This window comes from Spirillospora sp. NPDC052242 (genome assembly GCF_040679555.1).
GTDB lineage: Bacteria > Actinomycetota > Actinomycetes > Streptosporangiales > Streptosporangiaceae > Spirillospora.
In genome coordinates this window covers 1-113,816 of sequence record NZ_JBFAUZ010000005.1, presented here as the reverse complement: position 1 = coordinate 113,816, position 113,816 = coordinate 1, and the positions used below count along the sequence as shown (strand labels likewise).

Annotated in this window: 103 protein-coding genes and 2 pseudogenes (1 of these 105 running past the window's edge); 62 read left to right on the top strand and 43 right to left on the bottom strand. The window is 74.0% G+C overall.

What is annotated here, in order from left to right; translation table 11 throughout:
• A protein-coding gene (locus tag AB0L25_RS05935; RefSeq protein WP_500169081.1) for a hypothetical protein crosses the window boundary here: on the top strand, positions 1-2,486 show its 3' portion. The gene continues 274 nt to the left of window position 1, outside the view; 2,486 of the gene's 2,760 nt are visible here — the last part of the coding sequence; its start codon lies beyond the left edge, outside the window; the stop codon is at positions 2,484-2,486.
• Positions 2,487-2,600: 114 nt separating this feature from the next.
• On the opposite strand, the gene galK is transcribed toward AB0L25_RS05935, so the two are convergent.
• Together galK and galE are read right to left on the bottom strand one after the other, a co-directional pair.
• Positions 2,601-3,770, bottom strand: a complete 1,170-nt coding sequence (gene galK, locus AB0L25_RS05930) for a galactokinase (RefSeq protein WP_500169080.1) — start codon at positions 3,768-3,770, stop codon at positions 2,601-2,603.
• Complete coding sequence (gene galE, locus AB0L25_RS05925) at positions 3,767-4,723, bottom strand: UDP-glucose 4-epimerase GalE (protein WP_500169079.1); 957 nt, start codon at positions 4,721-4,723, stop codon at positions 3,767-3,769. Before galE ends, galK begins: the two co-directional genes overlap by 4 nt.
• 200 nt (positions 4,724-4,923) lie before the next feature.
• On the opposite strand from galE, the gene trpS reads away from it, so the two are divergent.
• The 3 genes and pseudogenes from trpS to AB0L25_RS05910 form a co-directional block, all read left to right on the top strand.
• Positions 4,924-5,988, top strand: coding sequence for a tryptophan--tRNA ligase (trpS, locus tag AB0L25_RS05920; protein WP_500169245.1), 1,065 nt, complete (start codon positions 4,924-4,926; stop codon positions 5,986-5,988).
• Positions 5,978-6,661 (top strand): 2'-5' RNA ligase family protein, encoded by a 684-nt coding sequence (locus AB0L25_RS05915; RefSeq protein ID WP_500169077.1) that lies wholly within the window; start codon positions 5,978-5,980, stop codon positions 6,659-6,661. The genes trpS and AB0L25_RS05915 overlap by 11 nt, the downstream gene beginning before the upstream one ends.
• An 82-nt stretch (positions 6,662-6,743) precedes the next feature.
• Positions 6,744-7,652 (top strand): annotated as a pseudogene (locus tag AB0L25_RS05910) (YihY/virulence factor BrkB family protein); the annotation flags it as partial.
• A gap of 134 nt (positions 7,653-7,786) precedes the next feature.
• Here AB0L25_RS05910 and AB0L25_RS05905 read toward each other — a convergent pair.
• The gene (locus AB0L25_RS05905; protein ID WP_500169076.1) at positions 7,787-9,163 is read right to left on the bottom strand and encodes a D-alanyl-D-alanine carboxypeptidase family protein; all 1,377 of its coding nucleotides are present in this window, start codon (positions 9,161-9,163) and stop codon (positions 7,787-7,789) included.
• Between the two features lie 467 nt (positions 9,164-9,630).
• Between AB0L25_RS05905 and AB0L25_RS05900 the strand changes: the two genes are divergently transcribed.
• The 9 genes and pseudogenes from AB0L25_RS05900 (at position 9,631) to AB0L25_RS05860 (ending at position 20,728) form a co-directional block, all read left to right on the top strand.
• Positions 9,631-10,797: a glutamate--cysteine ligase gene (locus AB0L25_RS05900; RefSeq protein ID WP_500169074.1), complete on the top strand. Its 1,167-nt coding sequence runs from the start codon at positions 9,631-9,633 to the stop codon at positions 10,795-10,797.
• Positions 10,798-11,287: 490 nt separating this feature from the next.
• Positions 11,288-12,520: pseudogene (locus AB0L25_RS05895) on the top strand (M20 family metallopeptidase); the annotation flags it as partial.
• 193 nt (positions 12,521-12,713) lie between these two features.
• On the top strand, positions 12,714-13,766 hold the full coding sequence (locus tag AB0L25_RS05890; RefSeq protein ID WP_500169072.1) for a BMP family lipoprotein: 1,053 nt from the start codon (positions 12,714-12,716) through the stop codon (positions 13,764-13,766).
• Between the two features lie 109 nt (positions 13,767-13,875).
• Positions 13,876-15,402, top strand: coding sequence for an ABC transporter ATP-binding protein (locus AB0L25_RS05885; RefSeq protein WP_500169070.1), 1,527 nt, complete (start codon positions 13,876-13,878; stop codon positions 15,400-15,402).
• Positions 15,399-16,760 carry an ABC transporter permease gene (locus tag AB0L25_RS05880; RefSeq protein WP_500169068.1) on the top strand — a complete coding sequence of 454 codons (1,362 nt, stop codon included), beginning with the start codon at positions 15,399-15,401 and terminating at the stop codon, positions 16,758-16,760. The genes AB0L25_RS05885 and AB0L25_RS05880 overlap by 4 nt, the downstream gene beginning before the upstream one ends.
• Positions 16,757-18,109 carry an ABC transporter permease gene (locus tag AB0L25_RS05875; protein WP_500169066.1) on the top strand — a complete coding sequence of 451 codons (1,353 nt, stop codon included), beginning with the start codon at positions 16,757-16,759 and terminating at the stop codon, positions 18,107-18,109. Before AB0L25_RS05880 ends, AB0L25_RS05875 begins: the two co-directional genes overlap by 4 nt.
• A 5-nt stretch (positions 18,110-18,114) precedes the next feature.
• The gene (locus tag AB0L25_RS05870) at positions 18,115-18,516 is read left to right on the top strand and encodes a cytidine deaminase (protein ID WP_500169065.1); all 402 of its coding nucleotides are present in this window, start codon (positions 18,115-18,117) and stop codon (positions 18,514-18,516) included.
• A gap of 22 nt (positions 18,517-18,538) precedes the next feature.
• Positions 18,539-19,813: a thymidine phosphorylase gene (locus AB0L25_RS05865; protein WP_500169063.1), complete on the top strand. Its 1,275-nt coding sequence runs from the start codon at positions 18,539-18,541 to the stop codon at positions 19,811-19,813.
• Between the two features lie 36 nt (positions 19,814-19,849).
• Positions 19,850-20,728 carry a DMT family transporter gene (locus tag AB0L25_RS05860; RefSeq protein ID WP_500169062.1) on the top strand — a complete coding sequence of 293 codons (879 nt, stop codon included), beginning with the start codon at positions 19,850-19,852 and terminating at the stop codon, positions 20,726-20,728.
• Here AB0L25_RS05860 and AB0L25_RS05855 read toward each other — a convergent pair.
• On the bottom strand, positions 20,701-21,936 hold the full coding sequence (locus AB0L25_RS05855; protein ID WP_500169060.1) for a glycosyltransferase: 1,236 nt from the start codon (positions 21,934-21,936) through the stop codon (positions 20,701-20,703). The genes AB0L25_RS05860 and AB0L25_RS05855 overlap by 28 nt on opposite strands.
• Positions 21,933-22,796, bottom strand: coding sequence for a DMT family transporter (locus tag AB0L25_RS05850; protein WP_500169059.1), 864 nt, complete (start codon positions 22,794-22,796; stop codon positions 21,933-21,935). The genes AB0L25_RS05855 and AB0L25_RS05850 overlap by 4 nt, the downstream gene beginning before the upstream one ends.
• 93 nt (positions 22,797-22,889) lie before the next feature.
• Here AB0L25_RS05850 and AB0L25_RS05845 point away from each other — a divergent pair, with 93 nt between their 5' ends.
• Complete coding sequence (locus tag AB0L25_RS05845; protein WP_500169057.1) at positions 22,890-23,498, top strand: class I SAM-dependent methyltransferase; 609 nt, start codon at positions 22,890-22,892, stop codon at positions 23,496-23,498.
• 1 nt (position 23,499) lies between these two features.
• Here AB0L25_RS05845 and AB0L25_RS05840 read toward each other — a convergent pair whose 3' ends face one another.
• Complete coding sequence (locus tag AB0L25_RS05840; protein ID WP_500169055.1) at positions 23,500-23,622, bottom strand: hypothetical protein; 123 nt, start codon at positions 23,620-23,622, stop codon at positions 23,500-23,502.
• Between the two features lie 101 nt (positions 23,623-23,723).
• A complete protein-coding gene (locus AB0L25_RS05835; RefSeq protein ID WP_500169243.1) occupies positions 23,724-23,912 on the bottom strand; it encodes an imine reductase family protein in 189 nt (62 codons plus the stop codon).
• 67 nt (positions 23,913-23,979) lie between these two features.
• On the opposite strand from AB0L25_RS05835, the gene AB0L25_RS05830 reads away from it, so the two are divergent.
• On the top strand, positions 23,980-24,429 hold the full coding sequence (locus AB0L25_RS05830) for a hypothetical protein (RefSeq protein ID WP_500169053.1): 450 nt from the start codon (positions 23,980-23,982) through the stop codon (positions 24,427-24,429).
• A gap of 110 nt (positions 24,430-24,539) precedes the next feature.
• On the top strand, positions 24,540-25,007 hold the full coding sequence (locus AB0L25_RS05825; RefSeq protein ID WP_500169052.1) for a WapI family immunity protein: 468 nt from the start codon (positions 24,540-24,542) through the stop codon (positions 25,005-25,007).
• Positions 25,008-25,059: 52 nt separating this feature from the next.
• Here the strand turns inward: AB0L25_RS05825 and AB0L25_RS05820 are convergent, their stop codons facing one another.
• The 3 genes from AB0L25_RS05820 to AB0L25_RS05810 all read right to left on the bottom strand — a co-directional run bounded on the left by AB0L25_RS05820 (position 25,060) and on the right by AB0L25_RS05810 (position 27,872).
• Entirely contained in the window at positions 25,060-26,721 is a 1,662-nt protein-coding gene (locus AB0L25_RS05820; RefSeq protein ID WP_500169050.1) for an alkaline phosphatase D family protein, read from the bottom strand.
• 94 nt (positions 26,722-26,815) lie between these two features.
• On the bottom strand, positions 26,816-27,364 hold the full coding sequence (locus AB0L25_RS05815) for a hypothetical protein (protein ID WP_500169048.1): 549 nt from the start codon (positions 27,362-27,364) through the stop codon (positions 26,816-26,818).
• 73 nt (positions 27,365-27,437) lie between these two features.
• Entirely contained in the window at positions 27,438-27,872 is a 435-nt protein-coding gene (locus tag AB0L25_RS05810; RefSeq protein WP_500169046.1) for a nuclear transport factor 2 family protein, read from the bottom strand.
• A 111-nt stretch (positions 27,873-27,983) separates the two neighbouring features.
• On the opposite strand from AB0L25_RS05810, the gene AB0L25_RS05805 reads away from it, so the two are divergent.
• From AB0L25_RS05805 to AB0L25_RS05765, 9 genes are all read left to right on the top strand, one after another.
• Complete coding sequence (locus tag AB0L25_RS05805; protein WP_500169044.1) at positions 27,984-28,760, top strand: isocitrate lyase/PEP mutase family protein; 777 nt, start codon at positions 27,984-27,986, stop codon at positions 28,758-28,760.
• A gap of 105 nt (positions 28,761-28,865) precedes the next feature.
• Positions 28,866-29,567 (top strand): TetR/AcrR family transcriptional regulator, encoded by a 702-nt coding sequence (locus AB0L25_RS05800; protein WP_500169242.1) that lies wholly within the window; start codon positions 28,866-28,868, stop codon positions 29,565-29,567.
• Positions 29,568-29,775: 208 nt separating this feature from the next.
• The gene (locus tag AB0L25_RS05795; RefSeq protein WP_500169042.1) at positions 29,776-30,741 is read left to right on the top strand and encodes an ABC transporter ATP-binding protein; all 966 of its coding nucleotides are present in this window, start codon (positions 29,776-29,778) and stop codon (positions 30,739-30,741) included.
• Complete coding sequence (locus AB0L25_RS05790) at positions 30,741-32,396, top strand: ABC transporter permease (protein ID WP_500169041.1); 1,656 nt, start codon at positions 30,741-30,743, stop codon at positions 32,394-32,396. Before AB0L25_RS05795 ends, AB0L25_RS05790 begins: the two co-directional genes overlap by 1 nt.
• A 56-nt stretch (positions 32,397-32,452) precedes the next feature.
• Positions 32,453-33,250 carry an SAM-dependent methyltransferase gene (locus AB0L25_RS05785; protein WP_500169039.1) on the top strand — a complete coding sequence of 266 codons (798 nt, stop codon included), beginning with the start codon at positions 32,453-32,455 and terminating at the stop codon, positions 33,248-33,250.
• A 53-nt stretch (positions 33,251-33,303) separates the two neighbouring features.
• The gene (locus AB0L25_RS05780) at positions 33,304-33,840 is read left to right on the top strand and encodes a carboxymuconolactone decarboxylase family protein (RefSeq protein ID WP_500169037.1); all 537 of its coding nucleotides are present in this window, start codon (positions 33,304-33,306) and stop codon (positions 33,838-33,840) included.
• Between the two features lie 296 nt (positions 33,841-34,136).
• On the top strand, positions 34,137-34,871 hold the full coding sequence (locus AB0L25_RS05775; RefSeq protein WP_500169035.1) for a DUF6882 domain-containing protein: 735 nt from the start codon (positions 34,137-34,139) through the stop codon (positions 34,869-34,871).
• Positions 34,872-34,948: 77 nt separating this feature from the next.
• The gene (locus AB0L25_RS05770; protein WP_500169033.1) at positions 34,949-35,707 is read left to right on the top strand and encodes a hypothetical protein; all 759 of its coding nucleotides are present in this window, start codon (positions 34,949-34,951) and stop codon (positions 35,705-35,707) included.
• A 76-nt stretch (positions 35,708-35,783) separates the two neighbouring features.
• Positions 35,784-36,146 carry a cupin domain-containing protein gene (locus tag AB0L25_RS05765; RefSeq protein WP_500169032.1) on the top strand — a complete coding sequence of 121 codons (363 nt, stop codon included), beginning with the start codon at positions 35,784-35,786 and terminating at the stop codon, positions 36,144-36,146.
• A gap of 58 nt (positions 36,147-36,204) precedes the next feature.
• Here AB0L25_RS05765 and AB0L25_RS05760 read toward each other — a convergent pair whose 3' ends face one another.
• Positions 36,205-36,645 carry a MarR family winged helix-turn-helix transcriptional regulator gene (locus AB0L25_RS05760; protein WP_500169030.1) on the bottom strand — a complete coding sequence of 147 codons (441 nt, stop codon included), beginning with the start codon at positions 36,643-36,645 and terminating at the stop codon, positions 36,205-36,207.
• 198 nt (positions 36,646-36,843) lie between these two features.
• Here AB0L25_RS05760 and AB0L25_RS05755 point away from each other — a divergent pair, with 198 nt between their 5' ends.
• The 3 genes from AB0L25_RS05755 to AB0L25_RS05745 all read left to right on the top strand — a co-directional run bounded on the left by AB0L25_RS05755 (position 36,844) and on the right by AB0L25_RS05745 (position 40,145).
• Entirely contained in the window at positions 36,844-38,310 is a 1,467-nt protein-coding gene (locus AB0L25_RS05755; RefSeq protein WP_500169028.1) for an MFS transporter, read from the top strand.
• Between the two features lie 145 nt (positions 38,311-38,455).
• Positions 38,456-39,367 carry an ABC transporter ATP-binding protein gene (locus AB0L25_RS05750; RefSeq protein ID WP_500169026.1) on the top strand — a complete coding sequence of 304 codons (912 nt, stop codon included), beginning with the start codon at positions 38,456-38,458 and terminating at the stop codon, positions 39,365-39,367.
• Between the two features lies 1 nt (position 39,368).
• On the top strand, positions 39,369-40,145 hold the full coding sequence (locus AB0L25_RS05745; RefSeq protein ID WP_500169025.1) for an ABC transporter permease: 777 nt from the start codon (positions 39,369-39,371) through the stop codon (positions 40,143-40,145).
• 19 nt (positions 40,146-40,164) lie between these two features.
• Here the strand turns inward: AB0L25_RS05745 and AB0L25_RS05740 are convergent, their stop codons facing one another.
• Positions 40,165-40,758, bottom strand: a complete 594-nt coding sequence (locus AB0L25_RS05740; RefSeq protein WP_500169023.1) for a TetR/AcrR family transcriptional regulator — start codon at positions 40,756-40,758, stop codon at positions 40,165-40,167.
• A 121-nt stretch (positions 40,759-40,879) separates the two neighbouring features.
• Here AB0L25_RS05740 and AB0L25_RS05735 point away from each other — a divergent pair, with 121 nt between their 5' ends.
• A complete protein-coding gene (locus tag AB0L25_RS05735) occupies positions 40,880-41,899 on the top strand; it encodes an aldo/keto reductase (RefSeq protein WP_500169021.1) in 1,020 nt (339 codons plus the stop codon).
• A gap of 31 nt (positions 41,900-41,930) precedes the next feature.
• Here AB0L25_RS05735 and AB0L25_RS05730 read toward each other — a convergent pair whose 3' ends face one another.
• Together AB0L25_RS05730 and AB0L25_RS05725 are read right to left on the bottom strand one after the other, a co-directional pair.
• The gene (locus AB0L25_RS05730; RefSeq protein ID WP_500169020.1) at positions 41,931-42,911 is read right to left on the bottom strand and encodes an NAD(P)-dependent alcohol dehydrogenase; all 981 of its coding nucleotides are present in this window, start codon (positions 42,909-42,911) and stop codon (positions 41,931-41,933) included.
• Between the two features lie 145 nt (positions 42,912-43,056).
• Positions 43,057-43,764: a TetR/AcrR family transcriptional regulator gene (locus AB0L25_RS05725; protein WP_500169018.1), complete on the bottom strand. Its 708-nt coding sequence runs from the start codon at positions 43,762-43,764 to the stop codon at positions 43,057-43,059.
• Between the two features lie 107 nt (positions 43,765-43,871).
• Here AB0L25_RS05725 and AB0L25_RS05720 point away from each other — a divergent pair, with 107 nt between their 5' ends.
• Genes AB0L25_RS05720 through AB0L25_RS05710 form a run of 3 tightly spaced genes read left to right on the top strand, consistent with a single transcriptional unit; the run spans position 43,872 to position 46,299 of the window.
• Positions 43,872-44,552, top strand: coding sequence for a class I SAM-dependent methyltransferase (locus AB0L25_RS05720; protein ID WP_500169016.1), 681 nt, complete (start codon positions 43,872-43,874; stop codon positions 44,550-44,552).
• A 9-nt stretch (positions 44,553-44,561) separates the two neighbouring features.
• The gene (locus AB0L25_RS05715; protein ID WP_500169014.1) at positions 44,562-45,653 is read left to right on the top strand and encodes an adenosine deaminase; all 1,092 of its coding nucleotides are present in this window, start codon (positions 44,562-44,564) and stop codon (positions 45,651-45,653) included.
• A 7-nt stretch (positions 45,654-45,660) separates the two neighbouring features.
• A complete protein-coding gene (locus tag AB0L25_RS05710) occupies positions 45,661-46,299 on the top strand; it encodes a PH domain-containing protein (RefSeq protein WP_500169012.1) in 639 nt (212 codons plus the stop codon).
• On the opposite strand, the gene AB0L25_RS05705 is transcribed toward AB0L25_RS05710, so the two are convergent.
• The 3 genes from AB0L25_RS05705 to AB0L25_RS05695 are packed head-to-tail and all read right to left on the bottom strand — an operon-like array spanning position 46,292 to position 49,230.
• The gene (locus AB0L25_RS05705; protein ID WP_500169240.1) at positions 46,292-47,917 is read right to left on the bottom strand and encodes a phospho-sugar mutase; all 1,626 of its coding nucleotides are present in this window, start codon (positions 47,915-47,917) and stop codon (positions 46,292-46,294) included. The two genes, AB0L25_RS05710 and AB0L25_RS05705, sit on opposite strands and share 8 nt — an antisense overlap.
• Before the next feature lie 11 nt (positions 47,918-47,928).
• On the bottom strand, positions 47,929-48,729 hold the full coding sequence (locus AB0L25_RS05700) for a purine-nucleoside phosphorylase (protein WP_500169010.1): 801 nt from the start codon (positions 48,727-48,729) through the stop codon (positions 47,929-47,931).
• 33 nt (positions 48,730-48,762) lie between these two features.
• Positions 48,763-49,230, bottom strand: coding sequence for a gamma-glutamylcyclotransferase (locus tag AB0L25_RS05695; RefSeq protein ID WP_500169008.1), 468 nt, complete (start codon positions 49,228-49,230; stop codon positions 48,763-48,765).
• 100 nt (positions 49,231-49,330) lie between these two features.
• Here AB0L25_RS05695 and AB0L25_RS05690 point away from each other — a divergent pair, with 100 nt between their 5' ends.
• The gene (locus AB0L25_RS05690) at positions 49,331-50,716 is read left to right on the top strand and encodes an NAD(P)H-quinone dehydrogenase (RefSeq protein ID WP_500169006.1); all 1,386 of its coding nucleotides are present in this window, start codon (positions 49,331-49,333) and stop codon (positions 50,714-50,716) included.
• A 60-nt stretch (positions 50,717-50,776) separates the two neighbouring features.
• Here AB0L25_RS05690 and AB0L25_RS05685 read toward each other — a convergent pair whose 3' ends face one another.
• Together AB0L25_RS05685 and AB0L25_RS05680 are read right to left on the bottom strand one after the other, a co-directional pair.
• Positions 50,777-52,060, bottom strand: coding sequence for an ArsB/NhaD family transporter (locus AB0L25_RS05685; protein WP_500169004.1), 1,284 nt, complete (start codon positions 52,058-52,060; stop codon positions 50,777-50,779).
• Positions 52,061-52,133: 73 nt separating this feature from the next.
• Positions 52,134-52,592 (bottom strand): CBS domain-containing protein, encoded by a 459-nt coding sequence (locus AB0L25_RS05680; RefSeq protein WP_500169002.1) that lies wholly within the window; start codon positions 52,590-52,592, stop codon positions 52,134-52,136.
• Positions 52,593-52,903: 311 nt separating this feature from the next.
• Here AB0L25_RS05680 and AB0L25_RS05675 point away from each other — a divergent pair, with 311 nt between their 5' ends.
• Positions 52,904-53,554, top strand: coding sequence for a response regulator (locus tag AB0L25_RS05675; protein WP_500169000.1), 651 nt, complete (start codon positions 52,904-52,906; stop codon positions 53,552-53,554).
• A 40-nt stretch (positions 53,555-53,594) separates the two neighbouring features.
• Here the strand turns inward: AB0L25_RS05675 and AB0L25_RS05670 are convergent, their stop codons facing one another.
• From AB0L25_RS05670 to AB0L25_RS05650, 5 genes are all read right to left on the bottom strand, one after another.
• Entirely contained in the window at positions 53,595-54,584 is a 990-nt protein-coding gene (locus AB0L25_RS05670) for a sensor histidine kinase (protein WP_500168998.1), read from the bottom strand.
• A gap of 4 nt (positions 54,585-54,588) precedes the next feature.
• The gene (locus tag AB0L25_RS05665; RefSeq protein WP_500168996.1) at positions 54,589-54,912 is read right to left on the bottom strand and encodes a DUF5313 family protein; all 324 of its coding nucleotides are present in this window, start codon (positions 54,910-54,912) and stop codon (positions 54,589-54,591) included.
• A gap of 9 nt (positions 54,913-54,921) precedes the next feature.
• Entirely contained in the window at positions 54,922-56,334 is a 1,413-nt protein-coding gene (locus tag AB0L25_RS05660; protein WP_500168994.1) for a hypothetical protein, read from the bottom strand.
• A gap of 198 nt (positions 56,335-56,532) precedes the next feature.
• Positions 56,533-58,299 (bottom strand): acetyl/propionyl/methylcrotonyl-CoA carboxylase subunit alpha, encoded by a 1,767-nt coding sequence (locus AB0L25_RS05655; RefSeq protein ID WP_500168992.1) that lies wholly within the window; start codon positions 58,297-58,299, stop codon positions 56,533-56,535.
• 312 nt (positions 58,300-58,611) lie between these two features.
• On the bottom strand, positions 58,612-58,854 hold the full coding sequence (locus tag AB0L25_RS05650) for a type B 50S ribosomal protein L31 (RefSeq protein WP_500168990.1): 243 nt from the start codon (positions 58,852-58,854) through the stop codon (positions 58,612-58,614).
• A gap of 167 nt (positions 58,855-59,021) precedes the next feature.
• On the opposite strand from AB0L25_RS05650, the gene AB0L25_RS05645 reads away from it, so the two are divergent.
• The gene (locus AB0L25_RS05645; RefSeq protein ID WP_500168988.1) at positions 59,022-59,567 is read left to right on the top strand and encodes a hypothetical protein; all 546 of its coding nucleotides are present in this window, start codon (positions 59,022-59,024) and stop codon (positions 59,565-59,567) included.
• A 250-nt stretch (positions 59,568-59,817) separates the two neighbouring features.
• Complete coding sequence (locus tag AB0L25_RS05640; protein WP_026402572.1) at positions 59,818-60,090, top strand: WXG100 family type VII secretion target; 273 nt, start codon at positions 59,818-59,820, stop codon at positions 60,088-60,090.
• A gap of 70 nt (positions 60,091-60,160) precedes the next feature.
• Here the strand turns inward: AB0L25_RS05640 and AB0L25_RS05635 are convergent, their stop codons facing one another.
• Both AB0L25_RS05635 and AB0L25_RS05630 read right to left on the bottom strand, forming a co-directional pair.
• The gene (locus tag AB0L25_RS05635; RefSeq protein WP_500168986.1) at positions 60,161-64,672 is read right to left on the bottom strand and encodes a type VII secretion EssC family protein; all 4,512 of its coding nucleotides are present in this window, start codon (positions 64,670-64,672) and stop codon (positions 60,161-60,163) included.
• A 154-nt stretch (positions 64,673-64,826) separates the two neighbouring features.
• The gene (locus AB0L25_RS05630) at positions 64,827-65,744 is read right to left on the bottom strand and encodes an NAD-dependent epimerase/dehydratase family protein (protein ID WP_500168985.1); all 918 of its coding nucleotides are present in this window, start codon (positions 65,742-65,744) and stop codon (positions 64,827-64,829) included.
• 154 nt (positions 65,745-65,898) lie between these two features.
• On the opposite strand from AB0L25_RS05630, the gene AB0L25_RS05625 reads away from it, so the two are divergent.
• Complete coding sequence (locus AB0L25_RS05625) at positions 65,899-66,618, top strand: TetR/AcrR family transcriptional regulator (protein WP_500168983.1); 720 nt, start codon at positions 65,899-65,901, stop codon at positions 66,616-66,618.
• Here the strand turns inward: AB0L25_RS05625 and AB0L25_RS05620 are convergent.
• Positions 66,615-67,253, bottom strand: a complete 639-nt coding sequence (locus AB0L25_RS05620; protein WP_500168981.1) for a TetR/AcrR family transcriptional regulator — start codon at positions 67,251-67,253, stop codon at positions 66,615-66,617. The two genes, AB0L25_RS05625 and AB0L25_RS05620, sit on opposite strands and share 4 nt — an antisense overlap.
• A 126-nt stretch (positions 67,254-67,379) precedes the next feature.
• On the opposite strand from AB0L25_RS05620, the gene AB0L25_RS05615 reads away from it, so the two are divergent.
• The 11 genes from AB0L25_RS05615 to AB0L25_RS05565 all read left to right on the top strand — a co-directional run bounded on the left by AB0L25_RS05615 (position 67,380) and on the right by AB0L25_RS05565 (position 79,630).
• Positions 67,380-69,425 carry an FAD-binding protein gene (locus AB0L25_RS05615; RefSeq protein WP_500168979.1) on the top strand — a complete coding sequence of 682 codons (2,046 nt, stop codon included), beginning with the start codon at positions 67,380-67,382 and terminating at the stop codon, positions 69,423-69,425.
• A gap of 381 nt (positions 69,426-69,806) precedes the next feature.
• Positions 69,807-70,790 (top strand): hypothetical protein, encoded by a 984-nt coding sequence (locus tag AB0L25_RS05610; protein ID WP_500168977.1) that lies wholly within the window; start codon positions 69,807-69,809, stop codon positions 70,788-70,790.
• Between the two features lie 2 nt (positions 70,791-70,792).
• Positions 70,793-71,740, top strand: coding sequence for a CpaE/TadZ family protein (locus AB0L25_RS05605; RefSeq protein WP_500168975.1), 948 nt, complete (start codon positions 70,793-70,795; stop codon positions 71,738-71,740).
• Positions 71,740-73,038, top strand: coding sequence for a TadA family conjugal transfer-associated ATPase (locus AB0L25_RS05600; RefSeq protein ID WP_500168973.1), 1,299 nt, complete (start codon positions 71,740-71,742; stop codon positions 73,036-73,038). The genes AB0L25_RS05605 and AB0L25_RS05600 overlap by 1 nt, the downstream gene beginning before the upstream one ends.
• Positions 73,028-74,035, top strand: coding sequence for a type II secretion system F family protein (locus AB0L25_RS05595; protein ID WP_500168971.1), 1,008 nt, complete (start codon positions 73,028-73,030; stop codon positions 74,033-74,035). Before AB0L25_RS05600 ends, AB0L25_RS05595 begins: the two co-directional genes overlap by 11 nt.
• Complete coding sequence (locus tag AB0L25_RS05590) at positions 74,032-74,949, top strand: type II secretion system F family protein (RefSeq protein ID WP_500168969.1); 918 nt, start codon at positions 74,032-74,034, stop codon at positions 74,947-74,949. The genes AB0L25_RS05595 and AB0L25_RS05590 overlap by 4 nt, the downstream gene beginning before the upstream one ends.
• Positions 74,950-75,012: 63 nt before the next feature.
• A complete protein-coding gene (locus tag AB0L25_RS05585; RefSeq protein ID WP_500168967.1) occupies positions 75,013-75,234 on the top strand; it encodes a hypothetical protein in 222 nt (73 codons plus the stop codon).
• Between the two features lie 5 nt (positions 75,235-75,239).
• Complete coding sequence (locus tag AB0L25_RS05580) at positions 75,240-75,680, top strand: TadE/TadG family type IV pilus assembly protein (RefSeq protein ID WP_500168965.1); 441 nt, start codon at positions 75,240-75,242, stop codon at positions 75,678-75,680.
• On the top strand, positions 75,677-76,114 hold the full coding sequence (locus tag AB0L25_RS05575) for a TadE family protein (RefSeq protein ID WP_500168963.1): 438 nt from the start codon (positions 75,677-75,679) through the stop codon (positions 76,112-76,114). The genes AB0L25_RS05580 and AB0L25_RS05575 overlap by 4 nt, the downstream gene beginning before the upstream one ends.
• A complete protein-coding gene (locus tag AB0L25_RS05570; RefSeq protein WP_500168962.1) occupies positions 76,111-76,557 on the top strand; it encodes a TadE/TadG family type IV pilus assembly protein in 447 nt (148 codons plus the stop codon). Before AB0L25_RS05575 ends, AB0L25_RS05570 begins: the two co-directional genes overlap by 4 nt.
• A gap of 91 nt (positions 76,558-76,648) precedes the next feature.
• Positions 76,649-79,630, top strand: coding sequence for an AfsR/SARP family transcriptional regulator (locus tag AB0L25_RS05565; RefSeq protein ID WP_500168960.1), 2,982 nt, complete (start codon positions 76,649-76,651; stop codon positions 79,628-79,630).
• Positions 79,631-79,652: 22 nt separating this feature from the next.
• Here the strand turns inward: AB0L25_RS05565 and AB0L25_RS05560 are convergent, their stop codons facing one another.
• The 4 genes from AB0L25_RS05560 to AB0L25_RS05545 form a co-directional block, all read right to left on the bottom strand.
• Positions 79,653-80,843, bottom strand: a complete 1,191-nt coding sequence (locus AB0L25_RS05560; RefSeq protein WP_500168958.1) for a YncE family protein — start codon at positions 80,841-80,843, stop codon at positions 79,653-79,655.
• Positions 80,844-80,930: 87 nt separating this feature from the next.
• On the bottom strand, positions 80,931-81,995 hold the full coding sequence (locus tag AB0L25_RS05555) for an NYN domain-containing protein (protein ID WP_500168956.1): 1,065 nt from the start codon (positions 81,993-81,995) through the stop codon (positions 80,931-80,933).
• A 112-nt stretch (positions 81,996-82,107) separates the two neighbouring features.
• Positions 82,108-82,350: an acyl-CoA carboxylase subunit epsilon gene (locus AB0L25_RS05550; protein ID WP_500168954.1), complete on the bottom strand. Its 243-nt coding sequence runs from the start codon at positions 82,348-82,350 to the stop codon at positions 82,108-82,110.
• 102 nt (positions 82,351-82,452) lie between these two features.
• On the bottom strand, positions 82,453-84,045 hold the full coding sequence (locus tag AB0L25_RS05545; RefSeq protein WP_500168952.1) for an acyl-CoA carboxylase subunit beta: 1,593 nt from the start codon (positions 84,043-84,045) through the stop codon (positions 82,453-82,455).
• 134 nt (positions 84,046-84,179) lie between these two features.
• On the opposite strand from AB0L25_RS05545, the gene AB0L25_RS05540 reads away from it, so the two are divergent.
• Positions 84,180-86,762, top strand: coding sequence for a phosphoenolpyruvate carboxylase (locus AB0L25_RS05540; RefSeq protein ID WP_500169238.1), 2,583 nt, complete (start codon positions 84,180-84,182; stop codon positions 86,760-86,762).
• A 62-nt stretch (positions 86,763-86,824) separates the two neighbouring features.
• Complete coding sequence (locus AB0L25_RS05535) at positions 86,825-87,178, top strand: DUF4190 domain-containing protein (RefSeq protein WP_500168950.1); 354 nt, start codon at positions 86,825-86,827, stop codon at positions 87,176-87,178.
• Positions 87,179-87,404: 226 nt separating this feature from the next.
• On the opposite strand, the gene AB0L25_RS05530 is transcribed toward AB0L25_RS05535, so the two are convergent.
• Entirely contained in the window at positions 87,405-88,181 is a 777-nt protein-coding gene (locus AB0L25_RS05530; protein WP_500168949.1) for an enoyl-CoA hydratase/isomerase family protein, read from the bottom strand.
• A 49-nt stretch (positions 88,182-88,230) separates the two neighbouring features.
• Here AB0L25_RS05530 and AB0L25_RS05525 point away from each other — a divergent pair, with 49 nt between their 5' ends.
• Complete coding sequence (locus AB0L25_RS05525; protein WP_500168947.1) at positions 88,231-89,088, top strand: biotin--[acetyl-CoA-carboxylase] ligase; 858 nt, start codon at positions 88,231-88,233, stop codon at positions 89,086-89,088.
• A 90-nt stretch (positions 89,089-89,178) separates the two neighbouring features.
• On the top strand, positions 89,179-90,204 hold the full coding sequence (locus AB0L25_RS05520) for an adenylate/guanylate cyclase domain-containing protein (RefSeq protein ID WP_500168945.1): 1,026 nt from the start codon (positions 89,179-89,181) through the stop codon (positions 90,202-90,204).
• Between the two features lie 25 nt (positions 90,205-90,229).
• On the opposite strand, the gene bfr is transcribed toward AB0L25_RS05520, so the two are convergent.
• Both bfr and AB0L25_RS05510 read right to left on the bottom strand, forming a co-directional pair.
• Entirely contained in the window at positions 90,230-90,727 is a 498-nt protein-coding gene (gene bfr / locus AB0L25_RS05515) for a bacterioferritin (protein WP_500168943.1), read from the bottom strand.
• 131 nt (positions 90,728-90,858) lie between these two features.
• Positions 90,859-91,278 carry a (2Fe-2S)-binding protein gene (locus tag AB0L25_RS05510; protein WP_500168941.1) on the bottom strand — a complete coding sequence of 140 codons (420 nt, stop codon included), beginning with the start codon at positions 91,276-91,278 and terminating at the stop codon, positions 90,859-90,861.
• A 184-nt stretch (positions 91,279-91,462) separates the two neighbouring features.
• On the opposite strand from AB0L25_RS05510, the gene glgX reads away from it, so the two are divergent.
• From glgX to AB0L25_RS05485, 5 genes are all read left to right on the top strand, one after another.
• The gene (gene glgX / locus AB0L25_RS05505; RefSeq protein ID WP_500168939.1) at positions 91,463-93,628 is read left to right on the top strand and encodes a glycogen debranching protein GlgX; all 2,166 of its coding nucleotides are present in this window, start codon (positions 91,463-91,465) and stop codon (positions 93,626-93,628) included.
• Complete coding sequence (gene treY / locus AB0L25_RS05500) at positions 93,621-96,041, top strand: malto-oligosyltrehalose synthase (protein ID WP_500168937.1); 2,421 nt, start codon at positions 93,621-93,623, stop codon at positions 96,039-96,041. Before glgX ends, treY begins: the two co-directional genes overlap by 8 nt.
• Entirely contained in the window at positions 96,038-97,828 is a 1,791-nt protein-coding gene (gene treZ / locus AB0L25_RS05495) for a malto-oligosyltrehalose trehalohydrolase (RefSeq protein WP_500168936.1), read from the top strand. Before treY ends, treZ begins: the two co-directional genes overlap by 4 nt.
• A gap of 125 nt (positions 97,829-97,953) precedes the next feature.
• Positions 97,954-98,625, top strand: a complete 672-nt coding sequence (locus tag AB0L25_RS05490) for a response regulator transcription factor (RefSeq protein ID WP_019629095.1) — start codon at positions 97,954-97,956, stop codon at positions 98,623-98,625.
• A 93-nt stretch (positions 98,626-98,718) separates the two neighbouring features.
• Positions 98,719-99,993: a sensor histidine kinase gene (locus AB0L25_RS05485; RefSeq protein ID WP_500168933.1), complete on the top strand. Its 1,275-nt coding sequence runs from the start codon at positions 98,719-98,721 to the stop codon at positions 99,991-99,993.
• 48 nt (positions 99,994-100,041) lie between these two features.
• On the opposite strand, the gene AB0L25_RS05480 is transcribed toward AB0L25_RS05485, so the two are convergent.
• Positions 100,042-100,632 carry a GtrA family protein gene (locus AB0L25_RS05480; protein WP_500168931.1) on the bottom strand — a complete coding sequence of 197 codons (591 nt, stop codon included), beginning with the start codon at positions 100,630-100,632 and terminating at the stop codon, positions 100,042-100,044.
• Between the two features lie 226 nt (positions 100,633-100,858).
• On the opposite strand from AB0L25_RS05480, the gene AB0L25_RS05475 reads away from it, so the two are divergent.
• Positions 100,859-102,061 carry a 5-(carboxyamino)imidazole ribonucleotide synthase gene (locus tag AB0L25_RS05475; RefSeq protein ID WP_500168929.1) on the top strand — a complete coding sequence of 401 codons (1,203 nt, stop codon included), beginning with the start codon at positions 100,859-100,861 and terminating at the stop codon, positions 102,059-102,061.
• Entirely contained in the window at positions 102,058-102,549 is a 492-nt protein-coding gene (purE, locus tag AB0L25_RS05470) for a 5-(carboxyamino)imidazole ribonucleotide mutase (RefSeq protein WP_026402546.1), read from the top strand. Before AB0L25_RS05475 ends, purE begins: the two co-directional genes overlap by 4 nt.
• Before the next feature lie 16 nt (positions 102,550-102,565).
• Here the strand turns inward: purE and AB0L25_RS05465 are convergent, their stop codons facing one another.
• The 3 genes from AB0L25_RS05465 to AB0L25_RS05455 all read right to left on the bottom strand — a co-directional run bounded on the left by AB0L25_RS05465 (position 102,566) and on the right by AB0L25_RS05455 (position 104,926).
• Positions 102,566-102,979: a CoA-binding protein gene (locus AB0L25_RS05465; RefSeq protein WP_500168927.1), complete on the bottom strand. Its 414-nt coding sequence runs from the start codon at positions 102,977-102,979 to the stop codon at positions 102,566-102,568.
• Positions 102,980-103,055: 76 nt separating this feature from the next.
• A complete protein-coding gene (locus tag AB0L25_RS05460; protein ID WP_500168925.1) occupies positions 103,056-103,709 on the bottom strand; it encodes a response regulator in 654 nt (217 codons plus the stop codon).
• Positions 103,706-104,926: a sensor histidine kinase gene (locus AB0L25_RS05455; RefSeq protein WP_500168923.1), complete on the bottom strand. Its 1,221-nt coding sequence runs from the start codon at positions 104,924-104,926 to the stop codon at positions 103,706-103,708. The genes AB0L25_RS05460 and AB0L25_RS05455 overlap by 4 nt, the downstream gene beginning before the upstream one ends.
• 145 nt (positions 104,927-105,071) lie before the next feature.
• Between AB0L25_RS05455 and AB0L25_RS05450 the strand changes: the two genes are divergently transcribed.
• Together AB0L25_RS05450 and AB0L25_RS05445 are read left to right on the top strand one after the other, a co-directional pair.
• Positions 105,072-105,650: a hypothetical protein gene (locus AB0L25_RS05450; protein WP_500168921.1), complete on the top strand. Its 579-nt coding sequence runs from the start codon at positions 105,072-105,074 to the stop codon at positions 105,648-105,650.
• Positions 105,651-105,705: 55 nt separating this feature from the next.
• Positions 105,706-106,506, top strand: a complete 801-nt coding sequence (locus tag AB0L25_RS05445) for an SAM-dependent methyltransferase (RefSeq protein WP_500168919.1) — start codon at positions 105,706-105,708, stop codon at positions 106,504-106,506.
• Positions 106,507-106,541: 35 nt separating this feature from the next.
• Here AB0L25_RS05445 and AB0L25_RS05440 read toward each other — a convergent pair whose 3' ends face one another.
• The 5 genes from AB0L25_RS05440 to AB0L25_RS05420 all read right to left on the bottom strand — a co-directional run bounded on the left by AB0L25_RS05440 (position 106,542) and on the right by AB0L25_RS05420 (position 113,429).
• The gene (locus AB0L25_RS05440; RefSeq protein ID WP_500168917.1) at positions 106,542-107,561 is read right to left on the bottom strand and encodes a hemolysin family protein; all 1,020 of its coding nucleotides are present in this window, start codon (positions 107,559-107,561) and stop codon (positions 106,542-106,544) included.
• Positions 107,558-108,925: a hemolysin family protein gene (locus AB0L25_RS05435; protein ID WP_500168916.1), complete on the bottom strand. Its 1,368-nt coding sequence runs from the start codon at positions 108,923-108,925 to the stop codon at positions 107,558-107,560. The genes AB0L25_RS05440 and AB0L25_RS05435 overlap by 4 nt, the downstream gene beginning before the upstream one ends.
• A 163-nt stretch (positions 108,926-109,088) precedes the next feature.
• Positions 109,089-111,245, bottom strand: a complete 2,157-nt coding sequence (locus AB0L25_RS05430) for an MMPL family transporter (RefSeq protein WP_500168914.1) — start codon at positions 111,243-111,245, stop codon at positions 109,089-109,091.
• A gap of 179 nt (positions 111,246-111,424) precedes the next feature.
• Positions 111,425-111,973, bottom strand: a complete 549-nt coding sequence (locus tag AB0L25_RS05425) for a TetR/AcrR family transcriptional regulator (protein WP_500168912.1) — start codon at positions 111,971-111,973, stop codon at positions 111,425-111,427.
• Positions 111,974-112,094: 121 nt separating this feature from the next.
• Complete coding sequence (locus AB0L25_RS05420; protein WP_500168910.1) at positions 112,095-113,429, bottom strand: UDP-glucose dehydrogenase family protein; 1,335 nt, start codon at positions 113,427-113,429, stop codon at positions 112,095-112,097.
• Positions 113,430-113,533: 104 nt separating this feature from the next.
• Between AB0L25_RS05420 and AB0L25_RS05415 the strand changes: the two genes are divergently transcribed.
• On the top strand, positions 113,534-113,816 hold a 283-nt coding region (locus tag AB0L25_RS05415; RefSeq protein WP_500168908.1), incomplete at its 3' end, for an acyl-CoA dehydrogenase family protein.

The following is a 113,816-nucleotide window of genomic DNA, read 5'->3' as shown; positions in this document are numbered from 1 at the left end:
CGGTGGTGAACGCGCTGACGAAGTTTCCCGAGATTCCGCTGGACCGGACGTACGCGGTGCTGGACGACATGGAGCGCCGGTACCGCGCGGGCGGGCACAGCCTTCAGGCGGTCTACCACTACCGGTGCGCGGTGGCGCGGCACGTGGGGGACGCGGCGGCGCTCGACTGGTTCGCGAAGTGGCGGGCGGCGGAGCGCGACGAGCTGTCGGACTGCGCGGGCTGCGACCCGACCGGGATGATGTACCAGCTGATCGACGCGGGGCGGTACGACGAGGCGCTGGAGGTGGCGGCGCCGGTGCTGGGCGCCGAGCTGACGTGCACGGAGCAGCCGCAGGGCGTCCAGACGGCGCTCATGCAGGTGTACCTGCGGACGGGGCGGTACGCGGAGGCGGCGGACATGCACCGCCGCGCGTACCGGGTGAACCGGACGCAGCTCGCGGATCTCGCGGACATCGGTGAGCATCTGGAGTTCTGCGGGCTGACCGGGAACGGGGCGCGCGGGCTGGAGATCCTGGAGCGGCACCTCGGCTGGCTGGACCGGGCGCCGAACCCGCACGCGGCGATGCGGTTCGCGGCGGCGGGGGCGCTGGTGCTGGGCCGCGCGGCGGCGGCCGGGCACGGGGCGGCGACGCTGCGGCGGCCCGCGGCGGGCGACCGCGCGGCGGCGGACGTCACGGTGGACGGGCTGCGCGCGGAGCTGGCGGCGTTCGCGACGGAGCTGGCGGCCCGGTTCGACGCGCGCAACGGCACGTCCCGGCAGGGCGACAAGGTGCGGGCGATCATCGAGGCGGAGCCGGTCGCGGAGTACGTGCCGCTGGCCGCGCACCACCGCCGTCCGGCCGCCGCGCCCGCCCCGGCGGCCCCGGCCCCGGACGGGACGGCCGACGGCGTCGCGGACGTCGCGGCGATCGACGATCTCGACGAGCTGCTCGACATCACCGACCGGCGCCGCAGCGTCCGCGACATGGAGCGGACGGTCGCGGCGTGGCGGCGGTTCGACGCCGTGGCGGAAAAGGTGGAGCCGACGCCGCTGCAGGCGGCCCGCAGGCTGGACGGGCGCGGCGTGGAGCGGGCCGTCGCGGGCGACGGGGCGGGCGCGATCGCGGCCTGGCGGGAGGCGGCCCGCCGGTTCGCCGACCTGGACGAGCAGGACCGGCGGCACCGCACGCTCAGCCGGCTGGGGGAGATGCGCGTCGACACCGGCGACCCGGACGGCATGGCGGACCTGACGGCCGCCGTCGACCACTTCACCGCGCACCCGGCCGAGGACGGGTACCTCGTGTCGGCGCTGCTGCGGCTCGCGGGCGGCCACCTCGAACTGGACCGGCCCGCCGACGCGCTCGCCGTCCTCGACCGGATCGCCCCCGGGGACGACCCCTACCGCGCCCCGGACGCCGACTTCCTGCGGGCCCGCGCGCTGGTGCTCACCGGCGACGTCGGGGAGGGGACGGCGGCGCTGCGGCGCAGCCTCGACGCTGCCCGCGCGCAGGACGAGCCGCAGAAGGTCGCGGCGGCGGCGCTGATGCTGGCGCAGATCCTGGGGCGGATCGCCGAGGACCAGGACGCGGTATCGCCGGAGGAGATCATCGCGCTGCTCGACGAGGTCCTCGCGGTGCCGACGGTGGCGGGGCCGATGCGGGCGGCGGCGCACGGGGAGCGAGGCCGGGCGCTGCTGTCCGCCGACCGTCCCGCCGACGCGGTCGCCGACCTGGTGGAGGGCGTCGCGGCGTGGACCGCCGAGGGCCTGCACGAGGCGGCCGTCCACCTGCGGGTCGACCTCGCCGCCGCGTACATGGGCGCCGGGCGGCACCTGGAGGCGGCCGAGGTCGCGGAGGAGGCCCTGCCCGGGGTGGCCGGGGAGGACGGCGACCCGATCGGCGAGCGGCGCTGCCGGCTGATCATCGCGCACGCGCAGAAGGAGCTCGGGGAGCCGGGCGCGGCGGACGCGTTCGTCGCGATGGCGGGGCTCGCCGCGCAGGACGGGAACGAGGAGGCGCGGGGGCATTTCCTCGACGAGTCCGCCGAGGTCCTGACGAACCTGGACCGGGACGCGCTCGCCGCGGAGCGGTTCGCGGAGGCCGCCGAGGCGTACGGCCGGGCCGGGAACCCCTACGGCCGGGTGAACGCGCTGCGCCGCGCCGCGATGTGCCGGCTGTGGAGCGGCGACGCCGACGCGGCCGGGTCCGGCATCGAGGACGCCCGCGCCGCGCTCGCCGACCTGCCCGCGGAGGACGAACCGGCGCGGATCTGGCACACGGCGCTGATCTCGTTCGACGCGGCGCGGATCCTCGCGCAGACCGGGCTGTTCCCGGCCGCCGTCGAGCAGGCCACCGCCGCCGCGGAAGGCTTCCGCTCCCTGAACGAGGACGACGCGGCCCAGCAGGCCGAGGACCTCCTCGCGAAGATCAGGTACACGTCGATCGGCGACGAGGACGACGACCCGCGGGCCGGCGACCACCCCAACGACGGCTCCACCCCCGCCTGACCCGCCCGCGGCCGCCCGGCGACTCCGTCCGGGCGGCCGCACCCGACGACGGCGACCCGGCCGTCCGACCGGCACCGGCCGCCGGTTGCAACGGCTCGCAGGCACCCGTCTTGGTCAGGCGGCGCGGTGGGCGCCTTCGGACGGGACGGCGTCCAGGAAGGCGGGCGCCGTCCAGCCGCGCCCGTCGTAGGCGGCGGTGATCGCGTCGCGGACCCGGTCGGCGCGGTCGGTCGCGGTGAGGACGATCACCGAGCCGCCGAACCCGCCGCCGATCATCCGGCCGCCGCGGGCGCCCGCGCGCAGCGCCGCGTCCACGGCGGCGTCGGCCTGCGGCCAGGAGATCTCGAACTGGTCCCGCAGCGACAGGTGCGAGGCGTTCAGCATCGCGCCCAGCTCGGCGACGGCCCCGGCGCGCAGCAGCCCGGCGGCGGCCTCCACCCGGTGGTTCTCGGTGACGACGTGCTGGACGCGGCGGCGCAGCACCGGGTCGCGCAGCGATCCGAGCGCGCCCGCGAGGTCCTTGACGTCGCGCAGCGCGGGGACGCCGAGCAGCGCCGCGGCCTCCTCGCATTCCGCGCGCCGCCGACCGTAGTCGCCGCCGCCGACCGAGTGGCTCGCACGGGTGTCGACGACCAGCAGCGTCAGCCCCGCGTCGCCCGGCGCGAACGGCACCTGCCCGGACAGGCCGCTGCGGCAGTCCAGCAGCAGCGCGTTCCCGGGCGTGCACAGCAGCGACGCCGACTGGTCCATGATCCCGCAGGGGGCGCCGACCTGCTCGTTCTCCGCGCGCTGCGCCAGCGCCGCCAGCTCCCGGCGGTCCGGCTCGACGCCGTGCAGATCGCACAGGGCGAGGGCGGTCGCGCACTCCAGCGCGGCGGACGACGACAGCCCCGCGCCCGCCGGCAGGTCGGCGTCGATCAGCAGCGAGGCGCCGCCCGTCCCGAGGGCGCCGTGCAGCACCCGCGCGACGCCGACCGGGTACGCGGCCCACGCCCGCTCCGGCGGCCAGCCCTCGGCGACGACGGGGCCGCCCGCGACGGGCGCGGTCACCGGCTCGGCGGACGCCCGCAGGGAGCGGGCCTCGACGATCCCGTCGTCCCGCCGCGCCGCCGCGACCGTGACGCCCTGCGCGAGGGCGAACGGCAGCACCAGGCCGTCGTTGTAGTCGGTGTGCTCCCCGATCAGGTTGACCCGGCCGGGAGCCCGCCAGACGCCGTCCGGCGCCCGCCCGTACGCGTTCTCGAACGCGGCCGCGAGCGGGGCGGCCGCCGGGGCGGCGGTCACCGGGACCGGATGAAGGTCCAGGCGTCGCCGACCATGGCGCGCAGGTCGTGCTCCGGCTTCCAGCCCAGCTCGCTCCGGATCCGGTCGGACGACGCGACGAGCACGGCCGGGTCGCCCGCGCGGCGCGGCGCGACCTCGGCGGGGATGTCGCGGCCGGTCACCTCGCGGCAGACGTCCACGACCTCCTTCACCGAGTAGCCCGTCCCGCTGCCCAGGTTGTAGATCTTGTGGGTGCCGGGCTCGCAGTCCTCCAGGGCCAGCAGGTGCGCCCGTCCGAGGTCCTCGACGTGGATGTAGTCGCGGATGCAGGTGCCGTCGGGCGTCGGGTAGTCGTCGCCGAACAGCTTCACCGGCGCGCCGTCCTCGCCGCCCGCGGCCTTCAGCACGTTCGGGATCAGGTGGGTCTCGACGGTGTGCCGCTCCCCGAGCGTCCCGTAGGCCCCGGCGACGTTGAAGTAGCGCAGGGAGACGCCGCCGAGCCCGTGCAGCCGCGCGTACTCGGCGAGCGCCGTGTCGATCGCGAGCTTGGACGCGCCGTACGGGTTCGTCGGGCGGGTCGGGTCGGTCTCCAGGATCGGCGTGGACTCGGGCTCCCCGTACGTCGCGGCCGTCGACGAGAACACGATCCGCGGGACGCCCGTGACGCGCATCGCGTCCAGCAGGGCGAGGGACTCGCCGAGGTTCTTGTCCCAGTACAGGCCGGGGTTCTGCACCGACTCGCCGACCAGCGACTTCGCGGCGAAGTGCAGCACGGCGTCGAAACCGGCGCCGCCGAGCACGTCGGCGGCCCGCTCCCGCAGGGTGCCGCGCACCAGCCGGGCGCCCGCCGGGACGGCGTCCTCGTGGCCGGTGGACAGGTCGTCGAGCACGACGACCTCATGCTGCGCCTCCAGCAGCAGGGCGGAGACGACGCTGCCGATGTAGCCGGCGCCTCCGGTGACGAGCAGCTTCACGAACGGCCTCCTCGAGGTGACGGTGGGGCGACGCTGCGGGGGGTGCCGTCCAGGCTATCCGCAACCCGAAGCGGGCACCGTCCGGTCCGCGGAACGCCGAATATGATGGGCGGGACGCGCGGGGCGACGTCCCGCGGGCGGTCAGCGGCGCCGCCGGACGCGGCGCCTCCGCAGACACCTGAGAGAATCGGTCCGTGCACATGCCCGAAGCGTTCGACCCCACCACCGCCCCCGCCGCGGCGCCGCGCGTCCTGTCGGGGATCCAGCCCACCGCCGACTCGTTCCACCTCGGCAACTACCTGGGCGCGCTGCGGCAGTGGGTCTCGCTGCAGGACACGCACGAGGCGTTCTACTGCGTCGTCGACCTCCACGCGATCACCGTCGAGCACGACCCGGACGTCCTGCGCCGCCGCAGCAAGGTCGCCGCCGCGCAGCTCTTCGCGATGGGCGTCGATCCGGAGCGCGCCACCGTCTTCGTGCAGAGCCAGGTGCCCGAGCACGCCGAGCTGGCGTGGGTGCTGGGCTGCCTCACCGGGTTCGGCGAGGCCGGGCGGATGACCCAGTTCAAGGACAAGTCCGCCAAGCAGGGCCAGACGAACACGACCGTGGGCCTGTTCACGTACCCGATCCTGCAGGCCGCCGACATCCTGCTGTACTCGCCGGAGCCCGGGGACGGCGAGCGCGTCCTGCGGGTGCCCGTCGGCGAGGACCAGCGGCAGCACCTGGAGCTGACCCGCACCCTCGCGAACCGCTTCAACCACCGCTTCGGCGACACGTTCGTCCCGCCGGAGGCGTTCATCCCCGAGGGCGCCGCGAAGATCACCGACCTGCAGGAGCCGACCGCCAAGATGAGCAAGTCGGCGTCGTCCCCGCAGGGGATCATCGACGTGCTCGAGGAGCCCGGCCCGATGCGCAAGAAGATCATGCGCGCGGTCACCGACACCGGCACCGACGTGCTCTACGACGAGGAGAACAAGGCGGGCGTCACGAACCTGCTGCGGATCTTCTCCGCGCTGGAGGGCACCCCGATCCCCGACCTGGAGAAGCGGTACGCCGACTCCGGGTACGGCCAGTTCAAGAAGGACCTCGCGCAGGTCGTCCTCGACACCTTCACCCCCATCCGGGAGCGCACGCGGGAGCTGCTGGCCGACGAGGCCGAACTCGACCGGCTCCTCGCGCTCGGCGCCGAACGCGCCGGCAAGGTCGCCGCACGGACGATGGACACCGTGCGCGAACGCGTGGGATTCGTGGGACGTGGCCGCTGACCGGCCCCGGCCGCCCGGCGCCGGCGACGCCGGTTCCGGGGGACGCGCCACCGAGCGGCCGGTCGCGGACCGGCCGATCGCCGACACCTTCGTGGGCGGCATGGCGGCGGTCCCGCCCCATCCGGACGCCCGCACCATCGGTGTCGCCGTCCCCATCCCCGAGCCGTTCGGGTCCTGGCTGCAGGCGCGGCGCGCGTCCTACGGCGACCCGCTCGCCGGCGCCATCCCCACCCACATCACGCTGCTGCCGCCGACGGAGGTGGACGCGGCCGCGCTCGGCGTGATCGACCGCCACCTGCGCGCGGTCGCCCGCGACGAGCGCCCGTTCGTGATCCGGCTGCGCGGCAGCGGAACGTTCCGCCCCGTTTCCCCGGTGGTGTTCGTGGCGGTCGCCGAAGGGATCAGCGGCTGCGAACGCCTGCAGGCGCGGGTTTCGTCGGGCCCCCTCGAACGTCCGCTCGCGTTCCCGTACCACCCGCATGTGACGATCGCGCACCACCTGCCCGACGACGTCATGGACCGCGCGTTCAAGGACCTCGCCGACTTCCGCGCCGACTTCGACGTCTGGGGCTTCGCCCTCTACGAGCACGGGCGCGACGGCGTGTGGCGCCCGCAGCGCGACTACCTCTTCGGCGACGCCGCCATCGGCCGCGAAGGCCCCGACGCCCCCTGACGTCCCGGCCCGTGACGCAACGGCGGGGAACCCGGCGGTGCCGCGCCGCTTTCGAGTGTGCACGGCCGGGTACGTTGCGCATATGCGGCAGGTGATCAACGGGGTGCAAAGGCGCGGCGAGGCCCTCCTTAACGACGGTAAAGACCTGTTGCGCCGCCAGCGCGCGCGCCGGCCGTGGCTCGACCATCAGGTCCGCGCGTTCGAGCGGTACCAGGAGCGGCGCGGCAACCGCCTGGCCGCCGCCCTCACCTGCTACGGCTTCCTGTCCTTCTTCCCGCTGCTCGCGCTCGCGTACGCGCTGCTCGGCTACCTGGTGGGCGTCAGCGACGAGGTGCGCGGCTACTTCGTCGAGGCGATCAACTCGCTGCTGCCCGGCCTGTCCGAGGAGCTTCGGGTGCAGCAGATCGCCGAGTCCAAGACGGCGGTCGGCGTCATCGGCATCGCGGGCCTGCTCGTCACCGGGCTCGGCTGGATCCAGACGCTCCGCGAGTCCCTGCGCGACATGTGGGGCAACGAGCCGGACGGCGGCGGCAACCCCGTCCTGCTGCGGCTGCGGGACATCGCCGTGCTCGCGCTGCTCGGCGTCGTCCTGATCTGCGGCATGGCGACCTCCACCGTGACGAGCGCCGCGACCGGGACGGTCCTCGGCTGGTTCGGCCTGGAGGACGTGCCCGGCGCCGGCACCGCCCTGCGGCTGCTCTCGCTGGCGATCGCGACGTCCTTCAACGCCGTGATCTTCCTGGTCCTGTTCACCCGGCTGACCGGCGCCCGCGCCCCGTGGCGCAGCATCGCGCGCGGCGCGGTGTTCGGCGCGATCGGCTTCGAGGTGCTCAAGCAGGTCGCGAGCCTGCTGATCAGCCGCACCACCGAGAACCCGGTCTACGCGTCGTTCGCCGTCCTCGTCGGGCTGATGGTGTGGATGAACGTCGCGTCCCGGTTCGTCCTGTTCGTGGCGGGCTGGACGGCCACCCGGCGCGTCGTCATCACCGCCGAGGCCGAAGCGGAGGCCTACGACGAGATCGAGGAGACCGAGCAGGACGAGCGGGACGAGCAGGACGAGCGGGACGGCCCCGAGCCCGGCGGCACCGGGCGCGGGGCGGGCGGCGGACGTCCCGGCGGCGCGGCCTACGAGAACGGGTCGTCGCGCCTGCGGCGGCGCAGCACCAGCACGAGCGTCCCGGCGGCGAGCACGGCGCCCGCCGCGCCGCCCGCGACGACGACCCAGGTCCGCGACGAGTCCTCGTCGGCCAGGGGCGCGTCCGGCAGGAGGCCGCCCGACTGATCGGCCTTCTTCTCGGCGCCCACGGGCTCGGCCAGCTTCCCGACCGGCTGCGCCTTGCCGTTCGCCGCGAAGCCCCAGTCGAGCAGCTGCGTGGCGAGTTCGGACGGCTGCACCTCGGCGCCCATCAGCGCGATGTAGATGGTGTGACCGTTCCGTTGCGCGGCCGCGACGTACGTCTGCTTCGCGGCGATCGTGTAGCCGTTCTTGCCGCCGAGCATCCCCGCGTACTCGTGCCGCTCGCCCGGCAGCAGCCGGTTGTGCGTGTGGATCGGGTAGCCGCCCTTCTTGCCCTGCTTGCGCTCCTTCTTCGTGGGCGGCGCCGGGAAGTCGTGGTCGATCTGGGAGATGTACTCGCGGAAGTCGGCGTTCTTCATGCCCTCCCGCAGGATCAGCACCAGGTCGTACGCCGAGGTGTGCTGCGTCCGGACGTCCAGGCCGAGGTCCTTGTCGAGCCCGTTCGTGGACCCGGCGACCGTGTCGAGCGCGTTGAGCTTGCGCGCGTAGGCGTTCATGTCGGCGAGGGTCTTCTTCACCCCGCCGTTGGCCTCGGCGAGCGCGACGGCCGAGTCGTTCGCCGACATCATCAGCAGCGAGTAGAAGAGGTCGGAGACCTTGTACTTCATCTTCGGGGTCAGGCCGACCTTGGTCCCCTCGACGTCGCACGCCGCCTGCGACGGGCGGACGAGCCGGTCGGCGTCCAGGCGGGGGATCAGCGCCGCGGCGGTCAGCACCTTCATCGTGCTCGCCGGCAGGTGGTGCCCGTGCGCGTCCTTGGCGGCCAGCACGTTCCCGGTGGTGCCGTCGGCGACCAGGTAGGACGCCGCCTCGATCTTCGGCAGCTCCGGCACCCCCGGCGCCTTATTGACGACGATGCCGTCGCTCGCGAGCTGCGGTCCGCCTACCGGGTCGCCGGGCGCGGCCGTCCGCTGCGCCGCCGGACGTCCGGGCTCGGCGCGCGCGGGGAGGGGCGGGGCGACGAGCGCGGCCACGGCGACCGGCACCGCGATCGCCGTCGCGGTGCGCCGCAGCCTGCGCCGCCGGCCGACCGGCCGGACGAGCCGGGCGGTGCGTTCCGGGCGCGGCGGACGTTCGGGACGGGGCGGGCCCTCCGGGCGCGGGGGACGCTCCGGGCTCGCGGGCCGGGTGGGACGCGCGGGCTGTCCCGGGCGCGGGGCCTCGCCCGCGCCACCGTCCTGTCGGTCCGATCGTCCTGAGTGCACGCTCGCGACGCTCCTCGCTTCCGCAGGAGCGCGATCGCCCCCAACGCCCATGACTCCCCCGCAGACTAGGCGACCTATCCGGCGAAGGGGTACCCGCACCGGAAAGCGGCAAGCCTGCAACACTTGGGACTGAAGGGACGAAGGGTGATTCTTGGTGCAGCAACGGCGACTAGAATCGGTTACAGGCCGTCACGAACCTGATTTTGGGACGGGCTGACTAGTCCGATCGTGGGGTTCCGTGGGCCGGAAGGATGACCGAAAAGGATGGCCCCGGCCCGTGCGGCGGTCGCCCGGAAGAGTCAATTGACAGGCAAAGGGCATGGAGTCCGGCGAGGCGACGGACACGGGCGCCATCATGGTGAGAACACGTGACCTGGACCGGCGTTTGTCCAGGCTTAGGGACCCGCTGGCTGAATTGCGCCACGTGCCACGCAACGACCTGCAACGATTGTGGACGGAGGTTGGCCGTGGCCATTGACTTCAACGCATCGAACGGGGCTACGCTCGGTATCGAGTGGGAGCTGCAACTCGTCGATGCGGAGACGAGGCACCTGCGGCAGGACGCACGCGGTGTGCTCGCCGCGCTGCCCGCGCTGAGCGAGGGCGGCGACAACCCCCGGATCCGGCACGAGCTGATGGAGTCCACGGTCGAGGTCGTGACCGATATCTGTCACACCGTGGGCGAGGCCAAGGCCGACCTGGCCGGCACCCTCACCGCGCTGCGGTCCGCGGCCGCCGACCGCGGCCTGGCACTGGCCTGCACCGGCACCCATCCCATCAGCGACTGGCGCGACGCGGTCATGGCCCCGATGCAGCGCTACGCCGACCTCGTCGAGGAGATGCAGTGGCTCGCCCGCCGCATCCAGACGTTCGGCGTGCACGTGCACGTCGGGATCTCCGACGCGGACAAGGCGATCCCCATCGTCAACGCGCTGTCGGCCTACCTTCCGCACTTCCTCGCGCTGACCGCGTCCAGCCCGTTCTGGAGCGGCGGAGACACCGGCCTGGCCTCGTGCCGTGCCGTCGTCTTCGGTCAGCTGCCGACGGCCGGTCCTCCCCACTTGCTTGACGACTGGGCGGCCTTCGAGGATTACATGGACACCCTGCTGCGTTCCGGAACCATCCGGAGCATCAAGGAGGTCTGGTGGGACGTCCGCCCGCACCCGGACTTCGGCACCGTCGAGATCCGGATGTTCGACGGCATCCCCACCCTGCGCGAGGTCGGCATGGCCGCGGCCCTGTGCCAGAGCCTGGTCACGCTGTTCGAACAGCAGCTCGACCGCGGCTACACGCTGCCGCGGCCGGCCGCCTGGGTGGTGCGCGACAACAAGTGGCGCGCCACCCGGTACGGGCTCGACGCCATCGTGATCACCGACGACCGCGGGCACACCGTCCCGCTGCGCGACGACCTGTACGAGCTGATCCGTGAGCTGGAGCCGGTCGCCGACCGGCTCGGCTGCGCGGAGGAGCTGAAGGTGGCCGGCGAGGTGCTCGACCACGGCGCCCCGTACGAGCGCCAGCGGGCCGTCCGCGCCGACGGCGGCTCGCTGGAGGACGTCGTGGACGTCGCGATCACCGAACTCGCCGAGGACCGGTTCGTCACGCTCGGGGAGGTCTCCCGTGCGGGGGCCTGACCGGGCGCCCGGCCCCGCCGAACCCGGCCCCGGGGACGGCCGGGGGAACGGACCGGGCGGCCCGGACGACTCTCCGGGCGGCGGCGGACTGAACGGGGCGGCGGGGATCGGCGAACACTCAGGTAAGGACCCGGACGGTGCGCGCAAGCGAGGGAAGGCCCGCGAGGCCCGCGCGGACCGCGAGAACCGTCCAGACGACATCGAGACCACCCGGCGGAGGCCCTTCGGCTCCGCCGTCGCGCAGGGGGCGCAGATGACCCACCCGGGACCCGGGGTGATGCCCGGCCTCGAACCACCGACCGCCGGCCCGGAGGGCCGCGACCGCCCGTCCGGGGCCGGCCGCGGACCCGGCGCCGGCCCCGCCCGCGACGCGGCCCGCGACGCCGCGCCCGGCACCGCCGGCGGCCCCGCGGCGCCCGCGACCGCGCCCTCCGCCGCCGGCCCCGCCCCCTCGGGCGCCGCCGGCGCGGGCGCCCCGGTCGTCCTCGGCGGCGCCGCCCTCCAGCCGCAGCTCGACGGGTTCCTCGACCGGCACGAGGGCGAGCTCGTCGCGTTCCGCCGCGACCTGCACATGCACCCGGAGCTGGGGTACAGCGAGCACCGCACCACCCGCAAGATCGTCGACCGGCTGCGCGCGGCCGGGCTGAAGCCGCAGGTCCTCCCGCGCGGCACCGGCCTGTTCTGCGACATCGGCCCCGCCGACGGCGGGACGGTCGCGCTGCGCGCCGACATCGACGCGCTGCCGCTGCAGGACGAGAAGGAGGACGTCCCGTACCGGTCGACGGTCCCGGGCGTCGCGCACGCCTGCGGCCACGACGTCCACACGACGATGCTGCTCGGCGCCGGGCTGTTCCTCGCGCAGCAGGCCGAGGCGGGGCTGCTGCCGGGCCGCGTCCGGCTGCTGTTCCAGCCCGCGGAGGAGGTGCCGGGCGGCGCGCTGGACGTGATGGCGGCGGGCGGCCTCGTCGGCGTCGACCGGGCGTTCGCGCTGCACTGCGACCCGCGCATCGAGGTCGGCCAGCTCGGGCTGCGCACCGGGCCGATCACCGCGGCCTGCGACAAGGTGTACGTGAAGGTCACCGGGCCCGGCGGGCACACCGCGCGCCCGCACCTGACCGCCGACCTCGTGTACGCCCTCGCCAAGATCGTCACCGAGCTGCCGTCGGCGCTGTCCCGCCGCGTCGACCCGCGCTCCAGCCTGTCGCTGGTGTGGGGCCGGGTGTCGGCCGGGTCGGTTGCGAACGCGATCCCCGACGACGGCGTCGCCGAGGGGACCGTCCGCTGCCTGGACGACCAGGCGTGGCACGCGGCGCCCGACATGATGAAGGCGCTGCTGCAGTCGGTCGCCTCCGCCTACGACGTCGAGGCGTCGCTGGAGTACGTCCGGGGCGTCCCCCCGACGGTGAACGAGGCGACGAGCGTCCAGATGTTCCGGGACGCCGCCGCGCAGGTGATGGACGAGGAGGGCGTCGTGCCCACCCCGCAGAGCCTCGGCGGCGAGGACTTCGGCTGGTACCTGGAGGCGGTGCCCGGCGCGCTCGCCCGGCTCGGCGTCCGCGCCCCCGGCTCGCCCGCCGAGTACGACCTGCACCGCGGCGACTTCGACGTGGACGAGCGCTGCGTCGCCGTCGGCGTCCGGGTGCTGAGCGCCACCGCGCTGACCGCGCTGTGGGAGGGCGGGCGGCCCGGCGACGGCGAGCCGATCGAGGGCGCCCTCGCCTGAGGGCGCGTCGGAGCGGCACTCCTTCCGGACACCGCGCCGCCGATGACCTGTGGCGACTTGTCTACGCGTTGGTAACGGAGCTGTTGCGAAACCGCGCACTCTGCCGGTTTTGCGCGATTTCCGAGGTAGCGTCCCATCGTTTTCGGCGGCCGGTCCGGTCGCCACCGTGGTGGGGATCGGAAGGAGCGCTACCTTGCGCCGTGGATTCAGAAGGACGCTCGTCGCCGTGACGAGCGCGGCGCTGATGCTCAGCGCGTCCGCGTGCGGCGGCAAGACGGCGGAGGACGGCGGCGGCGAGGGCGGCGACGGCGCCCTCAAGGTCGGGCTGGCCTTCGACATCGGCGGGCGTGGCGACCAGTCGTTCAACGACTCGGCCGCCGCGGGCCTCGACCGGGCCGCCAAGGAACTCAAGATCGAGACCGAGGAGATCTCGGCCAAGCCGGACGAGCCGGACTCCGACAAGGAGTCCCGCCTGCGGCTGCTCGCGAACCAGGGCTACAACCCGATCATCGGTGTCGGGTTCGCCTACACCGCGTCGGTGAACAAGGTCGCGAAGGAGTTCCCGGAGACGAAGTTCCTCGTCGTGGACGCCGACGGCTGCAAGGTCGAGGGCGCGAACGTCGGCGCGGCCTGCTTCGCCGAGGAGGAGGGCTCGTTCCTCGTCGGCGCCGCCGCCGCGCTCACCTCCGAGACCGGCAAGATCGGCTTCATCGGCGGCGTGAACGTCCCGCTCATCCAGCGCTTCGAGGCCGGGTACGAGGCCGGGGCGAAGGAAGTGAAGCCCGACACCGAGGTGCTGGCGAAGTACCTGACCCAGCCGCCGAACTTCAACGGCTTCAAGGACGTCAGCCTCGGCAACGAGGCCGCCAAGGGCATGCTCGACGACGACGCCGACGTCATCTACCACGCCGCGGGCGGCGCCGGGATCGGCGTCATCAAGACCGTCGGCGGCGCCAAGAAGTGGGCCATCGGCGTGGACGCCGACCAGTACAACCAGCCCGCGCTGGCCGGGGTCAAGGACCAGATCCTCACCTCCATGGTGAAGAAGGTCGACCTCGCCGTGTACGACTTCGTGAAGAGCGTCTCGGACGACACCTTCAAGGCGGGGCCGAAGGAGTACGACCTCGCCAACGACGGTGTCGGCTACGCCGCCTCCGGCGGCCACGTCGACGAGATCAAGGCGAAGCTCGAGGAGCTGAAGAAGGGCATCATCTCCGGCGAGATCAAGGTCCCGTCCGGCGCCTGATCCGCCCCGCGGACACCGGACGCCGCCCGTGCGGCGGCGTCCGGTGCCCCCCGTCACCCTGACCCAGGGTCGTCCTTCACCGAGCACGTTCGAGGCAGGAGAAGCGCCCGTGCCCGACCAGGTGCCGGCCGTGCGGCTGGCGTCGATCACCAAGCGGTTCCCCGGCGTGGTGGCCAACCGCGACGTCGACCTCACGATCGAGCGCGGCGAGGTGCACGCGCTGTGCGGCGAGAACGGCGCCGGCAAGTCGACCCTCATGAAGATCCTCTACGGCATGCAGCGGCCGGACGAGGGCACCATCGAGATCGACGGCGAGGCGGTGTCGCTGCGCGGCCCCGGTGACGCCATCGCCCGCGGCATCGGCATGGTGCACCAGCACTTCAAGCTGGCCGACAACCTCACCGTGCTGGAGAACGTCATCCTCGGCGCCGAACCGAAGCGGTTCGGCCGGATCGACTTCGCCGCCGCCCGCGCGAAGATCACCGAGATGTCGAAGACGTACGGCCTGCGCGTCGACCCGGACGTGCTGGTCGAGAAGCTCGGCGTCGGCGAGCGGCAGCGCGTCGAGATCCTCAAGGTGCTGTACCGGGGCGCGCGCGTGCTGATCCTGGACGAGCCGACCGCCGTGCTCGTCCCGCAGGAGGTCGACGAGCTGTTCGGCAACCTGCGGGAGCTGCGGGCCGAGGGCCTGACCGTGCTGTTCATCTCGCACAAGCTGGACGAGGTCCTGTCGGTGGCCGACACGATTTCGGTGATCCGGCGCGGCACCACGGTCGCCACCCGCCTCGACCCGCAGGAGGTCACGTCCCGCCGGCTCGCCGAGCTGATGGTGGGCTCGGAGCTGCCCACCCCGGAGCTCCGCGACTCCACCGCGACCGATCGGGTCCAGCTCGACGTCGGCGGGCTGACCGTGCTCACCCCCGAGGGGCGCCCGCTGGTGGACGGCGTCTCGCTGCGGATCCGCCGCGGCGAGATCGTCGGTCTCGCCGGGGTCGAGGGCAACGGGCAGACCGAACTGATCGAGGCGATCATGGGCATCCGCACCGTGGACGCCGGCACGATCCGCTTCGGCGACGACGACATCACCCACTGGCCGACGCGCCGCCGCCGCGAGGCCGGCATCGCCTACATCCCCGAGGACCGGCACCGGCACGGGCTGATCCTCGAGGGCACCCTGTGGGAGAACCGCGTCCTCGGCCACCAGACCCGGCCCCCGAACGTCCGCGGCCCGTGGATCGACCGGCGCGGCGCGCGCCGCGACACCACCCGCATCGTCCGCGACTACGACGTGCGCACCCCCGGCATCGAGGTGCCCGCCGCCGCGCTGTCCGGCGGCAACCAGCAGAAGCTCATCGTCGGCCGGGAGATGTCCGGCGAACCCCGCCTGCTGATCGCCGCCCACCCCACCCGCGGCATCGACGTCGGCGCCCAGGCCGCCATCTGGGACCACCTGCGGCGCGCCCGCGCCGCGGGCCTCGCCGTCCTGCTGATCAGCGCCGATCTAGAGGAACTCATCGGAATGTCCGACACCCTGCACGTGATCCTGCGGGGACGGCTGGTCGCGGAGGTCGACCCGCGCACCGTCACCCCCGAGGACCTCGGCTCCGCCATGACCGGCGCCGGAGCCTCCGCATGAGCGACCCCAAGGACCCCGAACACCCGGACCCGGAAGCCGCGGAGACCCCCGAAGCGGCGAAGAAGCCGGAAGCGGGCAAGAAGCCGGAAGCGGGCAAGGAGCCGGACACCGCCGAGAGCGCGTCGGACGCCGCCGGGAAGCCGGAGGCGGCGAAGGCCGGGCGGGACGAGCCGCCCGCGCCCGAGGCGCCCGAGGGCGTCCCGGCGTGGAAGGCGATCCTCCAGGGCAAGGGGCCGCGCGGCCTCGCCCTCAAGATCGGCGCGCCGGTCGTGGCGCTGCTGATCTCGCTCGTCATCACGATGATCCTGCTGCGGGTCACCGGCGCGGACCCGTTCTCGGCCGTGCAGAGCATGGTCGAGTACGGGACGACCGAGAACTCGATCGTCGACATCCTGAACCGGGCGACGCGCTACTACCTGTCGGCGGTCGCGGTCGCGATCGGGTTCCGGATGGGCCTGCTGAACATCGGCGTGGACGGCCAGTACCGGCTCGCCGCGTTCCTCGCCGCCGCGCTCGGCGGCGCGCTCGCCCTCCCGGCCCCCCTCGGCCAGTTCCTGGTGATCGTCGCGGCGATGGTCGTCGGCGGGGTGTGGGCCGCGATCGCGGGCGTCCTGAAGGTGACGCGCGGCGTCAGCGAGGTGCTCTCGACGATCATGCTGAACGCGATCGCGACCGGCCTGATCGCGTACCTGCTGCACAAGGACCGGCTCGCCGAGGTGAGCCCCGGCAGCAACAACATCGCGACGCCGCGGATCCCCGAGGACGGGCGGGTCGGCTCGCTGAACGGGTTCCTGGCGTCGATCGGCATCGACCTGCCCGGCCAGGTGTACGGGCTGCTGCCGCTCGCGATCGTCATCGGCGTCGTGTTCTGGATCCTCATCAACTTCACCCGGTTCGGGTTCGACCTGAAGGTGTCGGGGCTGTCGCCGTCGGCGGCGCAGGCCAGCGGCGTCAGCGCCCGCCGCATGATCGTCGTCACGATGATCATGTCGGGGGCGATCGCGGGCCTGATCGGGATGCCGGAGCTGCTCGGGAGCTCCTACGAGTACTCGCTGAACTTCCCGGCCGGGCTCGGCTTCACCGGCATCACGGTCGCGCTGCTCGGCCGCAACCATCCGTTCGGCATCGCGCTCGCGGCGCTGCTGTTCGCGTTCCTCGACCAGAGTTCGGACGTGCTGCAGGCGGTGGACGTGCCGAAGGAGATCGTCGGGGTGATGCAGGGCGTCGTCGTCCTGACCGTCGTGATCGTGTACGAGCTGATGCGGCGGTGGGAGATCCGGCTGCAGCAGCGGGCCGTGGCCGTCGAGCTGGCCACGGGCCACGACCTGGCGGCCGAGACCTCGGGGAGCGCGAAGTGACCGTCACGCAGGCCGACCGCGCCGCCGCCGCGAAGAACGGCGGCCGCCGCCTCCGCTGGCCGCACTACCTGCTGATCGCCGCCGGGCTGCTGATGCTGCTGTCGCTCGTCCGCACCCTGGACGGCGCGAACGACCTGACGTCCAGCGGGACGGTCGGGGCGGCGCTGCGGCTGGCCGTGCCGATCTTCCTCGCCGGGCTCGGCGGCCTGTGGTCGGAGCGCTCCGGCGTGATCAACATCGGGCTCGAGGGCATGATGATCCTCGGGACGTGGGCGGGCGCGTGGGCCGGGTACCAGTGGGGCCCGTGGGTCGGCGTCGCGGTCGGCATCCTCGGCGGCGCGCTCGGCGGGCTGCTGCACGCGATCGCGACCGTGACGTTCGGCGTCGACCACATCGTGTCCGGTGTCGCGATCAACATCCTGGGGCTCGGCCTCACGCAGTTCCTCGCGGGCATGCTGTTCGCGACGGAGGAGGCGAAGGCGCTCGGCGGCGGCGAGCGGCAGTCCCCGCCGGTCGACTCGATCTCGACGCTGACGGTGCCGGTCCTGTCCGGCGGCGAGGTGTTCGGGTGGAAGAGCCCGGACGTCCTCGGCTCCATCGAGAAGCACCACTGGTTCTTCGTGTCCGACCTCGCGGGCATCCTGCGCGGCGTGACGAGCGACGTGTCGGCGCTGACGGCGGTCGCGCTGCTGCTGATCCCGCTGTCGTTCTTCGTGCTGTGGCGGACGTCGTTCGGCCTGCGCGTCCGGTCCTGCGGCGAGGACCCGTACGCGGCCGAGTCGCTCGGCGTGTCGGTGTACCGGATGAAGTACGCGGCGGTGATCATCTCGGGCGGGCTGTCCGGGATGGCGGGGGCGTTCCTCGTCACGGTCGCCGCGAACTCCTACCAGGACGGCCAGACGAACGGGCGCGGCTTCATCGGCCTCGCCGCGATGATCTTCGGGAACTGGCGGCCGGGCGGGCTCACCGCGGGGTCGCTGCTGTTCGGCTACACCGACGCGATGAACGTGCGCGGCGGCGGCTCCTCGGTGCACGCGCTGCTGCTGTTCACCGCGATCCTGCTGGTCGGCGCCGCGGTCTGGCAGGCGGTGCGGGCCGGGCGGCTGCGCCCGGACGCCGCGACGGACGCCGCGCGCCGCGCCGTGCGCCGCGCGTACATCGCGTCCGGTGCGGCGCTCGTGTCGGCGATGGCGCTGCTCACGTGGTTCCTGCTGAGCGAGACCGTCCCGGGGGAGCTGGTGTCGTTCACCCCGCACCTGATCACGCTCCTGGTGCTGGCGCTGTTCAGCCAGCGGCTCCGGATGCCGGCGGCCAACGGGCTGCGGTTCCGCAAGGGCGAGGCAAGATAGCTTTCATGGAGATCGACTGGGCCGCCCTGCGCAGTGCCGCGCGGGAGGCGATGGGGCGCGCCTACTGCCCGTACTCCGGGTTCCCGGTGGGCGCCGCCGCGCTGGTGGACGACGGACGCGTGATCACCGGCTGCAACGTGGAGAACGCGTCGTACGGGGTCGGGCTGTGCGCGGAGTGCTCGCTCGTCTCGGCGCTGCACGGGCCGGGCAAGTCGGCGGCGCCGCGGCTGGTCGCGGTCGCCGTCGTCGACCGCAACGGCGACCCGCTGATGCCGTGCGGGCGCTGCCGCCAGCTCCTGTGGGAGCACGGCGGCCCGCCGCTGCTGCTGGAGACGGCCCGCGGCATCCTGCCCATGTCGGACGTCCTGCCCGACGCGTTCGGCCCCGACGACCTCATGACCCGCTGATCGTTCGACCAGAGAGGACCACGTGGACGCCATCGATGTCATCCGCGTCAAGCGGGACGGCGGCGAGCTGGCCCCGGACCAGATCGACTGGGCGGTCGACGCCTACACCCGCGGCGCGATCGCCGAGGAGCAGATGTCGGCCCTCGCGATGGCGATCCTGCTGAACGGCATGACGCGGGCGGAGGTGGCCCGCTGGACGGAGGCCATGATCGCCTCCGGGGAGCGGATGGACTGGTCGGCGCTGGACCGGCCCACCACCGACAAGCACTCCACCGGCGGCGTCGGCGACAAGATCACGCTGCCGCTGGCGCCGCTGGTCGCGGCGTGCGGCGCGGCCGTCCCGCAGCTGTCCGGGCGCGGGCTCGGGCACACCGGCGGCACCCTGGACAAGCTGGAGTCGATCCCCGGCTGGCGGGCGTCCCTCACGAACGCCGAGATGCTGGACGTCCTGCGCGAATCGGGCGCCGTGATCTGCGCGGCGGGCACCGGCCTCGCGCCCGCCGACCGGAAGCTGTACGCGCTGCGCGACGTCACCGGCACCGTCGAGTCGATCCCGCTGATCGCGTCGTCGATCATGTCGAAGAAGATCGCCGAGGGGACGGGCGCGCTGGTCCTGGACGTCAAGGTCGGTTCGGGCGCGTTCATGAAGACGCCCGAGTCGGCGCGGGAGCTCGCCGAGACGATGGTCGCGATCGGCTCCGACCACGGCGTCCGCACGGTCGCGCTGCTCACCGCGATGGACCGTCCGCTGGGCAACGCGGTCGGCAACGCGCTGGAGGTCGCCGAGTCGGTGGAGGTCCTCGCGGGCGGCGGGCCGTCCGACGTCGTGGAGCTGACCGTGGCGCTCGCCCGAGAGATGCTCGACGCCGCCGGGATCACCGGCAAGGACCCGGCCGACGCCCTCCGCGACGGCTCCGCGATGGACGTGTGGCGCCGCATGATCGCCGCGCAGGGCGGCGACCCCGACGCGCCGCTGCCCGCGGCGGCCGTCACGCACACGGTCACCGCGCCCGCGTCGGGCGTCCTGACCCGCCTAGACGCCTACGGCGTGGGCGTCGCGGCCTGGCGGCTCGGCGCCGGACGGGCCCGCAAGGAGGACCCGGTGTCGTTCGGCGCCGGGATCACCTGCCACGCCAAGCCGGGCGACACGGTCACCGAGGGGCGGCCGCTCCTCACCCTGCACACCGACGACGAGACGCGGATCGCGCGCGCCCTCGACGCGCTCGACGGCGCCTGGGAGATCGTGCCCGGCGGCGCCCCCGACCTGCACCCGCTCGTCCTCGGCAAGATCGGCTGACGGGTTGGGAACGGGCCCGGTGGGAACCGTTCCCCCGTGCCCGTAGCGATCCTCGCCGCCGTCCTGGCCGGCGCCTGCTTCGCCCTCGCCGGCGTCCTGCAGCAGCGCGCCGCCAGCGCGCGCCCGTCCCGCGAGGCCATGTCGGTGCGGCTCCTCGGCGGCCTCGCCCGGGACCGGACGTGGCTGTTCGGCATCGCGTTCGCCGTCGCCGCGTACGGGTTCCAGATGCTCGCGCTCGCGTTCGGCCCGCTGGCCCTCGTCCAGCCGCTGATCGTCACCGAGCTGGTCTTCGCGATCCCGCTGTCGGTGTGGCTCTACCACCTGCGGATGGGCGCCCGCGAATGGTACGGCGCGCTCGCCGTCGCCGGGGGGCTCGCGCTCGCGCTCATCGCCGCCGACCCGCGCGGCGGCGAGAAGCCCATTCCGCTGGAGGAGTGGCTGCTGACGCTCGCCGCCGTCCTCGCCGCCACCGCCGTCGCCCTCACCGCCGCCCGGTACGCGGGCGAGCTGCCCCGCGCGTCCCTCATCGCGCTCGCCGCGGGCCTCGTCATGGGCACCCAGTCGGTGCTGCTCGCCGCGACCGTCGGCAAGATCGAGACGGGCGTCGTCGCGCTGTTCACGTCCTGGCAGACCTACGTGCTGGTGATCGCCAGCATCGGCGGGCTGGTGCTGATCCAGAGCGCGTTCCAGGCCGGGCCGCTCGCCGCCACCATGCCGGTGATCGACTCCACCGAGCCCGCCGTCGCCGTCACCCTCGGCATCCTGCTGTTCGACGAGCGGATCCGCGTCGGGCTGCTGCCGTCCGGCGTGACCGTCCTCGGTCTGCTGATCCTGCTCACCGGCATCGCCGCGCTCGACACGTCCCCGCTGCTGCAGGCCCTGCACCGTCAGGAGATCGCGCGCCGCACCACCTGACGTCCCGCCGCCTCCTGCCACACCGGCAGCAGGTCCTCGGCGAGCACCCGGCCCCACGACCGGTGCCGCCGCCGCGACGTCGCGAGCGCCGCCCGGCCCAGCGCCGCCCGCCGGGCCGGGTCGGCGGCGAGCGCCGCGAGTTCGCGCGCCCAGCCCGCCGGGTCGTCGCGCCGCACAACGACGCCGTCCCGTCCGGGCGCCGCCAGCCACGTCGTCGTCAGCGCCACCTCGGGCAGCACCACCGGCAGCCCGCACGCCATCGCCTCCGCGACCACGTTGCCGATCGTCTCGCTGCGCGACGGGAACGCGAGCACGTCGCAGCCCGCGTACACCTCCGCGAGGTCGTCCTGCCCGAGCCTGCCGAGCAGCGTGACCCCGTCCCCGAGCAGCGCCGACAGCGGCCCGGCCGCCGCACCGGACCCGGCGACGACGAGCCGCACGTCCCGCCCGTCCGCGCGCAGCCGCCGCACCGCCTCGCCCGCCACCATCACCCGCTTGGACGCGTCGACCCGCCCCGCGAACAGGACGAGCGTCTCCGCGGCGCCGAGCGCGTGCCGTGCGGCGAGCCGCGCCCGCGCCGCCGGATCGGGCCGGAACCGGCCGAGGTCGACGCCCCGGCCGAGCAGCGACACCCGCCCCGGACCCACCACCGCCTCGACCTCGCCGCGCTCCGGCGGCGTCGCGACCAGCACCCGGTCGCACGCCCGCAGCAGCCGGTCCCGGCGCCGCCGGGCCAGCGCGGCGGCCGCCCCCGCGACCGCCTCCGGCACCCGCAGCTGCCGCAGGTACGCGGCCGTCAGCACCGGCACGTCGGTGTGGAGCGAGCACACCATCCCCGGCCGTTCGGGCAGCCGCCCCGCCAGCCGGACGGCCGTGCCCGCGAACGCGAACGCGTGCGTCAGATGCCAGACGTCGTGCTTGCGCAGCCGCACCGCCAGCCCCGGGTGGTACGGCGCCAGGTCCGTCGCGTCGACCCCGCCGAGCAGCCGCGCCAGCGGCCCGTCCCCCAGCACGGGACGCAGCGTGACGAACCGGACGGTGTCCGACAGCGGCTCGACCCCGTCCCGCTCGCCCAGCACGTACAGCGTGAGGTCGACGCCCGGATCGTCCCGCGCCGCCGCCTCCGCGAACCGCTCCCAGCACTTCACGTGGCCGCCCGCCCCGGCGTCCCGCTGCAGCTCCACCAGGACCGCGACGGACGTCCTCATGTCCCGCGCTCCAGCGTCCGCTCGTACGCGACCGCGGCCTTCGCGAGCACCCACACCCCGGCCGTCATGACCAGCAGCCCCGCCGCCTCGATCGCCAGCCACATCGGCGCCACCCGGACCGTGCCGCCCAGCACGCCCAGCCCGATCGCGATCCCGGCCAGCGGCTCCACCGCCGCCAGCGGCGGGTACGACGCCTCCAGCGGCTCCAGCTTGAACGCGCTCTGCAGCAGCAGCGTCCCCGTCACCGCCACCGCCGCCACCGCGTACGGCGACCAGTGCAGCAGCAGCGCGAGCAGCCCGTGGTCGAACAGCCGTCCCATCGCCGTGTCCGTCAGCGCCGACTGCAACCCGAACAGCATCCCCGCGCCGACGCCGAGCACCGGCGCCTCCTTCTCCGGCGCCAGCTGCCGCGCCAGCTTCACCAGCCCGCCCGTGATCAGCCCGACCAGCCCGGCGATCAGCAGCCAGATCCAGATCGGCGCGTCGGTCGCCTCGCCCTCCTCCGGACGGCCCGCCACCAGGAACGCCCCGAGCCCGCCGGAGATCGCGATCGCGCCGCCCCACTCCCGTCCGGTCAGCCGCCGCCGCTCCCACGTCGCGGCGATCGGCAGCGCGAACAGCAGCCGCGTCACCAGCAGCGGCTGCACCAGCGCCACCCCGCCCTTGCCGAGCGCCAGCGCGCTCAGGACGTTGCCGACCACGGCCGTCCCGACCCCCACCAGCCACAGCCGCTGCCGCACCAGGTACCACAGCAGCCGCCAGTGCAGCACCAGGCCCTCGGGCGCGCGCGAGGCCGCCCGCTGCTGGACGGCCGAACCCAGCCCGAACAGCGCGGCCGCCCCGAGAGCGAGCACGTACACCACGCATCGCCGCTACCCCGCCCGGCCGCTCGCACACCTCCGCGACCTGCGGCGACGCCCGTCCGCGCCCGCCGTGCCGTAGGGTCGACGCTCATGATCGACGAGACCCGCAGCGCCTACGACGCCGTCGTCCCCCTGTACGCCGAACTGGTCGGCGACGTGCGGACGCACCATCCCGTCGACCGGGCGCTCGTCGCCGCGTTCGCCGAGACCGTCGAGGGACCGGTGGCCGACGTCGGCTGCGGCCCCGGCCACTACACGGCGTACCTGCGCGACCTCGGCGCGGACGCCTTCGGCATCGACCTGTCGCCCGCGATGGTCGCGCACGCCCGCGCCGCCCACCCCGGCGTCCGCTTCGACGAGGGCACGATGACCGACCTGGACGTCCCGTCCGCGTCGGTCGGCGGCGTCCTGGCCTGGTACTCGATCATCCACGCGGACCCGGACGACGTCCCGGCGATCCTCGCGGAGTTCCACCGGGTGCTCGTCCCCGGCGGCCACGTCCTGCTCGGCTTCTTCGCGGGCGCCGACACCCCGACCCCGTTCGACCACAAGGTCGCGCGGGCCTACCGGTGGCCCGCCGACCACCTGGCCGCGCTGCTGCGCGACGCCGGGTTCGCGGAGACGGCCCGCGCGACGCGCCGTCCCGCCCCCGGGGAGCGCCCGTTCGACCTGGCCGGGATCCTCGCCCGCAAGACCTGACTCAGCCCCAGAACGGCGGGCCGCCCTGCGTCGACGCCCACACCCACACGTAGATGAGGAACGCGAACCCGAGCACTCCCACCAGCAGCGGCCAGCCGGGGCGGTGCACGCGATGCCTGGCCATGCTCACCACCTCCTTCGGGGGATGTCACCGCCCCCCGAAAGGGGCAACCCCCAACAAAGGCAAACAAATCGCCTCCGCGATGCCCCCGTCCGCGGCGGCGATCAGCGCTTGAGCACCTCGTACAGGGCCGAGATGCCGTGCTCGCCGTGCCCCGCCTCGACCGCCCGCCGCACCAGGTCGTACATCGGCTCCAGCCACGACGCGTCGACGTTCGCCTCGCGGGCGAACTCCGCCCCGGTGAGGGACGTCCGGTAGCACTTCGCCCGCGAATGCGGAAAGTATTTATTCAGTTACGAAGAGTGACGGATGGGGAAGTCCCGGGGCGCAAGAAGCAAACCCCGACGAAGGGACTCGATCATGCGCAGGATCTTCGCCGCCCTGGTGCTCGCCACCGGTGCGACGCTCGCCGCGTTCGTCGGCCTCGCCGCCACGGCGTCCGCCGCCACCGCCGCACCCGTGAGCCACGAGCGCGCGTACGGCTGCGGCCACCACCACGGCAAGCACTGCGACGGCAAGGGCCATGACAAGGGCTGGGGCCACGACAAGGGCGACCACTGCGACAAGGGCCACCACGGCAAGCACTGCGACGGCAAGGGTCACGACAAGGGCTGGGGCCACGACAAGGGGCACGACAAGGGGCACGGTAAGCACTGGAAGCACGACAAGGACTGCGACCACGGCAAGGGCCACGGGCACGGCAAGGGCCACCACGGCAAGGGGCACCACGACAAGGGGCACTACGGCCACTTTGGCATGGGCCACCACGGCTTCGGCCTCCTGAGCGAATTCTTCGGCGGCCGGTTCTGATTCCTGCCGACGAGTGAAGCGGGCCGCTGGGCCGAGGACGCGCACGCCTCCGTCCAGCGGCCGCCACGAACCGCACGAACGTCCTCGTGCGGTTCTGGGACACTCGGCCGATGCGCTTGTTCGACGCTTCCGGGCATGGCGTGGAGTTGCGCGTCACCGGTTACCAGTTCCCCGACGATCCGGCCAAGCGGTACAGCTGGCACATGGTGGAGGGGGGCGCGACCTGCCCCGAGGGCTCGTGGACGTTCCGCTACCCGGCCCTGACGTGCGCCGACTCGGCCTACGTCCCGGTCTGGCTGCGCGGCGCCGCCCGGCCGGAGCACGCGCCCGCGGACGCCGAGCCGCCCGGCGATCTCTGGTTCACCGAGCCCAACCTCACGGTCGCCGTCACCGGCTTCTCGTCCGGCCTGGTGACGCTGGCCATCGGCCTCGACCTGGAGTTCTCCCCGCCGTGGGACCACCGGCGCCGGGCGGGCCGCCCGTACGTCGTCCGGTGCCGGCTCGCGCCCCGGCGGTTCGAGGAGGCCGCGGCCGAATGGGAACGCGAGATCGCCCCCTACCCGAACGGCCCCGCGTGACCCGCCGGTGTCACGTGCCCCCGGTGGTGGGGGCACGTGACAGCGGGGGCGGTCAGAACTGGTCGTCGTCCACGTCGTAGCGGCGCGGCGGCGTCGCGAGCGTGCGCAGTTCGCGGGCGCGCGGGGCCTGCTCGACCACCTCGATGCCCGGACGGCCCGCCTCGACCGCGAAGCGCGCGGCGGTCTCGACCGTCGTCCCGTCGGGCGTCCAGACCGAGCTCACGGTGCGGAGCGACGCCTCCATGCGGGCCGGCGTCACGTCGCACACGACGTACCCCCGCCGGTTCCCGATGTACTTCCAGTGCGGGCTCTCCGCCATGATCGGGTCGTACGTCCGGTGGAACGACGCCGGGTCGGAGTCGCCGCCGGAACTGATCGACGTCCCGGTGATCTCCGCGCCGACGACCGGGGACGCCGGGTCGTCGAAGTCGGGCTTGAGGTCGCACACCCAGGTGGCGTGCCGGTCGCCGGTGAGGACGACCGGGTTGGCGGTGCGGCCGGAGCCGAAGAACTCCAGCAGGCGGCGGCGCTGCGCCCGGTAGCCGTCCCAGTTGTCGAAGTCGAAGACCTGCTCGGCGCCCGCCCGGCGGTCGTTCGACGCCCACATCACCTGGTTGGCCAGCAGGTTCCACCGGGCGCCCGAGCGGGACATGCCGTCCACCAGCCACCGCTCCTGCGCGGCGCCGGTCATCGTGCGGGCCGGGTCCTCCGCCTCGGCGAGGGTGGCCGGCTGGTCGCCGCGGTACTGCCGGGTGTCGAGGACGTGCACGGTGGCGAGGCGGCCGAAGCCGAACCGGCGGTGCAGCCGCAGGTCGAGGCCGTGCGGGCGGGACGAGCGGCGCAGCGGCATGTGCTCGTAGTACGCCTGGAACGCGGCGGCCCGGCGGGCGAGGAACGCCTCGTGCGTCTGCCTGTCGGGGTCCTGCGGGATCTCGTCCGCCCAGTTGTTGTCGACCTCGTGGTCGTCCCACGTGACGATCCACGGGAACGCGGCGTGCGCCGCCTGCAGGTCGGCGTCCGTCTTGTACTGCGCGTGCCGGTTGCGGTACTGGACGAGCGAGTACGGCTCGTCCGTCCCCTCGTGGGTGCGGACGGTCGTGGTGCGCGGCACGGACTCGTAGATGTAGTCGCCGAGGAACGCGACGAACGCGACGTCCTCCTGCGCGAGGTGCTCGTAGGCGGTGTAGTAGCCGTCCTGCCAGTTCTGGCAGGACGCGAACGCGAACCGCAGCTCGCGGTTGGCCGCCCGGGGGGACGGCGCCGTCCGGGAGCGGCCCACGGGCGAGTGCTCGCGGCCGACCCGGAACCGGTAGAAGTACTCGCGGTCGGGGCGCAGGCCGCCGACCTCGACGTGGACGGAGTGGCCGAGTTCGGGCCGCGCGAGCCGCACGCCCCGCGCGCGCACCCGCCGGAACCGTTCGTCCTCGGCGACCTGCCAGGCGACCGCGACCGGCCGGTCCGGCATGCCGCCGCCGTCGACGGGGCGGGGCGCGAGGCGCGTCCACAGGACGAACCCGTCGGGCAGGGGGTCCCCGGACGCGACGCCGAGGGTGAACAGGTCGTGGGGGAGCGGGCCGCCGCCGTACGAGCGGACGGTCGCGGCGGCACCGTCCCGCCCGACCAGCGCGGGGCCGAGCAGGACGCCGCCGGCGGCCGCGGCGGAGGCGGCCCCGCCGGCGGCGAGGAATCGACGTCGGGGAAATGTCCGGGACATGCACCCTCCTTGTGATCGCAAAGGAGGATGTCCGCGCGCCGGTGAACGACGGCAGGCGCGGGGGCCGACGCGGAGGCGACCGGCGCGCGAACAGTCAGCCCCGCTCGTCCGCCTCCGGCGCCTTCCCCGGCCAGACGGTCGTCAGGACGGGCCAGATCAGGCTGTAGATCAGCACCTTCGTGAGGGGGTTGAGCCAGACCAGCAGCGGCGCGCCCTCGTCGAGGCCGCCGACGAGCACGACGAGCCCGAACATGAGGCCGACGCTCAGCGCGTAGGCCAGCAGGAACCTGAGCCAGGACGTCCAGGCGTCCACGACGGCGGCGCGCCCGTAGAGCTTCGGACGGGGCGGCGGCGGGGCCTCGCCGTAGCGGCGCGCGAACCGGGCGTCGGCCCACCGGACCGTGCGGTGCCCGTACACCACGGTGATGCCGAGGTAGGCCGCCGACAGGCCGTGCCAGACGGTCGGTTCGGCGCCGTTCCGGATGCTGAGGACGGTCGCCGCGAGCAGCACGACGTCGATCAGCGGGACGCACAGCAGCAGGACGCCGCCGAGCGTGCGTCGCCCGGCGGCGTAGCGGGCGGCGAGGCCGCCGACGAGGAAGACCCAGAAGAGCACGTCGCAGGCGAGGACGAGGTACAGCACGGCGGGCCTCCGGCGAGACGAGTAAATGATCTTCTCGGTCCGGGAAACGATACGTCCGCGGCGCGTGTGCCCGCTACGCGGCGTTCGTCCGGTCGCAGGCGGCGGCGATGGCGGCGGGGTCCCGGTAGAAGGGGCGGCATTCGAGCATGCGGCCGTTCCGGACGGTGATCCACTGCAGGATCTCCGTCTCGACCTCCCGCCCGGTCGCCCGCGCGCGGAACCGGACCCGGTTGCGCACCGCCACGGTGTCCTGATCGCCCCGGTGCTCCTGTTCCAGGAACTCCATCGACTCCCAGACCTCGCTGAACCGCGCGAGGAAGCGTTCCATGCCGTCGTGGCCGCGCCACGTTCCCGTGCCGGTGAACGGCAGGCCGGGCGCCTGGTGCAGCACCACCTCGGGGTCCAGCCAGGCCGCGACCTCGCCGTAGTCGGCCTTGCCGTATCCGCCCGCGGCCACGTAGGCGGCCTCGGCGGCGTAGATGTTCTGCATGACGCTCCAGGCGTCCATCGTTCGCTCCTCTCGCGGGTGACGCTCCGGGAACACCGGGCGCGCCGTCCGGGTTGCGGGACGGGCGACGCTTCGGCCGGCGCCGAAACGATCCGGGCGTACGGTCGGGCCGTGAACTTCCACGAACTGCACCGCGGGGAGCGTCCGCTGCTGCTGCCGAACGCGTGGGACTTCGCGTCCGGGGCGGCGATGGCGGCGGCCGGGTTCGCCGCGGTCGGCACCACCAGCCTCGGCGTCGCGGCGGCGGCCGGGAAGGCCGACGCGACCGGCGACGCCCGGGCCGAGACGGTCGCGCTGGCGCGGCGGCTGGCGCGGCTGCCGGTGCCGGTCACCGTCGACGTCGAGGGCGGCTTCGCCGACCGTCCGGACGAGGTCGCCGCGCTGGTGGCCGAGCTGGGCTCGTTCGGCGTGGCGGGGGTGAACATCGAGGACGGGCGCCGCGGCGGCCTCGCCCCGGTGCGGCACCTGGCGGCGGTGGTCGCGGCGGTGAAGCGCGCGGCGCCCGGCGTGTTCGTGAACGCGCGCACCGACACGTACTGGCTCGGCGGCGATCGTCCGTCGCTCGGCGAGACGCTCCGCCGCGTCCGGGCCTACGCCGACGCGGGGGCCGACGGCGTGTTCGTCCCCGGCATCGCGGACGACGCCGACATCGCCGCCGTGGTCGCGGAGGCCGGCGTCCCGCTGAACGTGCTGCACCTGCCGGGCCGCACCCGCTACGCGCGGCTGGCGGAGCTGGGCGTCGGCCGGGTGAGCTGCGGCTCGCTGCCGTTCCGCGCGGCGCTGCACGCCGCCGTGACCAGCGCGCTCGGCGTCGCGGGGGAGCCGCCCGGTTCGGACGTGCCGACGTACGACGACGTCGTCCGGCTGATCGCGGCGGCGCCGTCCTGACCCGTTGCCCGGGGGAAGGGTGATGTCACTGTGGCGTCACCATCCGCGCGGTACACGCGTATTGCACATTGAACGCTTGTATTGGATAATCGGGGTGTGACCGAGATGCGCGGGCGGGCCGCCGAGGAGCTGACGGCACGCGCGCGCATTCGCGACGCGGCGCTGCGCGAGTTCGCCGAGCACGGCGTGAACGGCGCGACGATCCGCGGGATCGCGAGGGCGGCCGGGGTCTCGCCGGGGCTGGTGCAGCACCACTTCGGTTCCAAGGAGGCGCTGCGCCGGGCCTGCGACGAGTACGCCGTCGAGACCCTCAAGCGCACGAAGCTGGAGGGCCTGTCGGGCGGGCTCGGCAGCCCGGGCTACTCCGCGGCGGCGCTGGACGCGGTGCTGCCGCTCCAGCGCTACCTCGCCCGCGCGCTGGTGGACGGCTCGCCGGGGGCGGCCGAGCTGTTCGACGACGCGGTCGCGGCGAGCAAGGAGATGCTCGGCGGCGACGTCCCGGGGCTGTCCCGGCCGAAGACCGCCGACCCGCACGCCTACGCGGTCGTCATGACCGGCCTGTCCTTCGGCCTCACCGTGATCCACGAGCACATGTCGCGGGCGCTGGGCACCGACATGCTCGGCGCCGAGGGGTACGCGCGCATGGCGCGCGCGATGCTCGACATCATCACCGACGACATCCTGGCCCCGGACCTCGTCGTGCAGCTGCGCGCCACCCTGGACCGGATGCTCGCCGAGTCGACCGGGCCGCGCATCCCCACGTCGGACGCCGCCGCCCGCAAGGCCGACTCCGACCCGCCCGCCTGACCCGCCGCCCGCACCCCCGTACTCCCGCACCCCCGGTACCCCGTCCGTCCGCGGTCCGGCCGGACGGCCCATGGTGCGCGCACGCGGCCGACGGCCGCTCGGGCGAGGACGCCCGGCCGTCCGTCCGCCAGCACGGGGCGCCCGTGCCCGGCAGGGCGCGCGCACCCGCGTGGACCCCCATCGTTCGCACCCGTCACGAGGCGTTGTCATGACCGCAAGTTCCACGTTCCCCATCGAAGTGTCCGGCCTGGTGAAGTCGTTCGGCCGGACCCGCGCCCTGGACGGTCTCGACCTGACCGTCCGCACCGGCGAGGTGCACGGCTTCCTCGGCCCCAACGGCGCGGGCAAGTCGACCACCATCCGGATCCTGCTGGGCCTGCTGCGCGCCGACGAGGGCAAGGCCCGGCTGCTGGGCGGCGACCCCTGGCGCGACGCGGTGCGGCTGCACCGCCGCATCGCCTACGTGCCCGGCGACGTCGACCTCTGGCCGAACCTCACCGGCGGGCAGGCCATCGACCTGCTGGCCCGGCTGCGCGGCGGGCTCGACCGGGCGCGCCGCGACGAGCTGTGCGACCGCTTCGACCTCGACACCGCCAAGAAGGGACGGACCTACTCCAAGGGCAACCGGCAGAAGGTGGCGCTGGTCGCGGCCCTGGCCTCGCGGGCCGAGCTGCTCATCCTGGACGAGCCGACCGCCGGGCTCGACCCGCTGATGGAGGCGGTGTTCCAGGAGTGCATCGCCGAGGCGGCCGCGGAGGGCCGCACGGTGCTGCTGTCCAGCCACATCCTCGCCCAGGTCGAGAAGCTGTGCGACCGGGTGAGCATCATCCGGCTCGGCCGGATCGTCGAGAGCGGCGCGCTCCGCGAGCTGCGGCACCTGACCCGCACCACCATCGAGGCCGAGACCGAACGCCGGGTCACCGGACTGGACGGGCTGCCCGGCGTGCACGGGTTCACCGCCGAGGACGACCGGGTGCGGTTCGACGTCGACGCCGAGCGGCTCGGCGAGGTCGTCCGCCGGCTGAGCGAGTTCGTCCCGCGCACGCTGATCAGCCGGCCGCCCACGCTGGAGCAGCTGTTCCTGCGGCACTACGGCGACGAGCTCGCGGAGAACGGGGTGCCCGTCGAGGGCGCCGCGGACGGCCGGCCCGCGCGGGACGGGGAGGCGTCGTGATGGCCGTCGCGACCGAAACGGGCACCGCGACCGGCGGCCGCGCGGCGGGCGAGGGCGGCGCGTTCACCGGCACCGGGACGCTCGCGCGGTTCATGCTGCGCCGCGACCGGATCCGAATCCCGGTGTGGCTGCTGTCCGTGTCGCTCGGCACGGCGGCGACCGCGTCGAACCTCGCCGCCACCTACCCCACGGCGGCGGACCGGCGGTCCCGCGCCGAGCTGGTGGAAAGCCCGGCGGGCGCCGCGTTCAGCGGTCCCGGGCACGGCCTCGGCGACTACACCTACGGCGCGATGCTCGCGAACGAGCTGCTCGGCTTCGTCGCGATCTTCGCGGCGCTGATGAGCGTCCTGCTGCTCGTCCGGCACACCCGGGCCGAGGAGGAGGCCGGGCGGGCCGAGCTGGTCCGCGCCGGGGTGGTCGGCCGGCACGCGCCGCTCGCCGCCGCGGTGCTCGTGGTGGGCGGCGCGAACGTCGCGCTGGGCGCGCTCATGGCGGTGGTCCTCGGCGGCTCGGGGATCGACACCGTGACGTGGCCGGGCTCCCTGCTGTTCGGCGCTGCGCTGGCCGCCGTGGGGCTGGTCTTCACCGGCGCCGCGGCCGTCACCGCGCAGCTCACCGAGTACGGCCGCGCCGCGGGCGGCGCCGCGGGCGCGCTGATCGCGGTCGCGTACACGCTGCGGGCCGTCGGCGACATGGGCGGCGGCGCGTGGTCGTGGCTGTCGCCGATCGGGTGGGCGCAGGCCACGAAGGTGTACGTCGACGGGCGGTGGTGGCCGCTCGTCCTGTGCCTGCTGCTGGCCGGCGGCCTGCTCGCCGCGGCGTTCGCGCTGGCGGCGCGGCGCGACGTCGGCGCGGGCCTGCTGCCGCCGCGTCCCGGGCCGCGCACCGCGTCGGCGTCCCTCGGCACCTCGCTCGGGCTGGCGCTGCGGCTCCAGCGCGCCGGTCTGCTGTGGTGGGCCGTGTCGATGGCCGCGCTCGGCGCCGTGTACGGGGCGTTCGCGGGCGACGTGCGGGACGCGATCGCCGAGAACGCGGCGCTGCAGGAATGGGTGGGCTCGCTGCCCGGCTCGTCGCTGGCCGACCGGTTCGTCAGCGTGATCACGTCCATGCTGGCGGCGGTCTGCGGCGTCCAGGTGATCCTGGCGATGCAGCGGCCGCGGAGCGAGGAGACCGCCGGACGGGCCGAGCCGGTGCTGGCGACGGCGGTGTCGCGGACCCGGTGGCTCGCGGGCCACGTCACCGTCGCGTTCGCGGGCGGCGTCCTGATGCTGCTGCTCGCCGGGCTGGGCGCGGGGGCCGCCGCGGCGGTGTCGGTCGGCGACGCGGGGCTGCTGCCGGGGACGGTGGGCGCGGCGCTCGCGTACGTCCCGGCGGTGTGGATCGCGGGCGGGACGGCGCTCGCGCTGTTCGGCCTGGCGCCCCGCGCGATGCCCGTCGCGTGGGCGGTCGTCGTGTACTCCGTCTTCGTCACCACGTTCGGCGGGCTGCTGCGACTGCCGGGATGGATGAACGACCTGTCCCCGTTCGGGCACGTCCCGCTGCTGCCGGGCGCGGACCTGCGCTGGACGCCCCTGGCGGTGCTCACGCTGGTCGCCGCGGCGCTCGTCGCGGCCGGGTTCGCCGGCTTCCGCCGCCGGGATCTCGATCTCCGCTGACCGGTCCGGGGCCGCACTGTACTGTCGTCCCGACATTCCTTGACGAGGAGGTCGACATGCCCCCCGACGAGCGTTTCCAGACGGACCGGCCGGTCTCCGCACGCGTCTGGGACTACTGGCTCGGCGGCAAGGACCACTACGAGGCCGACCGCGCCGCGGGCGAGCGGGTCGCCCGGGACGTCCCGGGGATCGTGTCGGCCGCCCGCAGCGACCGGCTGTTCCTCGGCCGGTGCGTCCGGCACCTGGCCGGCGACCTGGGCGTCCGGCAGTTCCTCGACGTCGGGACCGGGCTGCCCACGGTCGACAACACGCACGAGATCGCGCAGCGGGTCGCGCCCGAGAGCCGCATCGTGTACGTCGACAACGACCCGCTCGTCCTCGCGCACGCGCGGGCGCTGCTCGCGGGCACCCCGGAGGGCGCGACCGACTACGTCGACGCGGACGTCCGCGACCCCGCCCGCATCCTGGACGAGGCCGCGCGCACGCTCGACTTCGGCCGTCCGGTCGCGCTGATGATGCTCGCGCTGCTGCACTTCGTGACCGACGACGGCGAGGCGCGGCGGATCCTGCGGACGTTCACCGACGCGCTCGCGCCCGGCAGCGTCGTCGCGCTCTCGCACGCCTGCCTGGACGTGGACGTGACGCGCGCGGCGACGGACGCGTGGAACTCCAGCGGGACGCCGCAGCTCATCCGGGCGCGGACGGCGAAGGAGATCGAGGCGCTGTTCGACGGGCTGGAGCTGCTGGAACCCGGGGTGGTGTCGTGCCCGCGCTGGCGTCCGGAGCCCAGCCCGTGGGGGGAGCCGCAGGAGACCATGACCTTTTGTGGAGTGGCGAGAAAACTACCCTCCTGACCGCCGACCCGGCAGTATCGGGCGATACGGATAGGCCCGGCGGGAGGCAGGATTTGGCGCACATCGACCTGGACGACGGCATCCCGGGACTGCCCTCGCTGCTGCGGTTCCGCCCGGAGACGGCCGGGCCGCTCTCGGTGCTCGCCGAGACGCTGCTGCGCGGCCCCGGCCCGCTGGAGCGCGGCGAGCGCGAGCTGATCGGCGCGTACGTGTCGGAGCTGAACGGGTGCCGCTACTGCGCCTCCACCCACGGCGCGTGCGCCGCCGCGCAGCTCCCCGGCGGGACGACGCTCGTCGAGCAGGTGCACGCCGACCCGGCCACCGCGCCCGTGTCCGACCGGCTCCGCGCGCTGCTGGCGATCGCCGCGGCCGTCCAGCGCGGCGGGCGCGAGGTCGGCGAAGAACACGTCGAGGCCGCCCGCGCCGCCGGCGCGACCGACGTCGAGATCCACGACACGGTGCTCATCGCGGCCGCGTTCTGCATGTACAACCGGTACGTGGACGGGCTCGCGACGGCCGTCCCGTCCGACCCGGCCGCCTACGCGCGGTTCGCCGAACGGCTCATCGCCGAGGGCTACGCCCCGCGCTGACCCCGGCCGCCCGACCGGCCGTTCCAACGCCGTGAACACGAAGATTGTTCTATTTGGCGGTCATGGCGATGGTTCTGTTGGTCGAGGACGACGAGATCGTCCGGCAGGCGCTGATCCACGAGCTGACCGAGTTTGGCGTCCCGGGGCCGCGCTCCGGTGCCGGTGGCGGGGGTGCCGGGGCGATGGCGAGGGTGGGAGGGGCGTCTTGCGGAGCGGGCTGGAGCTGGCGGGGCGGTACCGGCTGGAAGCGCTGCATTCGTCCACGTCATGTCCGTTCGTACCACTAGCCTGCCCGCATGTCCGAAGTGATCACACTCGCCAATGTTCTCGACGACGCGGCGATCTTCTCCCTCGAACACCAGGTGCGCCTCGAGGAGGTCGTCGGGGAGCACAACTGGCACGTCGACCTGCATGAACAGCGGTTCGAGTTCACCGGGAGCCGCGACCTGGTCTGCAGCCGGGTGCACCTGCTCGGCAGTGCGGCGCCCGGGCCGGGGTCGTGGCTGTGGGCCTGGGCGAACCCGTCCGGCTACGCGGAGCCGCTGGTGGCCCACTCGGTCCGGGTGCGCGAGTTCGGCCGGCAGCACGGCATCGAGCAGCTCGCGGCGGCGGAGGTGCCGTTCGGCGCGCTGCCCGGCGGGCCCGCGGAACCGCGGTTCGAACCGGCGCGGGTCGCCGGGGCGCTGCTGGACGCCGCGAAGGTCGTCTCCGGGTGCTGGACGCACTACCACGCCGACGTCGGCGCGGGCACCCGTGCCGCGTTCCTGATCGAGCACCCGGAGTTCCGGCTCCCGCCGCCCGAGTTCCCGCGCGTCATGCGCGTCCTCCAGCAGTCCATCGCCGAGCTGGGGCTGCGGGACCACCGCCGCGCCGTCCACAGCTACGCGCGGCTGCGGGGGCTCGGCGCGGCGTTCACGCCCGACCACGCCAAGCTGACGATCACCGGGCCGGACTTCACGATCGGGCTGGAATTCGACCAGTACAACCGGGTCGGCGAGATCACCGCCCGGTCGGGGGCCGAAACGCTCTGACCCATTCCGTGGAATGCGCCGTCCGGAACCGGTTATGAAGTCGATCTTCGTCGGTGCCGAACCGTACGCTGCGGCGGGTGTCGGATCCTCAGATCACGCGGCCGGACTTCGCCGGACCGGACGACCCGTACCGGGCGGCCGTCGCGGCCCCGCGGCCGATCGGTCCCGTGCGCCGCGTCCTGCAGGCGTTCGCCGCCGTCGTCGGGGTGCAGTTCCTGGCCGCGGCCGTCGCCCTGCTGGTGCTCACGAGCTACCGGCGGGCGGCCGCGGACTGGCTGCTGCCGCTCATCGCGGTCGCCGATCTCCTCGTCACCCTGCAGATCGGCTGGCTCGCCATGCGCGACGTCCGGCTGTCGGGGCGGCGGACGACCGGTCCGCGGCTCGTCCTCATGCTCCTCGTGCCGGCGCTGCTCGCGGGCGCCGTGCTCGGGGGACGCGAGGTCCGGCGCTACCTCGACCGTCCGGTGGAGGCCGCGTTCGACGTGCCGGTGATGGACGGCGACATGCGGTTCACCGCGTCGGCCCCCGAATGCGGACGCACGGTGAAGAGGATCGTCGTCCGGGGCGTGATGTGCCGGGTTCGGGTGGTCGTGGCGAACACGGGGTCGGCGGAGGCGCGTTTCGAGGCGCGGATCCAGCGGCTGCACGGCGAGGACGCCGACCGCGCCGGGGTGCTCCTCGCCAAGGGGCGGCGGACGCACCCCGCGTGGACGCTGCGGCCCGGCGCGTCCGTCCGGGGGTACCTGGTGTTCGACGTTCCCCGCGGGTTCACGCCCCGGGCCCTCGACCTGCACGCCGCCGACGGCGGGAGGGGCCTCCGGTTCCCGGTCGGCTAGGGATCTACCCCCGCTTTCTTGTGCGCGTCCCGGGTCAGGAGAAACGTGGGAGGCGGTGATGGATAAGGGGGCCATCATGATCGACTCCAAGAACATCGAGAAGCCGGACGAGCGCCGCGACTTCCCCAAGGGACACCTGGACCTCGTCGAACTGCCGGGACTCGTCTTCGGCAGGGCGACCTTCGAGCCGGGCTGGCGCTGGACGGAGTCGGTGAAGGACATCGCGGGCACCGACCTGTGCGAGGTCCACCACAACGGCTACGTCGTCAAGGGCAGAATCCACGTGGTCATGCGGGACGGCACCGAGGAGGAGGCCGGGCCCGGGGACGTCTTCGTGGTGACGCCCGGGCACGACGCCTGGGTCGTCGGCGACGAACCGTGCGTGATGTTCGACTTCGCAGGGGGCATCGGCGCGTACGCGAAGGCGTCCGAAGGCTGAACACCGGCAACGGGTACGGGCCGCGCGATCGCGGCCCGTTCCGTGTGTCCGCGGGGGTTCAAGGGCGGGGCCAGGGGCGCTGCGACAGGGTTTCGATGTCGCGGTTGAAGCGTCGCAGGTAGGCGGCGAACGCGCTGATGTCGTCGTCGCTCCAGTCCGCCATGACCCGGTCGAGGCTGCGCACGATGCTCTCGCGCTGCTCGTCGAGCATGCGGGTGCCCTTGTCGGTGATGCGGAACTTGCGGGCGATGCCGCCGGTCGGGTCGGGGATGCGCTCGACGAGTCCCGCGCGCATGGCCGCCGCCGTCTGCCGGTTCAGTGTGGACGCGTCGAGGCCGAAGGCGTCGCTGAGTTCGCCGATCGACATGGGGCCCTGGACGCGGATGCGGCTGAGCAGGACGTAGGCGCTGCGATCCAGGGCCTGAGGCCGCCGGCGGAGCAGCTCGTGCCGGCTGAGCAGCATCTGCTCGTACTCGACCTCGTAGGTGGGGCGGGTCATCTGCCGTTGGTGTCCCTTCTGTTCGCGTTCGGGCGCCGCGACGTCGAGTGCCTGTGATCAGCATCCCATGGCGATGTGCACTCACCACATCGTATGTACGTTACAGTCCATGTGTACGATGCATATTCGTCTCCGGGTGTGCGGCCTCGGGCCGGCGTCGAGACCTGAACGGTGACACACAGGCGAGGAGCTCCTTTCATGCACGATTCCATGCCCGCGGGCCGGTCGCCGGACCGAGCGGGAGGCGTGGTCGCCACGCTGGCCCTGGCGGGCACCGTCGCCGCCGTCATGCAGACACTGGTGACCCCGCTCCTCGCCGATCTGCCGAGGATCCTGGACACCACGCCGTCCAACGCCGCCTGGGTGGTCACCGTGACCCTGCTGGTGGGGGCGGTGTGCGTGCCGGTGTCCGGCCGCCTCGGCGACCTGGTGGGCAAGCGCCCGATGCTCCTGGCCTGCTCGGTGCCGCTGGTGGCGGGCTCGGTCGTGTGCGCGCTGTCGTCCTCGGTCGTCCCGATGATCATCGGACGGGGGCTGCAGGGCATGGGGATGGGCATGGTGCCGCTCGGCATCGCCCTGCTGCGCGACGTCGTCCCGATGGAGCGGCTCAGCACGTCGATCGCGCTGGTCAGCGCCTCGATGGGCATCGGCGGCGGGCTCGGCCTGCCGATCGCCGCGGCGGTCGCCGAGTTCGCGAGCTGGCGCGTCCTGTTCTGGGCCTCGACGGTCCTCGCCCTGGCCATCGCCGTGATGATCTGGTTCCTGATCCCGTCCGTGCCGCCCGCCGCCAAGGGGCAGCGGTTCGACGCGGTCGGCGCGGTCGGCCTCGCCATCGGCCTGGTCTCGTTCCTGCTGGCCCTCTCCAAGGGCGGCGACTGGGGCTGGGGCTCCGCGACGACGATCGCGCTGTTCGCCGTCGCCGTCGCGGCCCTGCTCGCCTGGGGCGCGTGGGAGCTGCGGACGCGCGAGCCGATCGTCGACCTGCGCAGCACGGCGCGCCCGCGGACGCTGCTGACGAACGTGGCCTCGATCTTCGTCGGGGTCGGCATGTACTCCGCGATGCTGGTGGTGCCGCAGCTCCTCCAGTTCCCCGAGGCGACCGGCTACGGCCTCGGCCAGTCGATGCTCGCGGCGGGGCTGTGGATGGCGCCCAGCGGCATCATGATGATGCTCGTCTCGCCGCTCGGCGGGCGGCTCACCAACGCCCGCGGCCCGAAGTTCACCCTGATCAGCGGCATCCTGGTGCTGGCGCTCGGCTACGGCGCCATGCTGCCGCTGATGGGGACGGCGTGGGGTCTCATGCTCGGCCTCATGGTCATCAACTGCGGGGTGGGGCTGGCCTACGGCGCCATGCCCGCGCTGATCCTCAGCTCGGTCCCGCAGGCCGAGAGCGCCTCCGCGAACGCGTTCAACACGCTGATGCGCTCGCTCGGCACCTCGATCGGCGCCGCCGCCGTCGGCGTCGTCCTGGCGGAGATGACCACGACGATGGGGGGCCGCACGTTCGCCTCCGAGAACGGCTTCCGGGTCGCCCTGCTGGGCGGCTGCGGCGTCGCCCTGGTCGCGGCGCTGATCGCCGCGGCGATCCCCGCCGCCCGCTCCGCCGCCCGCGGCGAGCCCGCCGCGGCGGACGTCCGGTCGGAGCAGGCCGAGACCGTCCGCTGACGCGATCGTCCCGGGGGCGCGGCCCGCCGCCGTTCCCGGAAGGTGCGCGGACTGCCGAAGGTCGGGTGCGGCCGTTGCCGTTCGGCCGATGAGCGGGCGGCCGCCGGCTCCCTAGCGTCGTGTGCGTGATGACGGAAGGAGCCGGATGATCACCCTGGACGGGTTGACCAAACGTTATGGCGGCAAGACGGCGGTGTCGGACCTCTCGTTCGAGATCAGGCCGGGGAAGGTCACGGGGTTCCTCGGCCCGAACGGTGCGGGCAAGTCGACCACGATGCGGATGATCGTCGGTCTCGACGCGCCGACGGCCGGACGGGCGCTGGTGGCGGGCAAGCGGTACGCGGAGCTGCGGCACCCGATGCGGGAGGTGGGCGCGCTGCTCGACGCCCGGGCCGGGCATCCCGGACGATCGGCCCGCCACCACCTGCTCGGCCTGGCCCGCAGCAACGGGATCCCGGCGTCCCGGGTCGCCGAGGTGCTGGAGATCGTGGGGCTCGGCGAGGTGGCCCGGAAGCGCATCGGGTCGTTCTCCCTCGGCATGGGGCAGCGGCTCGGGATCGCCGGGGCGCTCCTCGGCGATCCGAAGGTGCTGCTGTTCGACGAGCCGGTCAACGGGCTCGACCCGGACGGCGTCCGCTGGGTGCGCGAGCTGATGCGCTCGCTCGCCGCGGAGGGACGGACGATCTTCGTCTCCAGCCATCTGATGAGCGAGATGCAGGACACCGCCGACCACCTGCTGGTCATCGGCCGGGGCCGGATCATCGCCGACGCCCCGATCGAGGACGTCATCGCGGGCAGCTCGCTCACCGCCGTCCGGGTCCGGACGCCGGAGCCCGGCACGCTCGGACGGGCGCTGGAGCGGGCGGGGATGAGCGTGGAGGCGTCGTCGGGGGAGCTCATCGTCGTCGGCGGCACCATGGAGCAGATCGGTGATCTCGCGTTCGAGCAGCGGGTTCGCGTCCATGAGCTGAGCATGCGCAAGGCCAGCCTGGAGCAGGCGTACATGGAGCTGACGGCCGCCAGCGTCGAGTACGGCTCCCCGAACCGGAGGGCGTGACATGACGACGACAACGGTCCCGCGCGGCGGCGGGTTCAAGGGCGCCGTCGCGTTCGAGTGGACGAAGCTCAGGAGCGTCCGCGCGACCTGGTGGAACCTCGCCATGGGGCTGCTGCTCACGGTGGGCTTCGCGGCGATGGTGGGCTCGTCGGCGGCCGCCAGCGCGGCGAAGGGCGTCGACGTCACCATGCCGGCCCCGCACCACGCGTCGCAGGCGTTCCTGATCTCGCAGCTGACCGTGGTGGTGCTCGCCACTCTGGCGCTCACCGGCGAGTACTCCAGCGGTTCCATTCGGACCACGCTGCAGAGCGTCCCGGTCCGCGGGCGGATGCTGCTGTCCAAGACGCTGGTCGTCGCGGCGGCCGTGGTCGTCGCGGGCTTCGTCTTCAGTGTGCTGGGCTCGCTCGTCGCCGCGCCGCTGATGGGCGCGCCGGGCGACTACTCGGCCGGGCAGCTCTTCGGCACGGCGCTCGGCGCGGGGCTGTACCTCGCGCTCCTCGCGGTGATGTGCGTGGGCCTGGGCGCCGTCCTGCGCAGCGCCGCGGGCACCATCACCACGTTGATCCTGGTGCTGCTGGCGGTGCCCCAACTGCTGGGCGTCATCGGCTCCTCGTGGCTGGAGTCCTTCGCCGACTTCATGCCGGGTGAGGCCGGGGCCGTCCTGATGACCGGTGCGGACGACCCCTACGGTGCGCCGGTCGCCCTCCTGGTCCTCGTGCTGTGGGGGCTCGCGTCGTTCGCGGCCGGGCTGACCGCGCTGCGCCGCCGCGACGCCTAGCGGACGGCCGCCGCCGGGGTCAGGCGGGACGGCCGAGGCCCGCGACGAGGAGTTCGACCAGGCGGCGCGCGTCGTAGCGGGGGTCGGTGTCGGCGCCGATGCACAGGTTCCCGACGCCGCGCATGAGCTGGTAGGCGTCCAGGCCGGGGCGGATCTCGCCGGCGGCGGCCGCGGCGTCGAGCAGCCGGGCGCACACGGGGACGAGGCGGTCGAGGAAGTAGGCGTGCAGGGCCTCGAAGCCCGCCTGGTCGGACCGCAGGGCGGCGGCGAGCCCGTGCTTGGTGACCAGGAAGTCGACGAAGAGGTCGATCCAGCGTCCGAGGGCGGCGTGCGGGGACGCGGAGCTCTCCAGCAGCGCGGGGCCCGCTTCGGCGCAGGACTCCACCTGGTGCCGGTAGACGGCGATGATCAGGTCGGCGCGGGTGGGGAAGTGGCGGTAGATCGTGGCCGTCCCGACCCCGGCACGGGCCGCGATGTCGCGCACCGGCGCGTCCACGCCGGACGCGACGAACGCCGCGGCGGCCGCGTCGAGCAGGGTCTTCTCGTTGCGCCGGGCGTCCGCGCGCTTGGGCCGGGCGCCCCGGTCGTCGTTCACCGTGCCTCCATCCGCCATGCCGGGCTTGCTAAACGGGACAGTGTTCCGTATCGTCAAACGGGACACGGTTCCGCTTCGTCCATGATGGCAGAGCGGGAACCGGCCGTCGACCCAAGCCCCTTGATCGGAGGACCACGCCATGCAGTACCGCACTCTTGGACGGACGGGCGTGCAGGTCAGCGCCCTCGCGCTCGGCGCGATGAACTTCGGCGCGATCGGACGCACCACCCAGGACGAGGCCACCGCCATCGTCGACGCCGCTCTCGAGAGCGGGATCAACGTCATCGACACCGCCGACATGTACGGGCGGGGCGAATCGGAGGAGATGGTCGGCAAGGCCATCGCGGGACGCCGCGACGACATCGTGCTCGCCACGAAGGCGAACATGCCGATGGGCGACGAGCGCAACCGGCAGGGCAGCTCGCGGCGCTGGCTGGTCACCGCGCTGGACGACAGCCTGCGCCGGCTCGGCGTCGACCACGTCGACCTCTACCAGATCCACCGGTGGGACCCGCGGACGAGCGACGAGGAGACGCTGGCGGCGCTGACCGACCTGCAGCGGGCGGGGAAGATCCGCTACTTCGGCTCCTCGACGTTCCCCGCGTACCGGATCGTGCAGGCGCAGTGGGCCGCCCGCGAGCACCGCCTGAGCCGCTACGTCACCGAGCAGCCCGCCTACTCGATCCTGCAGCGCGGCATCGAGGCCCACGTGCTGCCCGTCACCGCGGAGTACGGGCTCGGCGTGCTGGCGTGGAGCCCGCTGGCCTCCGGCTGGCTGTCCGGCGCGGTCCGGAAGGGGCGGGAGATCGCCACCAGCCGCGCGAAGTCGCTGCCGGACCGCTTCGACCTGTCGCTGCCGCACAACCGGGCCCGGCTCGACGCCGTCGAGCGCCTCGCCGGGGTCGCCGACGAGGCGGGCCTGACGATGGTGCAGCTCGCGCTCGGCTTCGTGACCGCGCACCCGGCCGTGACCAGCGCGATCATCGGCCCCCGCACCCTGGAGCACCTGCACTCCCAGGTCGCCGCCGGCGACACCGTCCTGCCCGCCGACGTGCTGGACGCCATCGACGAGATCGTCGCCCCGGGCGTCGACCTCGCCCCGCACGAGAAGTTCGACACCCCGCCCGCGCTGCTCGACGCGTCGCTGCGGCGGCGCTGACGCCCGTCCGGGGCCGGGCCGCGCCGCGACGTCAGAGGGTGACGGCGACCTTGCCCCGGGCGTGGCCGCGCTCGACGTAGCGCACCGCCTCCGGCAGCTCGGCGAACGGGTAGGTCCGGTCGATGACGGGTGTGATCTCCTCCTTCTCCATGAGGTCGGCCAGGAACCGCAGGTCGGCGGAGTTGGGCTTCCAGCCCACGTGGGCGATGCGCTGCCGGACGAACGGGGCGACCAGGGCCCCGCGGACGATCTGCCCGGCGGGCCCGAGCAGGCCGCGGCGCGGGGACGCGATGCCGCCGACGATCACGAGGGTGCCGCGGCTCGTGAGGGCGCGCCGCAGCCGCCCCGTCGACCGGTCGCCCACGATGTCCAGCAGCAGGTCGTACCGGCCCGCCCGTTCGGTGAAGTCGGCGCGGGTGTAGTCGACGACGTGGTCCGCGCCGAGGGAGCGCACCAGGTCCACGTTGCGGGTGCTGCACACGCCGGTGACCTCGGCGCCGAACGTCCGGGCGAGCTGGACGGCGAACGTGCCGACCCCGCCGGACGCCCCGTTGATCAGGACCCGCTGCCCGGCGGCGATCCCGCCGACGTCCCGCAGCCCCTGCAGCGCGGTGTGGGCGGCCATCGACACCGCCGCCGCCCGCTCGAAGGAGAGGCGGGCGGGCTTGACGGCCAGCCGGTCGCGCGGGACGGCGACGGCCTCGGCGAACGCGCCCAGCCGGACCTCGCCGAAGACCTCGTCGCCGGGCGCCAGATCGGTCACGCGGTCGCCCACCCGCTCGACGACGCCCGCGAGGTCGGCGCCGAGGACGAGGCCCGGCTTCGGCCGCCGCAGCCCGATGCTGAGCCGCACCAGATTGGGGTGCGCCCGCAGGTGGCGCCAGTCGTAGGGGTTCACGGAGGCCGCCCGCACCCGCACGAGCACCTCCTCCGGGGCGATGCCCGGCTCGTCGACGTCCTTGAGGGTGAGCACGTCCGGGGGGCCGTAGCGGTCCCAGCTCCATGCCTGCACGGCGCCTTTCCTTCCGTCCGGGCGGTCCCCGTCGGGCCACCTTCGTACGACGTAAGGGTGTCGTACGTCGTAAGGTAGTCGTACGCCGTAAGGCGGTCAAGGGCGCATGCGGAAAGAGACGTGTGGAGAGACGTACGGAAAAAAGTCAGGCGCCGGCGGTGCGGCGGCGCTCCAGCCCCTCGAGGATCAGGTCCAGCGCGAACTCGAACTCGAACTGGTCGTCGCAGAAGCCCAGCGTGCCGTCCGGATCGTCGTGGACGGCGTCCGCCATCATCCCCGCGATGTTCGGGAACCGCTCCGCCATCCGGGCGGCCGCCTCCGCGTCCGGGGCCTCGGCGCCGTCCGGCTGGAACAGCTCCTGCGTGAACCCGAGCGCGCGGCTGCCGAGGACGTGCAGCGCGCGGTGCGCCAGGTCGAACGAGAACCCGCCCGCCCGCAGGATCCCGACGACGCCGTCGTAGTACGCGATGACGTCCGGGCTCGTGGTGGTGCGGCTCTCCAGCACCGCCGGGGCCCAGCGGTGGCGGAGGAAGACCTCCCGGGCGGCGAGGATCCGCGCGCGCAGCGCCCCCCGCCAGTCGTCCGCCGCGGCCGGCGCCGCGACGTCCCCGACCGCCGCCGCGATCTCCGCGAGCACCACCTCGACGACGCCGTCGAGGACGGCCTCCTTGTTCGCGACGTGGTGGTACAGCGACATCGCCTCGGCCCCGACCTCCTGGGCGAGGCGGCGCATGGTGAGCGCGTCGAGGCCGTCGCGGTCGGCGAGCTCCACGGCGGCGCGCAGCACCCGCCGCCGGCTCAGCGGCACGCGGGGCCGCTCGGTCAGCTCGTCGGCGTCGGTCCGTGGGGTCATCGATCCTTCCTCCGGGCGCACTCTACCCGTACACGGTAAGTCTCTATCGTGGGGCCGTGGCACCGAGCGAAGCGGAATCTCCGGCACCGGGCGAAGCGGGATTCCTCGTGGACACGCGCGCCTCCTACGACGCGATGGCCGCCGACTACGCCGCGTGGATCCGGGACGAGCTGGCCGCCAAACCCCTCGACCGGGCGATGCTCGACGGCTTCGCCGAGCACGTCCGTCCCGGTCCGGTCGCCGACGTGGGCTGCGGCCCCGGCCGGATCACCGCGTACCTGCACGCGCGCGGCGTCCGGACGTCCGGCGTCGACCTGTCGCCGCGGATGATCGAGGTCGCCCGCGCGGCGCACCCGGACCTGCGCTTCGAGGTCGGCTCGCTGCTCGACCTCCCCCTGCCGGACGGCTCGCTCGCCGGCCTCCTCGCCTGGTACTCGATCATTCACGTCCCGCCGGAGCGCCTCCCGGACGCGTTCGCCGAGTTCCACCGCGTCCTGGCGCCGGGCGGCCACCTGCTGCTCGCCTTCCAGGCCGGGGACGGGACGGCGCGCCGGACGCGCGCCGGCGACCACGCGATCGCGCTCGACTTCCACTACCGGCGCCCCGGCGACGTCGCCGCCCTGCTCGCCCGCACCGGCCTGGACGTCCGGGCCCGGCTCGTCCGGGAACCCGACGAGGACGGCCCCTACGCGGAGCGCCACGCCCAGGCGTTCCTCCTCGCCCGCAAGCCCGCCGGGCGGACGGACGGCCCGGCGGGCGCGGGAGACGGGGACGGGTTTCCCGGGTAGATTTCTGAGATGGACGAGCGGCCTACTCTCGAGGACATCCGGCGCGCGCCGAAGGTGCTGCTGCACGACCATCTGGACGGCGGGGTGCGGCCGGAGACGGTCGTGGAGCTGGCGGAGGAGACCGGGTACGCGGGGCTGCCCGAGACGGACGCGCGGAAGCTGCGGGCGTGGTTCGAGGCGGCGTCGGACTCGGGGTCGCTGGAGCGGTACCTCGAGACGTTCTCGCACACCGTCGGGGTGATGCAGTCGGCGGACGCGCTGGCGCGGGTCGCCTACGAGTGCGCGGAGGACCTCGCGAACGACGGGATCGTGTACGCGGAGGTGCGGTACGCGCCCGAGCTGCACACCCGGACGGGCATGCCGCTGGAGCAGGTCGTCGAGGCGGTGCTGGACGGCTTCGCGCGGGGCGGCCGGGACCACGGGATCCGGGTCGGGGCGCTGCTGACGGCGATGCGGCACCAGGCGAGGTCGAAGGAGATCGCGGAGCTGGCGGTCCGGTACCGGGACGCGGGCGTGGTGGGGTTCGACATCGCGGGGGCGGAGGCGGGGTACCCGCCGACCCGGCACCTGGACGCGTTCGAGTACCTGCAGCGGGAGAACGCGCACTTCACGATCCACGCGGGCGAGGGGTTCGGGCTGCCGTCGATCTGGCAGGCGATCCAGTGGTGCGGCGCCGACCGGCTCGGGCACGGCGTGCGGATCATCGACGACATCGAGGCCGCGGGGTCCGAGCCGCAGCTCGGGCGGCTCGCGAACTATGTCCGGGACAAGCGGATCCCGCTGGAGATGTGCCCGACGTCGAACATCCAGACGGGCGCGGCGAAGTCGATCGAGGAGCACCCGATCGGGCTGCTGCGGAGGCTGCACTTCCGGGTGACCGTCAACACCGACAACCGGCTGATGAGCGGGACGACGCTGTCGGAGGAGTTCGCGAAGCTCGTCGACGCGTTCGGGTACGGCTGGGACGACCTGCAGTGGTTCACCGTGAACGCGATGAAGTCGGCGTTCGCGCCGTTCAACGACCGGCTGGAGCTGATCAACGGGGTGATCAAGCCGGGGTTCGCGCAGCGGAAGTGGAGCGGGACGCGGCCCCTGGCATGATGCGAGCATGACGATTCGTTCCACCGGCGGGCGCGTGGCCGCGTTCGCGTGGCTGGCGTTCGCCGCGCTCAACATCGCGGATCTCGTCTTCGGCTTCACCGGTGACCCCGAGTACTCGCTGACGACGTACACGATCGCGGCCCTCCTGCTGCTCGGCTGCGGGATCGCCTACACGGTCGGGCTGCGGCCGGCGATCGTCGGCGACGACGAGGCGCTGACCGTCCGGAACCCGCTGCGGGACGCGCGGGCCCCGTGGGGCGCCGTCCGGTCGATCGAGGGCCGGGAGGCGATCGTCGTGCGGTTCACCGGACCGGACGGCGACGAGCTGCAGACGCGCGCGTGGGTGCACCAGACGTCGCCCCGCGCGCAGGCCAAGGCGGAGGCGCGCGCGCGGAAGCAGGACGCGAAGCTGGGGGCGCAGGTCAAGGGCCGCACCCCGGCGGGGTACGCGGCGGAGCGGCTCAACGAGATGCGGGACCGGCAGCGGCCGAAGACCCGGTCGGGCGCGCCCGACAAGGCCGCCGCGGCCGCGCGGGACGCCGAGGACGTGCGCGGCTCGGTGTCGTGGTCGATCCCGGCGGTCGCGGCCCTGGCCGTCCCGGGCGCGGCCGTGCTGGCGTGCTGCGTCCTCGCGTTCGTCAACTGACCAGCTCGGCGACCCCCCGGCGCAGGACTTCGAGCGAGGTCTCCGCGCGCCCGCGGGCGTCCGCGACGTCGTCCTTCGCGGGCTCCACGACCTCCAGGTAGCACTTGAGCTTCGGTTCGGTCCCGGACGGCCGGATCACCACGCGCGCGCCGCCCTCCAGGCGGAACCGGAGCCCGTCGGTCGGCGGCAGGCCGTCCGCCGGGCGGGACAGGTCGTCGAACGTCTCGACGGCGCGCCCGCCGAGGCGGGCGGGCGGTGCGGCGCGCAGCCGGGCCATCGTCGCCGCGATCTCCGACAGGTCGTCCACCCGGACCGACACCTGCGCGGTGGCGTGCAGCCCGTACCGGCGGGCCTGGTCGTCGAGCAGATCGAGCAGGGTGCGGCCGTCGCGGGCCGCCTCGGCGGCGAGCGCGGCGACCGCGAGCGCCGCGCCGATGCCGTCCTTGTCGTTGACGGGGACGCCCCGGTCGTCGCCGACGCTGTAGCCGAGGGCCTCCTCGTAACCGAACACGAGCCGGTCGGCGCGCGTCCCCGCCTTCATGATCCACTTGAAGCCGGTGAGCGACTCGGCGAACCGGACGCCGTGCGCGCGGGCGATCGCCCCGAGCAGCGACGACGACACGATCGTGGTCACGACGAGCCGGTCGCCGCCCGCGGTGTGCCGCAGGACGTGCTCGGCGAGGAGCCCGCCCACCTCGTCGCCCGTGAGGACCCGCCACCCGGACGGCCCCGGCACCGCGACCGCGCACCGGTCGGCGTCCGGGTCGTTCGCGATCACGAGGTCCGCGTCCCGCTCGGCGGCGAGGGCCAGCGCGAGGTCGAGCGCGCCGGGCTCCTCCGGGTTCGGGAACGCGACGGTCGGGAAGTCGGGGTCCGGGTCCGCCTGCTCGGGGACGGCGACGGGCGCGGGGAACCCCGCGCGGACGAACGCCGCGTGCAGCACGTCGAACCCGACGCCGTGCATCGGCGTGTACACGACCGAGACGTCGCGGGCGTCGCCGAGGCGGAGCCCGGACACGGCGTCCAGGTACGGGGCCGGATCGTCGCGGACGTCCCAGTGCGCGCCGAGGGGCAGGTCGTCGACGCGGCCCACGGCGTCGATCGCGGCGGAGATCTCGGCGTCCAGCGGCGGCACGATCTGCGCGCCGTCGCCCCAGTACACCTTGTAGCCGTTGTCGCGGGGCGGGTTGTGGCTCGCCGTCACCATGACGCCCGCCGCCGCGCGGGACGTCCGGACGGCGTGCGCGAGGACCGGCGTCGGCACCGGCTCGGCGAACACCTCGACGGTGTGGCCCGCGCCGGTCAGGACGGCCGCGGTGTCGCCGGCGAACCGGTCCGACTTGTGCCGGGCGTCGAACCCGACGACCACGTGCGAGCCCGCCGGGAGCGTCGCGGCGAGCCCGGCGGCGGCCCGCAGCACCGTGACCCGGTTCATCCGGTTCGGCCCCGCGCCAAGCTCGCCCCGCAGCCCGGCCGTCCCGAACTCCAGCCGGGACCCGAACCGGTCGGCGAGCGCCTGCTCGTCCCCGGCGTCCAGGACGTCGCGCAGCTCGGCGCGCGTGTCGGGATCGGGATCCTGCGCCAGCCACTCCTCGGCGGCCTCGCGGAGGTCGCGCACCGAGAGGCCGCTCACAGCTTCGACAGGACGGTCGCGAGCAGGGAGCCCATGCGGCCCGCGGCGGCGCGGCCGGCGGCCAGGACCTCCTCGTGGTCGAGGGGCTCGTCCGACAGGCCCGCCGCGATGTTCGTGACCAGCGAGATGCCGAGGACGTCCGCGCCGCCCCGGCGGGCCGCGATCGTCTCCAGCACCGTCGACATGCCGATCATGTCGGCGCCCAGCGTGCGCAGCATCCGGATCTCGGCGGGCGTCTCGTAGGTCGGGCCGCGGAACGCCGCGTACACGCCCTCCGCGAGCGTCGGGTCGACCTCGCGGGCGAGGGCCCGCAGCCGTCCCGAGTACGCCTCGGTCAGGTCGAGGAAGTCGGCGCCGGCCAGCGGGTTCGCGCCCGTCAGGTTCAGGTGGTCGGAGATCAGGACCGGCTCGCCGACGTGCTGGGTCTCCGGCCGCAGCCCGCCCGCCGCGTTCGTGAGGACGATCGTGCCCGCGCCCGCGGCGAGGGCCGTCCGGACGCCGTGCACGACCGGGTCCACGCCGCGTCCCTCGTACAGGTGCGTGCGGCCGAGGAACACCAGGGCGCGGCGCCCGGCGACGTCCACCACCCGGATGCGGCCCGCGTGCCCCTCGACGGCCGGCGGCGGGAACCCCGGCAGGTCCGTGACCGGCAGTTCGGCGATCGGGTCGCCGAGCGCGTCGGCGGCCGGGACCCAGCCGGAGCCCATCACCAGGGCCACGTCGAACGCGTCGATGGACGTGCGCGCCCGCAGCTCGTCCGCCGCGGAGCGCGCCAAGGTAAAAGCGTCGTTGCTCACAAAGCCGACACTACCGGGGAGCCCGCGCCGCGCTTAATCACCGATCGACTGATCACCGATCGACGCGCACGGACGGTTCCGCAGCTCCTTGACGTAGTCGTCCGGGGCGCCCGCGGCCTCGGCGGCGTCGGCGAGGATGCCCAGGTACCGCGCCGACGGCAGCCCGCCCTCGTAGTCGTCGAGGACGTACATCCAGCAGAGCGCGTCGCCGTCGAGGGTCTGCACCCGGACGCGGATCTTCCGGTACACGCCGAGGGCCGCGCCCTCCCAGGCGTCCAGCTCCTTCTCGTCCCAGCTCGGCACGTCGTAGATCACGACGAAGACCTGCTCGGCGGAGTCCTCGACGACGGTCGCGAGAGCACCCTCCCAGCCCTTGTCCTGCCCGCCGAAGGTCAGCCGCCAGCCGGCGAGCCACCCGGTGCCGCGCATCGGCGAATGCGGGGCCCGGAGCGCCATCTGGTCGGGGTCCATGTTGGAGGCGTACGCCGCGTACAGTGCCACGCCGCCCAAGGCTACGCCACGCGACGCCGCAGGTCGCCTTGGCGGCGCCGATGTCCGCGGTTGGACTTGTCACTGCGTTGAGTAGGAAAGAATCGGAAGTATGACCCGCATCGTCATCATCGGAGGAGGACCGGGCGGTTACGAGGCCGCTCTCGTCGCGGCGCAGCTCGGCGCCGATGTGACCGTCGTGGAACGCGACGGTCCCGGCGGGGCGTGCGTGCTGACCGACTGCGTGCCCTCGAAGACGCTCATCGCCACCTCGACCCGGATGGCGGTCATGTCGGAGTCGGAGGCCCTCGGGCTGCGGTTCAGCGGCGGCCCGGACGGGATCGTCGGCGGCCTCGAAGCCGACATGGCCACCGTGAACAAGCGCGTCAAGGACCTCGCGCGGGCGCAGTCGTTCGACGTCGCCGAACGGCTCGCGTACGAGGAGGTGAAGATCGTCCGCGGGGAGGCGCGGCTGGTGGAGCCGCACGTCGTCGCGGTCGGCGAGCGCCGCATCCGGGCCGACATCGTGCTGATCGCGACCGGCGCCACGCCGCGCGTGCTGCCCGGCGCCGAGCCCGACGGCGAGCGCATCCTCAACTGGCGGCAGCTCTACGACCTGCCGGAACTGCCCGCCGAGCTGATCGTCGTCGGCTCCGGCGTCACCGGCGCGGAGCTGGCCGGCGCGTACCTGTCGCTCGGGTCGAAGGTCACGCTGGTGTCGTCGCGGGACCGCATCCTGCCGACCGAGGACGCCGACGCCGCGTCCGTCCTGCAGGAGGTCTTCCTGCGGCGCGGCATGAACGTCATGTCGCGGTCGCGGGCGGCGAGCGTGGAGCGGTCCGGGAACGGCGTGATCGTCACGCTGGAGGACGGCACCAAGGTCGAGGGCTCGCACTGCCTGATGACCGTCGGGATGATCCCGAACACGACCGGGATCGGGCTCGAGGACGTCGGCGTCGAGTGCGACGACCGCGGGTTCGTCAAGGTCGACAAGGTGTCGCGGACGTCCGTCCCGCACATCTACGCGTCGGGGGACTGCACCGGCATCCTGATGCTCGCGTCCGTCGCGGGGATGCAGGGCCGGATCGCGATGTGGCACGCGCTCGGCGAGGCCGTCCAGCCGCTGAAGCTCGGGTGGGTCGCGTCGAACATCTTCACCGACCCCGAGGTCGCGTCGGTGGGCGTCACCCAGCAGATGGTCGACTCGGGGGAGGTCAACGCCCGGACGGTCATGCTGCCGCTGTTCACGAACGCGCGCGCCAAGATGCAGGGGTTCGAGGACGGCTTCGTGAAGCTGTTCTGCCGCCCGTCCACCGGCATCGTCCTCGGCGGCGTCATCGTCGCGCCCCGCGCGAGCGAGCTGATCCTCGGCGTGTCCGTCGCGGTGCAGCAGCACCTGACCGTCGACCAGGTGGCGCACACCTTCGCGGTGTACCCGTCGCTGTCCGGCAGCATCACCGAGGCGGGCCGCCGCCTGATGACCGAGCACGCGTACTGAGCGGGTGCGCCGATCGGGCACGCCGGGAAGGGCGCGCCCGATCGGCGGGAGACCGCGACGTCAGGTGAAGTAGCGCAGGGCCACGTAGACCCAGGCCATCAGCGTGCTCAGTACGGTGACGATGATCCCGTACTTGGTGAACTGCCAGAAGCTGATCGGGTGGCCGCTCTTGGCGGCGATCCCGATCGCGACCACGTTGGCGCTCGCCGCGATGGCCGTCCCGTTGCCGCTGAAGTCGGCGCCGAGCGCGAACGCCCACCACAGCGCCTCACCGGTCTGCGGATCGGCGGTCGCCGCGAGTCCCTCCACGATCGGCGCCATCGTCGCCGTGTAGGGAATGTTGTCGAAGAACGCGCCGAGGACGGCCGAGCCGAACAGCAGGCCGGTCGCGGCGGCGAAGTAGTCGTCGCCGACCGTGTCCACGGCCCAGGTGCCGATGGTCTCGATGACCCCGGTGTGCCCGAGACCGGCCACCATGACGAACAGTCCCGCGAAGAAGACCAGCACGGACCATTCGACCTCCCGCATGACCTCCGGCACGTCCGCCCCGGTGACCAGCAGCATGACGCCCGCGCCGATGAGCGCGACGACCGACGGCTCGACGTGCACGACCGAGTGCAGGCCGAAGGCGACGATCACGCCGGCGAGGACGACCATGCACCGGATCAGCAGCCCGGTGTCGGTGATCGCCTTCCGCTCGTCCAGCGACATCACCTCGGCCGCGTACTCCGGGTTGTACTTGAACGACTTGCGGAACAGCACCCGCGACAGCAGCACGAACGCGATGAAGATGATCACCACGATCGGTGCCATGTGGACGAGGAAGTCGTTGAACGTCAGTCCCGCCCGGCTGCCGATGATGATGTTCGGCGGGTCGCCGATCAGGGTGGCGGCCCCGCCGATGTTGGACGCCAGCACCTCGGCGATGAGGTACGGGATCGGCGAGATCCGCAGCCGCTGGCAGACGACCACCGTCACCGGCGCCACCAGCATGATCGTGGTGACGTTGTCCAGGAACGGCGAGGCGACGGCGGTGATGAGCATCAGCAGCACCATGAGCCGGTACGGCTTGCCCTTCGACCGTTTCGCCGCCCAGATCGCCAGGAAGTCGAACACCCCGGTGTTCTTGATGATCCCGACGATGATCATCATGCCGAGCAGCAGGAAGATGACGTTCCAGTCGATCCCGTCGTGCTCGGAGAAGAAGACGTCGGCGCCGGGGGTGAGCCCGAGCACCGTCATCACCCCGGCCGCGATCAGGACGACCTTGGTCTTGTCGACCTTCTCCGTCGCGATGAAGAAGAACGCGATGACGAAGACGGCGAGCGCCGCGAGAGCGCTCACCGGGCACCGTCCCGGCGGCAGACGTCGGCCGGCCCCCGACAGGGACCGGCCGACGTTCCGCCGAGGCCCCCGCCTAGTCGTCCGGCCGCGCCAGCGCGAGGGCGGACAGCAGCCGGTCGAGCGTGACCGCGCCGGCCAGCAGGCCCGCGTCGTCCACCACCGCGACCAGCGGGCTGCGCTGCCGCGCCATCAGGGTGGCGAGCTCCAGCAGCGTCGCCGACTGTTTCACGATGACCGGGCGGGGCGTGTGCGTTCCGATGCACGCCCCGACCGTCCTGTCCTGGATCTCGTGCCAGAACACGTCCGCGTGCGCCTCGTCCACGGTGCGGGTCAGCGCCGTGTCCTCCTGGTAGGCGACGGGCACCGCGAGCCGCAGCACCTGCGTTCCGGGCAGGACGACCCGGGGGCGCTGCCGTTCGTCCAGCACGATCAGGCCGGGCAGCCGGCCGAGCGCCATGACCTGGATCGCGTGCGCGATCGAGTCGTTCATCGTCACGGTCGGCACCTGGATGGCGATGTCCCGCGCTAGCATGACGTCCTTTCGGCTCCCGGAGAGCCTGGTTCTTCGGGCTGATAGGTCCCTCCTCCTCACGCCGGGGACGGTCCCGTCGCAGGACGATGGCCTCTTGGGAGCCTTGAGCGGAGGGCGGTGCCCGCCGCCGAGTCGCTGTGCCATATGTCCGCCCCTTTCTGCGTACATCGACCAGTTTTCTCGGCGGTGGATCACATCGTTATCGGGTGTAACACCCACATCTGCCTGGTTGAAGCATGTATCTGCAGGCCGGACGGGGGTGCCCGAGGAGGCGCGCACCTAGGATGGAGGCGGAGACCGGAGGTGATCGGTTGCACGCTCGGGAGTCCGCCACCCGCATCCTGCTGGCCGACGACCACGCGCTGATCCGCCGCGGGCTGCGGGTGATCCTGGACGCCGAACCCGACATGACCGTCGTCGCCGAGGCCGGCGACGGGGCGGAGGCGATCGACGCGATCGCCCGCAGCGAGGTGGATCTGGCGATCCTGGACATCGCGATGCCCCGCATGACGGGCCTGCAGGCCGCGCGGGAGATCGCCGCCCGCTTCCCGGGCGTCAAGATGCTCATGCTGTCGATGTACGACAACGAGCAGTACCTGTTCGAGGCGCTGAAGGCGGGCGCGTCCGGGTACGTGCTGAAGTCGGTGGCCGACCGCGACCTGCTGAACGCGATCCGCTCGGCGACGCACGGGGAGTCGTTCCTGTATCCGGGGGCCGTCACGCTGCTGGTCCGCGAGTACCTGAACCGGGCGCGGGACGGCGAGGAGCTGCTCACCCCCCGCGAGGAGGAGATCACCAAGCTGATCGCCGAGGGGCACTCGTCCAAGGAGATCGCGGAGATCCTCACGATCAGCGTGAAGACGGTCGACCGGCACCGCGCGAACGTCCTCGGCAAGCTCGGCATGCGCGACCGGGTCGAGCTGACCAAGTACGCCATCCGCGTCGGGCTCGTCGAACCCTGATCCCGGCCCCCGCGTGGGACGGGACGGCCGGCGGCCATCGTCAGTCCCGCACCGGGTACTGCCTGCGGCGCGCGCCCTTCGGCGGCACGACCAGCCGCACCTCGGTGCCCCGGCCGCCGTCCGCCGCGCCGATCGACAGCTGTGCGCCGACGAGCATCGCGCGCTCCCGCATCCCGCGGATGCCCGCCCCGGCCCGTTCGGGCGGCCCGCAGCCGTCGTCCGCGACGCGCAGCACGAGGCCGCCGTCCGGGGCCTGCCGCAGGGACAGCTCGGCGTGGCGCGCGCCGGCGTGCCGCCAGACGTTCGTCAGGCTCTCCTGCGCGATCCGGTAGACGACCAGTTCGACGTCCGCGCCGACCCCGTTGATCCCGGTCTGCACGTCGCGGGTGACGTGCGGCCCGCCCGAGAAGTCCGCGGGCAGCGCGATGAGCGCGCTGGTCAGGCCGAGGTCGTCCAGGACGCCCGGACGCAGCCGCCGTGCGACGTGCCGCACCTCGTCCAGGCTCGACCGGACGACCTCCAGGACGCCGCGCAGTTCCGCCGCGACCTCGCCGGGCGCCCGGTCGGCCACCGACTTCAGCTCCAGCAGCGCGACGGTGAGCGTCTGGCCGATCTCGTCGTGGAGCTCCTGGGCGATGCGGCGCCGCTCGGCCTCCTGGGCGTCCAGCACCATCGCCGTCCCGGTGCTGCGGTCGACCTCCAGGCGGTCGAGCATGGAGTTGAACTCGTCGACGAGGTGGAACAGGTCGCCGCTCTCCTTGGTCGCGAGGCGGTCGCCGGAGCTCAGCGAGTCCATCCGCGCCATCAGCGTGGTGAGCCGTCCCAGCGGCGCGAGGCTGGCGCGCAGCAGCAGCGCGTTCGCCAGCATCATCACGGCGAGCCCGACCAGCAGGACGGGCAGTTCCCGCAGCAGCACCATCGAGGAGACGGTGACGGGCGCGAGCGCGAGGGCCGCGGTGCCGAGCGCGAAGATCAGTCCGTTGATGCCGAGGATGCGCCAGTACAGTGCGGGGACGGGTGCCGTGCTCATGCCCTCACCGTATGCGGGGCGGCTCGGCGATGCCGTGCCGCCGCATCCGCGACCGGCGCAGCTCGTCCGCGGTGATCGCCACGGCCAGCAGGCTCGCGGACATGGCCATCATCGGCACCGACACGTGCACCCACCAGGGGCCGGGCAGCAGCGCCAGCACCGCGCACACCGGGATCATCAGGCACACGTGCCGCCACAGCAGGCGGCCCCGCCACCCGGCGTCGGTGAGCTCGTGCCGGACCCAGTCGCGGTTGCCGGGCGGCAGCCGCAGCCCGAGCGTGTACCGCACCTGGCCCCACGGCCCGGGGTCGCCTGGGATGCGCGGCATCGCGGCCCCTCAGAAGCCCCCGAAGTCGCCGAATCCGCCGCCACCGCCGCCGAAGTCGCCGCTGCCGAAGTCCCAGCCGCCGCCGACGTCGCCGCCCTCGCCGCCGAATCCGCCGGACATGTCGCCGCCGTAGCCGCCGAACCCGCCGGACATCATCGAGCCGAGCATGGTGCCGACCATCATGCCGGTCAGCAGGTCGAACCCGCCGTAGCCGTAGTAGTACCCGCCCGCGTACGGCGCGTACGCCGGGCCCGCGTTGTAGTAGGGCCGCCGCGCGCCGTGGTACGGGACCATCCGGACGTCCGGTTCGCCGCCGCCCAGCACCGCCTGGGCGTCCGCCGCGCACGCCGGGACGGACCGGGCCGTGCCGCCCGGCGGCGCCCACACGACGTCCTGGACGGACGGGCCGTGGTTCGGGTTGAAGAAGCAGGGGGCGCGCCGCTCCGGCACCTCGTCGCCCGCGAGCCGGGCGCGGGTCGCGAGCATGAAGAACCGGCCGTCCTCCAGCGCGCGGGTGACGTTCTGCATGTCCTCGGGACGGGCGGCGCGGTCCGTCGCGCGCTTCGCCTCGTCGTAGGAGTTCATCGCGTGCTCGTAGTCGGCGCGGATCGCCGGGTCGAGCTTCTTGTCCATGACGTCGAGGTCGAGCCCGGCGATGTCCTCGCCGAGGAGCGTGACGTCCTCCTCCACGCCTTCCTTGAGCTCCGCCATCTCCCTGGCCTGCCGCTCCTGCCGGCGCCGCCGCGACACGAGGAACACCGACATCGCCGCCGCGACCAGCGCGATGACGAGGCCCAGCATCACGTACCCGACGGTCGCCGCCGACGCGGAGTTCTCGTCGACCCGCTTCTCGGCCCGCTCGCCGAAGTCGATGATCCGGTCCTTGAGCGGCTGGCCGTTGGTGCGGGTGATGATCTGGTTGATCTCGCCCTCGTCCAGGTTCTGCGAGATCCCGGCCATCAGCCGCCCGTTCGCGGTGACGCCGACGTACGTCTCGCCCTCGCCGACGCGGTTCGCGACGGACACGAGCATCTGCCCCATCTGCTGCTGGGTGATGCCGTCGTCGACCACGACCGCGCGGACGTCGGCGTCGCCGAGCCCGTTCAGCGCGGACTCGACCTGCTGCCGGTCCGCCGCGCTCAGCGCGTTCCCGGCGTTGCTCGTCACGTACAGCCGCGAGTCGACCAGCCCGTTGGCGATCTGCCCGACGGTGTCGCCCGCCCGCGCGGGCGCGGCCTGCGGGGCCTGCGGCGCGGCCGGGGCGGCCGCGACGTGCTGGACGGACGCGGACGCGGCGGGACGCGCGGTGTCGGGGGTCGAGGCGGCGGCGGGGGCGGCGAGACCGGCCGCGACGACGCCCGCCACGAGCGCGGGAAGCGCCATGCGACGAGCCGTCCGGGCGGTCCGGTTGTCGGAGCTCATGTCTCTAGTCTGCCTCGCCGGAGAGCCAGACAATCAGCCCGTCATGTCCCTTTTCGGAAAATCCCGAACCGGTGCGGAGACGGTCCGCTACACAGCGTGCCGGCGTCCCCGGGGGGCCCGGCCCGGAAACGCGAACGGGTGCCGTCCCCGGCGGGGGAGCGGCACCCGGATCGCGAAATCGCCGAGCGGCGCCGGACGTCAGTCCTTGATGTCGCAGATGGACGCGCCCGCCGTGACGGTCTGGCCGACCTCGGCGGACAGGCCCGTGATCGTCCCGGCCTTGTGCGCGGTCAGCGGCTGCTCCATCTTCATCGCCTCGAGCACCACGACCGTGTCGCCCGCCTCGACGGTCGCGCCGTCCTCGGCGACGATCTTGACGATCGTGCCCTGCATCGGGCTGACCAGCGAGTCGCCGGACGCCTGCGCGGCGGCGCCCTTCTTGCCCGCGCGGCGCTTGGCGGGCGCCTGCCCGGCCGCGGCGCCGCCGGCCGCCGACGCGCCGAGGCCCGCCGGGAGCACGACCTCGATGCGCTTGCCGCCGACCTCGACCGTGACCCGCTCCCGCTCGCCCGCGGCCTCCTCGTCGGCCGGGACCGCCTCGAACGGCGGGATCGTGTTGTCGAACTCCGTCTCGATCCACCGGGTGTGGACGGCGAACGGCTCGGCGTCGTCCGCGGGGACGAACGCGGGGTCGTCCAGCACCGCGCGGTGGAACGGCAGGACGGTCGGCATCCCGTCGATCGTGAACTCGGCGAGGGCGCGGCGCGCGCGCTCCACGGCCTGGCGGCGGGACGCGCCGGTGACGATCAGCTTCGCGATCAGCGAGTCGAACGCCTGCGGGACCGTCTGCCCGGTCACGTACCCGGAGTCGAGCCGGACGCCCGGCCCGTGCGGCGGGTCGAACGCGCTCAGGGTGCCGACGGCGGGCAGGAAGCCGCGCCCGGCGTCCTCGGCGTTCAGCCGGAACTCGATCGAGTGGCCGCGCAGCTCGGGGTCGCCGTAGCCGAGCTCCTCGCCGTCGGCGATGCGGAACATCTCGCGGACCAGGTCGACGCCCGCGACCTCCTCGGTCACCGGGTGCTCGACCTGCAGCCGCGTGTTGACCTCGAGGAACGAGATCGTCCCGTCCTGGCCGACGAGGAACTCGCAGGTGCCCGCGCCGACGTACCCGGCCTCCTTCAGGATGGCCTTCGAGGAGGTGTACAGCAGCTCGAGCTGCTCCTCCGACAGGAACGGCGCCGGGGCCTCCTCGACGAGCTTCTGGTGGCGGCGCTGCAGCGAGCAGTCACGGGTCGACACGACGACCACGTTGCCGTGCTTGTCGGCCAGGCACTGCGTCTCGACGTGCCGCGGCTTGTCCAGGTACCGCTCGACGAAGCATTCGCCGCGGCCGAACGCGCCGACCGCCTCCCGGACGGCCGACTCGTACAGCTCCGGGACCTCCTCGAGCGTCCGGGCCACCTTGAGCCCGCGCCCGCCGCCGCCGTACGCCGCCTTGATCGCGATCGGCAGCCCGTGCTTCTTCGCGAACGCGACGACCTCGTCGGCGCCCGACACCGGGTCGGTGGTGCCCGCGACCAGCGGCGCGCCGACCTTCTGCGCGATGTGCCGCGCCTGCACCTTGTCGCCCAGCGCGGTGATCGCGGCGGGCGGCGGCCCGATCCAGGTCAGCCCGGCGTTCTGCACGGCGGACGCGAAGTCCGCGTTCTCGGACAGGAAGCCGTACCCCGGGTGGACGGCGTCCGCGCCGGCCTCCGCCGCGATCTTCAGCAGCTTCTCGATGTCCAGATAGCTCTCGGCCGCCGTCGAGCCGCCGAGCGCGTACGCCTCGTCCGCGACCCGCACGTGCAGCGCGTCCAGGTCCGGCTCGGCGTACACGGCGACACTGGCCAACCCTGCGTCGCTACAGGCACGGGCAATTCGGACCGCGATCTCGCCGCGGTTGGCGATCAGGACCTTGCGCACGTGGGTCTCCTCCCTCAACCTCGCACCGCGCAGTCTAGATAACCGCCCTTTGAGGTTTTCGTAAGGCCCTCCTTATACGGGCCCGACCGCCGCGTTCACCGGGGTGGAGGCGGGATTCGCGCGTCCCGGCCAGCGGGACCGCCGGACGCGCGGAGGGCCCGCACCCGGGCGGATGCGGGCCCTCGGACGGGCGGGCGGCGCGGCGCGCGGGGCCGACGGGGCGCATGGTCCGCGGCCCCGCCCGCGCCGTCCGTCCGGAGTGGCGCATGTCTCAGCGCGCGCGTCCGGCGCGCCTGTTCGATGCGGCTGTTCTCAGCGGTTGTAGCGGCGGTTGAACTTCTCGACCGCTCCGGTCGTGTCGAGCACGCGCCCCTGTCCGGTGTAGAACGGGTGGCTCGCCGACGAGACGTCCACGTCCACCACCGGGTAGGTGCGGCCGTCCTCCCACTCGACGGTCCGGTCGGTGCGGGCCGTGGACCGGGTGAGGAAGGCGTGGCCGGCGGCGCGGTCGCGGAAGACGACGGGGCGGTACTCCGGGTGGATGTGCTGCTTCATGTCCCCGTCAACACAGTGAGAACGGTTTTCATTCCAACCTTAGGGCGGGCTGGCGCGGGGGCGCCGGAACCCCCGGTCGGCAAGGGGATTCGTCCGGTTTCGCGCGAGCCCGGACGCGTCCCCGGGACGGCGTGTATCTTCGCCAATGATCAGTGGGAGGAGGAGGCATGGTGCGCCTGTGGCTGCGGGTCTTCCTGGCGGTCGCCATCGCGGCGGCCTGCCTGCCCGTGCCCTCGTCCGCGATGCGCCGCGGCGCCCCCCGGGTGGACGGCGAGACGACCGAGCAGCTCGCCGCCGTCGCGAACACGCTGCTGCAGCACCGCTCGCAGGCCCTCGTGCAGACGCGGGACCGCGACCGCACCCGGCTCCCCGAGGAGATCCTCGGCGTCCGGATCTCCCCGCGGGTCGCGCGCGTGCAGGCCAAGGCCCTCCGCGAGCTGGAGAACCGCAACCGGGCGCCGGTCGCGGGCGGCCCCGCCTACACCGGCGCGCGGACGACGCTCGACGAGGCCAGCGCGGTCCGCGACGGCGACGTGGTGACGCTCGAGGCCGTCGAGCACACGGTCGTCCGGTACGACACCGGCAAGATGCGGCAGGACGTGCGGCGCCGGTTCGAGTTCAAGGACATCGACGGGCGGCTCACGCTGATCGGCGAACGGGTCCTCGACCCGGACGTCCGGCCCGTGAACGACCCGGTCCGCGCGGCCGGGTGAATGCCCGGAAAGCGCCGGGCGGCCGGGCCCTGAATGTTTTCTGACGCACGGTAATTGGCCGGGTCACAAGCGTGCGGAGCGCCGCTCCCGACGTGGCCGAAGGCGTGCGCGCCGCCGCGTTACGACCACATCCGGTCAGCGCAGCAGGGCGGAAATGTCCGCCTATCTCCGGCGGATCGCCCGCGTGGCACTGGATTCCGATGATCCTGCGGGCGTAGGCTGGCGCCATTCTTTACGAAAGGCCACAGTGATGAGCGGTGACAAGCGCGGCGCCAACATCGGCGAGCTCGAGGAACTGTCCCGGATCTTCGCCAAGCACGGCCGGAACCTCGACGCCCTGATCAGAGACCTCAACGGCCGCACGGTCAGCTCCAGCGCCGTCTGGTGGGGGCCCGGCGCCGACCGGTTCCGCGCCGCGTGGGCCGAGGCCAAGACCGCCTTCGACAAGATGGCCATCGCCCTGGAGCAGGGCAGCCAGGACATCAAGCGCTCGCAGCAGAACATCGAGGCCGCCACCCGCTGACGCCTCGCCCCCGAGCCGCGGGTCCCGGCCCATCCCCCCGAGGCCGGGGCCCGCTCCTTTTCGCCGCAGGTCAGTCGCCGGTCACCGGCGGCGGCAGCGCCACCTGGATCTGCGTGGTCGTGCCCGTGGCGACGAACAGCCCGCGCCCGCTCGGCCCCGCCAGGGGCGCGTTGCGCGGCAGCCGCAGGCCGAACAGGTCGCCGTCGTCCGCCGACTCGATCGACAGCAGGACGCCCGAGCGCGACCGCCGCGCGTCCGCGAGGAACCCCCGGTAGCCGCGCCCCAGGTCGGTGGTCGTGCCGCCGATGACGACCGCGTGCTCGCCGTCCCGCGCCGTCCGCAGCACGTCGCACAGCGCGTCGTCGAGGTCGGTCTCGTCCAGCAGCTCGGCGTCGTCCACGACCACGACGTACCGGTGCTCGTCGCCGATCGCCGCCTCGAGGTCGCCCGCGTCCGCGTCGGACGCGAGGACGCCGAGCACGCCGGGGCGCCCCGACAGCAGCCGCAGCGGCGACCGGCGCGGCGTCACCAGCACCACCGGCACCAGCCCGCCGCCGACCGCCGGGTCCAGCAGCGAGTGGACGATCGTGCGGAGCGTCGTCGAGCGCCCCGAGCGCGGCGGCCCCGCGACCGCGAACCCGGGGCCCTCGTTCAGCAGGTCGATCCCGACGGGCGCGAGGGTGTCGCCGCCGACCCCCACGAGCGCCCACAGCGCGGACGGCGCGAGGAACTCGGCGTCCAGCGCCATCGCCTCCCGGTAGGTGACCCGCACCGGCAGCTCGTCCACGTGCAGCGGGCGGCGGCGGCGCGGCAGCCGCCCGTACCGGGCGACGCAGCCGCGCGCGATCTCCTGCAGGGCCGCGACCTGCGCCGTCCCGGACGGGTCGTCGCCGAGCAGCCCGATCTGCGACTCGCGCGGCGGGGCGCCCGGCGCGGTCGCCTCCAGGGCGCGGCCCGGCGGCATCGCGGCCGGGACGTGCCGGTCCTGCAGGCCCGCGTAGCCGTAGTCGTTCGGGTCGGCCATCCGCAGGATCAGCCGCCGGTCGAACACGGTGGAGACCTGCCCGGACAGGCCGGAGCGGTCGCCGGTGAACACGGCGCGCAGCCCTACCGCGGCGCCCTCCCGCAGCAGCCGCAGGATCTGGTCGACGAGCCGGCCGTAGTCGTAGTGCTCGAACGCGCCGAGGAAGCCCTCCCAGCGGTCGAGGAGCAGCACCATCCACGGCAGCCGGTCGGTGGCGGCGACCGCGGCGCGCTGCTCGGGCAGCGACGCGAACCCGGCCTCCGCGAACAGCTGCTGCCGCCGCGCGACCTCCGCCGACAGCGCGGTGATCAGCCGCTCGCAGCGGTCGAGCTGGTCGCGGGTGACGACCGCGCCGCAGTGCGGCAGCGCCACCAGCGGCAGCAGGGCGTTCGCCCCGCAGTCGACCGCGTACAGGTGCGCGTCGAACGGGGAGCACGCCCCCGCGAGCGACCCGGCGATCGTGCGGAGCGCCGTCGACCGTCCCGACTGGGCCGCGCCCGCGAGGTACAGGTGGCCGCCGGACGCCAGGTCGAGCGCCAGCTCCTCCCGCGACTGGACGGCGGGCAGGTCGGTGATGCCGAACGCGATCGGCGGGACGTCCACGACGGACCCGCCCGCCGCCGTCCGCGGCGTCAGCCGGACCTGCTCGGGCAGCGGGTTCAGCCACGGCGACGGCTGCCGCGCGATCCCGGCGCGCCGCGCGGCCTCGTCCACGGCCTGCACGAGGACGGCCAGGTCGGTGACGGCGGCCGCGTCGTCGGCGGCCTCGCGCGGCGCGGGCGGCGGGTGCCCGAGGCCCTGCCAGGGGAGCGGCAGGACGGTCGTGCGGCGCGCGGCCGTGCCCGGCCGGCGCCCGCCGATCCGGGCCGACTGCACGGCGTGCGGCGCCGACACGCCCGACCGGACGTAGCAGCGGCCCGGCAGCGACTTCGGGATCTGCACGGCGTCGGCCGAGTCGAGCACGTCGGTGGAGTCGTCGGCGCCGGTCACCCGCAGCGCGATCCGCAGGTTCGTGTTCGCCCGCATGTCCGCGGTGACGACCCCGGCGGGCCGCTGCGTCGCGAGGATCAGGTGGACGCCGAGGGAGCGGCCCCGGCGGCCGATGTCGACGAGCCCGGCGACGAAGTCGGGCAGCTCCTCGACCATCGCGGCGAACTCGTCGATCACCAGGACGAGCCGGGGCATCGGCGCGGACGCGGGCGTGCGCCCGTCGACGTAGTCCTCGATGTCCTTCGCCCCGGACTCCAGCAGGAGCACCTCGCGGCGCCGCAGCTCGGCCGCCAGCGACTCCAGCGCGCGTTCCGTCGCGTGCCCGTCCAGGTCGGTGACCATCCCGACGGTGTGCGGCAGCTTCGCGCACTCGGCGAACGCCGAACCGCCCTTGTAGTCGATCAGCACGAACGTCATCTCGTCCGGCCGGTTCGCGACCGCGAGCGACGCGATGAGCGTCTGCAGCAGCTCGGACTTCCCGGCGCCGGTCGTCCCGGCGATCAGCCCGTGCGGGCCGTCCGTGCGCAGGTCGATCTCGTACGGTTCGCGGCCCGCCCGTCCCGCGCGGGCCCCGGCGGAGCCGACGCCGATCGGGACGCGGGTCGTCCGCCCGCCGGTCCGCGTCCACGACTGCAGGACGGCCTCGGCGGTGGGGTCGGGCATGGCGAGCAGGTCGAGCAGCCGCACGTTCGCGGGGAGGGACTCGTCGGCGTCCTCCCTGGACACGTCCCGGACGGGCGCGAGCGCGCGCGCCACCCGGTCCGTCCAGGCGGGGGAGACCTGGTCGGCGAGCACGGGGCCCACCGCGTCGAGGTCCTGCCCCTGGAGGTGGACGACGGCCGGGTACTGCGGGTCCCAGGACGCGACGGCGCTGCATTCCTCGGGCAGCAGCCGTTCCTCGTCGTCGATGCAGATCGCGTAGAGCCCGTACTCCGCGCCCCTCGACAGGAGCATGGGCATGCCGGGGACGCGCCTCAGCGCGCGCGCCCCGTCCAGGACGATCAGGATGTTGTACGGGACCGCGTCAGCGGGCTTTGCCTGCCCGCCCAGGAACTGGGTTTCGGCCTGGGACGCGCGCCGCCGCTCGGTCACGCGCATGGCCAGTTCGGTGATGCGGTGCGCGATGGACGACTGGTCGGTGCCGACGAGCGCCGTGCAGTCCTCGTCCTCGCGCGGCGCGCAGTGCGGCAGCCAGCGCACCCAGTTCCACTCGTCGGCCGCGTCGGGCTCGGCCGACAGCACGACGATCGCCAGGTCGCGCGGGCTGTGCAGCGCCGCGGCCTGCCCGACCAGCCAGCGGGCCAGCGCCCGCGACGCCGGGCGAGGCCCCGTGAGGCCCAGCACGCCGACGTCCGCCAGCGGCAGCGCCACCGGCACCTGCCGCGCCACCGGGACCGGCACCGGCGCGCCCTCGCCCGCCCCGCCGTCGACCAGCTCGACGCGCGCGGGCAGGTCGGCGAGGCCGACCCGCAGGTGCAGGGCGTCCGGGTCGTCGCGGCGCCGCTCCCACAGCCGCCGCCGGGGCCCGGTCGCGGTGAGCAGGACCTCGGCGGGGTCGGGGTGCAGGGCGCGGCGCTCGTCCTCGTCCTCGCGGCGCAGCCGGTCCAGCTCGCCGTCGAAGCGTCCCGCCTTGTCGTTGTACTCCCGGAGGGCCTTCTTGTACGACTTGCGGCCGTGCAGCCGGTCGCCGACCCACTCGCCGACCGTCATCAGCGGCCACGCCAGCGCGAACAGCGCCCACCACCACTGGCCGAGCGCGAAGGCCATGACCAGCCCGAACGCCGAGAACAGCAGGGCGCCGAACAGCCGCAGCCGCTCCCGCGGGTTGCGCTCCGGCCGGCGCGGCACCTCCAGCCGCCGGGCGCGCGGCGCCGGGGCCAGCCGGGGCGGCCGGTTGAACGCCATGCCGCCCTCGGGCAGCGGCTCCAGGTGGGTGTCCGGGGCCGCGCCCGGCGCCAGCGTCAGCACGCTCGCCCCGACCGACAGCATCCCGCCCGGCGCCCAGGCCGCGGGGCCCTCCAGCGGCGCCCCGTCGAGCTCCGCGCCGGGCGCGGACGGCGCCACCTGCACGCCGTCCGGCGCGACCGTCACCCGCAGCGCCCGCGGCCGCACCGCCGGGTCGTCCAGCCGCACGTCCACGTCGTCGCCGGACCCGAGGACGCTCGCCCCCAGCCCGAGCCGGTGCACCCGTCCCGCCGCCGGCCCGCCCACGACGCGCACCTCGACCAGCCCGGACGGCTCCGCGACCACGGTCGCGGCGGCGGCGTCCCGCTCGACCGCCACCACCGCGCCGTCCCGCAGTTCCTTCACCGCGCGGGCCTGCGGGTCGAGCATCCGCCCGTCCATCCACAGCGCCCGCCGCTCCGCCGGGGGCGCGGTGCCGCCGCTGCGCTGCAGCGCGTCCTTGGAGAAGCGCGGCGTCGGCACCGTCACCGACGCCTGCTGCGCGCGCCCCTCCAGCGCCGCGGCGAGCGACCGGGCGACCCCGTCCACGGTGGCCTCCGCGTCGACGTTCACCACGACGTCCCGTGGCCCGCCGCCGGTCAGCGCCGTGAACGAGATCCGCATCGAAGCCCCTCCATCGTGCGCCGTTCCGATTCCGGCGCCGCCGTCCGGGACAGCTTAATTAACGAGCCCTTCCCGGCTGGGCAGGACGACACGTATCCGCAGCATGGGAGGCGGTTTTCGGGCATTCCCGGCGGTCGAATCGGCGTTCCGGAATTCACCGCGCCCGGATGATCTCCCGCAGGGCCGCGTCCAGCGGCGTCGGCGCCATGCCGAAAGTGCGCTGGAAGTCGGACGAGTCCAGGATGTACGGCTTCTCGAACTGGTACCGCGTCTCCTTCAGCTCGCGCATCATCGGGTTGACCGCCCCGATCGCCCCGAGCACCGCCCGCGGGATCTCGTGGACCCGGGGGCGCGGCGCTCCCGCGATCTCGCACAGCCGCTCCGCGACGTCGCGCGCCGACACGGCCGGGCCGGTCGGGACGTGCCACGGGCGGCCCCACACCCGCTCGTCCGTCCCCGCGATCGCGAGCGCCTCGGCGACGTCCGGCAGGTACGTCCAGGCGTGCGGGAGCGACGGGTCGCCGACGAACATCACCCGCTTGCCGGCGAGCAGCGGCTTCACGAACCGCACCTCGCCCAGGTGCGCCTGGTCGGTGCTCTCGGGCCCGTAGTAGTCGGACGCCCGCAGTTCGGTGACCCGCACCCGCCCGGCCTCGTGGGCGGCCCGCATGTCGTCCCACATCCGCGCCCGCATCCGGCCCTTCGTCCCGGTCGCGGCGAGCGGCGTGTCCTCGGTCATCGGGCCGTCCACCGGTCCGTACCCGTAGAGGCACCCGAGCGTGACCAGCCCGGCCCCGGTGTCCTCGGCCGCGCCGAGGAACGACGCCGCCATCGGCGGCCACGCCTGCGCCCACCGGTGGTACGGCGGGTTCACGCAGTTGTAGATCGTGTCGGCGCCCTTGGCGATCGTCGCGAGCCGCCCCCGGTCCGCGACGTCCGCGGCGATCCGCTCGACCCCCGCGGGGCCCGATCCCGACCGCGTCACGACGGTCACGTCGTGCCCGCGCTCCGCCAGCCGCTCGGCCAGCTTCGTCCCGACCTGCCCTGCTCCGGCGATCACGTGCTTGCCCATGGTCCCTGCTCCTTCACGGCGTTCCGTCGCTTCGCGGAGCGCCCGTCCCGTTCGGGATCGGCGTTCCGTTTCGAGAGCAATGCTCTCTGACGAGTGCGCCGTCCGTCAAGAGCGGCGCTCTCGTTTTGTTCCGGCGCTCTGCTAACCTCGCGGCATGAGCGCTGGACGGACGGCACGGGAACGGGTGCGCGCGGAGCTGATCGCGGAGATCACCGAGATCGCCCGGCGGCAACTGGCGACGGACGGCGCGGCGGGGCTGTCGCTGCGCGCCATCGCCCGGGAGATGGGCATGGTGTCCTCGGCGATCTACCGGTACTTCCCCAGCCGCGACGACCTGCTGACGGCCCTGATCATCGACGGGTACAACGCCCTCGGCGCGGCCGTCGAACGGGCCGACGACGCCGTCCGCGGCGACCGTCCGGACGCGTTCGGGGAGCGGTGGCTCGCGGTGTGCCGGGCCGTCCGCGAATGGGCGCTCGCGCACCCGCACGAGTTCGCGCTGCTGTACGGCTCACCCGTGCCCGGCTACCGGGCCCCGCAGGACACCGTCGCGGCCGCCCTCCGCGACACGCGCGTGTACGCCCGGATCGTCACCGAGGCGCGCGCGGCGGGCGCCCTCGAACCGCTCGGCCCCTGCCCGCCCGCGCCGTCCGCCATCGCCGCCGACATGGGCCGGATCCGCGACGGCGTGGGCATGGACGTGCCGGACGACGTCGCGGCACGGGCCGTCACCGCGTGGTCGGGCCTGTTCGGCACGGTGAGCTTCGAGCTGTTCGGCACCTTCAACAACACGATCATGGACGGCGCCGCCCACTTCGACCACTCGATGGCGCTCCTCGGCCGCCTCATCGGCCTCGAAACGCCCCGGACCTAGGGCCGCTCGCCCGAGGAGCGCCGTGCACCGGCGATGACCAGGGCGGCGGTCCGCCGCAGGAAGTCGTCGGTGAGGGGTTCGCCGAGCATGAGCCGGCGGAAGTACAGCGGCCCGGCGGCGGCCTGGACGAGGTGGTCCGGATCGCTGTCCGCCGGGAGGTCGCCGCGCTCGACCGCCCGCACGAAGATCTCGCGCGACAGCCGGAAGCGGGCGGGCCAGATCTTGTCCAGCGCCCGGCGCGGCCCGGCGTTGTCGGCGGTCCGGGAGCCGGTCTCCCCGATCAGCGCGGTGATCCAGGGGCTGTCGAAGCCGCGGCGGACCTCGCGGAGGAAGGCGAGCAGGTCCTCCGCCAGATCGCCGGTGTCCGCGGGCGGCGAGATCTCGACCTGCCGGGCCGTGAACGCGGCGGCGACGAGGCTCGGCTTGTCGCCCCACCGCCGGTAGATCGTCGCCCGGTTGACGCCCGCCCGCTCGGCCACCGCCTCGATGCGCAGCGCGGCGTAGCCGACCTCGCCGAGCTCCCCGATCGTGGCGTCCAGGACCGCCTTCGCGGTACGGGCCGTGCGCCCGCCGGGCCGCCTGGTCGCCGCATCGGTGCGGAGCTGTTCGGGCTGGTCTTCCGGCTCGCCGTGCATCGTCCCACGCTACCAAACGCACCAACTTGTTGCATTTAGCCAAGGGCCGCTGTTAGCGTTAAAGCAACAGAGTGTTGCATCTACAGCCGGGGACGGCGCCGCCGCACCGGCACGGAGGAACAGGCCATGACCACGCGACACCGCACCGACCCCGAACACGTCGCCCGGCATCTGCGGGCCGTCCTGAACCCCGAGACCGTGCACACCGCCGGCCCCGTCCGCGACGCCGTGTGCCGCCTGTGGAACGGCGCGGTCGACGCCGCCCCCGCCGCCGTCGTCGCCTGCACCACCGCCGCGGAGGTCGCGGCCGCCGTACGGGCCGCGCGCGAGCTGGACGTCCCGCTGTCGGTCCGCGGCGGCGGCCACGGCTGGAGCGGCGCCGCGCTCGCGGACGGCGGCGTGGTCGTGGACCTGCGCGGGCTGCGCGGCGTCACCGTCGACCGGTGGACGGGCGCGGCCGACGTGGGCGGCGGGACGCCGTCCATCGACGTGGCCCGGGCGGCGGAGCGGCACGGCCTGGTGGTCGCCGCCGGCACCGCGGGCGCGGTCGGTTTCGCCGGGCTGGTGCTCGGCGGCGGCTACGGCCCGCTCAGCGGGGCGCTCGGCCTGGCCGCCGACAGCCTGCTCTCCGTGGACATGGTGCTCGCCGACGGCAGGATCGTCACCGCGTCCGCGGACCACGAGCCCGAGCTGTTCTGGTCGGTCCGGGGCGGCGGCGGCAACTTCGGGGTGGTCACCCGGCTGCGGGTGCGGCTGCACCGGGTGCCGGGGCTGCTGTCGGGAATGCTGTTCTACCCGCTCGACCGGGCCGCGCCGGGCCTGGTCGCGGTCGCCGGACTGGCGCTCGACGGGCCGGACGAACTCACCGTCCAGAGCGGCCTGATCACCGCGCCCACGGGAGAGCGCGTCCTGTTCGTCGCGCCGACCTGGTGCGGCGACCCCGCGGCGGGCGAGGCGGTCCTGGCGCGGCTCGCCCCCTTGGGCGCCCCGGTGTTCGAGCAGTTCGGGCCGGCCGAGCAGAGCGCGCTGATGGCCGGCACCGACGCGCTGTTCCCGGCCGGACGGCACGTCGAGGTGCGGCCGCGCACCCTCGCCGAGCTGACGCCCGAAGCGGCGGCCGTGCTCGCCGAGGGCGCCGCGGCGGCGGAGTCGCCGCACTCGGCGGTGGCGCTGCACAGCCTGCACGGTGCGGCGGCGCGCGTCCCCGCCGATGCCACGGCGTACGGGGAGCGGCGGCCGCACCTCCTGGTGGAGAACATCGCCGTGTGGCGGGCCGACGACCCGTCCGCCGACGCGCACCGCGCATGGGTGCGCGGGCTGTGGGAGGCGCTGGCGCCGCACGCCCTGCCCGGCACGTACGCCAACCTGCTCGGCGACGACGACCCGGCCGGGGCGGAGCACGCCTACGGCCCCAACGCGGCGCGGCTGCTGCGCGCCAAGGACCGCTACGACCCCGGCGGCGCGTTCCGCGCGATCCCGCTGCCGCCCCGGGCCGACAGCCGCGACATGGTCGCCGTCCACGACATGTACCGGCGCGAGTTCGACCGGCTGCGGGCGCTGGTCGCCGCCCTGCCGGTGACGGGCCCGCCGGACGTGCCCGAGCGGGCGCGCCGCATCACCGGCCACGGGACGTTCCTCATCGAGCTGCTGCACGCCCACCACGGCAGCGAGGACGCCCTGGTCTGGCCCAAGCTCGCCGCGCGCGACCCGGCCGGGACCGGGGCCCTGACCGCGGTGATGACGGCGCAGCACGAGGAGGTCGACCGGCGGCTGCGCGCCGTCGAGGCGTCGCTCGCCGCGCTGGCGGCCCGGCCCGGCGAGGAGCGGCGCAAGGACGTCCTCGACGCCCTGGACGCGATGATCCCCCCGCTGCGCGAGCATCTCGCCCTGGAGGAGGCCGAGGCCCTGGCGCTCATCGACCGGCACCTGACCGCCGGGGAGTGGGCCGAGGTGGGCGGCATGGGCCTGGCGGCGGTGCCCCCGGAACGGGTGCCGGTGATGTTCGGGATGCTGCTCGACGGCGTCTCCGCCGAGATGTACGCGGTCTTCGCCGCGGCCGTGCCCGCCGAGGTGCTGGACGCCATGGCGCAGGCCGGGCCGCCCGCGTGGGCGGCGGTCCTGGCCGACCTGCGGGCCGCCGCCGGGACCGGCCAGGACCCCGCGGGCGCCTGAGGCCGACATCTCGACCCCGCCGTAATGGCCCCCGAGAACATCCAGGAGCACGCCGGGGGCCGGGGACGAAATGGTCCGGCAGCGGCATCATTGTTTCGGTACGGGCCGGGCCGCGCCGCGTTCTCGGGCGCCCCGAACCGCCCGCGCGGAAGGAAGTCAACGGGTCGGACGGGCTCGACCTGGAAATCTGGCGACGTATGTGACTCCTGGTCAGTGTTGATGTGATCGGCGAAATGCCTGGTCAATGCGGTATGTGTGCACTTTTAAAGGCTCGGCCTCACCGAATCCATTGACGCGGCGACGCCGCCCCCGCAAGCATGGATCGCTCGATGTTGCGCGCGGACCCGTGTGGCGGGTCCGCGGCGGGGCGGGAAGGAGCGCGTGGGCAGCGCCATGAAGGCCAACCAGTCGACCGCCGCCGGAGGCCCGTCCGGCGTCGCCTCCGGAGGGGCGCCCGGGCTCGGCCGCTCCGGGCTCGGCGCCTCCGGGGGGCAACGGCTCCCCACGCCGCCGCGGGAGCGCAAGCCCGCCCTCGCCGCCCTCGCGGTGCTGCTGATCCTCGGCGGCGCCCTCGCCAGCGCCTACCTCGTGACGGCCAGCGGCGACCGGGTGTCCGCGATCGTGATCGCGCAGCCCGTCGCGGCCGGGCAGCGGATCCCGCCGGGCGCGCTGCGGGAGGTGCCGATCGGCGACACCGGCATCGAGTACCTGAGCTGGTCCGAGGCGGCGGCGGTGACGCGGCACTACGCGACCGTCCCGCTGGTGGAGGGCACGCTGCTCACCAACGCGATGATCAGCCGGACGAACGACGCCGCGTCCGGACGCCTCGTCGTCGGGCTCGCGCTCAAACCGGGGCAGCTCCCGGTGGGCGGCGTCGTGGAGGGCAAGCACGTCACGGTGTACGCGGTCGGCGGCGGCGAGGAGGGCGGCGGCGGCCCCCGGCCCGGGACCGTCCTGGCCGCGGACGCGATCGTGGTCGGCGTCGGCGAGGGCGGCGGCGGGAACACCGTCGCGGGCGAGCGGCTCAGCTCGGGCATGACGACCGTGGACGTCGCCGTGCCGCCGGGCGAGGCCGCGGCGGTCGCGAGCGCCGCGTCCGCCGGGGCCGTCGCGATCGCGCTGATCCCGCCCGGGACCGAGGCCGGGTCCGGCGGCGCGTCGCCGCCGCCCGCGGACGGGACGCCCGGCGGCGCGCCCGCGCGGGGCGGGGCCGGGCAGGGCACGCCGACGCAGGGCACCACCCCGACGCAGGGCACGACGCCGCAGGGCACGACGCCGCAGGGCACGACGCCGCAGGGCGGGCAGCCGTCCGGCGGCGCCGGGACGCCCGGCGGCGCGCCCGGCACCGGCACGGGCGGGAACTGACCGTGGCCGTCATCGCGCTCGCGGCCGACAAGGGGGCGCCCGGCGTCACCACGGCCGCCGTCGCCCTCGGCGCCGTGTGGCCGCGCCCGGTGCTGGTCGCCGAGTGCGACCAGGCGGGCGGCGACCTCGTGTACCGGCTGCCCGCCGCCGAGGAGGCCGGGAACGGCGGCATCCTCAACCCGTCGCGGGGGCTGCTCAGCCTCGCCGCGACGGCCCGGCGGGGCCTGCGCCCCGACCAGATCGCCGAGCACTGCCAGCGGCTCGTCGGCGGCCTCGACGTCCTCGTCGGGATCACCAACGCCGAGCAGGCGCAGGCCATGACGTGGCTGTGGGGGCCGCTCGGCCGGGCGTTCGCCGGGCTCGACCCCGTGGACGTCATCGTCGACTGCGGGCGGCTCGGCGCCGGCTCCCCGCTGACCGACCTGCTGCGCGAGGCCGACCTCGTCGTGCTGCTCACCCGCGCGACCCTCGAACAGGTCGCCCACCTGCGCGAGCGCGTGTCCGCGCTGAGCGCCGAGCTGCGCGGCGGCCCGCCGCTCGGGGTGCTCGTGCTCGCCGACCCGCGCGACTTCCGCGGCTCCGTCGCCGAGGTCGACCGCATCATCGCCGGGGCGGCGCGCGCCCGGGACCGGACGAACGACGCCGCGTCCGGCGGGCCCGGCGCGTCCGGCGAACCGGGCCCGCCCGCCCCGCCCGTCACCGTCCTCGGCGGGCTCGCGCTCGACCCCAAGGGCGCCGACCTGCTCGCGGGCCGCTGGGGCGGGCGGCTGGACCGCTCGCTGCTGATCCGCTCGGCGCGCGAGGTCGCGGGTGAGCTCGCCGGCCGGGTCGCCGCGTCCCCGCGCCGCGACGCCGCCGCGCGGCCCGGCCCGATCACCGCGCAGGCCCCGCCGCCGCAGGCCGAGGACGTCCCGGGTCCGCGCGCGCCGCAGGCCGAGGGGAGGCGCTGATGGACCACGGGCTCGTCAAACGGCTCCGGCAGGAGGTCGGCGACCGGCTGGCCCAGCAGCGCCGCCTCGACGCCGCGCACGGCCTCGCCCCCATGTCCGGCGAGGACGAGCGGCAGTTCGCCCGCGCGCTGATCGGCCAGGTCCTCGAGGAGTTCGCGCGCGGCGAGATCACCTCGGGACGGCGCCCGCCGAACGCCGACGAGGAGGAGGCCCTCGCCGCGGGCGTCCACGCGGCGCTGTTCGGCGTCGGCCGGCTCCAGCCGCTGCTGGAGGACCCGGAGATCGAGAACATCGACGTCAACGGCTGCGACCGGGTGTTCATCGGGTACGCGGACGGGCGGGAGGTGATGGGCGAGCCCGTCGCGGAGAGCGACGAGGAACTGGTCGAGCTGATCCAGATCCTCGCGGCCTACAGCGGCCTGTCGTCCCGCCCGTTCGACACCGCGAACCCGCAGCTCGACCTGCGCCTGCCGGACGGGTCGCGGCTGTCGGCGGTCATGGACGTCACGGTGCGGCCCGCGCTGTCGATCCGGCGCGCGCGGCTCGGCAAGGTCTTCCTCGCGGACCTCGTGGGGAACGGCACGTTCAACCGGGAGCTCGGGCTGTTCTTCCGCGCGGCGGTGCTGGCCCGCAAGAACATCATGATCGCCGGAGCGACGAACGCGGGGAAGACGACGCTGCTGCGGGCCGTCGCCAACGAGATCCCGGCGCACGAACGCCTCATCACCGTCGAACGGGCCCTCGAACTCGGGCTCGACGCGTTCCCGGAGCTGCACCCCAACTGCGTCGCGTTCGAGCAGCGGCTCCCGAACTCCGAGGGGCAGGGCGCGATCTCGATGGCCGAGCTGGTGCGCCGGTCGCTGCGGATGAACCCGTCCCGGGTGATCGTCGGCGAGGTGCTCGGCGACGAGATCGTCACGATGCTGAACGCGATGACGCAGGGCAACGACGGGTCGCTGTCGACGATCCACGCGAACTCGTCCGTCGAGGTGTTCAACCGCATCGCGACGTACGCGATCCAGTCGGAGGAGCGGCTCCCGGTCGAGGCGACGCACATGCTCATCGCGGGCGCCATCGACTTCGTCGTGTTCATCGAGAAGCGCAACGAGTACGCGCACGGCGGGCGGCTGCGCCGGTTCGTGTCCAGCGTCCGCGAGGTGACGGGCGTGGACGGCCGGGTGCTGTCCTCGGAGGTGTTCGCCCCCGGACCGGACGGGCACGCGATGCCCGCCGCGCCGATCACCTGCATCGACGAGCTGGCCCAGTACGGCTACGACCCGTCCGGCGGTGCGTGGTGAGCGCGCGCCCGGCCGCGTGCGGGGGCGGTCGCTGATGGTCACGCCGGACGTGCTGCTCGCCGTCCTCGCCGGGGCGCTGACCGGCGGCGGGGTCCTGCTGCTGGGCGTCGCGCTGCGCGGCCTGCCCGCCCGGCCCCGCCCCGCGAAGGGCCGCCGCCGCGCGGACCTCGCCCGCACCCTAACCACCCGCACCGCGCTCGCCGTCCTCGCCGGGACGGCCGTGCTGGTCGTCACCCGCTGGCCGATCGCCGCCGTCGGGGCGGGCCTGCTCGTCCTCGGCTGGGACGGCCTGGTCGGCGGGGCCGCCGAGGAGCGGCGCGGCATGGCGCGGCTGGAGGCCCTCGCCGGGTGGACCGAGTCGCTGCGCGACACCATCGCGGGCGCCGTCGGGCTGGAGCAGGCGATCCCCGCGTCGCAGCGCGCCGCCGCGCCCGTCCTCCAGCGGCCGCTGCGGGAACTGGTCGACCGGCTGCACACCCGCGTCCCGATGCCGGAGGCGTTGCGCCGCTTCGCCGACGACCTCGACGACCCGTCCGCCGACCTGGTGATCGCCGCGCTGATCCTGAACGCGAAGCTGCGCGGGCCCGGGCTGCGCGACATGCTCGGCGCGCTCGCGACGTCCGCCCGCGCCGAACTCGACATGCGGCGCCGCGTCGAGGCCGACCGCCGCTCCACCCGCCGGTCCGTCCGCATCGTCGTCGGCGTCTCCGTCGGCACCGCGATCGGCCTCGCCGTGTTCAACCGCTCGTACGTCGAACCGTACGACGACCTGCTCGGCCAGCTCGTCCTGTGCCTGGTCGTCGCCCTGTACGCGGCGGCGTTCGTGTGGTTGCGGCGGCTGTCGAAGTACGAGCTGCCCGCGCGGTTCCTCAGCGAGCCCCGCAACGCGCCCCGCCCGGGCGTCCCGGGGGAGGTCCCGAGCACGGTCGCGGGCTGGCAGACGGAGCCGCTGCGGGGACGGCACGCGATGGACGCCGGGGGAGGTGGGGGCCCGTGACCGCCGCGCTCGCCGCGGGCGCCGTCGTCGGCGCCGGCCTGTACCTGCTGGTCCGGGCGCTGTTCCCGGCGCGGCCCGGCCTCGCCGCGCGGATGGCCGCGCTGGACGCCGCGCGCCGCCGCGACCTCGACGCGCCGCCGCCCGGCCGGATCTCCCCGACCCTCGAACGGGTCGGCGGGCTGCGCGCCCGGCTCGGCGGCGAGCTCGCCCGGTTCTGCGAGGCGCGCGGCTGGCGGCTGCACTCCGTCCGCGCCGACCTGGCGATCACCGAGCGGTCGCTGGAGGCGTTCCTCGCGACGAAGTTCCTGCTGCCCGCCGCCGCGCTGCTGTTCGCCCCGCTCGTCGTCGCCTACTTCGCGCTGCTCGGGCTCGGCACGTCCGTCCAGATCCCGGTGTGGATCTGCGGGCTGTTCGCGCTGCTGTTCTTCTTCTTCCCCGACCTCCAGCTCAAGCAGGAGGCGCAGGCCCGCCGCCAGGACTTCCGGCACGTCGTCGGCGCGTTCCTCGACCTCGTCGCGATGAACCTCGCGGGCGGGCGCGGCGTCCCCGAGGCGCTCGTCAGCGCCGCGAACGTCGGCGAGGGCTGGGGGATGCACCGCATCCGCGAGGCCCTCGGCAACGCCCGCATCACCGGACGCACCCCCTGGCAGGCCCTCGGCCGCCTCGGCGAGGAGCTGGACGTCGCGGAACTGCGCGACCTCGCCGGGGCGCTCGCCCTCGTCGCCGACGACGGCGCGCAGATCCGCAAGTCGCTCGCCGCCCGCGCCGCGTCCATGCGCAGCCGGGAACTGTCGGAACTGGAGGGCAAGGCCGGCGAGCGCTCCCAGTCGATGCTCGTCGCGCAGCTCTTCCTGTGCGCCGGGTTCCTCGTCTTCCTCGCGTACCCGGCGCTGATGCGGGTGCTGAGCGCATGAACCGAACGTCTCGACCGGAACCGTGAACCGAACCCCGACATCCGCCCCCCTGGAGGTGCAGCGATGAGGCCGCCGAACCCGATGAACGACCCGTCCGTCGTCTACCTGCGCGCCCTGCTCGACGACCGGCTCGCCCGGTTGCGCGACGAGGACGAGCGCAGCCGCGGCGCGTCCGCGATCGAATGGGCGATCATCACCGCGATCCTCGCCGCCATCGCGATCGCGATCGGCGGGATCATCATGCAGAAGGTCCAGGACAAGGCCAACAGCATCAACACGGGCTGACCGCGGTGCGGCGGTTCGTCCGGCGCCTCGGGACGAACGACTCCGGGGCGTCGTCGATGGAGCTCGCGCTGCTCACCCCGGTGCTCATCCTCGTCCTGCTCACCGTCGTGCAGTTCGCGATGGTGTTCCACGCGCGGCACGTCGCGCTCGCCGCCGCGCAGTCCGGCGCGCGCGTCGCCCGGACCGCGCCGCCCGGCGGCGGCTGGGAGGGCGCCGCGGTGGCGCGGGCGGAGAGCGACGTGCGCGAGGTCGGCCCGAACCTGCTCGAGGGGCTGTCGGTCACGGCCGGCGAGGCGAACGACGAGCGCTGGGTCGAGGTGCGCGGCGAGGCCGTGGCCGTCATCCCGTTCATGACGTTCCACGTGTCGCAGCGGTCGCAGGGGCCCATCGAGTGCTTCCGGCCGGACGTCGGCGAGGGCACCTCCTGCGCGGGGGGCGCCCCGTGAACCCGCGCGCGCGGATCGCCGACCGGGGGTCGATGTCGCTGGAGATGGTGCTGGTCACGCCCATCTTCGTCGCGTTCCTGCTGATCCTCGCGGGCGCCGGGCGGCTCGTCGACGCGCAGAGCCAGATGGACGGCGCCGCCCGCGACGCCGCGCGCGCCGCGTCCATCGCGCGCAGCGCCGCGTCCGCCCGCGCCTTCGCCGCCGACACCGCCGCCGCCGGGCTGCGCGGCACGTCCTGGTGCGCGGGCGGCCCGAGCGTCCGGACGGACGTGTCCGGCTGGGGCCCCGGCGGCCGCGTCGTCGTCGAGATCGCGTGCGACGTCGACCTCGGCGACCTCGCGTTCATCGGCCTCCCCGGGACCAAGCGCCTCGTCGGCCGCGCCGTCGCGCCCGTCGACACCTACACCTACCGGGGCGGAGGCGGCGGCCTGTGACGACCATCGACCGCTCCGGCGCCGACGCGTCCCGCGATCGGGGGACCGTCTCCCTCTACGTCGTCCTGTTCACGCCCGTCGTCTTCCTCCTCGCGGGCCTCCTCGTGGACGGCGGCCTCGCCATCCACGCGCGGCAGCGCGCCGCGGACATGGCCGAGCAGGCCGCCCGCGCGGGCGCGAACGAGATCGACCTCGCCGCGCTGCGCGCGACCGGCGAACCCGTCGTCGACCCCGGCCGCGCCCGCGCCGCCGCCTGCGAACTGCTCACCGCGTACGGGGACGAGGTGGCGGGCGCGGACTGCGCGGCGTCCACGCAGGAGGTGACCGTCACCGTGCGGATCACCGTCCGCCCGCAGTTCCTCGCGATCTTCCCGGGCTTCGGCGAGTTCACGATGACGTCGGACGCCACGGCACGTCCGGTCACCGGGGCGGACGACCTATGAGCAGACGACCGGTGAGCAGACGACCTATGAGCAGACGACCCATGAGGCGCCGTTCTACGATGTCGAGCACGTTCAGGGACCGGAGAGCGCCATGGTGACGCGGCACGGGCACAGGCGGGTGCGGGGGCGCAGGAGCGCGGGCGACGTCCTCGCCGGGATCGGCGCGCTGATCGCGCTGGCGGCGCTGCTCGCCGGCGTCCCGTTCGCGCTGCTCACCCTGTTCGGGTCGCCGATCCCGGCGGAGCCGCCGACACTGGACGACCTCACCCGGCGCGTCGGCCCCGGCTCCCTGATCACGATCCTCGTCGCGCTCGTCTGGCTCGCGTGGCTGCAGCTCGCCGTCTGCGTGATCGTCGAGGTGTACGCGGGCGTCCGCGGCGTCGGCGTCCCCGCCCGGGTGCCGCTCGCGGGCGGCACGCAGTCGCTCGTGCACCGGCTCGTCGTCACCGCGCTGCTGCTGTTCACCACGGCGACCGCGATCGTCCCCGCGTTCTCCGGCGGCGGGCTCACGCAGGGACCGCCCGTCCAGGCGCAGTCGCAGGAGTTCCACCGCGCGCCGGACCCGGCGGCCGCGCGCCCCGTCGCGGCGACGTCCCCCGACACCGGCGGGGCGGCGCTCACGGCGGAACCGATGCAGAAGGCCGCGACGACGAAGATCTACCGGGTGCAGCCGCCCGAGGGCCGCCACCACGAGAGCCTCTGGGAGATCGCCGAGAAGTGCCTGGGGGAGGGCCGGCGGTACAAGGAGATCTACGAACTGAACAAGGGGCACGTCCAGCCCGACGGGACGCGCCTGACGATCGCGAGCCTCATCCGTCCCGGGTGGATCCTGGAGATGCCCGCGGACGCGAAGGGCGCGCAGGTCGTCCCGGCCGAGGACCTCGCCGAGTACTACCGGTACGGGCACGCGGTCCCCGACGGGCCGAAGCCGGAACCGGAGCCCGAACCCGCCCCGGCGGCGCCCGCGCCCGACGCGCCCGCGCCGGAGGCGTCGGCGCCCGCGGCACCGGCGCCCGACGCGCCCGCCGACCCGGCGCCCGCCGACCCGGCGCACGGGGAGGAGGCGCCGCGCCCCGCCGAGGACCCGCCCGCGTCCGTCCCGCCGTCCGGCGAGATGACGGGCGGCGCGGGCAGCGGCGGCGCGCCCGTCCCCGGCCAGCGGGACGCCGCCGACGACGCCGGACGGGACGGGCCCTCGCTCGACCTCGACCTCACCTTCGACCTCGAATGGCCGCAGGGCCTCGCCGTCGCGTCGCTGCTCGCCGCCGGGGTGCTCACCGCGCTCGGCCGCCGCCGCCGCGCGCAGATGTGGCACCGCGCGTTCGGCCACATGATCGTCCGGCCGCGGGGGCGGGCCGCCGAGGCGGAACGGGCGCTGCGGTTCGGCGCCGACGACGACGGCGCCCGGCTGCTCGACCTCGGCCTGCGGCACATGTCCAAGTCGATGGCGGCGGGCGGCCGCGCCATGCCCACCGTGTTCGGGGTGCACCTCGGGCGCGGCAGCCTCGACCTGTGGATCGCGCCCGCCGACCGCAACCCGCCCACGCCGTGGGAGGCGTACGACGACGGCCAGGTGTGGCGGCTGCGCGCCGACGCGATGCCCGGCCTGGAGGCGTCCGACCTCGCCGACGTCCTCGCCCCCTACCCGGGGCTCGTCTCCATCGGCACCAACGCCAACGGCCGGATCCTCGTCGACCTGGAGGCCGCGCACGGGCTCATCGCGCTGCGCGGCCCGGAACCGGTGCGCCGCGCGGCGCTCGCCGCGCTCGCCCTCGAACTCGCCACCAACCGCTGGTCCGACCACATGCGGATCACGCTCGTCGGGTTCGACAACGAACTCGGCGAGGGCCTCACCGAGATCGCGCCCGACCGGGTCCGGGCCGTCCCGCACCTGTCCGACGCCCTCCCCGAACTGGAGGGACGCGCCGAGGAGGTGCGGCAGGCGCTCGCCGCGTCCGGCGTCGACTCCGTCCTCACCGGACGGTGCCGCGGCGTGTTCGGCGAGGCGTGGATGCCGCACTACCTGATCATGGCCGACCAGCCGGGGCCCGAGGACGCCGAGCGGCTCGTCGCGCTCGCCCGCACCGGCACCCGGATGGCCGCCGGGTACATCGTCCCCGGCGACGTCCCGGGCGCCACCTGGACGTGGGACCTCGACGAGGCGGAGCGCCTGCACGCGGGCGTCCTCGGCTTCGACGTCGACGCCCAGCTCGTCACCGACGACCAGTACCGCGGGGTGTTCGAGCTGTTCCGGGCGGCGGGCGCCGTCGAGTCCGTCCCGCTGCCCGACGCGGGCGAGCCGCCCGAGGTGCGCGAGTCGTCCGTTGACATCCGGATCCTCGGGCCCATCGAGGTCGTCGCGCCCGGCCCGATGGACGAGAGCCGCCGCGAGCTGTGCACCGAGCTGCTCATCTTCCTCGCCGCGCACCCGAACGGGGTGCACCCGACCGTCCTCGCGGGGGCGATCTGGCCGCGCGGCGTCAGCGCGGGCGTCCGCGACGCCTGCGTCGCCCGCGTCTCCGACTGGCTCGGCCGGGACGCGCGCGGCCGCCCGAACCTGTACTACGACGAGCGCGGCCGCATCCGGCTCGGCTCCGAGGTCCGCGTCGACCTCGCCGTGTTCCGCTGGCTGGTGTGGCGCTCCGCCGCCGAACCCGCGTCCGAGGCCGCCTACATGTCGTACGCGCTCGACCTCGTGCGCGGGCCGCTGCTCGCCGACCGTCCCCGCGGCCGGTACTCGTGGCTCGCCGGGCACGACCTCGAGTACGAGGCCGCCGCCCGCATCATCGACGTCGCGCACCGCCTCGTCGTCCTGCGCCTCGACGAGGGCGACGCCCGCGGCGCCGTCGCCGCCGCGCGCGCCGGCCTCCGCCTCGCCCCCGAGGACGAGGGCCTCTGGCGCGACCTCCTGCGCGCCACGCACGCCATGGGCGACCACACGCAGGTCCGCATCGCCGTCGACGAACTCCGCACCCGCCTCGGCCGCGACCCCCTGTTCGACCGGCTGCAGCCCGAGACGGAGGCCCTGATCGAGGAACTCGTCCCCGAATGGACCCGCGCCCCCGCCCGCTGACCCGTCCCGTCCGGCGGGGCGGTCAGCGGTAGAGGCCGGTGCCGCCGAGCGAGTAGCGGCCCGGCTGCGGGTGGACGACCAGGGACGTCGGGCGGCCGGCCACCCGGACGCGGTGCATGACGCGGCCGGTCGCGGTCGAGACCGCGTACACGACGCCGGACGGCGCGGCGAGCCACAGCGCGGACCCGTCGGACGACACGCCGCCGAGGATCGGGGCGGCGCGGCCCGGCAGCGGCCAGCGGGCGGCGACGCGGCGGGACCGGAAGTCGATCGCGGCGAGGACGTCGCGGCCCGCGACGAACAGGCGGCGGGCGTCGCGGCTGACGGCCAGCCCCGCGGCGCCCCGCGAGGTGGGCAGGAAGCCGGCGGCGGCGAACGTCGCCGCGTCCACCAGCCACACGCCGCCGTTCGCGGCGTCCGCGACGTAGAACGCGCGCCCGTCGGGGGAGAGCCGGACGTCGCCGGGGCGGGCCCCCGCGGGCAGCCGCAGCGTCCGGGCGACGCGGCGGCCCGCGACGTCCACGGCGACGAGGGCGCCCGCGGCGGTGCAGGACGCGACGAGGCGGCCGTCCGGCGCGAAGTCGGCGTGCCGCGCGGCGCACGGCAGCGGGATCGCGGCGCGCGGCGCCATCGTGCGGGGGTCGCGGATCCCCACCCGGCGGGGCCACCGGGACAGGACGAGCGCCAGCTCGCCGTCCGGGGTGAAGTACAGGCCCGCGGGGTCGGGCACCGGCACGGCGCGCCCGCGACCGGCGGGGCCGACCGGGACGAGCGCGCCCCGCCGGGTGTCGGCGGCCCACAGGCGGCGCATGTCCCAGGACGGGACGACGCGTGCGGCGCCGCCCGTCGGGAGCCGGTCGACGACGCGGAGCCGGAGCGGGTCGACGACGTCGAGGGTCGGGCCGGTGGCGACGTACAGGCGGCGCGGCAGGTTCCGCGCGGCGGGCGCGAGCATGCCGGCGCCGGTGGCGGCGTACACCCGGCCGCCGGTGGGCGCGACGGGCGGTGCCGCGTCCCGCGCCGGGCGGGGCGTGCGGAGCTCGACGTACGGCGCGGCGCCGCCGAGGCCCACGACCGGCGCGTCCGGGCGGCCCTCGCCGGGGCGGTGGAACGGGACGGGCGACTGGCAGGCGGCGGCGAGGGCGGCGGTCACCGCGAGCGCGCCGCCCAGCGGCGGCGCGGTGCGGGCGCCGCGGCGTCGCCGTCGAAGCATGGCCCCTCACCCCCGGCGGGGACGTTACCGGGCGGCGACGCGCCGTGTCCGTGCAATCGCGAAACGTGTACGGCGGACGGGGCGTGCCTAGTCGGACTTGCCGATGCCGATGCCGAACTCTCGGTACACGCGCTCCCAGAAGCCGTCCCGCAGCCAGGTGCGGGCCTCCTGGTAGGGGCGCAGGGAGCCGCCGAGCTCCTTCTCGGCCTCGATCAGCAGCTCCTTGTCGATCACGGGCGGCAGGATCGGGCCGGGGAGCAGGTCGCGGATGTTGTCCCGGCCCCGCTCGAAGATCCACTTCTGGGCGACGTGCTCGCCGATCTCGAGCATGTGGTCGCGGTCCGGGCCGAGCCGGCCGTCCGACTGCGTCCCGGCGGTCGTGTTCATGGACGCCGCGACGGTCGCGGGCGTCGCGTTCGCCGCGGGCACCGGGACGGCCCCCGCCCGGACGGCGGCCGCGGCGGCCGCGGGCTTCACCGCCGGGGGACGTCCGGCGAACACCTGGGACGGGGACGGGACGGGGCTGGTGCGGCGCTCGGCGGCCTCGCGGACCGCGGCGGCCGTGCCGGGCGCGGGCACCGGCAGGACCTTCGCCTTCGTGAAGTACGGGCGCAGGAAGTCGGCGGGCAGCACCTCGACCGTGTCGGACTCCCAGACGAGCCACTCGGCCTGGTTCGACCCGTGCGTCGGCTCGACGCCCCACAGGTGCACGCGGACGCCGTACCGCTGGGCGGCCTCGACGGCGGGCAGCATGTCCTCGTCGCCCGCGAGCAGCACCGCGTCGGTGATCGCGCGGTGCCGGGCGAGGGCCTCCAGGTCGGCGCGGAGCTGCGCGTCCACGCCCTTCTGCTGGCCCTGCGCGTTCAGGTTGCCGAGCCGCAGCTTCACCAGCGGCAGGTTCGCGATGACCCGCTGGTCGACGGTCGGCTGCTTCTTCGGCGCCGCGTCGAACCAGTACACGCGCAGCAGCTCGCCGAGCAACTGGTCGTCGGCATGGCTGGTCAGCGCCTTGATCAGCTTCTCGGCGGCGACCCGGTACTCGCGCCGGGAACCGCAGCCGAGCAGCAGGGCCCCGGAGGCCGCGAAAAGGTACCCCGCGTCGACGAAGATGGCGTAGCGCGCGGGCTGTGGGACGAACTCCGAGGTGGCCATGGCCTTCCACCCTATTCGTGTGGAGGGCCGCACTGGGCGCGAACCACGGTTACATGTCGTTTCGGCCGGTCGGCGGGTGTGTCGCCCGCCGACCGGCCGATCGCGGGCGTCGTCAGCGCGGCAGCGCGCTGGCCCGCCAGGCCCCCGGACCGCGCGGCGGGACGGCCGTGCCCGCGGCGCCGCGCACCAGCCGGGACCGGTCGGCCCAGCGGGACGGACGGGCGGGGCCGCGGCCGTCGCGGGCCGCCGCGGCGGCCGCCGCCCGCGCGGTCAGCACGGCGACGAGCGCCGCGACCTCCTCGGGCGTCGGGTCACCGCGTACGACCTGCAGAAACGGTTTCGGTTCAGCGGTCACGCGTCCTCCTTGCTTCCGGCCGGGCCGAAAACGGGCGGCGGGTGGCGCGCCGGGCGTGTCGCGCCGGGTGCCCCGGCCGTCCGGTGCGTCCCGTCCGTCCGGTCACAGCGGGATGTTCCCGTGCTTCTTCGGCGGCAGCGTCTTGCGCTTCTCCCGCAGCGCCCGCAGCGCCCGGACGACCTGCCCGCGCGTCTCCGACGGCTTGATCACGTTGTCGACGTAGCCGCGCTCGGCCGCGATGTAGGGGTTGGCGAGCGTGTCCTCGTACTCGGTGATCAGCTCGGCGCGGCGCGCGTCCGGGTCGTCGGCCGCGGCCAGCTCCTTGCGGTACAGGATGTTCACCGCGCCCTGCGCGCCCATCACCGCGATCTGCGCGGTCGGCCACGCGAGGTTGATGTCGGCGCCGAGGTGCTTGGAGCCCATGACGTCGTACGCGCCGCCGTACGCCTTGCGGGTGATGACCGTGACGAGCGGGACGGTCGCCTCCGCGTACGCGTACAGCAGCTTCGCGCCGCGCCGGATGATCCCGCCGAACTCCTGGTCGGTGCCGGGCAGGAACCCCGGGACGTCCACGAACGTGAGCACCGGGATGTTGAACGCGTCGCACGTCCGGACGAACCGGGCGGCCTTCTCGGACGCGTCGATGTCGAGCGTCCCCGCGAACTGCATCGGCTGGTTCGCGACCACGCCGACCGAGCGGCCCTCGACGCGGCCGAAGCCGACGATGATGTTCGGCGCGAAGAGCTCCTGCACCTCCAGGAACTCGCCGTCGTCGACCACGTGCTCGATGACGGTCTTCATGTCGTACGGCTGGTTCGGCGAGTCGGGGACGAGCGTGTCCAGCTCGTCGATCGTCTCCGCCACGTCCACCGGGACGTCGAATGCGGGGGCGTCCGACAGGTTGTTGGACGGCAGGTACGACAGCAGCGCCTTGACGTACTCGATCGCGTCGTCCTCGTCGGAGCCCCGGTAGTGGGCCACGCCCGACTTGGAGTTGTGCGACGTCGCGCCGCCCAGCTCCTCCATCGTCACCTCTTCGCCGGTGACCGTCTTGATGACGTCCGGCCCGGTGATGAACATGTGGGACGTCTGGTCCACCATGACGATGAAGTCGGTGATCGCGGGGGAGTACACCGCGCCGCCCGCGCACGGCCCCATCACCAGCGAGATCTGCGGGATCACGCCGGACGCGTGCACGTTCCGCTTGAAGATCTCCGCGTACAGGCCGAGCGCGACGACGCCCTCCTGGATCCGCGCGCCGCCGGAGTCGTTGATGCCGATCACCGGGCAGCCGGTCTTGACCGCGTGGTCCATGACCTTGCAGATCTTCTCGCCGAACACCTCGCCGAGCGATCCGCCGGAGACCGTGAAGTCCTGGCTGAACACCGCGACCGGGCGCCCGTCGACCGTCCCGTACCCGGTGACGACGCCGTCCCCGTACGGGCGGTTCTTCTCCATCCCGAAGTTGGTGGAGCGGTGCCGGGCCATCTCGTCGAACTCCACGAAGGAGCCGGGGTCGAGCAGCGCGTCGATCCGCTCCCGGGCGGTCATCTTGCCCTTCGCGTGCTGCTTCTCCACGGCACGGGCCGATCCAGCGTGGACCGCCTCGTACCGGCGCCGTTCCAGGTCCGCGATCTTGCCCGCCGTCGTGTGGATGTCGTAGTCCAGGGCGGGTTCAGGGGCTTCCATCGCCATGCGGGCCAGAGTAACCGGACGCTGATGATCGGGATGCGGGCGGGGCCCGTTGACCGGGATGAACGCGCCGGGACACCGCCTCGTTAGGCTTGGTGAACGTGGCTACGAACACGCGTGAGATCCTCCGGCAGGACATGCCCGAACCGCTGCGCAACGACGTCCGCCTGCTGGGCGGCATGCTCGGCGACGGGCTCGTCGAGTACGGCGGGCAGGGCCTGCTGGACGACGTCGAACGGCTCCGGCACGCGGTGATCGCCGCGCGCCGCGGCGAGCTGCCCGGCGACGAGGTCGCGGCGATCGTCGACGGCTGGTCGCTGGAACGCGCCGAGGAGGTCGCCCGCGCGTTCACGGTGTACTTCCACCTGACGAACCTCGCCGAGGAGCACCACCGCATCCGCACGCTCCGCGAGCGCGACACCGGCGACACCGCCCCCGGGTCGGTCGCCGCGGCCGTCGCCGAGATCGCCGACGCCGAGTTCCTCGCCGGCCTGGTCGACGGCCTGGAGTTCCGGCCGGTGTTCACCGCGCACCCCACCGAGGCCCGGCGCCGCGCCGTCGTCACGTCCATCCAGCGGATCAGCGACCTGCTCACCCGGCTGAACGCCGGCCCCGGCGCGGGCGAGCGCGCCGAGATCGAGCGGACGCTCCGCGAGGAGATCGACGTCCTGTGGCGGACCGCGCTGCGCCGCGGCACCCAGATGGACCCGCTCGACGAGGTCCGCACCGCGATGGCCGCGTTCGACGAGACGATCTTCCGGGTCGTCCCGCACGTGTACCGGGCCCTCGACCGCGCCCTCGCCGGCGCCGGCACCGGCACCCGGCCCCCGGCCGCGCGCCCCTACCTGCGCTTCGGGAGCTGGATCGGCGGCGACCGCGACGGCAACCCCTACGTCACCGCGCAGGTCACCCGCGACGCGATCATGATCCAGGCGGAGCACGTCCTGTCCGCGCTGGAGGCGACGTGCGCCCGCATCGGCCGCGAGCTGACCGTCCACGAGAGCACCACGCCGCCCTCGGCGGCGCTGCGCAACGCCCTCGCCGCCGCCCGCACCGCGCAGCCGTCCCGCAGCCGCCGGATGGCCAAGCGCTCGCCCGGCGAACCGCACCGCCAGTTCCTGCTCTACGTCGCGGCCCGCATCGCCGCGACCCGCGACCGCGACGCCGACCTCGCCTACGCGTCCCCGGACGACCTCCTCGCCGACCTCCGCACCGTCCAGGAGTCCCTCGCCGCCGCGGGCGCGAAGCGGCAGGCGTACGGACGCGTCCAGCAGCTGATCTGGCAGGTCGAGACGTTCGGCTTCCACCTCGCCGAGCTGGAGATCCGGCAGCACTCCGAGCTGCACGAGCAGGCCCTCGCGGAGATCCGCGCCGGCGGCGAGCGCTCGGAGATGACCGAGGAGATCCTCGAGACCCTCCGCGTCGTCGCGTGGATCCAGCAGCGGTTCGGCGTCCGCGCCTGCCACCGCTACGTCGTGTCGTTCACCCGCTCCGCCGACGACGTCGCGAACGTCCACGAACTGGCCGCGTCCCTCGGCGAGCAGGCGCCCGTCCTGGACGTCGTCCCGCTGTTCGAGACCGGCGAGGACCTCGACCGCGCCCCCGAGATCGTCGACCGCATGCTCGGCATCCCGGCCGTCCGGCGCCGCCTCGACGACACCGGCCGCCGCCTGGAGGTCATGCTCGGCTACTCCGACTCCGCGAAGCAGCTCGGCCCGGCCGCCGCCACCCTCCGCCTGTACGACGCGCAGGAGGCCCTCACCGCGTGGGCGTCCAAGAACGGCGTCGCGCTGACCCTCTTCCACGGCCGCGGCGGCTCCCTCGGCCGCGGCGGCGGCCCCGCCAACCGCGCGATCCTCGCCCAGGCGCCCGGCTCCGTCGGCGGCCGGTTCAAGGTCACCGAGCAGGGCGAGGTGATCTTCGCCCGGTACGGCCACCCCGAGATCGCCAAGCGGCACGTCGAGCAGGTCACGAGCGCCGTCCTGCTGGCGTCCACCGACGCGGTCCAGGACCGCGCCCGCGAGGCCGCCGCCCGGTACCGCCCCCTCGCCGACCGTATCGGCGCCGCCGCCCAGACCGCGTTCCGCTCCCTCATCGAGACGGACGGCTTCGCGACCTGGTTCGCGCGCGTCAGCCCCCTCGAGGAGATCTCCGAGCTGCGCATCGGCTCCCGTCCCGCCCGCCGCAAGGCCGCCCGCGGCCTGGAGGACCTGCGCGCCATCCCCTGGGTGTTCGCGTGGACGCAGACCCGCGTCAACCTCCCCGGCTGGTACGGCCTCGGCAGCGGCCTCGCCGCCGTCTCCGACGACGGCCGCGACCTCACCGCGCTCCGCGAGGCGTACGAGGCGTGGCCGCTGTTCAACACGCTGCTCGACAACGCGGAGATGAGCCTCGCCAAGTCCGACCGCGCGATCGCCGAACGCTACCTGGCCCTCGGCGGGCGGCCCGACCTGTCCGAGACCGTCCTCGCCGAGTACGACCGCACGCGCTCGCTCGTCCTCGCCGTCACCGGCCACGAGCGCCTGCTGGAGAACCGCCGCGTCCTGTCCCGCGCCGTCGAGCTGCGCAACCCCTACGTGGACGCGCTCTCGCACCTCCAGCTCCGCGCCCTCAAGGCCCTCCGCGCGGGCGTCGCCGACGAGGACGAGCGCGCCCACCTGGAGGAACTCCTGCTCCTGTCCGTCAACGGCGTCGCCGCCGGCCTGCAGAACACCGGCTGAGCCCCCCGCACGGTGGGGCGGACCGGCGCCGCCCCGCCGTGCGGCACGCCATACTTCGGTGGGTGAAACACCCCTCAGGCCCGGAGGGCCACCTGAAGCCGCCGCCGCACTACACGGCCGAAGTGTCGAAGGACGCCATCGGCCGTATAACGCCCGCCCCATCGGCACCCCACGGCCCGGCCGCCGCCAAGGGCAAGTCGCCGGCCCTGGCGGTGGCGGCCGTCTGCCTGTTCCCCCTCGGCGTCCCCGCGGTCGTCTGCGGCCACCTCGCCCGCCGCCGCTGGCGCAAGGGCGAGGTCACCATCGACATGGTCGACGCCCGCTCCGTAGCGCTGTGGGGCATGGTCATGGGCTACATGATGACCGCGCTCTACCTGCTGGTAGCGGCCACGGCCGCCTGGACCCTCCTCACCTGACCCCGGCCTATGGGTGCCCGAGTGCCGCATGGCGTTCAGGGGACCGCATACCGCGGCCACGGGCACGCTTCGCGCGGCCGTAGGCGCCCGGCGCCGGAGGTCGCGCGAAGCGCGGAGCCGGGCGACCGGAGCGTGCGTACGACCGCCGAACGATCCTCGCGCGCTTGCACAGCACGCGAGGATCGCCCGGCGACCAACGGGGGTTCCAGGGGGTCGCCCCCCTGGGTCAACTGGGCCAGTTGGGCCTTCGCTTTTCGTTGAAGGCGGCGATTCCCTCGGCGCGGTCCGGGGAGAGGACGGCGGTGCGCCAGGCGTTCTCCTCGATGTCGAGGGCGGCTTCGAGGGGGACGCCGCCGCCCTGGCGGAGGGCGCGCTTGGCGGCGCGGACGGCGACGGGGGAGTTGCCCGCGATGACGGCGGCGAGGGCGCGGGCCTCCGCGCGGGCGGAGCCCGCGGGGACCTTGCGGTCGGCGAGGCCGAACTCGAGGGCCTCCTCGACGCCGAGGCGGCGGCCGGTGAGGACGAGGTCGGCGGCCTTGCCGGGGCCGAGGCGGCGCAGCGCGAGCTGGGTGCCGCCGCCCGCGGGGATGAGGCCGACGCCGACCTCGGGGAGGCCGAACACGGCGGACTCGTCCGCGACGATCAGGTCGGCGGACAGGGCGATCTCGCAGCCGCCGCCGAGCGCGTAGCCGTGCACGGCGGCGACGACCGGCTGCGGGAGGTTCAGGACGCCGCCGAACGCGGCGCGGAAGACCGGGCGCTGCGCGAGGATCTGCGCGTCGGTCATCGAGTTGCGTTCCTTGAGGTCCGCGCCCACGCAGAACGCCTTCTCGCCCGCGGCGGCGACGACGACCGCGCGCACGGACGCGTCGGCGGCCACCTCGGCGCACACGGCGGCGAGCCGGCGGGCCATCGCGGTGGAGAGGGCGTTGAGGGCTTCCGGTCTGTCGAGCACGATCTCGGCGACGTGCTCGTGGTCCCGCACCAGGGTCACTCCGTCCATGCCCGCACCCTAGACGGCGCTCCCGGGGCCGGTGATGTTGGATGGGTACGTGAGCGACTCACCGTACGGGGACCTGGACCGGCCGCCGCTGCACGAGGCGGCGCTGCACCGCGCGCTCGTCCGTCCGGACGGGCTGTGGCGCGAGGTCCGGGTGGTGGAGGAGACCGGGTCGACGAACGCGGACCTGGCGGTGCTGGCCCGGGAGGGCGCGCCGGAGGGGACCGTGCTGGTCACCGAGCTGCAGACGGCGGGGCGGGGACGGCTGGGACGGCCGTGGCAGGCGCCGCCGCGGTCGGGGCTGATGTTCTCGATGCTGGTGCGTCCCGGGGTGCCGGTGGCGCGGCTCGGGTGGCTGCCGCTGCTGACGGGCGTCGCGGTGGCGACGGCCGTCCGCCGGATGACCGCGTGGTCGCAGGACGCGGAGTCCGGGGACGTCGCGATCGACGTCCGGTTGAAGTGGCCGAACGATCTGCTGGTCGGGGAGCGGAAGCTGGCCGGGATCCTCGCGGAGCGGGTCGACGGCGGACTCGTCGTGGGCGTCGGGCTGAACGTGGGGCTGCGGGCGGAGGAACTTCCCGTGCCGACGGCGACGTCGCTGGCGATCGAGGGGGCGCCGCTGAGCGACCGGGCGCCGCTGCTGCGCGCGATCCTGCGGGAGTTCGCGACGTGGTACCGGGAGTGGACGGCGCTGGACGGCGATCCGGAGCGGAGCGGCCTGCGCCCCGCGTACAAGGAGCTCTGCGCGACGCTCGGGCGGACGGTGCGGGTCGAGCTGCCCGCGGACGAGCGGTTGACGGGCGCCGCGCGGGACGTGGACGAGTCGGGCCGGCTGGTGGTGTCCGGCCCGTCGGGCGACCGGGCGGTCAGTGCGGGCGATGTGGTACACGTCCGGGGGACGGACGGGTGAATCGCCCGGCGATCTGCCACGATATGTCCTGGTACCGGACCACGACGCCGCCGGCGGAGCCCACCGCGCCGGTGCACTGAGGGGCGGAGGATGGCACCCGGATTGCCGGATCCGAAGGAGATCGAGGAGCTCCTGCTCGGCGGCGAGCTGCGCTACACGCGCGTGGACGCCGTCCGCCGGTCGGGGGTGTCCCGGGAGTTCTCCGGCCGGATCTGGCGCGCCTTCGGCTACCCGACGATGCCCGACGACGCCGTCGCCTACACCGAGGGCGACGTGGACGCGCTGTGCCGGATGCGCCGCCTGGTGGAGGACGGCGTCCTGGACGAGGAGGGCGTGATCCGGCTCGTCCGGGCGTTCGGGCAGACGATGACGCGCCTCGCCGAATGGCAGGTCAGCCTGCTGCGCAGCATGATCAGCGAGGACCCGAACGAGACGCCGTCCGCCGAGGCGCTCAACGCGATCGTGGGGATCGCCGAGTCGCACATCGGGGAGTTCGAGCCGCTCGTCCTGCACGCGTGGCGGCGGCAGCTCGCCTCGGCGGGGACGCGCGCGCTCGCGGCGGCGGCCACCCGGGAGAACGGCGACTCGGCCGGACGCCCGATGACCACCGTCGGGTTCGCGGACATGGTGTCGTTCACGCAGGTCAGCCGGGAACTGAACGAGATCGAGCTGGCGCGGGTCGTGGAGTGGTTCGAGGAGTCGACGTCGGACATCATCGCGGCGTGCGGCGGCCGGGTGGTCAAGACGCTCGGCGACGAGGTGCTGTTCAGCGCGGAGTCGCCGCGGGTCGGCGCGGAGATCGCGCTGACGGTCGCGGCGGCGATCCAGGACGAGACCGAGGTGCCGGACGTCCGGGTCGGCGTGGCGCACGGGCCCGTGCTGCCGCTGATGGGGGACGTGTTCGGCACCACGGTGAACCTGGCGGCGCGGCTCACGTCGCTGGCCCGGCCCGGGTCGGTGGTGATCGACGCCGAGCTGGCCGCGGCGCTGGAGAAGGACCCGGCCTACGAGGTGACCCGGATCGTGCGGCGCCCGGTCCAGGGCCTGGGGATCATCCAGCCGTACGTGCTGCGGCGGAACCCCAAGCCCCCGGACACCGCCGCGGGCCGCACCTGACCCGCGGCATCGCGCGCCGGGCCGGTCAGGCGGAGCTGGGGCCGTCGTCGCCCGGGGAGCCGGTGAGCCGCTGCAGGTAGTTCTGCTCGCCGAGGGCGTCGACGAGGCTCAGCTCGGTCTCCAGGTAGTCGATGTGCTGCTCCTCGTCCTCGAGGATGTGCTCGAAGAGCCGCGCGGAGGTGATGTCGCCGCGCGAGCGCATCAGCTCGATGCCGGGCACCAGCCGGGCGACGGCCTCCTTCTCGATCTCCAGGTCGGCCTTGAGCTGTTCGATGACGGTCTGCCCGATGCGCAGCGTGCCGAGTTTCTGGTAGTTCGGGAGACCCTCGAGGAACAGGATGCGGTTCGTGAGGTGCTCGGCGTGCCGCATCTCGTCGATGGACTCGTCGCGGGTGTGCTTGGCGATCCGGGTGAAGCCCCAGTTCTCCTGCATCTTCGAGTGCAGGAAGTACTGGTTGATCGCGGTGAGCTCCGCGGTGAGCTGCTCGTTGAGGAGATTGATGATGTCCTTGTCGCCTTCCATGCGGCCATACTGACATGACCGAGCGGCACCTGACAGCACTGACCCGGGTGCTTGTCCGTTTCGCACGGTTTGTAGGCGCCTGGTCCGGGGATTCCGGGATGGGCGCTCGCCGCTGTTCGGTTAGGGAAGGCTCAGGCCGCCGTGGGCGGTGCGGTCCCCCTCTCGACCTGGTCGGACATCATGGGGTCGGACGCCGCCGGCCGCTCGGCGAGCGGGTCGGCGACGAACGTCTCGGGGGCTCCGGGGCCCGGCTCCGCCGTGACGGGCGTCACGGTGCCGGGGGTCACGGTGCCGGGGGTCGCGGTGCCGGGCATCGGCGGCGCGGGCTCGGGGACGGCGGCCAGCGGGAGCGGCCCGCCGGTGAGGGCGTCCACCAGCTCGCTCGCGGTGCGGTACTCGCTGACCAGCGCGGAGATCCGCCGGGTGCACGAGCCGCAGCCGGGCTTCATGCCGCACGCGGCCTTGACGTCCTTGACGGTGGCGCACGTACCGTTCGCCATGCAGCCGTGCACGTCGTCCTCGGTGACGGCGTTGCAGATGCAGACGTACATCCGGTTCGGGCCTTCCGTCCGACTTCACGTTCCGGGCCTGACCTGGGGCTCTTAGGGAGTCCTCATTAAGGTAAGGCTCCCCTAAGGTAGCCCACGGATGTCCGTTCTGACCAGAGGACTCCCGATCGGTGTGATCCAGCCCTCACAGGGAAGGGCTTCCAGCGCACCGACGGGAGGGCGGGACATGGCACAGGTGTGGCCGGGCGAGGCGTATCCGCTCGGCGCCAGGTTCGACGGCGCCGGGACGAACTTCGCCGTCTTCTCCGAGGCCGCCGAACGGGTCGAGCTCTGCCTGTTCGACGGCCCCGCCGCGGACGGCGAGGAGACCCGGATCGTCCTCGAGGAGGCCGACGCGTTCGTCTGGCACGCGTACCTGCCGGGCGTGATGCCGGGGCGCCGCTACGGGTACCGGGTGCACGGCCCGTACGACCCGCGCCGCGGCCTGCGCTGCAACCCGGCGAAGCTGCTGCTGGACCCGTACGCGCAGGCCGTCGAGGGCGAGGTCGACTGGGACGAGTCGTGCTTCGGCTACCGGTTCGGCGACCCGTGCTCGCGCAACGACGCCGACTCGGCGCGGCACACGATGCGGTCGGTGGTCGTCAGCCCGTACTTCGACTGGGGCGACGACCGGCCGCCGCGGATCCCCTACCACGAGACGGTGATCTACGAGGCGCACGTCAAGGGGCTGACCGCCCGCCATCCGGAGGTGCCGAAGGACCTGCGCGGGACGTACGCGGGCCTCGCCCACCCGGTGATCGTCGACCATCTGAAGTCGCTCGGGGTGACGGCGGTCGAGCTGATGCCGGTGCACCAGTTCGTCCACGACGACGCGCTGACGCAGCGGGGGCTGCGCAACTACTGGGGCTACAACACGATCGGGTTCTTCGCGCCGCACAACGAGTACTCGTCGTCCGGGCACCGGGGCGAGCAGGTGCTGGAGTTCAAGTCGATGGTGAAGGCGCTGCACGAGGCGGGGATGGAGGTGATCCTCGACGTCGTCTACAACCACACCGCGGAGGGCAACCACCTCGGCCCGACGCTGTCGTTCCGCGGGCTCGACAACGCCTCGTACTACCGGCTCGCCGAGGACGACCGGCGCTACTACATGGACACGACGGGCACCGGCAACAGCCTGCTGATGCACAGCCCGCACGTCCTGCAGCTCATCATGGACTCGCTGCGGTTCTGGGTGACCGAGATGCACGTGGACGGCTTCCGGTTCGACCTCGCCGCCACCCTCGCCCGCGAACTGCACGCCGTCGACCGGCTGTCGGCGTTCTTCGACCTCGTCCAGCAGGACCCGGTCGTCTCCCAGGTGAAACTGATCGCCGAACCCTGGGACGTGGGGGAGGGCGGCTACCAGGTGGGGAACTTCCCGCCGCTGTGGACGGAGTGGAACGGGCAGTACCGCGACACCATGCGCGACTTCTGGCGGGGGCGCTCGGGCACGATGCCCGACTTCGCGTCCCGGCTGACCGGCTCGTCCGACCTCTACGCCGACGACGGCCGCCGCCCGATCGCGTCGATCAACTTCATCACCTGCCACGACGGGTTCACGCTGCACGACCTCGTCTCCTACGACCAGAAGCACAACGAGGCGAACGGCGAGTCGAACCGGGACGGCACGGACGACAACCGGTCGTGGAACTGCGGCGTCGAGGGCCCGACGGACGACCTTGACGTCATCGCCCTGCGCGAGCGGCAGAAGCGCAATTTCCTCACGACGCTGTTCCTGTCGCAGGGCGTGCCGATGCTGTCGCACGGCGACGAGCTGGGCCGCACCCAGAAGGGCAACAACAACGCCTACTGCCAGGACTCCAAGCTCTCCTGGATCGACTGGACGGGCCTCCGCGACGACACGTTCTTCGACGAGCGCGGGCCGATGCTCGACTTCGTCCGGCGCCTGTCCAAGCTGCGCACCGAGCACCCGGTGTTCCGGCGCCGCCGGTTCTTCCGCGGCGACCAGCGCAAGCGGAAGGCCCGCGGGGCGCGCGCGAAGCCGGAGTGCCTGCCCGACCTGGTGTGGTTCCGGCCGAGCGGCGAGGAGATGACCGACCGGGACTGGCGGGCCGGGTTCAACAAGTCGCTCAACGTCTTCCTCAACGGCGACGCCATCGGCGAGCCCGACCGGCGCGGCCGGCGGATCCGCGACGACTCGTTCATGCTGCTGATCAACGCGCACGACGGCGACCTGCCGTTCGTCCTCCCGCCCGCCCCCTACGGGCAGATGTGGATCAAGGTGCTGGACACCGCCGACCCCCTGCTCGCGGAGGAGGAGTCGCCCGTCGTGAAGGCCCGCGAGACCGTGCCGGTCGCCGCGCGATCCATCCAGGTGCTCCGCCGTGCCTGACCCGCCCGCGCCCGACCCGCCCGACCCGCTCGACCCGCCCGGCCCGCCCGGCCCGCCCGGCACGCCCGGCCCGACCGGCACGCCCGGCCCGACCGGCACGCCCGGCACGCCAGACCCCACCGCGCCCGACCAGCCTTCCCCGCCCGACCACGCCCCCGACCCCACCGAGGACGACATGGCTGAGGAGATCCCGCCGGACGGCGCCGCACCCCCGTCCGGCACCTACCGCATCCAGCTCCGCGGGACGCCCGAGGAGCACTTCGGCTTCGCCGAGGCCGCCGCGCTCGCGCCGTACCTGGCCGCGCTCGGCGTGTCCCACGTCTACCTGTCGCCGGTCCTGAAGGCGGCGCCCGGCTCCGCGCACGGCTACGACGTCGTCGACCACGCGCGGCTCGCCGACGAACTGGGCGGCGCCGAGGCGTTCGGCGCGATGGCGACCCGGTTCCGCGCGCACGGCCTGCGCCTGCTGGTCGACATCGTCCCGAACCACATGGCGATCCCCGACCCGCCCGACCCGAACGCCCCGCTGACCGCCGTCCTGGCCGACGGCCCGTCGTCCCCCTTCGCCCGCTGGTTCGACGTGGACTGGGACGCGGGCGGCGGACGGCTCGTCCCGCCCGGCCGGGGCGAGCCCAACTACCGCCGGTTCTTCGACATCTCCGGCCTCATCGGCCTCCGCCAGGAGGACCGGGAGGTGTTCGACACCACCCACGCCCTCCCGTTCGACCTCGTCGACCAGGGCCTCGTGGACGGCCTGCGCGTGGACCATCCGGACGGCCTCGCCGACCCGCGCGGCTACCTGCGCCGCGTCGCCGCCCGGGTGCCGGACGCGTGGCTCGTCGTCGAGAAGATCACCGAGGGCGCGGAGCGGCTGCCGTCCGACTGGCCGTGCGCGGGGACGACCGGGTACGACTCGCTGTCGCTGATCGGCGGCCTGTTCGTCGACCCGGACGGCGAGAAGCCGCTCACCGACCTGTACACGTCCCTGACGGACGGCCCGGCGGACTTCGCGGAGGTCGAGCGGGAGTCCCGCCGGTACGCGGCCGAGCACGGGCTGGAACCCGAGGTCGACCGGCTCGCGCGCGTCCTGCACCGCGTCGCGGGCGACCGTCCCGGGCTGCGGCGGGCGCTGGTCGAACTGCTCGTCGCGATGCCGGTGTACCGCGCGTACGTCGTCCCCGGGGAGGACGCCCAGCCCCAGGCCGTCGAGATCCTGGAAGAGGCCGCCGGGCGCGCGCGCACACGGCTGTCCGAGGACCTGCACGGCGATCTGGACACGATCGTGGACCTCGCCTTGGGGCGGGGCGAGAAGACCGACCCCGAGTTCATCATCCGGTTCCAGCAGACGACGGCGCCGCTCGCGGCCAAGGGCGTGGAGGACACCGCGTTCTACCGGTGGAACCGCATGGCCGCCCTGAACGAGGTGGGCGGCGACCCGGGCCGGTTCTCGGTCGACCCGGTGGACTTCCACACGCACTGCGTCCGCCTCGCCCGCGACTGGCCCCGGACCCTGACGACGCTCTCCACGCACGACACCAAGCGGCAGGAGGACGTCCGGGCGTGGCTGTACGTCCTGTCGGAGCTTCCGGACGAGTGGGCCGAGGCCGTGCACCGCTGGCGGGACTGGTGGGGCGGCGACCGCTCCCCGCTGGAACCCGACCTGGAGTACCTGCTGTGGCAGACGCTCGTCGGCGCGTGGCCGCTGGATCCCGGCCGGCTCACGGAGTTCCTCACCAAGGCGATGCGCGAGGCCAAGACGCGGACCTCCTGGCTCGACCCGGACACCGGGTACGAGGACGCCGTCCTCGAACACGCCCGCCGCGTCCTGGCCGACCCCGACCTGATCACGGACGTCACCGCGTTCGTCTCCCGCCTCCACCCGTACGCGCGCGTCAACTCGCTCGGGCAGAAGCTCGTGCAGCTCGCCATGCCGGGCGTCCCCGACGTCTACCAGGGCTGCGAGATGACCGCGCTCGCGCTCGTCGACCCCGACAACCGGCGCCCGGTGGACTACGGGCTGCGCCGCGAGCGGCTGCACCGCCTCGACACCGGCCGCGGCCCGAAGGACGTCGACGACGAGAAGCTGCTGGTCACCATGCGGACGCTGCGGCTGCGCCGGTCCCGGCCCGAGTGGTTCGGGCCCGCGTCCGGGTACGAGCCGCTGCCCGTCCGGGGGCCCGCCGCCGACCACGTCGTCGGGTTCGCGCGCGGCGACGCGCTCGCGCTCGCCACCCGGCTGCCGGTCGGCCTGGAGCGGCGCGGCGGCTGGTCCGGGACGACGATCGGCGCGGGCCGGCAGGGCTGGCACGACGTCCTGACGGGCGCGTACCACTGGGGTCCCGACCTGGACGCCGCCGAGGTGTTCGCGCAGCTCCCGGTGGCGCTGCTCATCCCGAGGGAGATCACGCGTTGACCCGGTTCGAGGTGTGGGCGCCGGCCGCCGGCCGCGTGGACGTCGCGTGCGGCCCGGCGCCCGACCTCGTCCGGCACCCCATGGCGCCCCTGCCGGGCCGTCCCGGCTGGTGGGGGACGGACGTCCCCGGCGCGGCCCACGGGACCGACTACGGGTTCGTCCTCGACGGGAGCGGCGAGATCCTTCCGGACCCGCGCTCCCGGTGGCAGCCGAACGGCGTGCACGGCCCGAGCCGCGTCTACGACGACGACCGCTTCGCCTGGACGGACGCAGAGTGGCGCGGGCGCCCGCTCCCGGGAAGCGTCCTGTACGAGATGCACGTCGGGACGTTCACCCTAGAGGGAACCTTCGACGCAGCCATAGAACGCTTGGACCATCTCGTCTCGCTGGGGATCGACGCGGTAGAGCTTCTGCCCGTCGCGGCGTTCCCCGGTCACCACGGGTGGGGGTACGACGGTGTCCACCTGTGGGCCCCGCACGAACCCTACGGCGGCCCGGACGGCTTCAAACGGTTCGTGGACGCCGCCCACGCGCGCGGCCTCGCGGTCGTCCTGGACGTCGTCTACAACCACCTGGGCCCGGACGGCAACCGCCTCGCCTCCTACGGCCCGTACTTCACCGGCGCCCACACGACGCCCTGGGGCGACGCGGTGAACTTCGACCAGGAGGGGTCGGACGAGGTCCGCGCGTTCGTCGTCGAGAACGCGCTGATGTGGCTGCGCGACCACCACCTGGACGGGCTCCGGCTGGACGCCGTCCACGCCATCACCGACCACCGCGCCGTGCACGTCCTCGAAGGACTCGCGGAGGCCGTGGCGGGCCTGTCCGCGCATCTGGGGCGGAATCTGTTCCTGATAGCCGAATCCGACCTGAACGACCCGCGCCTGGTGACGTCCAGGGACGCGGGCGGATATGGGCTCGACGCGCAGTGGAGCGACGACTTCCACCACGCTTTGCACGCGGCCCTTACTGGTGAGCGTCAAGGTTATTACTGTGACTTCGGCTCATTAGAGGTGCTGAAGAAAACCCTGACACGGGTGTTCTTCCACGACGGCACGATGTCGACGTACAGGGGACGGCGCCACGGTCGTCCCGTCGACGTCCGTACAACGCCCGCGCACCGCTTTCTGGGTTTCCTGCAGAACCACGACCAGGTGGGGAATCGCGCGTCCGGGGACCGCATAAGCGCGACCCTGTCCGTGCCCATGCAAAAAGTGGGAGCCGCCCTCCTCCTCCTGGCGCCGTTCACGCCGATGCTGTTCATGGGCGAGGAATGGGGCGCGTCGACCCCGTGGTGCTATTTCACCGACCACGTCGACCCGGATCTCGGACGGGCGGTGAGCGAGGGCCGCCGGCGGGAGTTCGCCCGGCACGGCTGGGCGGGCGACGTCCCCGACCCGCAGGCCCCGGAGACGTTCCGCCGGTCGGTGCTCGACTGGGCGGAGGCCGCCGACCGTCCCCACCGCGAACTGCTCGACTGGCACCGCGCGCTGATCGCCCTCCGCCGCGCGGCCCCCGACCTCAACGACCCGCGCCTCACCGCGACGGAGGTCGACGTCCGGGAAAGCGGGACGGAACGCCTCGTCGTCATCCGGCGCGGCCGCATTCACGTCATCGCGAACCTCGCCGACCGCCCGGCGGAGATCGCGACCGCCGCGTCCCGCGTCCTCCTCGCCTCCGAACCGGACGTGAAACTCGAAACGGACTCCATCGGCGATTCCGGAACACACTCGCTGGCCCTTCCGGCGACCGCCGTCGCGGTCCTCGACGGGCCGTTCCCCGGGTGAGATGCCAGGATTCGCCCGATCCCCGGCAAAGATGTGTGTTCGCGGTTCTACTATGAGTGGCAAACCGCAGGTCAAGAGCGCGGCGGCGGCCGAGAAACGTTCAAGATTGGTCATACGATCGGTTCATGACCTCAGTACTGCTCGCCGAGGACGACACGTCCATCTCCGAGCCTCTCGCCCGCGCGCTGCGTCGCGAGGGGTACACCGTCGAAGTCAGCCCGGACGGACCGCAGGCGCTGGAGCGGGCCCTCGGGGGCGGCGTGGACCTCATCGTGCTCGATCTCGGCCTGCCGGAGCTCGACGGCCTTGAGGTGGCCCGCAGGGTACGTGCCGAGGGGCACGGAGTCCCGATACTGATCCTGACCGCCCGCGCCGACGAGGTCGACACCGTCGTCGGGCTCGACGCGGGCGCGGACGACTACGTCACCAAGCCGTTCCGGCTCGCCGAACTGCTCGCCCGGGTGCGGGCCCTGCTGCGCCGGGGCAGCACCGAGACCCCGATCGTCCAGGGGGTCCGGATCGACGCCGAGTCGCGCCGGGCCTGGATGGGCGACCAGGAGCTCCAGCTGACCACCAAGGAGTTCGACCTGCTGCGCGTCCTGGTCCGGGACGCCGGCAAGGTCGTCACCCGCGAACAGATCATGCGCGAGGTGTGGGACACCAACTGGTGGGGTTCCACCAAGACGCTCGACATGCACATTTCCTGGCTGCGCCGCAAGCTCGGCGACGACGCCGGCAGTCCCCGCTACATCACCACGGTGCGGGGCGTCGGTTTCCGGTTCGAACGCGGCGACTAGCACCGGCCGCCACGGTCGCGCGGCCCTTCCCCGGGCCTTCCCGAGAGGCCGGGGGAGCCCGGTGCGGCCGTGGCTTCACCCTAAGGAGCCCTGATGAGGCGCCGACTCCTGCTGTCGACGCTCGCGGTGGCGGTGGTCGCGATCCTGCTGCTCGGCGTCCCCCTCGCCTACGCCGCCCACAAGCTCGTCCACGAGGAGGCCCGCCGGTCGCTGGAGCGCGAGGCGTCCACGATCCTCGGCGGCGTCGGCTACAGCCTCCAGACCGGACGGCCGCTGCACGGCGCGGTGATCGCCCGGGAGTATCCCGGCCGCCACATCTTCATCACCCTGCCGGACGGCCGCACGGTCGCCGCCGGGCCCGATCCGGGCGCCGGGCGGGCGCTCACCGCCGCCACGTCCGCCGGGGGCGTCCGCGTCCGGGTGTCCCGGCCCGCGTCGCAGGTGCAGGACGCCGAGCTGCGCCTCCTCCTGCTGATCGGCAGCCTCGCCCTGCTCGGCGTCGCCGTCACCGTCGGCCTCGCCATGGTGCAGGCCCGCAAGCTCACCCTCCCGCTCATCGACCTCGCCGAGACCGCCGACCGGCTCGGCACCGGCAACGCCCGGCCGCGCCGCCGCCGCTACGGCATCCCCGAGGTCGACCGGGTCGCCGAGGTCCTCGACCGCAGCGCCGTCCGCATCGCCGACCTGCTCGCCTCCAGCCGCGAGTTCGCCGCGGACGCCAGCCACCAGCTGCGCACCCCGCTCACCGCCCTGTCCATGCGGCTCGACGAGATGATCGAGGCCGCCGACTACCCCGACGTCGTCCGCGAGGAGGGCGCGGCGGCCGTCGCGCAGACCGAACGCCTCGTCGCCGTCGTCGAGCAGCTCCTCGCCCGCGCCCGCCACGACCGCACCGGCGGCGCCGTCCCCGCCCCCATCGACGACATCATCGCCCAGCAGGTCGAGGAGTGGCGGCCGATCTTCCGCCGCGCCGGACGGGACGTCCGCATCATCGGCGAGCAGGGCCTCGTCGGCATGACCAACCCCGAGGGCCTCTCCCAGATCGTCGCGACCCTCCTGGACAACTCGCTCATGCACGGCGCCGGAACCGTGACGATCCACACCAAGCCGGGCGGCAGTTCGGTCGTGGTGGAGGTCGGCGACGAGGGCGACGGCATCCCGCCCGAGCTCGAACCGCGGATCTTCGAGCGGAGCGTCAGCGGCGGCCGCGGCACCGGCCTCGGCCTCTACCTGGCCCGCTCCCTCGCGGTCGTGGACGGCGGCCGGCTGGAACTGATCCAGGCCCGTCCCGCCGTGTTCGGGGTGTTCCTCCGGCAGGCCGCCCAGGCCCGGCTGGCCGCGGAACGCGTCGTCATCGGCCCCGCCTGAGGGACGGACGTCCTGCCCGCCGCAGAGGAGAACGGGGAGGGGGCACGGTCAGCGCGCGACGTAGTCCTCGGCGGTGGAGTCGAGCGGGTGGCCGAGCCGCGGCGCGGGCCGGGCGTCCGCGCGGTGCGCCCCCGGGGCGCCGTCCGCCGCCGCGGCCCCGTCCACCGGGCCGTCCACCGGCTCCGGCAGCCCGGACGCCGGGTCGACCGGCGGGGCGCCGGTCGGCAGGAACACCCACTTCTTGTACGCCCAGAACCGGAACAGCGTCGCCGCGCCGGTCCCGACGATCATCGCCGTGTTGTAGGGGATCGGCCCCTCCAGCCGCAGCACGTAGATCGTGAAGCCGATGAACAGCTGGGTGATCACCAGCCCGACGCCGTTCAGCGCGAAGAAGATCACGTACTCGCGGCCGACGCCGCTGCGGTCGCGGTGCCGGAACGTCCAGTACCGGTTCGCCAGATAGGAGAACGTCGTGGCCACCACCGTGGCGACCAGGAACGACGTCATCGGCCCCACGTCGAGCCCGGCGTGCAGCACATTGCTGACGATCATCGTGATGACGAACGCGATCGCGCCCACGCTGCCGAACTTTGCGAGTTCGCGCACCAAGTGCTCGAACTTCCGCTGAAGACTCGCCATCAGGCTCACGTAGGGGAACCGTCCTTCCGGACCTCGGCTATGGCGCCGCGACGGGCGGCCGATGCGGGAGCACAACGAGGATAGACGCACGCGGTGCCGGAGACGCCTGAACATGAACGTTTCACGTTCTTCCGTGGGTTCCCTGCCCGCACCCGGGGGACCCACACCGAATCCGACGCACAGTACACGTGGTTTGTTCACGGCGCACGGCCGATAACCTTTCGACGTGACCCTTTCTACCCCCGTCGTCGGCATGGCCGGCGGCGGTCAGCTCGCCCGGATGACGCAGCAGGCCGCGATCGCCCTGGGCGTCCCGCTGCGCGTCCTCGCCGGGGCGCCGGACGAGTCCGCGGCGAAGGTCGTCGCGGACGTCCGGGTGGGGAACGACCGCGCCCTCGACGACCTGCGGACGTTCGCCGCGGGCTGCGACGTGATCACCTTCGACCACGAGCACGTCCCCGGCGACCACATCCGCGCCCTCGAGGAGTCCGGCACGGCCTGCCGCCCCGGCTCCGCGGCCCTCGCGCACGCCCAGGACAAGCTCGTCATGCGGGAGCGGCTGAGCGCGCTCGGCGTCCCGTGCCCCGCGTTCGCCCGCCTGCCCGCCGACGGCGCGGTCCCCGCGCTGGAGGCGTTCGCCCGCGACCACGGGCTCCCCCTGGTGCTCAAGGCCGTCCGGGGCGGCTACGACGGCAAGGGCGTGTGGGTCCTCGACTCCCTCGGCGACGCCGCCGCGGCGCTGGTGGCCGACCTGCTCGGGCAGGGCCTCGACCTCATGGTCGAGGAGCACGTCGCGTTCCGCCGCGAGATCGCCGCGCTCGTCGCGCGCTCCCCGTACGGGCAGGGCGCCGCGTACCCGATCGTCGAGACCGTCCAGGAGAACGGCATCTGCACCGAGGTCATCGCCCCGGCGCCGGGCCTGTCCGACGATCTCGCCGTCGAGGCGCAGAACCTCGCCCTCGGCGTCGCGAACGAGCTCGGCGTCACCGGCCTGCTCGCCGTCGAGCTGTTCGAGACCGCGACCGGCCTGGTCGTCAACGAGCTCGCGATGCGCCCGCACAACTCCGGCCACTGGACGATCGAGGGTTCGCGCACGTCCCAGTTCGAGCAGCACCTGCGCGCCGTCCTGGACCTGCCCCTCGGCTCCACCGAGCCCACCGCGCCCGTCACCGTCATGGCGAACGTCCTCGGCGGCGACGACCCGGACGTCTACTCCCGCTACATCCACGTGATGGCGCACGACCCGGCCGTCAAGGTCCACTTCTACGGCAAGGACGTGCGGCCCGGCCGCAAGATCGGGCACGTCACCGCCCTCGGCGACGATCTCGCGGAGGTCCGCGAGCGCGCCCGCCACGCCGCCGACTACCTCCGCTGGGGTCCGGCGATGAAGCCCGAGAGCCCGCAGTCCGAGAGCAAGGAGAACGCATGAGCCCGCGCGTGGGCGTCGTCATGGGCAGCGACTCCGACTGGCCCGTCATGCGGGCGGCCGGGGAGGCGCTCGACGAGTTCGGCGTGCCGTTCGAGGCGGACGTCGTCTCCGCGCACCGCATGCCGCACGACATGATCGCCTACGGGGAGGAGGCCGCCGACCGCGGCCTCCAGGTGATCATCGCGGGCGCGGGCGGCGCCGCGCACCTGCCCGGCATGCTGGCGTCGGTGACGCCGCTGCCGGTCATCGGCGTGCCCGTCCCGCTGAAGCACCTCGACGGGATGGACTCGCTGCTGTCGATCGTGCAGATGCCCGCCGGGGTCCCGGTCGCGACCGTGGCGGTCGGCGCCGCCCGCAACGCGGGCCTGCTGGCCGTCCGCATGCTGGCCGCCGCCGACGAGGACCTGCGGGCGAAGATGAAGGTCTTCCAGCAGGACCTCTACGGGCAGGCCAAGGCGAAGGGCAAGCGCCTCCGCGAGAGCCTCTGACCGCGCTGTCGATCCGTCAGTGCCGCTTGGCCCACTCGATGGCGGGGCAGCGGTCCATGACGACGTCGAGCCCGGCGTCGAGCGCGCGCCGTCCGGCCTCCTCGTCGACGACGCCCAGCGGCAGCCACACGGCCCCCGCGCCCGCCGCGACGGCCTGGTCGATCACCGCGCCCGCGTACTCCGAGCGCCGGTAGACGCCGACGACGTCGACCTTCTCGGGCAGGTCGGCCAGCGCCGCGTACCCGGGCTCGCCGAGCACCTCCGCCCGCGACGGATGCACCGGGAAGATCCGCTTGCCGCGCGTCCGCAGCAGCTGCGCCTGCTCGTACACCACCCGTTCCGGACGGTCGTTCAGCCCGACGAACGCCCACGTGCGGGACTCGTCCAGCAGCCGGGTGATCACGTCCGGGTCGGCGAAGGAAGCATCCATAACGGGCACAACACCCGACGCGACCCGATCGTTCCCCGATGGTGCCTCCGCGGCCCGCGCCGCCGGCCGGCCCGGTCTAGCCGCCCGGCCTGATCAGGCCCGACTCGTAGGCGGCGATCACCGCCTGCACGCGGTCGCGCGCCCCGAGCTTCGCCAGCACGTTGCTCACGTGCGTCTTCACCGTGTGCTCGCTGACCACCAGCTCCGCCGCGATCTCGGCGTTCGACAGGCCGCGCCCGACGAGCGTGAGCGTCTGCCGCTCCCGGTCGGTGAGCGCCCCCAGCGCGGGCGCGTCCCGCACGACGGGACGTCCGCTCAGCACGTCCCCGATCAGCCGGCGGGTCACCGTCGGCGCGAGCAGCGCCTCCCCGGCCGCGACCACCCGCACGGCGTGCACGAGGTCGTCGCGGCGCACGTCCTTCAGCAGGAACCCGCTCGCCCCGGCCCTCAGAGCGTCGTAGACGTAGTCGTCCTGGTCGAACGTGGTCAGCATCAGCGCCCGGGTGGCGGTGTGCGCGCAGATCTCGCGGGCCGCCTCGATGCCGTCCGTCCCGGGCATGCGGATGTCGAGGAGCGCGACGTCCGGACGGTGCGCGCGGACGGCCTCGACCGCCGCGCGGCCGTCGGCGGCCTCGGCGACGACCGTGATGTCCGGCTGCGTGTCGAGGATGAGCGCGAACCCGCTGCGCACCAGCTCCTGGTCGTCCGCGACCACCACGCCGATCGTCACGCGCCCGCCCCCATCGGCAGCCGCGCCTCGACCCGGGCGCCGCGGCCGCCCGGCGCCGGGCCGAACGAAGCGTCGCCGCCGCACGCCGCGGCCCGCTCGCGGACGCCGATCAGCCCGCGGCCCCCGCCCCCGCCTGTCCGTCCGGGGCCCCGCCCGTCGTCGGTGACGGTGATCCGCAGGACGTCGCCCTCCCATGCCACCGTGACGTCCACGTGGTCGGCCCCCGCGTGCTTCACGGCGTTCGTCAGCGCCTCCTGGACGATCCGGTACGCGGCGACGTCGACGTCGGGCCGCAGCGTCGCGAGCCGGGCGACCGCGGCGCCGCGGCCGTCCTGGGGCGGGGACGGTCCGGCGAGCGGCGAAGACCCCGGGACGGGGACGCCGCCGACGCTGAGCGAGACCCGCAGGCCGGTCTCGCGGACGCGTCCCGCCAGTTCGGGAAGCCGCGCCAGGCTCGGCTGCGGGTCCCGCGAGCCGTCGCCGTCCTTGAGCAGGCCCAGCATCCGGCGGAGCTGCCCCATCGCGTCCCGCCCGGACGCCGCGATCGCGTCGAACGCGGCCTCGGCCCGGTCCGGGTCCGACCGCACGACCAGCGGCCCCGACTCGGCCTGCACCACCATCAGGCTGACGGCGTGGGCGAGCACGTCGTGCATGTCCCGCGCGATGCGCGTCCGCTCCCGCGCCGCCGCCCGCTCCGCCTCCAGCCGGCGCTCCCGCTCCAGCCGCACCGCCCGCTCCTCCAGGTCGGCGGCCCGCTGCCGGCGCAGCGCCGCCGCCCGCCCCAGCGCGTACGCGGCGAGCCAGATCGCCGCGCCCCGCACCGCGGTGTCGACCGACCCGGGACGCACGACGAGCAGCGTGCTCGCCGCCGTGACCGCGAGCGCCAGCACCCGGTCGCGGCGCGGCGACCGGTCGGCGACCGTGTACACCGCGATGAGCCAGCCGTACCAGATCGGCTGGCTCGGCCCGCCGCCGACCAGGTCGTACAGCGGGACCGACACCAGCACGGCGACCATGACGGTGACGGGCAGCCGGCGCCGGAACAGCAGCGGCAGCGACGACCCGAGGACGGGCGCGTACAGCGCGGCGGACCACGGTTCGCGCATCGTCGTGAACGGCGCGAGCTGCGCCAGCAGCACCGCGAGGGCGAGGGCCGCGTCGACCGCGAGGTCCGGCGGTCTCCGGAACGCCCGGAGGGGCCGGGCCAGAACGGACATGGCGCCCAAGCTATCCCGCGCGCCCCGCCGGGGACCTCGCCGGTGAGAGGGATCTCCGGGCGCCGCGCTCGCCCGCACCGGCGAGGCCGAGGATCGCCCCGACCGGCGATCCCTTCCGGGCCGCCGGACGGAAGGCTCGTCCGGCATGAAGACCTACCTGCCCGGCCCGGCGCTCATGCTGGCCTACGGAGTGATCCGCCTCTACGACGGGCTGGACGACCGCTACGGTCCCGGCGTCGCGTGGAGCGTCGGCCACCTCGCGTTCCTCGCCGGCCTCGCGTGCTTCGTCCCGGTCGTCCGCGACCTGCGCCGCCGCGCCGCCGCCCGTCCCGTCCTCGCCCTCGTTCCCGCCGTGCTCACGCTGGCGGGCGCGGCGGCCCTCGCGGTCCAGTTCGTCATCGACGTCTCCGTCGGGTTCGCCTCCACGAGCCGCCCGGAGATGAGCTCGCACTTCCAGCAGATCTCCGGGACGCCCGGCGTGGAACCCCTCGTGTACACCGTCGTGCCGCAGCTCTTCTTCGTCGGCCTGGTCGCGCAGCTCGCCGTGCTCGCGTCCGTCCGGGGCGTGCCCTGGTGGAGTCCCGCGCTGGCGCTGGCCGCCATCGTGGTCGCCGCGACCGCGAAGGACCTGATCCCGGTGACCGCCGCCCTGCTCGGCGCGGCCCTGCTGCCCGCCGCGCCCCTACCGGACCGGCCGCGTCCCGCCGAATCGCGATCATCGTGACGGCGGGACGGGCACAATGAGCCCCATCGATGATCATCGTCCAGGGGAGCAGCCCATGGAGGAGCCGCCGGCTCCGCCCGCGATCGACACGAGCGTGGCGCACCAGGCCCGGGTCTGGAACTACTTCATCGGAGGCAAGGACAACTATCCGGTCGACCGCGCGTTCGCCGAGGAGGTCCTGCGGGCCTACCCGGGGTTCGACGAGGTGCCGCGGCACGCCCGCGCGTTCCTCGGCCGGGCCGTCCGGTACCTGGCCGAGGAGGCGGGCGTCCGCCAGTTCCTCGACATCGGCACCGGCCTGCCCACCCACGACAACACCCACGAGGTCGCGCAGCGCGTCGACCCCCGCTGCCGCATCGTCTACGTCGACAACGACCCGCTCGTCCTCGCGCACGCCCGCGCCCTGCTGACGAGCACCCCGGAGGGCGCGTGCGCCTACCTCGACGCCGACGCCCGCGACCCCGAGGGCCTGCTGCGCGCCGCCGCCGAGACCCTCGACTTCGACCGTCCCGTCGGGCTGATGCTGCTCGGCGTCCTCGGCACGGTCCCGGACGACGGCGAGGCGCACGCGATTCTGCGGACCCTCCTCGACGCCCTCGCCCCCGGCAGCCACCTCGTCCTCGAGGACGGCACCAAGACCGTCCGCCCGGACGCGGCGGCCGAGGCCGAACGCGTCCGGGACGAGTCGGGCTACGACTACGAACTGCGCACCCCCGAACGGATCGCCCGCTTCTTCGACGGCCTCGACCTCGTCGAACCGGGCGTGGTGTCGGTGTCGCGGTGGCGTCCCGAATCGGACGCCTTCGGCACGCCCCCGCAGGTGGACGCCTTCTGCGGCGTGGCCCGCAAACCCTGACGCCCCCGCCGCCGACCGCCCCCGGCCGGGGGCGGTCAGATCGTGTCGGGCCGGGGTTCGGTGGTGCGGTGGAAGAGGCGGCGGAGGATGTCGGTGATGGTGACGACGCCGAGGACCGTGCCGTGCTCGGTGACGAGGGCGAGCTGGTTGCCGGTCTCGCGCATCCGGGTGAGCACCGTGTAGACGGGCGTGCCGGCCTCCACCTGGTAGGCGGGGCGGGTCAGCGGCGCGGCCGGGGCCGCGTCGGGCGAGGTGAGGGTGTCGCGGACGTGGACCACCGACCAGGCCGGGCCGGGCACCAGGATCCGCAGGTGGCCGGACGCGCGCCCGGCGGCCTGCACGTCGGCGACGGTCGCGTCCGGCGCGACCGCGGTGAGCGCGGCGTCCCGCCGGACCAGGTCGCCGATCTCGAGGTTGCGCAGGTCGAGGGCCTCGGAGAGCTGGACCGAGTAGCGGGCGTCGAGGGCGCCGACGTTCGCGGAGTGCTCGACGAGGTGGCGCAGGGCGTCCGGGTCCTGGCCGGACTCGACCTGGTCGGCGGCCTGCACGCCGACCTTGCGCAGGCACCAGTTGGCGGCCTCGTTCAGGGCGCGCAGCAGCGGGCGGGTCAGCCACATGAAGCCGCGCATGGGGAGCGCGAGGAGGGTCGCCGACCGCTCCGGGTGGGCGATCGCCCACGACTTCGGCGCCATCTCCCCGACGACCAGGTGCAGGAACGTCACGATGATCAGCGCGAGGACGAACCCGGCGGCGTCCGCCAGCCACAGCGGGGCGTTCCACGAGGTGAACACGGGCGTGAGCCAGTGGTGCACGGCGGGCTTGGTGATCGCGCCGAGCGCGAGGGTGCAGATCGTGATGCCGAGCTGGGCGCCCGCGAGCAGGACCGTCAGCTCGGACGAGCTGCGCAGCGCGGCGCGCGCGGAGCGGCTCGTCGGGGCGGCGTCCTCCAGCCGGTGCCGCTTCGCGGCGATGAGCGCGAACTCGACGGCGACGAAGAACGCGCTGAGCACGATGATCGCGACGGTGGCGGCGAGGACCGCCCACGGGTTGCTCATCGGTCCTCCTCCGCGGGGCCGGTCGTGATCGTCAGCCGGACGGACGACGGCACGTGGTTGTCGACGTCGAGGACCTCCGCGTGGACGAACCGGGCCGGCGGCTCCTCGTCGTAGGCGAGGTCCGCGGGGTCGGCGGGCAGCTCGACGTCGAGTTCGGCGCCGGGGTCGGGAAGGGCGCCGTGGGCGGCGATGACGAGCCCGGCGAGGGTCTCGTAGCCGCCCTCGGGCAGCCGGTGGTCGATGGCGCGCTCGACCTCGTCGATGTGGACGCCGCCGGGGATGATCCAGGCGTCGCCGTCCCGCACGATCGCGGGTTCGTCGGCGGCGGTGTCGTGCTCGTCGGTGATCTCGCCGACGAGCTCCTCGGCGAGGTCCTCGAGGGTGAGGATGCCGTCGAAGCCGCCGAACTCGTCGATGACGCAGGCGAGTTCGGCGCGGTGCCCGGCGAGGTGGTTGAGGGCGGTGGGCAGCGGCATGAGGGTCGGGACGACCGTGGCCGGCCGCATGATCGACGACACCGGGTCGGTGGCGCGTCCGGCGGCGGCCAGCACGTCGTCGAGGTGCACGACGCCGACCACGCGCTCCTCGTCGTCCAGCACGGGGTAGCGGGAGTGGCCGGTGCTCATCGCGGTGCGGACCTCGCCGACCGTCGCGGTGTCGTCGACGGTGTCGACGTGCGCGCGGGGGATCATGGCGTGCTCGACGTCGCGGCGGGGGAAGTCGAGGATCCGGTCGAGCAGCATCGACAGGTCGGGCGGGAGGTCGCCGCTGCGCCGCGAGTCGGCCACGATGTGCGCGAGGTCCCGCTCGGTCGCGGAGTGCTCCACGTCGTGGACGGGCTCGATCCGCAGGGCCTTCAGCAGCAGGTTCGACGACTGGTCGAACACCCAGATCAGCCACCCGAAGACCTTCAGGTAGACGAGGGTGGAGCGGGACAGCCGGCGTGCGACGGGTTCGGGTCGGGAGATGGCGAGGTTTTTCGGGAACAGCTCGCCGAACACCATCTGCACGAAGGTGGACAGGACGAGGGCCAGGACGGTCCCGGCGGCGACGCCGACGCCCGTGGAGACCCCGACGCCGCCGAGGACGTCCCCGAGGGCCTCGCCGACCAGCGGTTCGGCGACGTAGCCGACGAGCAGCCCGGTGACGGTGATGCCGAGCTGGGCGCCCGACAGCATGAACGAGGTGCGGCGGGTGACGGCGAGGGCGCGGCCCGCGGCGCCGTCTCCGGAGCCCGCGCGGGCCTGGAGCCGCGACCGGTCGACCGCCATGTAGGCGAATTCCTGCGCGACGAAGTAACCGGTGAGGGCGGTGATCAGCAGGATCACCAGGACCCCGAGGACCAGCGACAGCAGTGTGATCAACAGCGGCCGGCCCGCTCAAGGATGTGATGTTGGTACATGTGACTCACCGACTCCAACGACGGGACGCCCGGTCGGGTTCCGCCGGGGAAGTGATGATTGCCACAAGGGCGGGAAGGTCACCGGACCTCCCCGCCCTTGGCGGTCTCTTGGGGGAAAAGTGGCGTCAGCGGGTGCTGTACGCGGGCTCCGGCTCGGGCGCCGCCAGCTCGTCGCGGAGCTTCTCGCCCTCGATGTCCAGGTTCGGCATGGCCCGGTCGAGCCACCGCGGCAGCCACCAGGCGCCGCGGCCGAGCAGCGACATCGCCGCCGGGACGAGCGTCATCCGCACGATGAACGCGTCGATGAAGACGCCGACGGCCAGCGCGAACCCGATCGACTTGATGATCGGGTCGTGGGCGAGGACGAACCCGCCGAACACCGCGATCATGATGATCGCCGCGGCGGTGACGACCCGGGCGTTCTGCCCGAGCCCGTTGATCGTGGCCTGCCGGGGCGTGTCGCCGTGGACGAAGTCCTCCCGCATCTTCGACACCAGGAAGACCTCGTAGTCCATCGCGAGGCCGAACAGGATGCCGACGAGGATGATCGGCAGGAAGCTGATCAGCGGCCCGGGGGTGTCGACGCCGACGAGCCCGGCCAGGTGGCCCTGCTGGAACACGGCCGTGGTGACGCCGAACGTCGCGACGACCGTGAGCAGGAAGCCCAGCGCCGCCTTGAGCGGGACGAGCAGGGACCGGAACACGATCATCAGCAGCAGCACCGAGAGGCCCACCACCAGGATCAGGTAGATCGGCAGGGCTTCGGCGAGCTTCTCGGAGATGTCGATCCCCATCGCCGTCATGCCGGTCAGCGCGACGTCGGCGCCCGCGACGTCCGCGACCCGGTCGCGGATGTCGTGGACGAGGTCCTCGGTCGCGGCGTCGGTGGGCCCGCTGGCCGGGACGACGCCGATCAGCGCGGTCGTCCCCGCCTCGTTGAGCTGCGGGGGCGCGACGGCGGCGACGCCGTCCATGCTCCCGATGGTCTGGACGGTCCGCTGCGCGGCGGCCTGCGTGGCCGCGGGGGTCTCGCCGGACACGACCGTCATGAGGCGCCCGTTGAAGCCCGGGCCGAAGCCCTCGCTGATCAGGTCGTACGCCTGCCGCTGCGACGAGTCCTCGGCCGCGGTGCCCGCGTCCGGCAGCGCGAGCCGCATGTCGGTGGCGGGCAGCGCGAGCGCGCCCAGCCCGAGGATCCCGACGAGCAGCACGGGCACGCGCAGCTTCAGCACGCCGCGGCCCCACCGGTAGCCGAAGTTCTCCCGCTTCTTCGAGCCGGCCGCACCGTCGCGCCGTCCGCGCGGCAGCACCCGGGCCCCGGCGAACGCCAGGACGGCGGGCAGCAGCGTCAGCGCGACCAGGACGGCGACGGCGACGGTCGCGGCGGCGGCGAGGCCCATCGCGGTGAGGAACGGGATGCCGACGACCGACAGCCCGGCCAGCGCGATCACCACGGTGACGCCGGCGAACACCACCGCCGACCCGGCCGTGCCGAGCGCGCGCCCGGCGGCCTCGCGGGCCTCCAGCCCGTCGAGGAGGTTCTGCCGGTAGCGGGACGTGATGAACAGCGAGTAGTCGATGCCGACGGCGAGTCCCAGCATCAGCGCCAGGACGGGCGTGGTGGAGCTGAGCTCGACGGCGCCGGTCAGCGCGTACAGCCCGGCCATCCCGACGCCGACCCCGATCAGCGCGTTGAGCAGCGTCATCCCGGCGGCCACCAGGGACCCGAAGGTGATCAGCAGCACCACCGCGGCGACGATCACGCCGATGATCTCGGCGCTGCCCATCGCGGGCGCCGCGACGGCGGGCTCGCCGCCCGCCTCGACCCGCAGGCCGTCGGTGTCCTGGCCGATCTCGGTGTACGCCTCGCGCTGCGCGTCGGTGAGCCGCTGCGCCTCCTCCGCGAACTGGACCTGGACGAGCGCGTACCGGCCGTCCGGCGAGACCGTGCGGCTCTGGAACGGGTCGGCGGCGGCGACGACGCCGGGCACGGCGGCCGCCTCGCGGACGACGGGCGCGACCTCGCCCGGGCTGAGCTTCGCGCCGTCCGGCGCGGCGATGACGATCGTGCCGGACGCGCCCGCGGCCTGGGGGAAGTCCTTCTGCAGGGAGTCCATCGCCTGCTGGGACTCGGTGCCCGGCATGCGGAACTCGTCGGTCGTCGGGCCCATGAACGCGGCCGCGGCCCCGCCCATCACGCCCAGCAGGATGAGCCATATCGCCACGACCGTGCCGCGGCGCCCGAAGCACCAGCGGCCCAGCCGGTAGAGCAAGGTCGCCATGAGGGAACAGACCTTTCAGTCGGAGAGGAGGGCAGCACGAAATCGCCGCGGGTGCGGCGTCTCGCCGGTGGGGGTTCGGTCGAGGTCGGCCGGCCGGACGGCGCCGGCCGGGTTTCGGTCGATCGGTCGGAAGTCGGTGGGGGCTCGATCGGGGTTTCGATCGGGGGCTTCGTCGGGGGTCAGTCGGGGGTGCGTCCGAGCGTCCGCAGGGCGGTGGCGACCAGCAGGTCCCGCAGGACCGCGTCGTCCAGCGACAGGTCCGCGGCGGTCAGGAACATGCCGCCGAGCGCCATCCGCGCCGCCACCTGGTCCGCGGGCGCGAGCGAGCCGCCCGCGAACGCGTTCACCAGCCGCTCCCCGAAGCTCTCGGGCTTCTGCAGGGCGGTGCCGAGCGTGGTGGCCTCGGCGAGGTTGTCGAACAGCATCTTGACCTCGCGCCGGTACCGGATGGCGAGTTCGGCGAACTCGGTGACCGCGGTCTCGGCGGCCGCCGCGCCGTCCAGGCCGTCCAGGCGCGCGTCCAGTCGCTCGGCCTCCCGCATGACGGGGGCCATCAGCTCGGTGAGGATCGCCTCCTTGTTGCTGAAGTGGTACAGCAGCGACGCCTTGGAGCAGCCGACGTCCGTCGCGATGTCCTGCAGCGACGTTCCCCGGTACCCGCGCTCGACGAACAAATGCAGCGCCGAGGCGAGGATCCGGTCGTGCAGGCCGCTGGACGGACGTGTCATGGCACCACGATAACTGTCCGATCGGTCAGAGTCTGACCGATCGGACAGTGTCCTTCATCACGCACCATCCGGGCACTTTTCCGTGACCCCGCGACTCCGCGACCGCGCCGGGTGGGAGCCCTCAGGGGCGGCCCAGCGCCAGGTACGTCCACCCCGCGGCGCGCCAGGCGTCCGCGTCGAGCACGTTGCGGGCGTCGAGGATGACCCGCCCGGCGACCACGGGCGCCAGGTCGGACGGCGCCAGCTCGCGGAACTCGCGCCACTCGGTGAGCAGCAGGACGGCGTCGGCGCCGCGGGCCGCGTCGACGGCCGAGCCTGCGTAGCCGAGGGACGGCTGCGCCCGGCGGGCGTTCGCCATCGCCTTCGGGTCGTGGACGGTGACCGTCCCGCCCTGCGCCTGGATCGACGCGGCGACGTCCAGCGCGGGGGAGTCGCGGACGTCGTCGGAGTCGGGCTTGAACGCGGCGCCGAGCACGGCGACGGCGCGTCCGGCGAACGAGCCGCCGAGCGCGGCCCGCACGACGTCGACCGTCCGGACGCGGCGGCGCACGTTGATCTCGTCGACCTCGCGCAGGAACGTGAGCGCGCGCGGCGCGCCCAGCTCGTCGGCGCGGGCCATGAAGGCGCGGATGTCCTTGGGGAGGCAGCCGCCGCCGAAGCCGAGGCCGGGCCCGAGGAACCGGCCGCCGATGCGGTCGTCGTGGGCGAGCGCCTCGGCGAGCCGGGTGACGTCGGCGCCGGACGCCTCGCACACCTCGGCCATCGCGTTGATGAAGGAGATCTTGGTGGCGAGGAACGCGTTCGCCGCCGTCTTGACGAGCTCGGCGGTGGGCAGGTCGGCGGTGACGAACGGGGTGCCGTCGGCGAGCGCCGCGGCGTAGACCTCGCGCAGCACCTTCTCGGCGTGCTCGGCGGCGCCCTGCTCGGCGGGCAGCCCGGCGACGATCCGGTCCGGGTGCAGGGTGTCCCGGACGGCGAAGCCCTCCCGCAGGAACTCGGGGTTCCAGGCGAGGACGGCGTCCCCGCCGACGGGCGCCAGCTCGGCGAGGACGCCCGCGAGCCGCTCGGCGGTGCCGACCGGCACGGTCGACTTCCCGACGACGAGGCACGGGCGGCGCAGCAGCGGCGCGAGCGCCGCGACGGCGGCGTCCACGAAGGCGAGGTCGGCGGCGTACCCGTCGGCCTTCTGCGGGGTGCCGACGCAGAGGAAGTGGACGTCCCCGAAGTCGGCGAGGTCCCGGAACGAGGTGGTGAACCGGAGGCGGCCGTTCGCCAGGTTGCGCCGCAGGACGGGTTCGAGATCGGGCTCGTAGAACGGCAGGTCGCCGTTCGACAGCCGCGCGATCTTCTCCTCGTCGACGTCCAGCCCGAGCACCTCGAAGCCCAGGTCGGCCATGCAGGCGGCGTGCGTGGCGCCGAGGTAACCGGTTCCGATGACGGTCAGCCGGTGGGCCAATGCGGGCTCCTCTCGGGTCTGCTGCGGACCTTACGGACCCTTCCCCGGGTGCGGTCGGTCACTGCACGGGCGGGGGAAGTGTACTTGCCGGTAACATCGGCGGTATGAGCCCTGATTTTCCCACGTACGCTCCGTCGGAGGAGCACGAGCTGCTGCGCAGCACGGTGCGCGAGCTGGCCGATGCGAAGATCGCTCCGTTCGCGGCGGAGGTGGACGAGGAGTCCCGGTTCCCGCGGGAGGCGCTGGAGGCGCTGGTCGCCAACGATCTGCACGCGGTGCACGTGCCGGAGGAGTTCGGGGGTGCGGGGGCGGACGCGCTGGCGACGGTGATCGTGATCGAGGAGGTCGCGCGGGCGTGCGGGTCGTCGTCGCTGATCCCGGCGGTGA

Coding starts and splice junctions, on each gene's coding strand:
- AB0L25_RS05760 (WP_500169030.1), bottom strand. CDS start 36,645: ATGACCCGCCCCACCTACGAGGTCGAGTACGAGCAGATGCTGCTCAGC.
- AB0L25_RS05845 (WP_500169057.1), top strand. CDS start 22,890: ATGATCGACGAGACCCGCAGCGCCTACGACGCCGTCGTCCCCCTGTAC.
- AB0L25_RS05790 (WP_500169041.1), top strand. CDS start 30,741: ATGGCCGTCGCGACCGAAACGGGCACCGCGACCGGCGGCCGCGCGGCG.
- AB0L25_RS05785 (WP_500169039.1), top strand. CDS start 32,453: ATGCCCCCCGACGAGCGTTTCCAGACGGACCGGCCGGTCTCCGCACGC.
- AB0L25_RS05480 (WP_500168931.1), bottom strand. CDS start 100,632: ATGGCGAGTCTTCAGCGGAAGTTCGAGCACTTGGTGCGCGAACTCGCA.
- AB0L25_RS05810 (WP_500169046.1), bottom strand. CDS start 27,872: ATGGACGCCTGGAGCGTCATGCAGAACATCTACGCCGCCGAGGCCGCC.
- AB0L25_RS05750 (WP_500169026.1), top strand. CDS start 38,456: ATGATCACCCTGGACGGGTTGACCAAACGTTATGGCGGCAAGACGGCG.
- AB0L25_RS05450 (WP_500168921.1), top strand. CDS start 105,072: ATGAAGACCTACCTGCCCGGCCCGGCGCTCATGCTGGCCTACGGAGTG.
- AB0L25_RS05555 (WP_500168956.1), bottom strand. CDS start 81,995: ATGGCCACCTCGGAGTTCGTCCCACAGCCCGCGCGCTACGCCATCTTC.
- purE (WP_026402546.1), top strand. CDS start 102,058: ATGAGCCCGCGCGTGGGCGTCGTCATGGGCAGCGACTCCGACTGGCCC.
- AB0L25_RS05615 (WP_500168979.1), top strand. CDS start 67,380: ATGACCACGCGACACCGCACCGACCCCGAACACGTCGCCCGGCATCTG.
- AB0L25_RS05585 (WP_500168967.1), top strand. CDS start 75,013: ATGAGGCCGCCGAACCCGATGAACGACCCGTCCGTCGTCTACCTGCGC.
- AB0L25_RS05530 (WP_500168949.1), bottom strand. CDS start 88,181: ATGGACGGAGTGACCCTGGTGCGGGACCACGAGCACGTCGCCGAGATC.
- AB0L25_RS05455 (WP_500168923.1), bottom strand. CDS start 104,926: ATGTCCGTTCTGGCCCGGCCCCTCCGGGCGTTCCGGAGACCGCCGGAC.
- glgX (WP_500168939.1), top strand. CDS start 91,463: ATGGCACAGGTGTGGCCGGGCGAGGCGTATCCGCTCGGCGCCAGGTTC.
- AB0L25_RS05715 (WP_500169014.1), top strand. CDS start 44,562: ATGGACGAGCGGCCTACTCTCGAGGACATCCGGCGCGCGCCGAAGGTG.
- AB0L25_RS05665 (WP_500168996.1), bottom strand. CDS start 54,912: ATGCCGCGCATCCCAGGCGACCCCGGGCCGTGGGGCCAGGTGCGGTAC.
- AB0L25_RS05625 (WP_500168983.1), top strand. CDS start 65,899: ATGAGCGCTGGACGGACGGCACGGGAACGGGTGCGCGCGGAGCTGATC.
- AB0L25_RS05840 (WP_500169055.1), bottom strand. CDS start 23,622: ATGGCCAGGCATCGCGTGCACCGCCCCGGCTGGCCGCTGCTGGTGGGA.
- AB0L25_RS05870 (WP_500169065.1), top strand. CDS start 18,115: ATGGAGATCGACTGGGCCGCCCTGCGCAGTGCCGCGCGGGAGGCGATG.
- AB0L25_RS05645 (WP_500168988.1), top strand. CDS start 59,022: ATGGTGCGCCTGTGGCTGCGGGTCTTCCTGGCGGTCGCCATCGCGGCG.
- AB0L25_RS05560 (WP_500168958.1), bottom strand. CDS start 80,843: ATGCTTCGACGGCGACGCCGCGGCGCCCGCACCGCGCCGCCGCTGGGC.
- AB0L25_RS05755 (WP_500169028.1), top strand. CDS start 36,844: ATGCACGATTCCATGCCCGCGGGCCGGTCGCCGGACCGAGCGGGAGGC.
- AB0L25_RS05425 (WP_500168912.1), bottom strand. CDS start 111,973: ATGACACGTCCGTCCAGCGGCCTGCACGACCGGATCCTCGCCTCGGCG.
- AB0L25_RS05735 (WP_500169021.1), top strand. CDS start 40,880: ATGCAGTACCGCACTCTTGGACGGACGGGCGTGCAGGTCAGCGCCCTC.
- AB0L25_RS05640 (WP_026402572.1), top strand. CDS start 59,818: ATGAGCGGTGACAAGCGCGGCGCCAACATCGGCGAGCTCGAGGAACTG.
- AB0L25_RS05710 (WP_500169012.1), top strand. CDS start 45,661: ATGACGATTCGTTCCACCGGCGGGCGCGTGGCCGCGTTCGCGTGGCTG.
- AB0L25_RS05795 (WP_500169042.1), top strand. CDS start 29,776: ATGACCGCAAGTTCCACGTTCCCCATCGAAGTGTCCGGCCTGGTGAAG.
- AB0L25_RS05440 (WP_500168917.1), bottom strand. CDS start 107,561: ATGAGCAACCCGTGGGCGGTCCTCGCCGCCACCGTCGCGATCATCGTG.
- AB0L25_RS05825 (WP_500169052.1), top strand. CDS start 24,540: ATGCGCTTGTTCGACGCTTCCGGGCATGGCGTGGAGTTGCGCGTCACC.
- AB0L25_RS05740 (WP_500169023.1), bottom strand. CDS start 40,758: ATGGCGGATGGAGGCACGGTGAACGACGACCGGGGCGCCCGGCCCAAG.
- AB0L25_RS05830 (WP_500169053.1), top strand. CDS start 23,980: ATGCGCAGGATCTTCGCCGCCCTGGTGCTCGCCACCGGTGCGACGCTC.
- AB0L25_RS05800 (WP_500169242.1), top strand. CDS start 28,866: ATGCGCGGGCGGGCCGCCGAGGAGCTGACGGCACGCGCGCGCATTCGC.
- AB0L25_RS05775 (WP_500169035.1), top strand. CDS start 34,137: ATGTCCGAAGTGATCACACTCGCCAATGTTCTCGACGACGCGGCGATC.
- AB0L25_RS05725 (WP_500169018.1), bottom strand. CDS start 43,764: ATGACCCCACGGACCGACGCCGACGAGCTGACCGAGCGGCCCCGCGTG.
- AB0L25_RS05600 (WP_500168973.1), top strand. CDS start 71,740: ATGGACCACGGGCTCGTCAAACGGCTCCGGCAGGAGGTCGGCGACCGG.
- AB0L25_RS05490 (WP_019629095.1), top strand. CDS start 97,954: ATGACCTCAGTACTGCTCGCCGAGGACGACACGTCCATCTCCGAGCCT.
- AB0L25_RS05880 (WP_500169068.1), top strand. CDS start 15,399: ATGAGCGACCCCAAGGACCCCGAACACCCGGACCCGGAAGCCGCGGAG.
- AB0L25_RS05630 (WP_500168985.1), bottom strand. CDS start 65,744: ATGGGCAAGCACGTGATCGCCGGAGCAGGGCAGGTCGGGACGAAGCTG.
- AB0L25_RS05520 (WP_500168945.1), top strand. CDS start 89,179: ATGGCACCCGGATTGCCGGATCCGAAGGAGATCGAGGAGCTCCTGCTC.
- AB0L25_RS05565 (WP_500168960.1), top strand. CDS start 76,649: ATGGTGACGCGGCACGGGCACAGGCGGGTGCGGGGGCGCAGGAGCGCG.
- AB0L25_RS05510 (WP_500168941.1), bottom strand. CDS start 91,278: ATGTACGTCTGCATCTGCAACGCCGTCACCGAGGACGACGTGCACGGC.
- bfr (WP_500168943.1), bottom strand. CDS start 90,727: ATGGAAGGCGACAAGGACATCATCAATCTCCTCAACGAGCAGCTCACC.
- AB0L25_RS05670 (WP_500168998.1), bottom strand. CDS start 54,584: ATGAGCACGGCACCCGTCCCCGCACTGTACTGGCGCATCCTCGGCATC.
- AB0L25_RS05745 (WP_500169025.1), top strand. CDS start 39,369: ATGACGACGACAACGGTCCCGCGCGGCGGCGGGTTCAAGGGCGCCGTC.
- AB0L25_RS05540 (WP_500169238.1), top strand. CDS start 84,180: ATGCCCGAACCGCTGCGCAACGACGTCCGCCTGCTGGGCGGCATGCTC.
- AB0L25_RS05635 (WP_500168986.1), bottom strand. CDS start 64,672: ATGCGGATCTCGTTCACGGCGCTGACCGGCGGCGGGCCACGGGACGTC.
- AB0L25_RS05680 (WP_500169002.1), bottom strand. CDS start 52,592: ATGCTAGCGCGGGACATCGCCATCCAGGTGCCGACCGTGACGATGAAC.
- AB0L25_RS05855 (WP_500169060.1), bottom strand. CDS start 21,936: ATGAGGACGTCCGTCGCGGTCCTGGTGGAGCTGCAGCGGGACGCCGGG.
- AB0L25_RS05660 (WP_500168994.1), bottom strand. CDS start 56,334: ATGAGCTCCGACAACCGGACCGCCCGGACGGCTCGTCGCATGGCGCTT.
- AB0L25_RS05545 (WP_500168952.1), bottom strand. CDS start 84,045: ATGGCGATGGAAGCCCCTGAACCCGCCCTGGACTACGACATCCACACG.
- AB0L25_RS05765 (WP_500169032.1), top strand. CDS start 35,784: ATGATCGACTCCAAGAACATCGAGAAGCCGGACGAGCGCCGCGACTTC.
- AB0L25_RS05430 (WP_500168914.1), bottom strand. CDS start 111,245: ATGGCGACCTTGCTCTACCGGCTGGGCCGCTGGTGCTTCGGGCGCCGC.
- AB0L25_RS05465 (WP_500168927.1), bottom strand. CDS start 102,979: ATGGATGCTTCCTTCGCCGACCCGGACGTGATCACCCGGCTGCTGGAC.
- AB0L25_RS05445 (WP_500168919.1), top strand. CDS start 105,706: ATGGAGGAGCCGCCGGCTCCGCCCGCGATCGACACGAGCGTGGCGCAC.
- AB0L25_RS05690 (WP_500169006.1), top strand. CDS start 49,331: ATGACCCGCATCGTCATCATCGGAGGAGGACCGGGCGGTTACGAGGCC.
- AB0L25_RS05650 (WP_500168990.1), bottom strand. CDS start 58,854: ATGAAGCAGCACATCCACCCGGAGTACCGCCCCGTCGTCTTCCGCGAC.
- AB0L25_RS05620 (WP_500168981.1), bottom strand. CDS start 67,253: ATGCACGGCGAGCCGGAAGACCAGCCCGAACAGCTCCGCACCGATGCG.
- trpS (WP_500169245.1), top strand. CDS start 4,924: ATGCCCGAAGCGTTCGACCCCACCACCGCCCCCGCCGCGGCGCCGCGC.
- AB0L25_RS05485 (WP_500168933.1), top strand. CDS start 98,719: ATGAGGCGCCGACTCCTGCTGTCGACGCTCGCGGTGGCGGTGGTCGCG.
- AB0L25_RS05820 (WP_500169050.1), bottom strand. CDS start 26,721: ATGTCCCGGACATTTCCCCGACGTCGATTCCTCGCCGCCGGCGGGGCC.